This is a genomic window from Prochlorococcus marinus CUG1416 (assembly GCF_017695965.1).
Taxonomy (GTDB): Bacteria; Cyanobacteriota; Cyanobacteriia; order PCC-6307; family Cyanobiaceae; genus Prochlorococcus_A.
The window spans coordinates 516,855-606,023 of the sequence record NZ_JAAORM010000005.1 but is presented as its reverse complement, the minus strand read 5'-3'; the positions used below and the strand labels follow the sequence as shown (position 1 = coordinate 606,023).

The following is an 89,169-nucleotide window of genomic DNA, read 5'->3' as shown; positions in this document are numbered from 1 at the left end:
CTTAGTTTATGAATATTTAAATAAGTGGAAAAAATTTTTTATATGTTGAATAAATTTACATTTTTTTAGTTATTAAAAAACTATTCAACAAATAGACTGAATTTTTACTAGTTTTTCAACAAATTAGTTCTGTTTAAATTTGATTTCCACAGACACTAATTTTTTTGGATTTTAATATCCTAAGATTTTGGTTATATTTTTTAACGAAGGTTCAATATTTTTCCTGAAAACAGCATCATTGTTCTTAATAGCACAATCAGGGTCTTTCAAGCCATTTCCAGTAAGAACACAAACAATAGTTGATTCTTTCTGAATTCTATTTTTATTTTTTATGAGCCCAGCAACCGATGCTGCACTGGCAGGTTCACAAAAAACACCTTCTTTGGCCAGGATTTTATAAGCATTTATTATTTCTTCATCAGTAACTGATTGAAAGTCTCCTTTACTTTCTTTTTTTACTTTTTTTGCTTTTTCTCTATTTACAGGATTTCCAATTCTTATTGCTGTTGCTATTGTCTCTGGATCTTTAACTATTATATTTTGTACTAATGGAGCAGAACCTTCAGATTGAAAACCCATCATAATAGGTAATTTTAAATTTCTTTTTATTTTTGAATATTCTTTAAAACCCATCCAATAAGCAGTTATATTTCCTGCATTTCCCATTGGAATACAAAGCCAATCAGGCGCAATACCTAAGTCATCAACAATTTCAAAAGCTGCTGTCTTCTGGCCTTGTATTCGATATGGATTCACAGAATTAACAAGCTCTATAGGATGTTCTGATGATAAATCTCTAACAATTTCGAGAGCCTTATCAAAGTTTCCATTAATGGATATTATCTCAGCTCCATACATTAAAGCTTGTGCAAGTTTTCCTTGTGCAACAAATCCTTCTGGGATTAAGACATAAGGTTTTAATCCTCCTCTAGATGCATATGCAGCAGCAGCGGCAGAAGTATTTCCAGTACTAGCACAAATTACTGCTTCACGCCCTTCTTCTTTTGCTTTGCTAATCGCCATAGTCATACCGCGATCTTTAAAAGATCCTGTGGGATTTAGCCCATCATATTTTAAAAAAACCTTTGTTCCATTTCCAATTAAATTGCTAATTGAGTCACTATGAATTAGTGGTGTATTTCCTTCTTTTAAGGAAATAATAGGAGTTTTCTTTGTAATTGGAAGATATTGTTTGTAAGCTTCGATTAGACCTGGCCATCTTTTTTTTCTGTAATTAATACCAAGCTTATTTTTGATTTTATTTAATAACACCATGACTTTTTAATTTGTTTTAATTTTTTCTAGAGGAGAATTTGTAAAAAATTCTAATAATTCTGAAATTGATTCTACTTTATTCATAACTTTGCTTAAAGCGTTGACATCTAAAATAACAGTTTTAGTTGGATATCCTTCAAAAAAATTTATCAGATTTATTTTTCCATTTCCTATGTTAATCCCTTGAACTACACTTGCTCTAAGGGCTAACATACCAGTTCTTTCATCATCTGCTTTGGGTGGGTGGATAATAGATGAAAGTCTTGTTAAAAAAATTTTTCCTATTTCAGAATATACTAATTTGCTTGCAATCGTAATAGGGATATCAAAATCTTTATTTAACACTGATCTGATTTCTTTGTTGGAGGACCCACTTGCTTTTAAAATTTTTTTTAATTGTTTTGTTGAATATCCTTCTTCGGCAAAAGTTTTTAACGAATTTACTTTAATTGTTCTAGAAAATATGTTGTATATAATTTTAATTTCTTCAGCAGCATTAGCTTTGGAAACATTAAAAAGTAATTGAGAACTTATTAAAATAAAAAATATTTTAATTATTAAAAATTTACTAAATTTCATTTTAGATATTTGCGCCAGCGGCAATCTTTACAAGTCTAACGACTCCTTTTTCGGTTACTTTTTTTGCAATTTTTATACCCATTTTTTTTGTATAAGGTTCATTTATAAGTCTAGGAACCCGTTTTAGAAAAATATCAATAGAGTAGCCTGGCACTTTTCGTAAAATTTCTAAAAAGTTGCTTAGTGGCTCTATGTACATTATAAGGTCACTTAAGTTGTTATTTTCATTAGTCGTATTTAATTTAATTGATTTTGGAAGGTATTTATTTAAATTTTTCAATATTTTTAGACTCAGTAAATCTATTTGGTTGGTTAAGCTTTCAATTATTTCATTTCTAAGGAAACCTCCTTTTGGAGAAAAGAGAAGATTTATTACTTCATCTAAAAGTTTTTCTAAATCAAGATTTGTTTGCTTTGCTGCGTTTGAAAGTAGATTCTCTAAACGGTCCCATTTAAATTTTTTATTATCGAAAAGCATTTCTTTCAAACTTTCTCTTAATTGTGGATCAGGATCTTCCATTAATCTTCTCGCAAAATATGGATAAGCTGCACCCAATATTTTAAAGTTTGGGTCTACGCTTAAAGCAATTCCTTCTAATGTTAGTAATGATCTAATTATCAGTGCATAATATGGAGGTAATCTAAAAGGGAATTTATACATAACGCCAGACATATCGTCTGTGACGCTCTTGAAATCCATTTTTGAAACTCCTTGTTCAACGGCATTAATGAAAACATCTTGAAATGCAGGAACTATGGGTTCTAGATTAACTTCTTCTGATAAGAATCCTAATTTTACAAAATCTTGAGATAATTTATCGAAGTTTTTATTTACTAAATGTACAACTGCTTGTATTAAACCAGATCTAGATTCTCTGGAAACTTCGCTCATCATTCCAAAATCTAAGTAACATAATCTGCCATCTTTCAAGGCTAATAAATTACCTGGATGTGGGTCAGCGTGAAAAAAACCATGTTCTAAAAGTTGTTCTAAACTGCACTGGACTCCTATATCTATCATCTTATCAGGGTCGATTCCTAATTTTTTTACATCTTCTAAATTGGTTAATTTTGTACCCTCTATCCATTCCATTGTTAAAACTCTTCTGGATGTTATTTCTTTATAAATTTTAGGTACAGCAATCATTTGGTTATGTTTATGCATATTTCTAAATTTATTTGCATTTTCAGCTTCGTTTAAATAATCCATCTCTTCAAAAACTCTTTTGCCTAATTCATCAATTAATGCCACGAGATCACTTCTTATCAATCCAATATTGTTTTTTAGCCAATAAGCAATATTTCTAACGATGTAAAGATCTAAAGTGATTTGTTCTCTTAAACCTGGTCGTTGGACTTTAACTGCTACAACTTCATCATTCTTCAGTTTGGCTTTATGAACTTGTCCAAGAGAAGCAGCAGAAATTGGTTCCTTATCAATTTCTAAAAACAACTCATCTATTTTCGATCCTAAATCTTCTTCTATCAATTCCATAGCCTTACCCCCATCAAATCCTGGCAGTTGATCTTGTAAGTCAGATAATTCCTCAAGAAGAATAGCTGGAATAATATCTGGTCTTGTTGATAAAGCCTGACCTGCCTTAACAAAAGCAGGCCCAAGTTCTACTAATAAATTTGTTAATTCTCTTGCTCTAGATCTTGCTTGCAGTTCATTTTTTAATCTACCAGTTAATTTATCCCATCCAACTGAAAAGATATAAGCAAGAATAGGTATTAGCGTTTGCCAAAGCCTTTTTAAAAGTCTTTTTGGATTTTTTTTGTAAATTTTAGAAATTGTAACTGGATCATAATCTAATAGTCCAGAAATCTCTATAAAATCAGTAAAATCTTCTTTCATAACTTTATATATTTAAAACCTTTATTTTTTTTAAAAAGAAGTTAATTTTTTTATATGGAAGATTTATCATGTTAATACACCTAAAAATAGAGAATATTGCCTTAATAGAAATTATAGAAATTAATTTCGAAAAAGGTTTGAATATCATTACTGGAGATTCAGGTTCTGGAAAATCACTAATTTTAGATTCCTTAAATGTTTTATTTGGTGGAACTAATATACCTATAAAACATTTAATACGTCCAGAAAAAGATTATTGTTTTATTCAGGCAAAATTCTCTTCCACTCCCCAAATTAACGATTGGTTAGTTAGTAATGGTTTTGAAAGAAGTGCCTTAGAACTAATAATCAAAAGAGAATCTTATAAAAAAAATAAAAAAATCTTATCCAAATTTAGTCTTAATAATTCATCCATTAATAAACAATTATTAGAGGAACTTGGAAGATTGTTAATAGATTTTGCAGGTCAATCAGATACTTTTATTTTTGATTCTCAAGACAAGAGAAGATTAATTATTGATGATTTATGTTCGCAAGATTTGAGAGATACCAATGCAAAGATTAAAAATATATGGCAGCAAAGTGAGGTTTTAAAAGGATTAATGAATAAAAAACTAGAATCCTCTAAGAAACAAGAAGAAAACAACTTATTAATTAAACAAATGTTTAAGACTTTAGACGAAGCTAACTTAAATTCCAGTGAGGAAATCTTAGAATTAGAGTCAATAGAAAATAAACTTGTAAATAATCTCGAAATAAATAATTCAATTCAATCATCTTTAGAGAACTTAAATAATTTCAGTCATGATGAGCCATCAGTCTCTTTTTTGATAAATCAATCAATAAAAGTTTTAAACAGAACAGCAGATTTTGATTGTAAGATTCAAAAATTTAGAGAGAAGTTATTACATATTCAAGCTGATGTTGAAGATTTAATTTTCGACCTCAACTCATATATAGAAGATGTAGAAAATCACGAATCTAATCTTCCAGAAATACAAAAAAGATTATTTTTTTTAAAAAATTTGGAGAAAACTTTTTCATTGGAGCTACCTCAATTAATTGAAAAGCGGGATCAATTAAAGACATATTTTCTACAAAACAATCAAGATAATGAGATTTGTAAGATAAAGAGTCAAATCAAAAATTTACAAAGTAATTTAAATTCTTTATTTGTTATTCAATCTACTGAAAGAAAAAAAATTGCAAAACTGTTACAGAATTCAGTAATCTCAATTTTAAAAAATTTAGGCTTAGAAAATGCAAATTTTTCAATTCAATTTTCTGAATGTAATCCTTCTGGCGATGGGATTAATAATATAAATTTTTTGTTCTCTGCTAATCCTGATCAGAAGCTTGCTCCTCTATCGAGTGTTATTTCTGGTGGCGAAATGTCAAGATTTTTACTAGCGATTAAATCTAGTATTTCTAAAAAACCAAATACTTTCTTTTTAGATGAAATTGATAATGGTCTAAGTGGTAAATCCTTGTTTTCGTTGGTTGAGCTAATAAAAGAAATATCTAAAGATCAACAGGTTTTATGTATTACACATCAGCCTTTTTTAGCTGCTGGAGGTTTAGCTCATTTTAAAGTGCATAAAAATGTAATTGATGGAATAACTTATACTTCAATATCAAAATTAGCTACAAAAAAACAAAGAAAAAATGAATTAATAGAACTTATTGGTGGAGGGTTTGGCGAAGCAAATGATTACGCTTCTAGTCTTCTTGACAGGGCAGCTGCATAAAATAGGAAAAATTCCACTATAATAACCTTTTTAAATCATAAATAGATTTAAACATGGTTACAAAAATCCATAATAGTTTTGAAGAAGATAATTCAATCAATATTAGGGGAGCTCGTCAGCATAATTTAAAAAATATTGACCTTTCTCTCCCAAGGAATAAATTTATAGTTTTTACTGGTGTGAGTGGAAGTGGTAAAAGTTCTTTAGCTTTTGATACCATTTTTGCTGAAGGTCAAAGAAGATATGTTGAAAGTCTTTCAGCATATGCAAGGCAATTTTTAGGTCAAGTAGATAAACCAGATGTCGACAATATTGAGGGCTTATCCCCTGCTATTTCAATTGATCAAAAATCTACAAGTCATAACCCTCGGTCAACAGTTGGAACAGTAACTGAGATACAAGATTATCTAAGATTGTTGTTTGGACGTGCTGGCGAGCCTCATTGTCATCACTGTGGGATTCCAATTGCGCCTCAAACCATTGATGAAATGGTTGATCAAATTCTTCTATTGCCAGAAGGTACAAGGTACCAATTGTTAGCTCCTGTTGTACGGGGGAAGAAAGGAACACACACAAAATTAATAAGTGGACTAGCTGCTGAGGGCTTTGCTAGGGTAAGAATTAACGGGGAGGTAAGAGAACTTGCAGATAGTATTGAATTAGATAAGAATCAAATTCATAGTATTGAGGTAGTAGTTGATAGATTAATAGCAAGAGATGGAATACAAGAAAGATTGAATGATTCTCTACAAACTTGTCTCAAAAGAGGCGACGGTTTAGCCATAGTAGAAGTTGTTCCGAAAAAAGGAGAAAACTTACCTCCTAATTTAGATAGAGAAAAATTATACTCAGAAAATTATGCTTGTCCTGTACATGGTTCTATTGTAGAGGAACTTTCTCCTAGATTATTTTCCTTTAACAGCCCATATGGTGCCTGTCCAGATTGTCATGGGATTGGTTATTTAAAAAAATTTACTGCTGATAGAGTAATACCAGACAAAACATTACCTGTTTATGCTGCAATAGCTCCTTGGAGTGAAAAAGATAATACTTATTATTTTTCATTACTATTTTCAGTTGGACAAGCGTATGGTTTTGAATTAAAAACTCCTTGGAAAGATTTAAGTGATTTGCAAAAAAAAGTTTTACTTTTAGGATCAGATAAACCAATATTAATTCAAGCTGATAGTCGTTTTAAAACTTCTAGTGGTTTTGAAAGGCCTTTTGAAGGGATTCTACCAATATTAGAAAGGCAATTGAATGAAGCTAATGGAGAATCAGTTAAGCAAAAGTTAGAAAAGTATTTAGAATTAGTACCTTGTAATACATGTTCTGGAAAAAGATTAAGACCTGAGGCGTTGGCCGTTAAACTTGGTCCATATAATATAACTGATTTAACTTCTATAAGCGTTTCTGAAACTTTAACTCATATTGAGCGAATCATGGGTTTAGGAAAGACTAATAAGGAAAATATATCTTTATCAGAAAAACAAAAGCAGATAGGTGAATTGGTTTTAAAAGAAATTCGTTTACGTTTGAAGTTTTTAATTAATGTCGGTTTAGATTATTTAACTTTAGATAGACCTGCCATGACTTTGTCTGGTGGAGAAGCTCAACGTATTAGATTAGCAACGCAAATAGGAGCAGGGCTTACTGGTGTTTTATATGTATTAGATGAACCAAGTATTGGTTTACACCAGAGAGACAATGACAGATTATTAGAAACATTAAAAAGCTTAAGAGATTTAGGAAATACTTTAGTTGTTGTTGAACATGACGAAGATACTATGAAATCCGCAGATTATATAGTAGATATTGGCCCAGGGGCAGGTATTTATGGTGGGGAAATTATTGCTAAAGGATCATATGAAGATGTCTTAAAATCAGATAGGTCATTAACGGGGGCTTATCTCAGTGGTAGGAAGTCGATTCCTACTCCAAAAGAACGTAGATCATCTGTTAAAAAAAGTTTAATTTTAAACAATTGCTCTAAAAATAATTTAAAGAATATATCTGTAGAATTTCCCTTAGGAAGGTTAGTTTCTGTAACGGGTGTAAGTGGGAGTGGGAAAAGTACTTTGATAAATGAATTACTTCACCCTGCCTTGTGTCATTCTCTAGGATTAAAAGTCCCTTTTCCTCAAGGGGTAAAAGAGTTAAAGGGTATAAAGGCAATTGACAAAGTTATTGTTATTGATCAATCGCCCATAGGGAGAACACCAAGATCAAACCCTGCCACTTATACAGGTGCTTTTGATCCTATAAGGCAGTTATTTACTGCCACAGTAGAAGCAAAAGCAAGGGGCTATCAGGCTGGCCAATTTAGTTTTAATGTAAAAGGAGGAAGATGCGAAGCTTGTAAAGGCCAGGGAGTTAATGTTATTGAAATGAATTTTTTACCTGATGTTTATGTTCAATGTGAAGTATGCAAAGGAGCTCGTTTTAATAGGGAAACTCTTCAAGTTAAATATAAAGGTTTTAATATATCTGATGTTTTAGAGATGACTGTTGAAAAAGCTGCAGAAACTTTTTCAGCGATACCTCAAGCTGCTGATAGATTATCTACATTGGTAGATGTCGGATTAGGATATGTCAAATTAGGCCAACCAGCTCCTACATTATCTGGCGGGGAGGCTCAAAGAGTTAAGTTAGCTACAGAATTATCTAAAAGAGCTACTGGAAAAACTCTATATTTGATTGATGAACCAACTACAGGTTTAAGTTTTTATGATGTTCACAAATTAATGGATGTCATACAACGTTTGGTAGATAAAGGTAATTCTGTAATTGTTATCGAACATAATTTAGATGTAATTAGATGTTCTGATTGGATTATTGATTTAGGACCTGATGGAGGTAATAAAGGCGGCGAAGTTATTACAGAAGGTATTCCTGAGGATGTAGCTAAACATCCCACTAGCCATACAGCAAAATATCTTAAAAAGGTTCTTAAATAAAAAATCTTTGTTGTATTTCTTTTTATTTTTAAGTATCTGATTAAAACGAAAGTCTTCTGTAAAGTTGTATAAACTTAGTAGATATCTGTCTTTTTGAAAACTTTTGAATTAAAAAATTTTTAAATCATAATGCTTTCTTAAGATTTCCTTTGGGAATCCATCTTATTTGTATTACAGGCTATTGATCTGAGGATTTGCTGAATGAGGTTGAAATTTTTACATTTACATTTACATGGTCTCATACGGTCTAAAAATCTTGAATTAGGTAGAGATGCAGATACTGGAGGGCAAACACAATACGTTTTAGAGTTAGTAAAAAGTTTGGCTAATACTTCTGATGTTGATCAAGTAGATTTAGTGACTCGTTTAATAAATGACTCTAAAGTAGATAATGACTATTCACAAGCAGAAGAATTTGTAGAACCAGGAGTTAGAATTTTAAGATTTAAATTTGGACCTAATAAATATCTAAGAAAGGAATTGCTTTGGCCTTATTTAGATGAATTAACTGAATCCCTTATTTCTTACTACAAAAAAAATAATAAGCCTAATTTTATTCATGCCCATTATGCAGATGCTGGATATGTAGGCGTTAAACTTAGTAAATCCTTAAATATTCCACTTATTTTTACTGGTCATTCCTTAGGAAGAGAAAAACAAAGGAAATTGCTTGATACTGGTTTAAAAACTAAGCAAATAGAAAAGCTTTATTCCATAAGTAAAAGAATTCAGGCAGAAGAAAAAGTTTTAGAATCAGCAGATATTGTTGTAACAAGTACTAAACAAGAGTCCGTTTATCAATATTCCCAATATTCTTCTTTTTCACCTCATAAAGCTCGAGTGATTCCTCCGGGCGTTGATCATAATAAATTTCACCATATTCACTCGACTACAGAGACAGCTGAAATTGACAACATGATGAAACCTTTTTTAAAGGATCTAACAAAACCTCCATTACTGACTATTTCTAGAGCTGTACGAAGAAAAAATATTCCTTCTTTGATTGAGGCATACGGAAGATCTGAAAAATTAAAGAGAAAAACTAATTTAATTTTGATTTTGGGTTGTCGAGATAGTACTTCAAAACTTGACTCTCAACAACAAGATGTTTTCTATAATATTTTTGAAACGATTGATAAATATAATTTGTATGGAAAGGTAGCTTATCCAAAAAAGCATCTTCCAATTCAGATACCTGCTTTATATAGATGGGCTGCTAGTAGGGGTGGGTTATTTGTTAATCCAGCCTTGACAGAGCCTTTTGGCTTAACCCTGCTTGAAGCCTCTTCATGTGGATTGCCAATCATATCAACAGACGATGGAGGACCTAAAGAAATTCGCTCAAAATGTGAAAATGGACTTTTAGTAGATGTTACTGATATTAATAAGTTGAAAGTTATTCTTGAAAAAGGAATTGCTAATAGTGATCAGTGGAAATTATGGAGCAGAAATGGAATTGAAGGTGTTAATAGACACTTTAGTTGGAACACTCATGTCCGTAATTATTTATCAATACTCACAGAAGAGTTTTTGAGGTCTAATAGTGATTCTTCATCTGTAATTAAACAGAGTTGTTTAAAAGGAAGCTCTTCAGTTATAAAGCCCCATTGATCAAATACTTTAGGATCAGTATGAATAATTAGTTGATTGTTATTTGTTTTCTTTAGTTTGAAGCCTTTCTTAGATAGTTTTTTCATTAAGTTAGCAGTTTCTTCAAATCTTGATGCCATAGCATCAAGACTCGAGCAGTCGCTTGTTAAGCCATTATCTTTCCATGTAAAAAAACTCATAACAAATTCTCTATAGATTGATTTTTAAAACTATACCTAAAACCACAAGTAATATGTTGATTTTCCAAAAATTTTCAACTATTTTGTGCTCTTTTACTCCTTTAAGTTCAAAATGGTGATGCAGTGGTGCCATCAAAAATATGCGTTTCCCATTATGAAATAATTTTTTTGTAATTTTAAAAAACCCTACTTGAATAATTACTGATAAAGATTCAATAATGAAGATTCCTGAGAAAATAGATAAGGTAAAAACGCTATTCGTTAATAACGCAATAGAACCAAGAATTGCTCCAATACTTAAAGATCCTGTGTCCCCCATAAATATTTTTGCAGGATAAATATTATATTTGAGAAACCCTAAACATATGCCAGACATTGAATAACATAAGATACTAAAAATAATAAGATCCTGCTGTTCTTTCATTAATATTTCTGTGCCCAATCCAGAAAAAACAATTGCACTACATCCAGCTGCTAGTCCATCTAGTCCATCAGACAAATTTACTGAATTACTTATGCCAACTAATACTAAAAAAGAAATGGGAAATATGAAAATATTCATATTTATTCCCCAGGAGTCAGACACTGTTATTAATGGATTTATTAAATCTTTTTCATAGGCTAATAATATAAAAATTAGTGAGATGATACTTTGTAAGATGAATTTTTCTTTTGATTTTAATCCTGTATTTTTTTTATTTTTAATGCTTAAATAATCATCTAAGAAACCTATAATGAAGAAACCAACAATAGTTAGCAATAAAAGGAATATTTTTGGAGAACCTAGGTTTATATTGATTATTAAAATAAAAATTAAAAAAGGTATTATTATAAAAATCCCACCCATTGTTGGAGTATCACTTTTTTTGTAGTGATTAGCAGGGCCCTCAGTTCTAATATTTTGAAGAAAGTTTAATTCTTTGATTATTTTTAGACCATTCTTTGTTGTGAATAAAGAAATAAAAAAAAATAAAGTGTATACACCTATAAAAATAAAATTTTTGAAAATATAGGAGGTAACTATTAAAGCAAAAGTATTTAATATTAATAATGATTTAAAGTTAAACTTTTTAATCCTCCCAATCATCTTCTGAAGAATCTTCTTCAGTTTTATAATCTTCTTTTTCTCCCATAAGTGCTGAGAGTTCTTCTTCTTCTATCGTACTAATCTCTTGTGAATCTGCGTCTTTTTCAGTGACAAGTCTTCCTGTACTTTCGAGCCAAGATAGTAGATCTGGTTCATCTCTTAATGGTAAAACGGGAGCTGGATCATCTCTATGGTAGCAAGTTAAAGCTGGGTTAACTTCAGAAATATCATTCAATCTAATTTTTAGTTTATTTGAGTCCATTAAAATTGTTGTTCTACATATAAGATAATACATAATGATCCACTATAAAAATTTTGTTTGATAAAGGAAATTTAAAATACTTTTTTATTTGGATAATTTCATTGTTATTGTCTGGATTATTTAAACTTATTGGATACTTGAATCCCAATGTTTTATTAATTAATAACTTTCTTGTCTTATTACTAGTTTTTGGTCCAGCTCTTTTAGTTACAATAATATTAGTTTTTAATAAGTTTTCAAATTCTTAATTACGTCAAAAATTTAAATTTATGGAGCAAATTTAAATGCAGCAGGTAAAAAAAGTTGTACTAGCGTATTCCGGTGGCGTTGATACTAGCGTTTGTATTCCATATTTAAAGAATGAATATGGAATTTCAGAAGTGGTTACTTTTGTAGCAGATCTAGGACAAGGCGAAGATTTGGAATTTATCAAGCAAAAAGCTTTAAATTCTGGTGCATCTAAATCAATTATTGGTAATTTAGTAAATAGTTTTGTGGAAAAATATGCTTTCCCAGCTATTAGAGCCAATGCATTATATTTAGATAAATATCCTTTATCTACAGCTCTTGCTAGACCTTTAATTGCTGAAAACCTCGTTAATATTGCTAGAGAGATTAATGCTGATGCAGTAGCTCATGGATGTACTGGTAAAGGAAATGATCAAGTTAGATTTGATTTAGCAATTAATGCATTAGGCCCTGATTTAAAAATAATTACACCTGCAAGGGAGTGGAATATGAGTAGGGAAGAGGCAATATTATATGGAGAAAAATTTGGTATTCCTGCACCAGTATCAAAAAAATCTCCTTATTCAATAGATGTTAACCTTCTTGGTAGGAGTGTTGAGGCAGGAATATTAGAAGACCCAATGCAAGAAGCACCTGAAGATATTTTTGCAATGACATCATCAATTAATAATTCACCAGATTCCCCTCAAGATATAGAAATTGTTTTTAAAAATGGGCTTCCAGTTGGAATTAATAATGAATTTTTATCTCCAGTAGAGCTTATTAAAAAAGCTAATGATCTTGCAGGTGAACATGGTTTTGGAAGAATAGATATGATTGAAGATCGAGTAGTAGGAATCAAAAGTAGAGAGATTTATGAAACGCCTGGTCTTTTACTTTTAATCAAAGCTCACAAGGAATTAGAGAGCATAACATTAAACCCAGATGTTATTGATTTTAAAGGAATAGTGGAAAAAAAATGGGGTCAATTAGTTTATCAAGGTTTTTGGTTTGGTCCGCTTAAGCACAGTTTAGATGCTTTTATTTCATCTACTCAAAAGTCAGTTAATGGAAGAGTAAAGATTAGACTTCATAAGGGTAATGCAACAGTAATTGGAAGAATCTCTGAAAATAATTCACTTTATAGGGAAGATTTGGCAACTTATAGTAAAGATGATGTCTTTAATCATTCCTTAGCAGAGGGTTTTATTTATATGTGGGGTATGTCTAATAAAATATGGGCAGAGTTAAATTCAAAAATAATTGATTAACAATTAAGATTCTTTATTTTTTTTATTTTCGGACTCGTCTTTTTTATTGGCTGAATCTTCAGGAGTTTTTAAAAGTTCTTTTTCTTTAGATTCTGGATTATCTTGATTCTCTGATGGAGGTGTACTCTTATTAGAGGGTCTTGGAGTTGGCAAAGGACCTTCTTGTTTAACGGTCATATATCTAATAACATCTTCACTTAGTCTCATGGCTTTTTCAATTTTAAAAATATGTTGCCCATCACCTTGATGACTCAATTGGACGTAAATACCTTCTCTATATTTAGATATTTGATAAGCTAATCTTCTTTTTCCTCTCATTTGACTATCCAGGATGGTACCGTCAAATTCTTCTAAAAGTTTATTGTATTTATCAATGTGATTAGTTACTTCATCTTCCGCTATATCGGGGCGGAGGATGTACATGGTTTCGTAATAAGATTGTTGATCATTCATAGTTTCAGACAAGGTCTTTGGCTCATAAATTATGCGATGAGCGTCTGTTCATTATTCACGATACATTACAATGGGCAGTTTATTAAAAATTTGCATCATTTTTTTTAAAGATATTTTTTTAGTGCGTCATTCATAATATGAAAAGGTACTTCTAAACCATTTGTCCAAAATGATAATGATTTCATTCCTTGAGCAACAAGCATTTGCAAACCATCGATAGTCATGCATCCTTTTTTAGCGCTAAATTTTAACAATGGAGTTGGAGCAGGATTGTAAATCAAATCGTAAACAATTGTTTTCGATTTAAGAGATCTCCAAAAAGTTTCCCCATAAGGCAATATATTTTCTTCATGAGTACCTGTTTGCATTCCTACTGGTGTAGTATTTACAATTAATCCTGCTTCTTCAATTAAATTTTGAGCCCGATTATCATTATGTAACAAACCCTGAATTTCAATTTGATTCCCAAAATTTTTAATTAACTCATCTAGTGATGATTTGTTACGTGATACTACTGAAATTATTGAAGAATTTAAATTTATTAATCCCTGTATAACGGATCTTGCTGCCCCACCTGAGCCAAGTACTATTGCTTGTTTATTTGTTAAATTTAAGGTTTTTAATGGATAAACAAATCCCTCTACATCTGTATTAGTTGCGCTCCATTCTCTCTCAGAATTTAACTTAAGGGTATTAATTGCTTTCAGTCTCTTTGCAATAGGTGAGATTTCACTGCAAAGGTCAAATACTTTTTCTTTATAAGGTATTGTAATGTTTAACCCTTTACAATTGATTTTTTTCAAAGAATTCAGAACTAATTCTAGATCTTCATCTCTACAAGGTATTGCAATATAAATTAAATCTAAGCCTAAATATTGAAGGGCAGCATTTTGCATGATTGGTGACAAAGAATGGCTTACTGGATTGCCGATTAATGCAATAAAAGATGTCTTACTTGTAATCATGTTTAGAAATTTTCTTAAAAAAATTACGATCTGTTCGGGAACCACACCCCGTCTTTGAGTAACAATAATGACGCCGATGACCGATTATGGAGAATATAAAATATGAGAATTTACCCATGGGTAAGGTAGTTGGAATCGATTTAGGAACAACTAATAGTTGTGTTGCTGTAATGGAAGGTGGTAAACCCACTGTAATAGCAAATGCGGAGGGTTTCAGAACTACTCCATCAGTTGTTGCATATACAAAAAATCAAGATCAGCTTGTTGGACAAATTGCAAAAAGACAAGCTGTTATGAATCCTGAAAATACTTTTTATTCTGCAAAACGTTTTGTCGGTAGAAGAGTTGACGAGGTTAATGAAGAATCTAAAGATGTCAGTTATTCTGTTGAAAAATCTGGTTCTAGTGTCAAATTAAAGTGCCCTATTTTGGATAAGCAGTTTTCTCCTGAAGAGGTGAGTTCTCAAGTTTTAAGAAAGTTAGCGGATGATGCGGGAAAATATCTTGGTGATAAAGTTACTCAGGCTGTAATCACAGTTCCAGCTTATTTTAATGATTCTCAAAGACAAGCCACTAAAGATGCAGGAAAAATTGCAGGTTTAGAAGTCCTAAGAATTGTTAATGAGCCAACTGCTGCAGCTTTAGCATATGGTTTGGATAAAGAAAATGAAAAAATACTTGTTTTTGATTTAGGAGGAGGAACATTTGATGTCTCAGTTATTGAAGCTGGTGATGGAGTAACTGAAGTTCTATCTACATCTGGAGACACCCATCTTGGTGGTGACGATTTTGATAGGTGTATCGTAGATCATTTAGCTAGTACTTTTAAATCAAATGAGGGAATTGACCTTAGACAAGACAAGCAAGCTTTACAAAGGCTGACAGAGGCAGCAGAAAAAGCAAAAATTGAGCTTTCAAATGCTACGCAAAGTGAAATAAATTTACCTTTTATCACAGCGACTCCTGAAGGGCCAAAACATTTGGATTTGAACCTTACTCGAGCAAAGTTTGAGGAATTAGCAGCTTCTTTAATCGATAGGTGCAAAACTCCAGTAGAGAGGGCTATTAGTGATGCAAAAATCTCTACTAGTGAAATAGACGAGGTTGTAATGGTGGGTGGCTCATCAAGAATTCCTGCTGTTTTAGATTTAGTCAAAAAAATAATAGGTAAAGAACCTAATCAAACTGTAAATCCTGATGAGGTAGTTGCTGTTGGTGCAGCTATTCAGGGAGGTGTTTTAGCAGGCGAGGTTAAAGATATATTGTTGCTTGATGTTACTCCACTTTCTCTTGGTGTAGAGACTTTAGGGGGAGTTATGACAAAAATGATAAATCGAAATACTACAGTTCCCACTAAGAAATCTGAGACATATTCAACTGCTGTAGATGGTCAAACAAATGTAGAAATTCACGTACTACAGGGTGAGAGAGAAATGGCTTCTGATAACAAAAGCTTAGGCACCTTTAGATTGGATGGTATACCTTCAGCACCAAGGGGTGTCCCTCAAATTGAAGTTACATTTGATATTGATGCAAATGGAATTCTCAGCGTTACCGCTAAAGACAAGGGAAGTGGTAAAGAGCAAAGTATCTCTATCACAGGTGCTTCTACCTTATCTGATAATGAGGTAGAAAAAATGGTTAAAGATGCAGAATCAAATGCATCTTCAGATAAAGAAAAAAGAGAAAAAATTGATTTAAAAAATCAGGCTGAAACACTTGTTTATCAGACAGAAAAGCAACTTAGTGAGCTGGGAGACAAAATTGATGCAGCAGCAAAGTCTAAAGTTGAAGAAAAAAGTAATGCTTTAAAAGAGGCAACTTCAAAAGAAGATTATGAATCAATGAAAAAACTTCTTGAAGAACTTCAGCAAGAACTTTATGCAGTTGGTTCATCTGTTTATCAGCAACCTGGCAATCAGCCACCATCACCTGATTCAGCGGAAGGTCCTGATCAGAGTGATTCAAACGATAAAGGTGGAGATGATGTGATTGATGCAGACTTTACTGAAACAAAAGATTAGGAAAGGTAATTTTTAATTTCATTAGCAACCCATTTAGAACAAGCTGGAGCAAGTAAAATCCCATTTTTATAAAAACCTGTACATATAATTAGGCCATCTTCTATTTGCTTCATTATTGGTGAAGGTTCGCCATCAGGTTTTGACCTTATTCCGTACCATTTTTTAGAAATTTTCCCTTTCACAAGCCAATTTGGTTTTTTATCGAGAAAATTTGTGAGTTTTTCGAATGTATTTTCTTCTGGCTTGGTATTATATTCGTCAGTTGAACCAATAATTAGCCTATTTTTTGATTTTGTAATTATATTTTTACCATCTATATTGAATTGTTTTGGGAGCGACAATAAATCAACTTCTGCATCATTTATATCAACTTCTATAGCTTGACCTAAAACAGGTTTTAATTTGATGTTGTGAGATAGGTTATCTATTAAATTAACCGCTTTTAGAGAATTACACAAAATAACTATGTCAGATTTAATGTCTTCATTTTTTCTTGTTGTAGAGATCCAATGATTATTTGATTTTCTGATTTTAATTATTTCTTCTTCTAAAGAATTTATTTTTTTATGTTTTAGATATTTATCTAATGTTTTAAGTAACGAAATAGCATTTATTCTTCCATCTTTGAAGGAAATCATTCCTTTTATATTTTTTGTTTGGAAGGCCTTATTTATATTCTTGATAAATATTGAGTCTCTTTCTAAAATTCTTAAGTTTATATCATTATTTTCATAAATAAATTTCTTTAATTTTCTAAACTTTTCTTCATTCGTAGTTAGTTGTATTAATGGTTTTTCGATATTTAATTCATTATTAAATTTTTGTAGGAATGCAATCCATTGTGGCCATAATTTAATGCTTTGTTTCCTGAGATCCCAACTTCTACCTCTCCTTTTTTGATACATATTACCCATTAGTAAGCCTAAAGCGGCATTGCTACTATTTTGGAGTTGGGCTGGATCTATTATTGTTATTTGAAAACCTAATTCTGATAATTCTAAAGCGTTAAATTTCCCAATAATTCCCGATCCAATAATAACTATGTGTGCTTTCTGAAAATTTTCTTTTAAGCTTTTCATTGATATATTAGATATACTTGCTTATTTGACTTAATAGTTAAAGATTTTTTGGAACATCCTTCAATTATATTCAAAATTGTTTGTCCCGATCGTCCTGGCCTTGTAAGTTTACTTACTAGTTGGATTTCAAATTACGGTGGCAACATAAAACACTCTGATCATCATACAGATCAAGATGCGGGTTTGTTTCTTAGTCGAATTGAATGGAATTATAAAAATGCATTTTTTAATAGAGATGAAATTTATAAAGAATTTGAAAATATTGCAGATGAAGTAAATGGAAAATTTAACGTAAATTATTCTGATGAAATTCCAAACGTTGCTATTTTCGTGAGTAAACAAAATCATTGTTTGATTGATTTACTTTGGCGAGTAAGAAATGGTGAACTTAATATGAAAGTTCCTTTAATAATTTCAAATCATTCTGATCTTAAAAATATTGCAAATGACTTTAATGCAAAATTTGTCCATATTGATACCTTTAATATTGATAAATCTGTTGTTGAAGATCAATTTTTAAATTTATTAAAAGAATATGAAATTGATTTTGTTGTATTAGCCAAATATATGCAAATTTTGAGTGACTCTTTTTTAAAAAAGTTTTCTTCAATAATAAATATTCATCATTCTTTCTTGCCTGCATTTAAGGGCGCGCAACCATATCATCGAGCATGGAAGAGAGGTGTTAAATTAATCGGTGCTACGGCTCACTATGTTACTGAAGATCTTGATGAAGGCCCGATAATAGAGCAATGCACGGTTAATGTAAGTCATAGGGATGAAGTTGATGATTTGATTAGAAAAGGAAGAGATATTGAAAGAATAGCTCTAGCAAGAGCGGTTAGATTACATCTAAATCATCAAGTATTTGTTTATAACAGCAAAACTGCTGTTTTTGATTGACGTTAATTTCTTAGTCTTCTAATTCTATATGTATTTGTCTTTCATAAATTGATTCTTCATTAAAAGCTCTTGCTATTAAGAAACTGGCAATGCAGCTGATTAAGACAGGTTTCATTATTAATAAATTTTTTGTTAAGGCAAAAGCTAAAAACATAGCTGTTATTGGTGTTCGCGAACATCCTGCTACGAAAGCCCCCATTCCCGCAAAAATGTATGTACTAGGTGCATGTCCTGTTGCAATTTCTACCCAGCTCCCCATTATTAGTCCGATTGATCCTCCTAAAGTCAGCATTGGATAGAACAATCCCCCAGGAGCTCCAGATGCTGCGGCTAAACCTGTAGTGATAAATAATACTAAAACTGCTAACAAAGCAATTCCAATACTTGTATTTTGCTCAGCTATTATTTTCTGTAATTCATCTAAATTATGAAATGTGCTGGGTAAAAAAGAATAGATGCTTCCTAAAATCAGTCCACAGATACTCATTTTTAAAACAAATTTATTTTTATACCACTTTTTCCCAAGCTTTTGCATTAACAAAACATATCTGCTGTACAATTCTGCAAAGATCCCAATAATTATTCCCAGTAAAACTAGGTAAATAAAATCTATAGGTAAGAAAAAAACTGATGGGTCATATTCTTTTTGAATCAGAAATCCGAGGTTAAAATCAAAGCCTCCTGCTTTAGGATCTAAACCCAAGGCTTGAATAATATCAGCAGATGAATCTGCAATGAAAGTTGTAATTACTACTAATAGCAAAACTACTGGTCTAGCAGAGTTTAATAGCTCTTCTATGGCATAAACAAACCCTCCTAATGGAGCGCTAAATACCGCAGCTATTCCTGCACCACCACCTGCTGCTACTATTACTCTTCTGAAAGCTGTGGGAGCTTTGAGCCATTTGGCCATTTGCCAAGCAACTGATCCTCCCATTTGAACTGACGGACCCTCTGGACCCAAAGGGAATCCACTACCAATAGCGATAATTCCTGATATGAGCTTTACTAATCCAACTTTTATATTCATTGGCACTTGTTTATGCCTTAAGAAACCCATAATTTGACTCACACCTGAACCTTTTGCTGCAGGTGCAATATTTTTGATTAAATATCCCGCAATTGCTCCTCCTAAAGCTCCAAAAATTGGCAATACTGCAATAGATGGGAATTGGTCTAAAAGTGCTAATCTCCAATTGTTAAAAAAATAGATTCCAGTTTTAAAAAATATGCTTGTAATTGAAGCTCCTAAACCTGTTAATAAGAGAGACAATACAACGACTAGAGATCTTTGTCTTAATAATTTTTTGATGCTGCGAGAAGATTTATGACTGGTATTTTGAAGATTTTCTCTTATAAGATTTGGCATAATCTATGATCATTTTGACAAACTGAAATCCTGTATTTCATCAAATTGAAGATAACGATAAAGTTCATCTGAATATGGATTAATTTTATTTTTAGTAATATCCTGATATTCTTCTACTTCAGGGATTTTTCCAAGGAGTGCGCAAACTGCTGCTAATTCAGCACTCCCTAAAAATACTTGCGCATTTTTCCCAAGCCTATTGTCAAAATTTCTTGTACTAGTAGAAAATACTACAGATCCTTCATCAACTCTCGCTTGATTTCCCATACATAAAGAACAACCTGGTAACTCTAATCTTGCACCACAATTTTCAAATATTTTATAATAACCTTCAGCTTTTAGAGTCTCTTCATCCATTTTTGTAGGGGGACAAATCCATAATTTAGCTTTTAAATTTTGTACACCTTCAAGAACTTTCGCAGCTGCTCTGTAATGACCAATATTTGTCATGCAAGAACCTATAAAAACTTCGTCAATATTTGTATTGGCAACATCTGTCATTTCCTTTACGTTATCTGGATCGTTAGGGCAAGCAACTATAGGTTGTGTTACTTTTGCTAAATCAATTTCAATGATTTCTTCATACTGAGCGTTTTTATCTGGTTGAATTAATGATGGTTTTTTTAACCAATTTTTCATATCATTTATTCTTCTTGAAATCGATTTTGAGTCTTCATAATTGCTCTCAATCATTTTTTCTAGCAGGCAAATATTGCTTCTTAAGTATTCTTGAACAGTTTCTTGGGATAAAAGTATTGTGCTCCCAGCGCAAGAGCGTTCTGCAGTAGCATCCGTGAGTTCAAAAGCTTGTTCAAGTTTTAGTTTAGGTAATCCCTCAATTTCCATAATTTTCCCGTTAAATATATTTTTCTTATTTGCTTTCTCAACAGTTAAGAGTCCTTTTTTAATTGCGAAGAGAGGGATTGCATTTACTAAATCTCTAAGAGTAATGCCTGGTAATAATTCTCCTTTAAATTTAACCAGCACAGATTCCGGCATATTTAATGGCATTGATCCTATTGCAGCGGCAAAGGCAACAATGCCCGAGCCTCCAGGAAATGAAATCCCAAGAGGGAATCGTGTATGACTATCTCCACCTGTACCAACAGTATCAGGGAGAAGCATTCTGTTAAGCCAGCTATGAATTATGCCATCTCCAGGTTTAAGAGCTACTCCACCTCTTTGAGAGATAAAATCAGGTAATTCTTGATGGGTAACTAGATCTACTGGTTTAGGATATGCAGCGGTGTGACAAAAACTTTGCATCACTAAATCTGCAGTGAATCCTAAACAAGCTAGTTCTTTTAGTTCATCTCTAGTCATTGGCCCAGTAGTATCTTGACTGCCAACAGTGGTCATAATTGGCTCACAGCTCATTCCTGGCCTAACCCCATCTAAACCGCATGCTTTTCCTACTATTTTTTGGGCTTGAGTAAAGCCAGAATTACTTTCTGCTGCATTTTGTGGTCGGATAAATATTTCACTTGGTTGATAATTTAATTTGTTTCTAATTTTGTCCGTAAGAGATCTTCCAATCATAAGATTAATTCTGCCGCCAGATTGAATTTCATCAGTAAGAGTTGATGGGCACAAGTCGAATTTGCTTATTAATTCTTCAGTATTTGAATCTTTTTTGATTTTGTTAATAATGCCTTCATAAGGATATATTTTAATAACATCTCCTGTTTTCATATGAGATACGTCAGCTTCTATAGGTAAAGCTCCTGAATCTTGTGCAGTATTAAAGAAAATAGGGGCTATTTTGCTACCAATTATTATTCCACCTGTTTTTTTGTTGGGAACAAAAGCGATATCTTGGCCTATGTGCCAAATGAGTGAATTAATAGCAGATTTTCTAGAACTCCCTGTTCCAACAACATCTCCAACATAAGCTACGGGTAAATTGTGTTTTTTTAAATCATCAAGAATCTTTAGTCCATCTGGTTTTTTAAATTCCAACATAGCCAATGCGTGCATCGGAATATCCGGGCGTGTTGTAGCATGTACTGCCGGAGATAAGTCGTCTGTGTTTGTCTCCCCGTCAACCTTAAATACTAAACAAGTAATTTCTTTCTCTAGAACTTTTTTATTTTTGAACCATTCTGCATTCGCCCAACTATTTACAACCTCTTTTGCATAAATATTATTTTGAGATAATTCATAAATTTCATTAGCCGAGTCGTAAACTAGAATAATATTCTTTAAAACTTCTGCTGATTTTTTAGCAAGTAAACTATTTTCTCCTTTAAGTATTTCAACCAAAGAATTTACATTATATCCGCCTATCATTGTTCCTAATATTTCAATTGCTTTTTCAGGATTAATTAATTTGCAATATTTTTCGGAATTAACAATAGCTGTAAGCCAGCTTGCTTTTACATAAGCAGCCTCATCAACTCCTGGAGGGACTCTATTTATTAGTAAATCAAGTAAATAAGATGAATCGTAATTACTATCTTTTTCCAATAATTTTGTGACACAATTTGTTTGCTCAGCATTTAAAGGTAAAGGAGGTATACCTTTGCTAGCTCTTTCAGCTACATGAGCTGCATAATCTTTTAGCAATGTTTCCAAATTCTTCATTAGTAAGGTTTAATGCCTAATCTATTGTTATTTTTAATATTGAAAAGGAGAGTATTCATAAATGCTTTTTTAAATATTCAAATTTCTTAATTAATCAATGACGACATCATCAAATAATTCATCTTTAGAAAAGACATCAGATTTACATGTTGTTGAAACACGTCCATTAATACCTCCAAGAAGATTACATAATGATATACCTTTAGATTACGCCTCTGCTAATACAGTATCTAAAACAAGAAGATCGATACAAAATATTTTGCATCATAATGATCAGAAGCTTTTAGTAATTGTTGGCCCATGTTCAATTCATGATCTAAAGGCGGCAAAGGAATATTCAAAATATATTCAAAACTTTCGAGAAATTTATAAAGATAAATTAGAAATAATTATGCGAGTATATTTTGAGAAGCCAAGAACAACTATTGGTTGGAAGGGGCTTATAAATGATCCTCATCTAGATGATTCTTATGATATTAATACTGGTTTAAGAAGGGCAAGAAGTTTGCTTTCATATCTAGCAACTCGTGGAATACCTTCTGCTACAGAATTACTAGATCCAATTGTTCCTCAATATATTGCCGATTTAATAAGTTGGACAGCGATAGGTGCTAGGACGACTGAAAGTCAAACTCATAGGGAAATGGCATCAGGATTATCAATGCCTATAGGGTTTAAAAATGGAACAGATGGTTCTTTTACGACTGCAATAAATGCAATGCAGGCAGCTTCCAAATCCCATCATTTCTTAGGTGTAAATGAAAATGGAATGGCTTCTATTGTTAATACTACAGGTAATCCAGATGGACATATAGTTTTAAGAGGCGGTTCAAAAGGCCCAAATTTTGAAAGTGATCATGTTAAAAGGATTTCAGCTGAATTGAAGCTATGTAACCTTCCCCACAAAGTGATGATTGATTGTAGTCATGGAAATTCTAATAAAGACTTCAGAAAACAGTCGGAAGTGCTAAAAAACATAGCTTCTCAAATTAGTAATGGTGAAAAAAATATTTTAGGAGTTATGCTTGAAAGTCATTTACAGGAAGGTAATCAAAAACTTTCAAAAAAAGAGGATCTTGAGTTTGGCAGAAGCATCACAGATGCATGTATAGATATAGAAACAACAAAAGAATTACTCGCTATTTTATACAATTCACTTAGTGAGTTATAAAAAAATTAAAATATAATGCTGATGAGATTGGAACAATAAAGTTATCTACCCCTAAAACACTAAATTGTTCAAGAACAGTGGCCAAAGAAGCTATTACAAAATAATTTAAATAAAAACTATTTTGCTGGGAGTATCCTATTGAGCAAACAACTATTAAGCTTGTCAAAAACATTGTGAAAGTACCAAGTAAAGATTTTTTTTGTTTAAAAAAAATCCAACTTTTTGAGTTAAAGCTTTTGCCTATTAAACCAGCTAATCCATCCCCAAAAGTCATTATAAAAAATCCAGTAATTAATGCATATGGATCTTTATCCCAGAAAAGACAAATTAAAATAAATAAACTTAGACAATAAAATAATGTTCCATAACTTTTTCTCTCAACATCTTCAATTGTTGGAAATAATTTATACGTGTAATTGATTAGTACCATTAATGAAACAAGGCCCGTAAAAATAAGAGCTGAATTTTGATCAATTTTTAAAAATTGTGCAATTGGTATTAATGGTCCTATTCCGATATGTATTATTTTTCTTACGATTTCTCTGCTATCTTTATTATATTTTTTAAAAATTATTGATATTAAAAAAATTGACAATAAATATAATAAAATTACAAAAAATTTTATCAATTTTTTTAAGCCGCTTTTTGATGAGTTGTCATTACTCTAAGTTTTAATATTGCTTTAGCTTCTAGTTGCCTTACTCTTTCACGTGAAACATTGATTTGTCTCCCTATTTCTGCGAGTGTTAATGGTTCTTCACCATCTAGGCCAAATCTGAGTTTCATGATTTTTTGTTCTCTTTCATTTAATTGAGAAAGCCAAGTTCCTAAATGTTCTTTTTGAATAGTTCTATCCATACCCTCCATAGGCTCTTCGCAGTTTGGATCAGGTATTAGTTCACCTAGAGTGCTTCTATCTTCTTCGCCTCTTGCATGAGCATCTAGGGAGGCACAAGGAGCACTTTGCGAAATTAAGTCTTCTAAGTCTTTTTGATCAATTCCCATCTCAGTCGCCATTTCTAATCTGGTAGGTTGCCTACCAAATTTATGTGACAATTCTCTAGAGACTCTTCTCATTTTGGATAGCTTTTCACTTATGTGAATAGGCAAACGGATTGTTCTTGCACTGTTATCAATAGCCCTTGTCATTCCTTGCCTAATCCACCAGTAAGCATAAGTTGAGAATTTATATCCCATAGCAGGATCAAATTTATCTACAGCTCTTTCAAGGCCAATAGCGCCTTCCTGGACAAGGTCCAATAATTCAAGCCCTTGGTTTTGGTATTTTTTTGCAACGGAGACAACTAGTCTTAGATTAGCCGCCATCATTCTATCTCTGGCTCTTTTGCCAATCTTAATTTGATAAAGATTTCTTTGCGTTCGATCAGTTTCAGGAATTTGTAACAACTTTTTCATGTTCTGAACATGATGCGCTAACTCTATTTCCTCTGCTGGAGTCAAAAGAGGTACTTTACCAATGCTACTTAAGTAAAATCCAATAGAATCTGAAGCGAGTCTTCCAGATTTCTTTTGGCTTTGTTTTGCAGCTAGACTTGATTTTGATTTGCGAGACTTGCCCGCAGTGTTTGGTAATCTTGGCTCATCAAAATTTTTCTTTGAAGAGCTCTTTGTAGATTCCAGAGGGATCCCCATCACCCTGGCCTCCTAAATAATGGATTTTTTAAAAAGCTAGCACTGAAATTGAAATAAAAACTACTTTTACGTTGAAACTTTAAAGACAAAAAAATCTTTTTTTGTCCTGATTTCTTCAAATCTTTTGATATGAAAGGCTTTTATAAAAATAAAAAAAAATTTAAAATATTAAGTATTTTTTTAAATGTTATAAAAATAAATATTGTTTTTATTTTTCTATGAGATCAATTTGTGAACGATTATCCGCTGAATCTAATGTATATTTTGCATAACAACCATCCTCTTTCATGACCCAAGAAAAGTAATCATCTTGAATATATGTTTGCAAAAGAGTTTTTAGTTGAGATTTTAATTCAGAATCTTCTATTGGAGTAACAGCCTCTATCCTTCTATCAAGGTTTCTTCTCATCCAATCTGCACTTCCAATAAAAACTTCATTATCATCGTTATTACAAAACCAAAAAATTCTTGAGTGTTCAAGAAAATGCCCAATAATGCTTATGACTTTAATATTTTCACTTAAATTTTTTCTTTGTGGATATAAGCAACAAATACCTCTTATGATAAGGCTAATTTTTACACCTGAGTCAGAAGCTAAATAAAGAAGTTTAATTATTTCTGGGTCTACTAAAGAATTCATTTTTGCAATTATTTCAGCTTTTTTACCTTCCTTTGCATTGTTAATTTCTCTCTTTATGAGAAATATAAACTTCTCTCTCATCGATGATGGAGAAACTAATAATTTTTGATAACTTTTTTGTTTAGAAAAACCTGATAAGTAATTAAATAACTCAAGTAAATCTGATGCAATATCAGGATCTGTTGAAAGTAATCCTAAATCTGTATAAAATCTTGAAGTATTGGAGTTATAATTTCCCGTTCCAATATGAAAATAATTTCTTAATCGTCCTTTTTCTTTTCTAACTATTAAAGCTATTTTTGTATGTGTTTTAAATCCTATGATTCCATATACAACATGAATTCCAGCTTGTTCAAGTTGTTTTGCCCATTGAATATTATTGTCTTCATCAAATCTGGCTTTTAGTTCAACAAGAGTCATTACTTCTTTTCCATTCTCTGCAGCTCTCATTAAAGCTGCAATAATAGGTGAATCCTTTGAAACTCGATATAAGGTAATTTTAATAGCCATTACAAGTGGATCATCAGCTGCTTTATTTATAAATTCTTCAACTGAAGTTTTAAATAAGTCGTATGGATGATGAAGTAGAATATTTTTTTTTCTGAGTATCTTGAAAATAGAATTTGGGTTTTTGTTTGAAGGCAAATCTAAATTTTTTAATTGAGGGTGAGTTTTCCCAATTAGCAAATTTTCTTTTAAATCATCTCTATCAATTTTTGTCAGCTGATTTAAATCGTCAAGGCCTAATAAACTTTTGCAAAAGTATATATATTCTTCTTGTATGGAGATACTTTCAATTAGTAATTTTAGAATATTTTCTGGCATATCTGATTCAACTTCTAATCTAACTACGTCTCCACCTAATCTTCTCTTTTGCAAACTTTGCTCAACTGCTAAAAGAAGATCATCAGCTTCAAGCTCTTTTAATTCTAAATCTGCATCTCTTGTCACTCTAAAAAAAGAGTAATTTATACATTCCATTCCGTTAAATAAAGTATTTATATTATTCCCAATTAAATCTTCAACACTTATGAAAAAGTGGGAACTTTCATAATTACTTTCAATTAATTCATTAGGAATTTGTATAAATCGATTTATATTTTTTGTTGGTATTTTTATTCTTACAAACTGATTTTTAGAAGCTTCTCTATCCTTTATTAAAGCTGCTAAGTTTAGACTTAAATTACTTATAAAAGGAAATGGATGTGCTGGATCAACAACTAATGGAGTTAATAAAGGAAATATAGATGAAGTAAAGAAGTTATCACACCAATTTCTTTGATTTTCATTTAGTTCCTTATAGTTTTTTAAAATTACGCCTTGCTTTCTTAGTTCATTATTTAATTCATTATTTACATAGTTTTCTTGCAGTTTAGTTAATTTTTTTACTTCCTTGTTTATTTTTGTTAATTGCTCTTTAGGGGTGAGTCCGTCAATACTTTTTTTAGTAATACCTGCTTCAACTTGGGCCTTTAATGAAGCTACCCTTACCATAAAAAATTCATCAAGATTATTGCTAAAAATTGAACAAAATTTTACTTTATCTAGGATTTTGTACTTTTTTTCCATACCAGTTAGGAGAACTCTTTTATTGAATTCAATCCAACTTAATTCTCTATTAATAAAAACATCAGCCTGGCTTTTCATTAAAATACTTTTGATTGTCGATCGTTAAGAGAATTATTTTTTTTACCTTCTGCAATTAGGTATATCATGAAAATTAAAATAATGGAACCAGCTATAAATGGCGATTTAGGGCCAAAACTATCATAAACTCTCCCAGCCATTGCAATCCCTAAAACCCCTCCAAGACTCTGTAGACCCTGGAGGTTACTTAGAATTGACCCTTGTTTATCATCGTCTAATTTTTTTGATATTAGTGCTCTTAAGGTAGGCGTAATTAACCCTGCTCCAATGGCTAAAAATGAGACAGCTGAATAAATATTAATTGTCGCATTTTCTTTTGGAGCAGTTATTAACAGGGAACATGCTACAAGAATGAAGCCTGATCCTATAAGTGTTAATCTCATTTCGCCAAATTGCTTTACGAGAGGTCCAATAAGTCCTCCCTGAACAATAATTGCAATAATTCCTACTACCACAAGAGTTCCACTTGATGCTTTGGTTGTCCAGTTTAAAGATTCTTGAAGGAAAAATATTAGGATATTGGTCAATCCAGTAAAAGCAATAAAGTAAATAAAAAAAGCTAATGATAATTTTTTAATTTTTTCTTCTTTGAAAACTGTAAATAGCGCTTTTAAAGGATTTTTTAAAATAGTCTTTGATTTATTTGAGGCTTTATTAGGTTTCGTTTCTGGTAAGTAAAAAAATACAAGGAGAAAATTTATTATTGGAATTATTGAGGCTATCAAAACTGGGATAATAAAGTTATTATTTGTACTTTTTGCAAAAATTACAACGAAAATATTTCCCAAGAAAAAACTTAAACCAAAAGCCACACCAATAAGTCCAAATGTTTTTGCTCTTTTTTCAGGGCTTGAAATATCTGCAAGAATAGTTGTTGCTGTGGCTGCTGTGCCACCACTTAAACCGTCAATTAGTCTTGCTAAAAATAATAAAAATAAAGGGATAGCAGCTATAGAATTTGACCAATTAAAAAGAACAGTAAAGGATAATATTGAAATTCCTATTATTGAGCCAGTAATACAAAAAAGAGTGACAGGTCTTCTGCCGTATCTATCACTCATAACTCCTATAAAAGGAGAAGCTGTAAATTGGGCTAATTGGTAAGTACATGATAATAATCCATATGTACTGGCTTTAGAGTCAAAAAGTAAAACAAAAGAGGGTAAAATAGGTAGAAGAATACTTTCACTTAATCGATCATTTAAAAGAGTTATAAAAGCACTAAGGAGAGTAAATTTTTTATTTGGTTTCAATAAATTGTCTTTCACAATATTTACCTTCATTCCAATTAACTTCTATTACCATACTTGTTAATGGAGATTAATGTGCCCGGTATTGTTTATTTAGTTGGAGCAGGTCCTGGTGATCCTGAACTTTTAACTTTAAAAGCTTTGCGTTTAATAAAAAATTGTGATGCATTGGTTCATGATGCATTAATTCCAGATGAAATAACAAAAGAAACAAGAAAAAATACAGAAATTTATCATGTCGGTAAAAGAGCGGGGAAGTGTTCTGTGCCTCAGGTTGAAACGAATGATCTTATTTTGAAATTGGCAAAAGAAGGTAAAAATGTTGTTAGGCTTAAAGGGGGCGATCCGTTTGTTTTTTCAAGGGGTGGTGAAGAAGTATCTTTTTTAGAAAAAAATGGAGTATCAGTTGAAATAGTTCCTGGTATAACTTCTGGTATAGCAGCACCTACATATTTTGGCATTCCACTTACTCATAGAGATGCTGCGAGTTCTGTAACTTTTGTGACTGGGCATGAAAATGTAGCTAAAGAAAAAAAGAGCGTTAATTGGAGAGATTTAGCTAAATCTTCAGATAGCTTAGTAATTTTTATGGGTATAAAAAATATTGAATTTATTGTTGAAGAATTAATTTTAGGTGGTTTAAGTAAGAATACTAAATGCGCCGTAATTCAAGAAGCTACTTTGAAAAATCAAAAATGTTTTATAGATAAATTAGATAATCTTCCAGATAAAATCAAAGATAAAGAATTTTTAGCTCCATCAATTATCATTATTGGAAACATTGTTGAATTTAAGGTTAATAACAATATAACTAAAGTATCTGATGTCTATTTACCAGATATTAATAAAGTTCAACTATATAATAAATCCCAAAAGTAAATTGGATCGAATTTTGGTTTAAGCTTTAAATCATTAACTTGATTAATTTGTCTGCAAGATAAGCTATTAATTGCAACTATTATGTCATCATTTTGAAATTCTGGAGAAATTAATTCTTCTTTTACAATTTTCAATTTTAAAGCTTTAGAAACCATAATCCCCTCTAAACAGCCGCTATCTTTTCTAGGAGTTATCCATTGATTATTTCTTTTAATTAGAAGATTAAATGTACTTCCACAACAAAGTTCACCTGACGTATTCAACAGGATAGAATCATCAAATGATTTTTCATTAGCTTCTGTCAAAACTTGTATTGCCTGATTATATGAAAATGTTTTGCATTTACCTATAAGACTGAATTCATTTATTTTTTCCGTTTGACTAATAAAAACGCTTATCGGATTAAAATTTGGTTTGATTCTATAGAACTCAAGCCATAAATTGTCTAAGTTTTTTGTCTCTGAAGTGCTATCAATTGTTAGCGTGCGACCTTCATTAGTTCCTCGACTATAGTTTATTCTTACTGAAGCAAATTGATCATTCTTAAGCGATAACTTTCTAATTCCATCATGAATAAGTTGTCTCAAAGTTAATTTATTTATTTTGAGATTAATATTTAAAATTTTGCTACTTTTTTCTAACCTTTTCAGATGTTCCTCAAAAAGAATAGGTTTGTTTTGCTTTATTAATATGGTTTCAAATATACCATCAGCAAATTTTAATCCTCTATTATTAGCAGCAATAAATATTCTATCAATATCTAACCATTGATCCTTGTGCCAGCCTAATGTTTCAATCATTTTAGTGAATCAATTAATGGTAAAAGTTTCCACTTTAGTTCATTAGTTTCCTCTTCAGGATTAGAGTCAATAACTATTCCGCAACCAGCATATATATTGATTTTTTTGTCTTTAATTAAAAATGATCTTATTAGTATATTGCTGTCAAACTCTCCATTCCAGTCAAGCTTCAAAAATGAGCCACAGTATGGTCCCCGTTCACATTCTTCTAATTCAAAAAGTCTCTGGCATGATCTTAATTTAGGTGCTCCAGTTATAGAGCCCCCAGGCCAACAAGCTTTTAGTAAATCAATCCAGTTCTTGTTTTTTTTTAATTTGCCTCTGATTACTGAAGTTAAATGATGAACTTTTAAGAAACTTTCAAGTTTTAAGATTTCTGGCACGATAATACTTCCTGTTTCGCAAACTTTACTTAAATCATTTCTTATTAGGTCAACAATCATAATATTTTCGGCTCTATCTTTTTCGTTCGTTATTAAATCGATAGCATTCAGTGCGTCTTGATTTAAATCCTTATCTCTGGATCTAGTTCCTTTGATAGGTCTTGATTCTACAAAATTTTTATTATCTATTTTTATAAATCTTTCTGGCGAGGTAGATAATACCGCCTCTTTATAATTATCATTATTATTTATTATTATTCCTCCAAAGGGAGCTCTTAATTTCCTTCTTATTTTTAAATAAATATCTAGAGGATTATAGTCTTTGGATGATTCAATTTCGCATTTAGTTGTTAGGTTTGCTTGAAATATATCCCCTAGGGAAATTAATTTTTTCAATTTTAAAATATTTTTCTGAAATTTTTCAGCCATTTCGTCCAAATTGATTTTTGAGAAATCAAAATTCAAATTTGTTTTTAAAATATTTTCTTCTTCAATAGTTTTTATATTATTGATTATATTTTTATAATTTATCAGTTCAGATGAGTTTGTACCTTCGATAATTATTTCTTTTTTTATTAGATTACATTTAATGATTGGATCATATGATGCAATCCATAAAGTTGCCATATCAGATTGTCGCCATGGGTTTTTTGGTTCTATGTAAACTCCAGCTTCATAACTTAACCATCCGATCCAAAATCCTTTTTCAATATTTTTTAAATTGTTAAAGGGATTATTAGTTTTGTCTAAGTTATAGATATCTCTTGATTGAATTGTTTTTTTAGGTTTAATTCCTATTATTGACCATTCCCCATTTTCTTTACCATCACTGTCTAGCCAAGCTAATCCTTTATCTCCGAATTTTTTTGTAAGATGATGCGTAATCAGTGCTGGATCTATCCATTTTTCTAGAATTATTTTTTTTATTTTCATTTTTTATTATTGTTATTGAGCCATTTTTCATAAGCGGCATTTCTAATTCTGCAGCTATCACACTTTCCGCATGGTTTTGAATTTCCTGAATAACAACTCCATGTTTTATCTAAAGGGACATGATTATCAAAAGCTAATTTAAAAATTTCCTCTTTATTTAGATCTAATAGTGGTGTCCAAAGTTTTATTGGGTTATTTTCTCTCCCTCTTTTATTGGCTAAATCTGCTAATTCTTGAAATTTTTTAATGTAGTCAGGTCTGCAATCTGGATAACCAGAATAATCCAGTGCATTAACTCCTAATCCTATAAAATCAGCATCTATTGCTTCGGCGTAACTTAGTGCAACGGAAATAAATATAGTATTTCTCCCAGGAACATAAGTATTAGGAATTTTATTAGTTTGTACTCCTTCTATCGGAATATTTTTTTGAGTATCAGTTAATGAAGAGCCTCCCCATAAAGATAAGTCAAGCTTAATGATTTTAAATTCTTCGATATCAAAGTGTTTTGCAATTATTGATGCAGAATTTAATTCTTTTTTATGACGTTGACCGTAGTCAAATGAAAGGCCAAAAATTTTAGCTTCGGATTTTTTTGCGATACCAGTTACTGTAGAGGAATCTAACCCTCCAGATAATAAAACTACTATTGATTTGTTTTTAAGAATCATATAATTTCATTTAATTTTTAAGTATTTGTGAGTTTGAAGGCTTAGTTTCCAATCTGGATTATTTTTTACGAAATCAATAGCTAAAGAAAAACCATTCGCATTGTTCCATGCTGGCTGTAAATAAAAAATTTTATCTTCTTTTTCTAAGCCATCGTCACTTTTTGAGAGTTGATATTGTTTTAAAGTTTCTTTTTTTATTTGAATAGCAAATTCAATATCTTTTATTTCATGTATGATTATTTTGATTTCATTACAGATTTTTAAAAAATAATTTTTTGGAGGCGAGTGTCTTTTAGGAGATAAAGTAATCCAGTCATAACTTCCTGATATCGAATTAACTCCACTTGTCTCAATATGAATCTTCATTGAGTTTTGTTCTGCTCCCAACGTCATTTTTTTTATGGCTTTGCAAAAATCATCCAAGTTATGTTGTAAAGGTTCTCCACCTGTAATAACGCAAAAAGATGCTCCTTTCTCTCTAGCAATTTTCATGCGATCTATTATTTTTTCAATTGAGATAGAGGGGTATTTCTTCTCATCCCATGAATTCTTGGTATCGCACCACGAACATCCAACTTTACAACCAGCCAATCTCACAAAAAAAGCACTTTTTCCAGCGTGATAACCTTCACCTTGTAATGAATGAAATTGTTCGACTAAGGGTAAAAATTTTGTCATTTTTTCATTCAAAAAAATAAAGAATATTAATTTGATTGAGTTAACTTTTCTTGAGAGGCTTTTATTAAACCTTGAAATAAAGGATGAGGTTTGCCAGGCCTTGATAAAAACTCAGGATGATATTGACATGCTAGGAAGTAAGGATGATTTTCTAACTCAATTAACTCAACTAATCTGCCATCTGGTGATGTACCACTAATTTTGTATCCGGAATTTAAAAAACTTTGTTTGTAGTAATTATTAAATTCATATCTATGGCGATGTCTCTCATAAATAACATCTTCATCATATAAGTTTTTTCCAGTTGTATTGTTTGTCAATCTACATGGATAAACTCCAAGTCTCATTGTTCCACCTAAATCAACTACATCTTCCTGTTCTGGTAATAAATGTATCACTGGATTGGGAGTATCTGGGTCTAGTTCTGAACTGGATGCATCTGGAAGATTAGCTACATTCCTAGCCCATTCTATAACTGCACATTGCATACCAAGGCACAGGCCTAAAAATGGAATTTTCTTTTCCCTTGCGAATTTTATAGCTGAAATTTTGCCATTAACTCCTCTATTTCCAAATCCTCCAGGTACGACAATTGCATCAACTTCATTTAAGTAAGTTTCTGCTGAATCTTTTTCTATCATTTCAGCGCTTACCCAATGTAAATCTAATAAAGCCTTGCTTTCAATGCATGCATGTCGTAAAGCTTCAACTACAGATAAATATGCATCTCCAAGTTCAATATATTTGCCTACAAGAGCAACTTTTATTGGATCTCCAGGATTTCTTAGATTGTGAATTAGTGCTTCCCAATTTTTTAAATCACATTCTTTGTCTTCTAGTTCAAGATACTTCAGAGTTTCTTTGCACAAACCCTCTTTTTTTAAAGCAAGAGGCACAGAATAGATACTATCTGCGTCTAATGCTTCTATTACTGAATTAATATTGACTCCACAAAATCCACTAAGTTTCTTTTTAAGACCTTCATTGATTGATTTATCACTTCGGCATACAAGTAAATCTGGCTGAATTCCAATTGATCTTAATTCTTTTACTGAATGTTGTGTTGGCTTAGTTTTTATTTCGCCAGAGGTTTTGATGTAGGGAAGTAATGTTACGTGTATGTATGCAACATCATTCCTTTTTACATCATTTCTGAATTCTCTTATTGCCTCTAAAAAAGGTAAAGATTCAATATCACCAACTGTTCCACCAATTTCAGTAATAATAATATCTGCATTGCTGTTAGCGGCTACTCTATGAATCCTTTCTCTAATTTCTCCCGTTATGTGAGGTATTACTTGAACAGTTCCACCGTTATAACTACCTCTTCTTTCTTTGTTAATAACTGCTTGATAAATAGATCCAGTAGTGACACTATTTAATCTATTCATTGCAGTATCAGTGAATCTCTCATAGTGTCCCAAATCTAGATCGGTTTCGGCTCCGTCTTCCGTTACAAAAACTTCTCCATGCTGGAAAGGACTCATTGTGCCTGGATCAACATTTAGATATGGATCTAGTTTTAATATTGAAACGCTATATCCTCTAGACTTTAATAATCTCCCTAAGCTTGCAGCGACAATTCCTTTGCCAATGCTAGAAACCACACCTCCGGTTACAAAAACAAATTTTGACATTAAATATTTTTAATTAAGCACATCCTCCTTATATTTTATTTAAACAAAAAACTTTTAGAACATCCATATATATTCTTATTCATCAATTGTTATTTCAATATTTAATTCTTTTAATTGTGATTCGGAGACATTTGAAGGTGCATTTGTGAGAAGACATTTTGCTTGTTGGTTTTTTGGAAAAGCAATAGTTTCTCTTATTGAATCTGCACCTATGATCAGCATAGTAATACGATCTAATCCAAATGCTATTCCACCATGAGGAGGAGCACCCATTTCTAAGGCTTCTATTAAAAATCCAAATTTTTCATCAATCTCTTGCTCAGTAAGTCCTACTGTTTTCAGAACCTCTCGTTGCAATTTAGCTTCATGAATGCGTAAAGAGCCCCCTCCTAATTCCAAGCCATTAAGAACCAAGTCATAAGCATTGGCTATAGAATTTTCGATTTCTTTTTGCAAGTTTTTAGAATCTTTAGATTTTATGTTTTTAGGAGAACAAAAAGGATGATGTAAGGCTTCATATCTATTGTCTTCTTCATTTCTCTCAAACATTGGAAAATCAGTTACCCATAAGAAATTCCATTTATTTGTATCTATGAGATTTAAGTCTTTTGCTATATATTGTCTCACTCTATCTAATGACTGATTGACAATTTGTTTGTCTCCAGCCCCCAAGAGGATTAAGTCTCCATCCTGTGCTTCGGTGATTCTTAAAATATCAGCTATATGCTCTTCACTTAAATTATTTTTAATTGCCCCAATAGTTTCAAGCTCATCTCCTTTAACCCTTATAAAGGCCAAGCCACCAGCTCCTGCATCTTGAGCTACTTGGAAGATATCACCTCCTGGTTTAATTCTTACGTTGCTAATACTTGAATTACCTCCCTTGACTGTTATGGATTTTATATAACCTCCAGACTGAATTGCCTTGGTGAAAATATTAAAACCAATATCACCTAATACTTCTCCTAAATCTTTTAATAACATTTGATATCTAGTATCTGGTCTATCAGTGCCGTAATTATCCATTGCTGCTTGCCATGACATTCTTGGAAAAGCATTATCAAAATTAATATTTAACACTTCTTTCCATATTTTTTTTATGAGATTTTCATTAAAAGAAATTATTTCTTCTTCACTAATAAAGCTCATCTCAATATCTAATTGAGTAAACTCAGGCTGTCTATCTGCCCTTAAGTCTTCATCGCGGAAACATTTTGCGATTTGATAATACTTGTTCAAGCCTCCAACCATTAAAAGTTGTTTGAATAGTTGTGGGGATTGAGGTAGAGCAAAAAATTCTCCATCCGAAAGACGTGCAGGAACAAGAAAATCGCGAGCGCCTTCTGGAGTTGATTTTGTAAGTAATGGAGTCTCTACTTCTGTAAATCCAAAATTATCAAGAAATTTTCTAGCAACTTTAATAATCTTATGTCTTGTTTTTAAATTTTCTAGTAATTTCCCCCTTCTTAAATCTAGATATCTATACCTTAATCTGAGTTCCTCTTTTGTATTTTCATAATCATGTATAGACACTGGAAAAGGTAAGTTTCTTTTAATTTGGTTGAGAATTTGCAAATCTTTAACCTTAAGCTCTAATTCTCCAGTACTTAAATTTTTATTTATTGAATCTTTGGGCCTTTCATTAATAATTCCGCTAACCATTATTACCGTCTCATTTCTTAGAGTTTCTGCCTGTTTAAATAGACTTGCTCCATCATCGGGGTTAATTGTTATTTGTAAGAATCCACTATGGTCTCTTAAATCAATAAAAATTACACCACCATGATCTCTTCTTCTATCTACCCATCCGCATAGATTAACTAATTTACCAATATCTGTTTTATTGAGTTCTTCGCAAATTTTGTTTCTCATCTAAGTATGGTTTATTTATCAATAACTTATAATAATTCTTTAAGGGTAAATTTAGTTAATAATTCTTTTTATAAAACGCTCTTTTTGTTATAACTCCTTTGAATTTTTTGCCTCTTATTAATATTTGAACTTCATTATTTATTAAGGCATGCGAAGTATTGATGTATGCAAAAGCTATAGCTTGTTGTTTTGTTGGAGACCAACTGCCGCTAGTGATAGTTCCAATATTTTCTTCACCTTTAAGTACTATGCAACCTTTTCTTCCTATTGCTTTACCTTCTATAGAGAGACCAACTAACTTTTTTTGAATACCTAATCTTGACTGCTCTTCAAGAAATCTTCTTCCAAAGAATTCGTGATTATTTTCTAAATGTACTAGCCAGCCTAACCCTGCTTCATATGGAGAAGTTTCTTCATTGATGTCTTGACCATAAAGATGCATGCCTGCTTCAAGTCTCAGAGTATCTCTAGCTCCTAAACCACAAGGCGAAACATCTTTGTAAATTAAGAAATCCCATAAATTAATTGCTGCTTTTTTAGATAAAAGTATTTCTAAGCCATTTTCCCCTGTATATCCTGTTTTCGAAACGAAGATTTTTTCTGTAGGTGAAATATGTTCATAAATTTTATATTCGCATCCAAAGTTAGGGATATGTGAGATCGAAGATTCAATCCATTCTTCAAATAAATCGAATGAGTTTTTCCCCTGTAGTGCTAAAAGTACTTTGTCTTTTTTAAAGTTTCTTATCGAAATTTCATGTTTATTTAGATTATTTTGTATCCACTGAAAATCTTCTTCATATCTACTTGCATTAACTATTAACAATAATTCTGATATGTCATTTTCTTGTATACCAAGGTCATAAATTATTAAGTCATCTATTATCCCCCCTTTATCATTGAGCATAACTGTATAAAGCCCCTGACCTTCAGAAAAGGAGTATAAATTAGTAGGAAAAAATTTCTGAATATAATCCTTTGGATTGATTCCCTTAATAGAGATTACACCCATGTGAGAAATATCAAACAATCCTGCTGAAGACCTAACTGATTCATGCTCTTTGATTAATCCTGAAAATGATATGGGCATTTCCCAACCTGCAAAATCTACTAATTTTGCATTGGATTGAACATATTTTGAATACAGAGGACTTTTAAGCAAATCCATGAAACATTTAGTTTGTATTTAGTATTTTTACACTTTAGTTTAGAAATTTTTTATTGCATATTTTCTAATGACAAAATTAAGCTTCTAAGTACTTTGGCTGCAACTATGCTACTAACTCCGCTTTTATCAATTTCTGGAGATAATTCCACAATATCTGAAGCCACAATTCTAAAGTCTTGTAAAGTTTTCAGGATTTCTTCAAAATCATTCCAAAAAAATCCTCCCGGTTCTGGAGTCCCCGTCCCTGCTAATAAACTGGGATCAAACCAATCTAAATCTATAGTTAAATAAATTGGAGAATTAGAATATGGTAGTAGAGCTTGCTTTAACTCTTGTGCATTTCCGCCTGGAAAAAAGTTAACTAATTGATTGTTATTATCCATTATTTGAAATTCTTCTTTCGTTCCACTTCTTATTCCTACTTGCAAAATTTTCTTTTCAGGTAGCACATCTAAGCATCTTTGCATGGCACAAGCATGACTATGTTTATTTCCTATATATGATTCTCTTAAATCTGCATGAGCATCAAGTTGAACTAATATCAAATCTGGATATTTTTTTACTAATGCTTCAATAGCACCTCTGGTAATAGAGTGTTCGCCTCCAAGCATAATAGGACTAAGTTGTTTATTAATTAAAAAATTTGTTGCTGATTTGACCGATTCAATAACGGATAGTGAGTCATTTTTATCAATTATTATTGACCCAAAATCAACATACATAATATCCTCTAAGTCTTTATCTAGTTTTGGACAATATGTTTCTAAACAAGAACTGACTTGTCTTATCGCCTCTGGACCAAATCTAGCTCCTGGTTTAAACGAACATGTTCCATCATAATTGACTCCAAATATACCAATTGAGCAATTATCAGGCCTTCTTTTTGCTCCCATAAAAATCGCATTTTCGTTATCAAATAAATTGTTTATCATTCTATGAATTGAGTTCTTTTACAATTTTATTTGGCATCATTTTGAATGCTGCATTTTGAAAATTTAAATTCCAAATTTCACAACCTTTCTCTATTCTCAGTGCTTCATTACAATTTTGCTTTGATAAATTTATAACGTCTTCGGAAGCGAATGTCCAACTCCAAATACCGCTTGGATATATAGGTACAAAAGAATACATAGTTTCAGAGACTCTAAATATTTTTTTCAGGCTTTTCAAAATACTTATGTGAATATTTTTGAAGGATTCAGGGGATTCACTTTGCGTTGCTAAGATACCTTTTTTTGTAAGAAGTCTTTTGCAATCACTATAAAACGAATCTGAAAATAATAAATTTGAAAATTCTGAGGGATCTGAACAATCTATAAATATAACGTCGTAAAATTTATCTCTTGTATTTTTTACCCATTTAACACCATCATCAATATGTATCTTTAATCTCTTGTCATTCCATGCTTCGCCTCCAATTTCTTTTAAAAATTGTTTAGATATTTTGATTACCTCCTCATCAATCTCTACCAGATCAATATTTGATATTTGAGAGTATTTTAGGCATTCTCTTGCTGTACCACCGTCGCCTCCACCAATAATTAGTACATTAGATTTTTCGTCCATGCTACTTAATGCTGGATGCACAAGACATTCATGATAATATTTCTCGTCTTTTAATGATGTCATCCAACAACCGTCTAGCATTAAAGCTTTACCATAATATTCATTTTCAACAACAATAATTTCTTGATACTTTGAGGTTTTTTTAATTAAAATTTCTCCATTTAGGCCGAATCTTGAGCCTTTATGATATTCATCAATCCATTGATTTATAGAGGACATTTTTCTTGTTAAGAATTTTTTCTCATAAGTTGCTGCTTGGCTATTTGCCAAAGTCGTTGAAAATCTTTAGGAGTTTGTTTTTTAATATTATCTCCTGCATGATGTTCAATGATTGAAAATCTGTCTAAAAATTTTTTATTAGTTTTTTGAAGAGCTGATTCAGGATTTATTTCTAAAAAGTTTGAGAGATTCAGAAGAGTAAAATAAATATCCCCAAATTCATTATTTATGTCTGAATCATTATTACTTTTAATTGCTTCCTTTAATTCATTAATCTCTTCTTCTAACTTTTCAAAAATCTGATCGGTACTCTCCCATTTAAAACCATATTCTTTGACAACTTTAGTGATTTTATTTGTTCCAACCGTTGGCGGTAAATTTTTGATTTTCAAATTTAAATTTTTACTAATTGAAGATTCCATATGAGGTGCTTCTTTTTCTGAATTTTTAATATTTTCCCAAATCTGTTGCGATTTTTCTATGGATACTTTTTCTTTTTTTTTGAAAATATATGGATGTCTATTAATAATTTTCTTGTTTAGATTTTTTATAACATCATTTAGTTCAAATTCTTTCTTTTCGTAACCGATTTCAGCATGAAGCATTATTTGTAATAAAAGATCTCCTAACTCTTCACATATGTTATCAGCCGTTTTTTCATATATCGCGTCTATAAATTCACTACTTTCTTCATGTAAAAATGGGATCAACGATTTATGAGACTGTACTTTCTGCCAAGGGCATCCCCAATTTTTATCTTTTAATGATTTGACATTCGATATTAAAATTTTAAAATTCTCTATAGTCTCTAAATAGGAATTTTTTTGCAAGTTATATCTATCGTTTGATGACATAGGATATATTTTATTAATTTAATTTTGCCTCAATCATGAAATATTTAAATACTTAGTATAAATATTTCAACTTCATCTATTAGAATAGATTATTATAAGGGCGATTAGCTCAGCGGTAGAGCGCCTGCCTTACAAGCAGGATGTCCCTGGTTCGAACCCTGGATCGCCCATTTATTATTTTTCTAATGACTGAGGTCGTCAATCTTTCAATCAGTCAAAGCGCTGCTTCAGAACTAACTAGGCAAGCTTCTTTTGGAGGTTCTCCTGGCGAAATGTCAATTGATTTGGTTGAGGATAAAAATTGTTCCGAAGGGTGGATGCATATTAAATTAAGGCCAGGCACATGTAATGGAACCCCTATCTCAAGAACAGAAGGAGTCACTTTATATGCGGATGTAAAAAAGTTTAATTTACTTAAAGATTTAAAATTAGATTATTACGGTGATTTAGGCGGTGGTGGATTTCTTATTTCAACACCAAAAAATGCCAAACGTTGCTCCTGCGGTTCTGGCTTCAAACTTTTGTAGAATTAATATGCCTTTTTTTGCAAACTAAGATTATTTTCATTAATTGGCTGCTATCAAGATAAAATAAAAAAAAAGTTTCTTGAAATAAAATTTGCATATGACAGAGATGAATGATCAATTATCTTTAGAGAATTATTCACCTTTTGAAGTAGAAAAAAAGTGGCAAGAAAAATGGGAAAGTTTAAAGGCCTTTAGTCCTAACCCTGAGGATGATGGCGAGCCTTTTTGTATTGTTATTCCGCCACCAAATGTAACTGGATATTTGCATATGGGACATGCATTTAATACAGCTTTGATAGATGTTGTAGTTCGTTTTCAAAGGCTTTTAGGGAAGAATGTTTTGTGTTTACCAGGAACTGATCATGCTTCAATAGCTGTTCAAACTATTCTCGAAAAACAATTAAAAAGTGAAGGCAAAACAAGTGAGGATATTGGAAGAGATGAATTTCTTAAAAGAGCATGGAACTGGAAAGAACAAAGTGGTGGCAGAATAGTTTCTCAATTAAAGAGGATAGGGTATTCAGTTGACTGGACTAGAGAAAGATTTACTCTCGATCAAAAATTAAATGAGGCAGTTATTGAGGCTTTTAATATTCTTTATAAAAAGAATTTAATTTATAGAGGTGAATATTTAGTTAATTGGTGTCCTGAGTCTCAATCTGCCGTCAGTGATCTTGAAGTTGAAATGCAAGAAGTAAATGGTCATTTATGGCATTTTAAATACCCTTTACTTTCTAAAAATGGTGAACAGTTAGATAAATATTTAGAGGTTGCAACCACAAGACCAGAAACTCTTTTGGGTGATACTGCTGTTGCAGTTAATCCTGATGATGATAGATATAAAGAATTTATTGGTGGCAAAGTAACAGTCCCTTTAGTTAATAGAGAAATACCTATTATCGCTGATTCACATGTTGATAAAGATTTTGGTACTGGATGTGTCAAAGTTACTCCAGCTCACGACCCAAATGATTTTGCAATAGGAAAAAGGCATAATTTAAAACAGATCAATGTAATGAATAAAGATGGAACTTTAAATATTAATGCAGGTGAATTTCAAAATTTAGATAGATATCAGGCTAGAAAGAAAATTATAAAAGAATTGGATAACTTAGGCCTTTTGACAAAGATCGAGGATTATAAACATACCGTTCCTTTTTCTGATAGAGGTAAGGTGCCAATTGAACCTTTATTGTCAACACAATGGTTTTTGAAAATGGATGATATATCTCAAGGATGTCTCAATGAAATTGATTCTAAAAAACCATCCTTTATTCCCTCACGCTGGGAGAAAGTTTATAAGGATTGGTTAGAGAATATTAATGATTGGTGTATCAGTAGGCAATTATGGTGGGGGCACCAAATACCAGCATGGTATGTTTTAGATGGCTCTCAAGACTCAATAGAACAAAATACCCCATATGTAGTTGCAAGAAATGAAGAGGATGCCTTAATCAAAGCTAAAAAACAATTTGGATTAAATATTAAATTGGTTCGTGATAAAGATGTTTTGGATACTTGGTTCTCAAGTGGTTTATGGCCTTTCTCAACCCTTGGCTGGCCAAATACAAGTGATCCGGATTTTAAAAAATGGTATCCAAATAGTGTTCTTGTTACTGGTTTCGATATTATTTTCTTCTGGGTGGCGAGAATGACAATGATGGGAAATACTTTCACGAATAATATTCCTTTTAAGGATGTTTATATTCATGGTTTAGTTCGAGATGAAAATAATAAAAAAATGAGTAAAAGTTCAGGTAATGGTATTGATCCAATACTATTAATTGATAAATACGGTTCTGATGCTTTGCGATTTGCTTTAATTCGAGAAGTTGCAGGCGCCGGACAAGATATCCGGCTTGATTTTGATCGAAAAAAAGATACATCTTCAACTGTTGAAGCTTCAAGAAATTTTGCGAATAAATTATGGAATGCAACTAAATTTGTATTACTTAATAAAACTTCTAAAAATAATTATTCGCTTAATGAAAGTGATGAAACTTCTTTAGAGTTATGTGATAAGTGGATTTTATCTAAATTGAATCAGGTTAATACAAAGGTCGCTGGTTTATTGAAAGAATATAAATTAGGGGAATCTGCGAAACTACTATATGAATTTACATGGAATGATTTTTGTGACTGGTATGTAGAATTTGCTAAACAAAGGTTTAATAATAAACAGAATAAAAATAGACAAATATCTGAAAAGGTTTTAATAAAAGTGCTTAATGATATTTTGGTGATGATTCATCCTTTTATGCCGCACATTACTGAAGAACTTTGGCATGTACTGCAACTCAAACCAGATAAAGAATTATTATCTCTCCAAAAATGGCCAACCCAAGAAAATAAATTTGTTGATAATAAGCTTGATAATTCCTTTCAGCAACTCTTTGAAATTATTAGATTGATTAGAAATTTAAGAGCTGAATTAGGCCTCAAGCCATCAGAAAAAGTTCCTGTTTACTTAATTTCAGATAATGATGAATTGATTGATTTTTTAAAAATTTTGGTTGATGATATTCAAACCCTAACTAAATCTTCTGAAGTATTTATTTTTAAAACTAATGCTGTTGATAAAAAAGAGTTTGCTAAATCTTTTTCTGGGATAATTAGTGATTTAGAGGTTTACTTACCTTTTCATGATTTTGTAAATATAGATGCATTAAAGGAAAGGTTAACCAAGGATTTTAAAAAGGTGACTATTGAAGTAGATAATTTAAATAAGAGATTATCTAATAAAAATTTCGTTGATAAGGCTCCAAAAGATATTGTTGATGAATGTAGATTTAAATTAAACGAGGGTTCTGTACAAATGGCGAGCATTACAAAAAAACTCGAACTTTTGAATTGAGAATGCATATATTCCTAGAAAATATTTATAATTTGTCTTTTTTTTTTAATACTGGAATTGGCGTTTTTTCTTTTGTTTGCATTTATATTTTAATTGTTTTATTTATACTTCCAGCTTCTTGGTTATCTCTATTATCAGGTTTTTTATATGGCTCATTTTTAGGTTCAATTATCGTTTTCATTTCGGCTTCCATAGGTGCATCAGTTGCATTTTTCGTATCAAAAAGTTTTTTTGCAAAAAAGCTAAAAAACCTTTTGAGCCGTTATCCAAAATTAAGTGTTATGGAGAAAGTAGTAGAAAAAGGTGGACTTAAATTAATTGTTTTAGCGAGATTATCGCCGATATTTCCTTTCAGTATTCTTAATTATTTTTATGGTTTGAATAATGTTAAATTTAGAGATTTTGCTATTGGCCTTCTTGGAATAATTCCAGGAACTTTTCTTTATTGCTCAATAGGTAGTTTGGCAAAAAGTCTCCAGGAGTTAAAAAATGTGCAATCACCAAATAATTTATATATTACTACCATTGGATTTGTTTCAACGTTTTTAGTGGTATATTTCTTAGCTAAATATTCTAGAGAATATTTTGAAAACTCCTAAGAATTTAATTTTTAATATTCAAATCTCTAATAGATGCAATCAAGACAAACCACAAAAGCCTAAATTTACCTAGCCAACTTTTGTTGGCTTCTAATTCGATATATTTTGCTTGTCCACAGGGTGTTTTTATGTAGTTGAAAACTATTTTCTTTGTCATAAGTCTCACAAAATTCCTAATAATTATTCTTATATTTTATAGGTAAGATTTTAAGTTTTTTTAATTAAAAACCACATTTTGCATTGACTACTTTCTTGAATATTTTTTTAAAATTTAAACTTTTTCTCCAGCCTTAAATCCTCTAAAGCATTTGAATCTAGGAAACCTAAGACTAAAAGCCACCGCATCCTTGGATTTGGTTTTAGCATCAGCTCTGATTTCTACAAGTTGCCCAATGAGATGATTACGTTTTGACCAATATTCTTCACGTTGGATATCACTAAAACCACTACCGCAACTGAGACTGTATTCATACCCATCATCTTCCCCCTCAACCAGTATTGCTCCCAGTCTACCTTTATTACGACCTGTGCCTTCCTCAACCGATACAACTTTTAAAGTGACTTCAATGAAAGGTTTTGCTTTTAACCAACTGTGTGTTCTTTTACATTCATACATAGCATCAGGATCTTTAATCATTACTCCTTCATATCCACCCTCCACAGCAGATTTATTCAGCTCTATAAATCTTTTCTGCCCCTGAATGGTGTCAAGATCTACATTTTCCCATTCAAGTGTTTGTATATGTTTTAGAAGCGCAGAATGTTTTGCTACCCATTCTTTTACTAATAAACTTCTGGTTGTTTGACTAGTATTCCATCTCCCTTTTTGGAAGTTTTCAAGGGGACATAAGTCAAATAGGTGGAGAACTGCATCTTTGGTTTGTTTGCCATCTTTTCTATGTACCTGTTTCATTAAATCCTGAAAGTTAGCGCTCATTACTTCACCATCTAGGACTAAGTCATAAGGTGCAGGATCTTCTTTTAATACGTTTTCTATTTCTGAGATAATATGACCAAAATTATGGAATTGTTTCCCATTACGAGAAAACATTTCTACTTTATTTTGTCTAATAATAGTTAAGACGCGAACACCATCTAATTTGATTTCAATTTGCTTTTTTCCTATCATTTTTTTTTCATGATTTGCACTGTCATGAGCTAATGGACAAGAAAAAATAGGAATCGCATATTTAGGAAATTTCTTTGCTATCTTGTTGATTGTTTTTTCAGACACACCACATCTAAGATCTTTAATTAAAACTCGTCTATAAAATCCATTCCACTCTTCTTTTGTTGAAGATTTCATAGCAGTAAGAATTGCATCACGAGCAGCGTTACCAGTAAGTTTTCTTTGAATAAGCTTATTGGCTAATTCTTTAAAATCTGTCCATAAAAAATTTTGACTTTTTTCATTCTCTTTCTCAGGAATAATTTTTACACCAAAAGTTACCAATGGATCAAGTGCCATACGGATGCCTTCAAAAAAATCATCGAGGCCTTTATCCATTGATTCGCAGATGATTTTTTCTTTATCTAATCTGCTTGGGTGTAATTCTAATTGACGTATTATCTCTTCTTTTAACAATTCTTTTTGCCTCACAAGAAATTATTAATTAACTTTAGCTATTCTGTCTATTTTCCAATCATTGTCAGTTTTTGCGAAAGTAAAATCTAATGGGAGCTCATCTTTTTTATCTTCTGATTTTAAGTTTAACGTTATTATGATTTGGTCTTCTTGAACTCTAGGTCTTCCTGATTTTAAATTTCTGTATTTATTGAGGTTTAAACTAGCTAAGAATTTTAGAAAGTCTTGGCGCTTAACATGAGTTTTATAAGTTTTTGTAGTCAAACCATAAGCTGCATCAATTCTGCCAGCAGCTATTTGATCAAAAAACTTTCTTACTAATGGATTAATTCCTCTTGCGCTTATAACTAATTTGATTGCATTAAAAGTCCAAAAAGAAACTAGTACTGCTCCGCCAACTAATAATGCTTTAATTCCGATATCTTTAACTAGTGTTGCATCCATGTTGATTGTGGTTTTTTATTACTTTAAGAAAATAAATCGTTTTTGATGACTTTTTTTGTCAAAATAATACTAATTTTAATCCATAATGCCTGTAATTCCTCTTTTACCTTTATTTCATAGATTTAATAGCCAATATTTTGAAAATTCTTTAGCGGTTAATAATCAGCCTTTAGTAAAAGTTAGATGGAGTGACAATAGATTAAAAACTACTGCTGGTTTTTATAAAAGAAAACGAATAAATGGTCTTGTAGATTCTGAAATTATCTTATCGAAACCTATTTTAAGTAAATTATCTATTAGTGAAATAAACAGTACTTTATGTCATGAAATGATTCATGCATGGGTAGATAGGATATTACAAAAAAATGAGATCCATGGTCCTAATTTCTTAGAAAAGATGAATGAAATAAATGCGAAAGAGATGAATTTTCAAATTTCTGTAAGGCACTCATTTCCTATTGAAAGGAGAGAATTAAAATATATAGGAAAATGTCAAAATTGTGGCGAGAAATTCTTTTATAGGAAAAGAATCAAGAATATTGCCTGTAAAAAATGTTGTGTAAATTTCTTTAATGGATCATGGAATAAAAACTGTTTAATTTTGTTTGATTAACAATATTTAGATGTGTTTTTGTTTCTATATTGGGAATTATTTATTTTTTTAATGTAATTTATATTTGAAAAAGCATAATAATTTATGGATTCAAGGAGAATTAGAAATCTTAGAAATAGTTTTGATAGAAATATTGTTGATAAACAAGTTGATAAAATTTTTGAAACTGGAAGACAATTCGTTGATGGAGTATCTGGGGCTAGGCCAGGTAAAAGAAGGAACTCAGATTTTCAAGGAATAACAAGTAAAAGTGTGAAAAAAGTAGGAAGATGGGTATCTGAAAAAGTGGATTTATTTTTTGATGAAGATAATGACGATTGGTATGATGATGACAATTTATACGATGATAAAAGCGATATTAAGACATTTGCTAGAGAATTAAATTCTTATGAATCTGCTAAACCATATTCAAAAAGACCTTTAGAAGCAATATCTTTAAGGCAACCAAAGAATTTACAGACAACTGAGCAAAAAAAATTACCTTATAGGAAAGAAAGTAAAGACGAAGATTGGCCAGATGAAATGGATTTCAAAGTTGAAAGATGGCAAAGAGCTTCAGAAAAAGAGAATAATGTATCAAGAGACCAATTAAACCAACAAGGTCAATCAAAATTAAGAAATCTTCCTAGATCAAGAAGAAGAAGAGTATAGATTTGTAAATTCTTTGATTCCAGAGGAACCTAGTAAACTTTCTAAATGTGGATTAAAAACTTCCCTAATAATTGTTAAGGGCTTTTTGTCACGAAAAAACCTATAATTTCTTGACCAGAATGGACCTTTAAAACAAAATTGATCTTCTAACCATTTTGAATTCACAAGTGAAATTCGATCAACTTCTCTAAACAATTCTGATCTGTCTTGCGTCAAATTTTTCCAAATTGGTTCTTCTTTGGCTTTTAAATTTTCACTCACTTGTTCTGCATTCCACCAACTTTCAGCCCATGCTAAGTTTTTATTATTGTTTTTAATCCATACTTGTCTTCTAATTAAAGGGCCATTTAGTTGATTCAATTCTTTAGGACCCTCTTGACTGCAGAGAGGATCTAATTGCATTGAAATTAATTTAATTTTTGTTTCTTGATTAGTTAAAAGTTGTAGGTGTCTAGTTGGACTTCCATCCCCAAGCAGCATTAATTTCCATGGACCAGATATCTTTGGAAGTGAATTTTTCACTAAAAAAGTAGATGCTTTTTCTTCCCATAATATTTTTGGGGATTTAAAAAGTTTATTATTCAGTGCGATGAAAGATTGCTTTTACGATGATAACTTTTTTTCAGCAAAAATATTTGCCTTTTCTTTTTTTATCTCTTTTATCTTTAGCCAAACAAGTAATGCAGTTAAATCAGCTTTGCTAACTCCAGGAATTTTTGAAGCATCACCAAAATTTCTTGGCTTTATCTTATTCAAATTTTCTCTAGCTTCTAAAGATAATGTATCTATCTTTTCATAATTTATTTCTTGAGGCAGAGATTTAGAGCTTTGACGATTTATTTGTTCAATGTTGTTTTTTTGTCTTTTAAGATAACCCTCGTATTTAATATCTATTTCAACACCTTCCTTTATTGAAGAAGCCAGATCTTGTTCAGTTAAATCATATTTAATTAGATCTGAATAATGAAAGTTTGGTCTTTTTAAGAGTTCTTTCAAAGTTGCTGAGCCTTTGATTTTTGATCCTGTATCTAATTCTATTTTTTTCGCTATTTCATCGGTATTTTTTAAACGGGTGTTTGTTAATCTTAATTTCTCTTCTTCAAGGGACTTCATTTTTTCTTGATAAGCCGACCATCTTTTCTCATCAATTAGCCCTATTTGATAACCTAATGGGGTTAATCTTCTATCTGCATTATCTCCTCTTAGAGTTAACCTATATTCGCTCCTACTAGTAAGAACTCTGTATGGTTCTTTGAGATCTTTAGTAATTAAATCATTAATCATTGTTCCTATATAGCTGCTTTCCCTAGTAAAGATTATTGGATCTCTTTTGTTTAGTTTTCTTGTCGCATTGATTCCTGCAACTAATCCTTGTGCAGCGGCTTCTTCATAACCAGTGGTTCCATTAATTTGCCCAGCGCTAAATAAATATTCAATTTCTTTTGTTTCTAGTGAAGTTTGGAGCTGTGTTGCAGGTATATATTCATACTCGACAGCATAAGCTGGTCGCAACATTTTACATTTACTTAATCCAGGTAAGGTTCTTAAAAGTTCTAATTGAATATTTTCGGGTAATCCTGTAGAAAAGCCTTGAACATATATTTCAGGAGTATTAATTCCTTCTGGTTCTAGGAAAATTTGATGTGATTCTTTATCCGCAAATTTAACGATTTTATCTTCAATAGATGGACAATATCTTGGCCCCTTACTATCAATAAAACCACCGTAAATGGGAGTTAAATGTAAATTATCACGAATTAGTTGATGTGTTTTAGAAGTTGTTCTTGTTATGTGACAACTAACCTGGGGCATACTATTTTTGATATCTGGGTCAAACGAAAAATATTTATCACCTGCTGTACTTGGTTGAATATCTAATTCATCAAAAAAGATACTTTTTTTATCAACTCTGGCTGGGGTGCCTGTTTTTAACCGTTCTGTTTTTATTCCAATTTCGTGCAAGTTTTGAGTAAGGCCTTGTGCAGCTTGTTCACCAGATCTACCAGCCGACATTGATTTATTTCCTATCCATATTCTTCCTTCTAAAAAAGTACCAGCTGTAATGATAATTGATCTCGCTGAATAGTAACTACCAAAGAAAGTTTTTACACCCTTTATTCGTTTTTGTATGATTTTTTTTGAGTTCAATCCAATTGCCTCAGTTTTTGCAATATCAAGTTCAGTAATCATTGCTTCTTTCAAAGATAAATTATCTGTATTTTGTAGTATGTCGATCATTTTTTTTGAATATTCTCTTTTATCCGTTTGAGCTCTTAATGCCCATACCGCTGGGCCTCTACTTGCATTTAATATCCTCTTTTGGATTGCTGTTTCATCAGCTAATTTTCCAATAATTCCTCCTAATGCATCAACTTCATGCACTAATTGACTTTTCGCTGGCCCGCCAACTGCAGGGTTGCAAGGTTGCCAAGCAATCCTATCTAGATTGATTGTAAATAAGGCTGTTGAAAATCCTAATTTTGCTGTTGTTATAGCTGCTTCGCATCCTGCATGTCCTCCTCCAATAACGATTATGTCAAAAGATTCATTTAGTGATTGATGATCTTGCATTTTAGGCTTGATTTAATTAGCTAAATTCCTAAATCTCGTAAATTGAGGTTCAAATAATAATTTAACAGTTCCTACGGGTCCATTTCTATGTTTAGTGACAATGATCTCTGTTATACCTCTATCTTCAGTCTCTGGATTATAGTATTCATCTCTATAAATCATTAATACTAAATCTGCGTCTTGTTCAATAGAACCTGATTCTCTTAGATCGCTTAACATTGGTCTTTTGTTTGTTCTAGACTCTACTCCTCTACTAAGTTGAGACAAGGCAACAACTGGAACTTTTAATTCTCTAGCCATACTTTTAAGGCCTCTTGTTATCCGTGACAATTCTTGCACTCTATTGTCAGGAGTTGTTCCTTCCATTAATTGGAGGTAATCAATTACAATTAATCCAAGTTCTTTTTTTTGTTCAGCTATTAATCTTCTACATAGAGATCTCATCTCTAAAACACTTAGGTTAGGTTTGTCATCTATAAATATTGGTAGTTGACCTAATGAATTTATACCTTCTCCAAGTAGCGGCCATTCATCTTGTTGCAATCTACCTGTTCTTAGCCTGCCACTTTCGATTCCTACTTCCATAGAAAGTAATCTATATGTCAATTGTTCTTTACTCATTTCAAGGCTAAATACACACACAGGTAAATCTTGAGATTGAGCAACATTCTTCGCAAGGTTAAGCACCATTGAGGTTTTCCCCATTGAAGGTCTTCCCGCCACGATTATTAAATCACTTCTTTGAAAGCCTTGAGTCATAGCATCAAGGTCGTAAAAATTTACTGGAATTCCAGCTACTGAAGTTCCTAACGATCTCGACTCTATTTCATTGAAAGTACTTGTAAGGATTTCAGCCGCTTGAGTCAGGCCTTTTGAAGGTTTTTCTTGACTGATTTCAAATATTTTTTGCTCGGCTTTATCTAAAATTTCATTAGTATCTTGAGTCTGATCATAACCTAGTTGAACCACCTCATTTCCAGATCTGATAAGTTGCCTTCTCATGAATTTATCGTTAATTAAATTAGCAACTTGTTCTATTGACGCTGTAGAGGATACATTTTCCACGAGTTCCACTAATTTGTTGTTACCTCCAATTTTGTCTAGTGATCCATTATCTGCTAACCATGCACTCATTGAAGTTAAATCAGTTGGTTTTCCCTGGGTATGCAACATTAATGATGTTTTATAAATCTCTCGATGAGCATTTATATAAAAAGCTTCCGGTTTTATTAAATCTGCAATTCTGCTGATGGCATCTGGGTCAAGAAGTATGCCACCTAGTACCGCTTCTTCCGCTTGAATATTTTGAGGAGGTACTAACCCAGCATTTTCACTATTAAAATCTTTTTTAAAGTTTTTATTTTGGTTATTATTTGGAAAAGGTACTGAAACCATATCTTTAATTACTTAGATATATACTCTGGCTACTTTTCAAAATAATGCAACCAATTGATTAACTTGTTACTTCAATATTTATTTCTGCATTAACTTCTTGATGTAATTTTAGTTTTGCTGTAAATGAACCCAAATTATGAATATCAGGAACTGTGATGTTTCTTCTGTCAATTTCTTTTTTGGTTGCTTCTTGTATTGCTTCAGCAACATCCCCATTGGTTACAGTTCCAAATAGTACACCATCTTCACCAACCTGTTTTTTAATAGTGAATCTTCCTATTGTTTTTAATGCAGTTTGGAAATCAAGAGCTTCTTGCTTTAATTTGTCAGCAGCAATTTTTTCTTTTTCTTTTTTCCTTTCAATTTGTTTAAGAACAGCTGGTGTTACATTCATCGCCTTGCCATAAGGTAATAGAAAATTTCTTGCATATCCAGGTGCTACTTCAACTAAGTCACCTTCTTTACCGAGCGAGACGATTGATTCAGTTAATGCGACTTGTACTCTTTTAGCCATGAAAATATTTAACAATATTATTTAATAATAAGACCTAGAGGGTAACTTTACTTTTTTTGCAAGACCTAATTTTGCAAGAATCTTAATATGTTCCCAAGTTAGATCAATTTGACCTCTAAATAATCCTTGTTTTGCCGAGTTAGGAAATGCATGATGATTATTGTGCCAGCCCTCTCCAAATGTTAATGCAGCAACCCAGGCATTGTTTTTGGATGAATCACCGCTTTCAAAAGGCGCTTTCCCCCAACAATGTGTTGCAGAGTTAACAAGCCAAGTTATGTGATAAACCACCACAAGTCTTAATGGAATTCCCCAAAGAACCAAAGCCCATCCCCCGACTCCTAATTTTTGACCTATTGCGTACAAAGAGAGTCCGATAGGAATTTGTAAAATTAAAAAATATTTATTGAGAAATCTATAGTATGGATCTTTAATTAAATCTGCACTTAGTTTTGGAACAGCTTTGAGTGCTTCAACGTCTTTGAACATCCAACCCATATGACTCCACCAAAAACCTTTTTTACTATTGTGATGATCTACTTCTGTATCTGAAAAAGAGTGGTGATGTCTATGTAAACCTACCCAATCTATAGGCCCATGCTGGCAACTTATTGCTCCGCAGGTAGCAAAAAATCTTTCAAGCCATCTTGGAACTATGAAGGATCTGTGGGATAACAATCTGTGATATCCAAGAGTGACTCCTAAACAAGCAGTCACCCAGTAAAAAAATAATAATGATATTACTGCAGGGAGACTCCAAAATTTTGGTTGTATCGCTATAAGAGAAAGAATATGAATTGCCACCATGAAGACGATTGTTCCCCAAGTTTTATGCAGTCTGGGAGGATATTTTTTTGAATGTCTTGAAGGTTCCAGCAGCTTTTCTGATAGTTCTATGACTTTTTCAGCTGGAACAGGTTTTTTTAATTTTGCTGTTTCTTGGAAAATTACTGAGTTCATGATATTGAAATACTATTTTCAAAATTACCGATATGTAATATTATCATACTATACTATTGATAAGTTTAATTATCTGTGAGTCTCGGATATCGCGATAAATTATCTAGAGGTCGAAGGGCTATGGCTCATTTGATACATCTCTGGCATGAGAGAAATGGTTGGTCACATAGGGTTTTACCGTTACTTTCTGAAATTCTTGATTTAGGTAAAGTTCATAATTCACAAATTTCTAATCTTAGGAATGGAAAGTTATCTTCGCCTGGGCCTGAAGTTTTTCTTGCTTTAGCTCAAGTCAATACGATTCTTGATCAAGGTATAGAAAAAATCAGGGATCGTTTAGAAAGTGATTACCCAGAGCTATGGAAATCTTTGCAAGAGTCTGCATTACCCTTGAAAAATGATTCTGGTAATCCATTGTCTGCTGGGGAGTTATTTGAGATATTTTCAGGATTACAATCTCTCCCTTCATCTTTTGACTGGTATATAGAAGATGAAGAGGCTTCTGCTTTAAGTGATGCCCTTTCAGTGCATTTTTGCCAGAATAAGGCTTGGAGATCATGTAAAATTCAGGTTATGAGTTCCTATGCTGTAAATAAATCTACCCGTAGAGAACGTTTTGCTGAGGTAATAGCAGGAATTAGAGACTATACGGCAGAAGAATTAGATGGAGAACTAATTGATTTATATGAGGCTTCAAAAAAACTCTCTTATTTTCAGGGGAGAGGACCTAATGCTTTCCTCGCAGAATTAAGAAATTTAGCTTCTGAAAAATAACATGAGTCTTCATAATTAATGACACGAAACAATAACTTAAAACTGGCTGAAAAAGCTGTTCTTTCTGTAGAAGAGAGTTTAAGTCAAGTTTTTCAAGAAAGATCCAATCAGGTTTTCCAGAAATTAGAAAATATTTTGACAATTTTTAAGGAAGAAAAAGTTTCTACTAGTCATTTCAATCAATCTTCTGGTAGTGGTCATGGTGATATATCTAGAGAAAAAATTGATGCGGTTTTTGCAAGATTGTTTCTTGCTGAAAAGGCAGCTGTGAGGATGCAATTTGTAAGTGGAACGCATGCAATAAGTTCTGTCTTGTTTGGAATTCTTAGGCCTGGAGATGTGATGTTATCTCTTACAGGACAACCATATGACACGTTAGAAGAAGTGATAGGAATAAGGGGAGGAGGTATAGGCTCACTTAAAGATTTTGAGATTGACTATAAGCAAATAAATATCTGTGAGAATTTTGATTCTTTTGAAGAAAAAATTGTTCATTCTTTTCAAGAAAATCCATGCAAATTAGTATTTATACAAAAAAGTTGTGGATATAGTTGGAGAAAATCTCTTACGAATCATGAGATAGAGAAAATTTGTAGTCTGATTCACTCTCTTGATCCTAACTGCATATGTTTTGTTGATAACTGTTATGGGGAGCTTGTTGAAGATAGTGAACCAATTTCTAAAGGGGCAAATATAATTGCTGGATCATTGATTAAAAATTTGGGAGGGACAATCGTTCCTACTGGTGGGTATGTTGCAGGAGATGCAGAGTTGGTTGAGATGGCGTGTTCTAGATTAACCTCACCAGGTATTGGTTCATCTGCAGGAATAAATTTTGGACTAGGAAGATTAATTTTGCAGGGTTTGTTTTTAGCACCACAAATTGTTCACGAATCACTAAAAGGTGCTGATATGGTTGCAGCAGTTTTTAAAAATTTGGGATTTAAGGTTTTGCCAGAGCCAGCAACTTATAGATCTGATCTCATTCAGTCAGTAAGATTGAATAATCCTGATTTGTTACAAAAAGTTTGTCAATCTTTTCAAAATTCTTCACCAGTAGATTCTTTTCTTAATGTTGTTCCATCATCAATGGATGGTTATGATTCACAATTATTAATGGCAGGAGGTACATTTATTGAAGGTAGTACAAGTGAATTTTCCGCCGATGCTCCTCTAAGAGATCCTTACAATATTTTTGTTCAAGGTGGTTCTCACATAGCTCACATCAAAATTGCACTAATTCAATTATTATCTGAGCTATTAGAGGAAAATTTAATTTCAAAGGATTCTCTAGTCTCTTTATCAACTTAATCATGTCTTACCAGTTTCCAGACAACCTTCACTATGCTGATACCCATGAATATGTGTTAGAAGAAAACGGATTGTTAAAAATTGGAGTTAGTGATTTTGCTATAGATCAATTAGGAGATATTGTTTTTGTTGAGTTAGCTGATCAAGGGAAGACTTTAGAGAAAGGTGAGACTTTTGGAACAATAGAATCTGTTAAGGCCGTTGAGGAAGTCTACCTGCCTTTTTCAGGGGAAATAGTATCTGTAAATGAAAGTGTAATTGATAACCCTGAGCTTTTGCAGAATGATCCCATTGGAGAAGGTTGGTTAGTCATTTTGAAACCAGAATCAGAAGTATCAATTGCTGATTTGATGACTTCTGAGGAATATCAATCAAAGGTTGTACCAAAATAAGGCAAACTTTTTAAAAAGAGCTATTTTAAAGAAAAATATTTTAATATGACATCCAAATTTGGGTCCGATTTGTTTATAGATAGGCATCTGGGGTTAGGAGATAATGATGAGAGAAGCATGCTAAATAAGCTTGGTTTTAATAATATTGATCAATTTATAAACCAAGTTATTCCTGAAGATATTCAGCTTAAAGATAAATCTTCAGAAATATTGCCCCAAGGTTGTTCAGAAATTGAGGCTTTAAATGAATTAGAAGAGATTGCCAAGCAAAATACCAAAATGAGATCACTAATAGGCCTTGGTTATTATGACAATCACATGCCTAAAGTAATCCAAAGACATGTTCTTGAAAATCCTAGGTGGTACACGTCTTATACCCCATATCAAGCAGAAATTGCACAAGGAAGATTAGAAGCTCTATTTAATTTTCAGACTATTGTTTGTGAACTAACAGGATTCCCTGTCGCAAATGCATCTTTATTAGATGAGGGCACTGCTGCTGCGGAGGCTATGGCCATGAGTTTTGCGGCAAGAAAAAATAAATCTTCAAAAGTGTACTTAGTTGAATCAAATGTTTTTGATCATACTTTTAATGTTCTACAAACCAGAGCAAAACCTTTGGGAATATTCTTAAAACGCTTTACTCAAAGCAACTTTCCTAATGATGATGATGTTTTTGGAATTTTGTTGCAATTACCAGGTAAAAATGGTCAATTATTTGATCCCACATTCTTAATATCCAAAGCACATAGATCAGAAATTATTGTAACTGCATCTATTGATCCACTGGCACAAGTTTTAATTAAACCAATTTCTGAATTTGGTGTTGATGTAGCAGTGGGTAGTATGCAAAGATTTGGAGTTCCAATGGGTTTTGGTGGCCCCCATGCAGCATATTTTGCTTGTAGCGAAAAATATAAAAGGCTGATACCTGGAAGAATTGTTGGACAAACTCTCTCTAAAAATGGAGAAAAGTCACTAAGACTAGCATTGCAAACAAGAGAGCAACATATTAGAAGGGAAAAGGCCACGAGTAATATTTGTACTGCTCAATCTTTGTTAGCCATAATTTCTTCTTTTTATGCTATTTATCATGGATCCTCTGGATTAATGCAAATTGCTAAGAGATTAGTGGAGTTGAGACTAAATTTAGAATCATGTTTAGCTGATCTAGGTTTTCATATTCCTGATGGGATTAGATTTGATAGTGTTGATGTTTATTCTGAGCACTCCCAGAGGATCCATAATGAAGCTTTAAAAAATGGTTATAACTTAAGAATTTTGCCGTTGGGATCAACTATTGAAAATTCAACTGGCTTTGGGATCTCTTTAGATGAGCTCAGTAATGAAAAAGAAATCAAAGATATTTTGACTTTCATAGCAAACCTTATAGAAAAAAAAGAAGATTTAGAGTATATAAAATTTGATAAAAGATTTCATCTTGAAGGTTTAGCTTTGAGATCCAGTAAATGGATGCAGCAAGATATATTCACAAAAAATCAAAGTGAAACTGAATTAATGAGATATATATTCCGACTTGCTGAAAAAGATTTTTCTCTGGTAGATGGAATGATGCCATTAGGAAGCTGTACCATGAAGTTAAATTCTGCAGCAGAGTTAAATCCAGTCTCTTGGGCTAATTTATCTTCTATTCATCCTTTTTCTCCACCAGATCAAACGAAGGGCTATACAAAAATAATATCTGATCTAGAAAACTGGATAAGTGATATTGTTGGTCTAAAATCAGTTTCTTTTCAACCAAATGCAGGCTCTCAGGGAGAGTTTGCAGGATTATTGGCAATAAATTCTTATTTTGAATCAAAAGGTGAACTTTCAAGAAAAAAATGTTTAATTCCTAAAAGTGCTCATGGCACAAATCCTGCTAGTGCAGTTATGGCAGGATTTGATGTTTTAACGGTTGAATGTGATGACGAAGGAAATATTGATTTTCAAGATTTGTCGATCAAGGTCAAGAAATTTGATAACCAAATAGGAGCCCTTATGTTGACCTACCCCTCTACTCATGGAGTTTTTGAATTGCAAATCAGAAAGATATGTGACTTAATTCACTCTGTTGGTGGATTTGTCTATTTAGATGGAGCAAATTTGAACGCTCAGGTTGGATTATGCAAACCAGGTAACTATGGTGTTGATGTTTGTCATTTGAATTTACATAAAACATTCTGCATTCCACATGGAGGTGGGGGTCCAGGAGTAGGACCAGTTGCTGCATCAGAAACTTTAAGCCCATTTCTTCCTACTCATTCTTTAATGGATAATAATTTATCTAATAGTTCCAATTATGTATCTTCTGCCAAGCATGGGAGTGCCAGTATTCTCCCAATAAGTTGGATGTACATAAAAATGGCTGGTCTTAGTGGTTTAAGGAAAGCAACTGCGCATGCAATTCTATCTGCAAATTATATTGCACATTCTTTAAAGCATAAATTCAAGATTCTTTATAAAGGAAAAAATAATTTTGTCGCACATGAATGTATTTTAGATTTTAGAGATTTAAAATCTAAAACTGGTTTGAGTGTAAATGATTTAGCTAAACGATTAATAGATTATAGTTTTCATGCCCCAACTATAAGTTGGCCTGTTCCAGAGACTATTATGATAGAGCCTACTGAAAGTGAAAGTTTGGCTGAATTGGATAGATTTTGTGAGGCTATGCTTTTGATTGGAGAAGAAATCAGCGAAATAGAAAATAATATTGAATTAAATAATAATAATGTAATAAGCAATGCTCCCCATACGCTGAAAGAGTTAATTGGGGATAATTGGAATTATCCTTATTCAAAAGAAAAAGCTTCTTTCCCTTATAAAACTCCAACAACTATTAAGTTTTGGTCTTCAGTTTCTAGAATTAATAATGCATATGGTGATCGCAATTTAATTTGTTCTTGCACTGTAAATCAAGGAGAGACTTTAGAAGAAAAAAAATGTGCTTAAAGGACTAGCATCCTTGTAATTACTTAGTTATTATCAGTGTGGAAAAAAATTTAATATTTTCTTATAGAAATTTTTTAAATTTTTTTATTAATATATACAAGCATCAAATTTTTTTGGGGTATTTGAAGCTATGACCAAAGATTTTAAATCTGGTAATGTTAAACACTTGCCACTTGAAAACGTCAACTTACCAAATTTTGTCAATAATTTTTCAGGGGATAACTCAAATATATGTTCCATTGAAGGAACTAATGTTATAAGAGTACCTTTTGGTAAAAAATTCTCAAAGAAAAAAAGGCCTGAAAAGAATCAAAATATAGCTACTCTAATACTTCCTTTAAGTTCGTATAGTAATCCTACGCCTCCACACGTAGCATAATTTAGATAAAGTTTAATCTATTTCTTTGAGAGTATCTGAATAATAATTTTGTAGTTGTAACGTTGCTTGATTCCAATCCCATTTTTCTGCTTCGTTTCGTGCCTCTTTCCTCATAACTTCTCTTTTATCTTCATTCTCTAGAATTTTTTTTGTCGCTTCAATTAAACTTTGTTCCCCATTGTCTTTTTCATCAGGATCATATAAACAACCGTTAATGCCATCGCTAATTATGTCTGGAATTCCTCCTTTATTTGCTCCGATAACTGGACATCCTGCCGCCATTGCTTCTAGTAATACTAATCCAAGTGTTTCTGTACTAGAGGGAAATAAAAATATATCGCCAGAGGCATAGGCGCTAGCAAGTTCATCTCCAGATAAATATCCTATGAAATTAGTCTTAGTATTCTCGAATATTTTTTCAAGCTGGTTTCTATATGGACCGTCACCTACAAGTGCTAGGCATGCATTAGGAATACTTGCTAAGACTGGTTTGATTCTCTCAATTTGTTTTTCTGCGGATAATCTTCCTACATAAATCAATAGGAAATTAGCATCTTGATATTTCCCAAATAATTTTTCTCTCATTTCCTCACTTCTCAAATCTGGTCGGAAACTGTAAGTATCTACTCCTCTTTGCCATAGAGCAGTCCTTTGAATACCTTTATCTTTTAACTCATTGACCATAGCGGTGGAAGTACATAAATTTAATAAGGCTTGATTATGAGCTGCTTTAAGTAATTCCCACAAAAGTGGCTCTAACATACCCATACCGTAATATTCCAGATATTTTGGAAGATGAGTATGGTAGCTAGCAATTAAAGGAATATTATTAGTTTTCGCCAACCATATGCCACCTAAGCCAAGTACAGCTGGATTAACAACATGTATCAAATCTGGATTGAATTTTTCTAACTTATCTGAAACTGCAGGACCTGGTAAACCAAGCTTCAACTCTGGGTATAGTGGTAAGGGCATTGCAGCAACTCCAACTACTGTTGCTCCCATATATGATTCTGGACACCCCTCTGGACAAAAAATTATAACTTCATCACCATTTTTTATTAAAAATTCAATCGTTTTAGTTAGTCTTGTGACTATGCCATCAACTTTAGGTAAAAAGGTTTCAGTAAACAATGCAATTTTCACTTTCTTCAGGTAATTATTTCAGAAATTTTAATTAGTCTTTATAGCCTCAGCTTGTTTTTTAGTCCAGGATGAAACACAAGGTATGCGTTTCAAATCACATCTCTTGGAGTATTTTTTAGCAACTTCAACAACTTCTTCTAATAAGCCATTATCAAGAGTGGTTGGGTTTAAACCTAATTCTATAAAGCATTTATTATCAACAATTAAATCATTTTCAACTGCTTCATTCCTTGGATTTGGTAAATAATTGATATCAGCCCCTGTGAGAGATGCAATTTTTTTAGCTAGCTCCCCAACTTGATGACTTTCAGTCATTTGATTAAAGATTTTGACTCTCTCTCCCGATTTTGGAGGATTCTCAAGTGCAAGTTGCACACATTTTACCGAATCTTTTATATGTATAAATGCTCTCGTTTGCCCTCCTGTTCCATGAACACTTAAAGGATATCCAATAGCAGCTTGCATGAGAAATCTGTTTAGAACAGTTCCATAATCTCCGTCATAGTCAAATCTGTTTGTCAATCTAGGATCTTTCAAAGTTGATTCTGTATTTGTTCCCCAAACAATACCTTGATGCAGATCAGTTATTCTTACAAGATCATTTTTGTTGTAGTAAAGAAATAATAATTGATCTAAAGTTTTAGTCATATGGTAAACACTTCCTGGACTCGCAGGGTGTAATATTTCTTCTTCAAAGCGGCTTCCATCTGGTTGTGGAACTTCAACCTTTAAATAACCTTCTGGAATTGTTGCACCTCTATGGGATCCATATCCGTAGACCCCCATTGTTCCTAAATGAACAACATGAATATCTAAATTAGATTCTACGATTGCAGCTAGAAGGTTGTGCGTGCCATTAACATTATTATCTACTGTATATCTTTTCGTAAAACTCGATTTCATCGAGTAAGGCGCTGCTCTTTGTTCTGCGAAATGGATAACTGAATCTGGTTTTTCTTCAATAAGCAAATTCAGTAATTTTTGATATTGTTTAGAGATATCCATGTTAAGAAATCTCATAGGTTTACCTCCAATCTCTTTCCATGCAGAAAGTCTTTCTGTTATGGAAGAGATTGGAGTTAAAGATTCTACTTCTAGATCAATATCTATTTTTCTACGACTTAAATTGTCGACAATAATTACATCATGATTTTGCTCTGCTAAATTCACCGCACAAGGCCAACCGCAAAAACCATCTCCACCAAGAACAATAACTTTCACTCAGAACTCCAGAATTAATAGTTTCATAATATATTTATTAAATTACTACAGTGTGCTTCCAATTTGCGAAAAAATATCGTAAATAGTTTCAAATCTTTTTTCTTAATAGAAGAAATCAAACAAATAATAAATTTTTACTCTCCTTTTAAATTGATTTAACTTTAGAGAATTAGATCGATATGTTGTTGTCTGGTGAACTTGCTATTGCAAAGTCTTGTTTTTTAATTCTTCCTGCAAGAAAAGCGTGCCTGCCTGCTTTTACGCCATAATTTATTGCTTGAGCCATTAGAGGTGGGTTTTCAGCTTGTGCGATTGCACTATTAATTAAAACACCATCGGCTCCAAGTTCCATAGCTTGAGATGCTTCACTCGGCACTCCAATCCCTGCGTCAATTATCACAGGTACTTTGGCATTCTCAATAATTATCGCTATGTTTGATAAATTTAATAAACCTTGTCCTGAGCCAATAGGCGAGCCTAATGGCATTACAGTTGAACAACCTAATTCTTCTAGTCTTTTTGCAAGAATAGGATCTGCATTTATATAGGGAAGTACAGCAAAACCCTTTTTTATTAAAACTTCAGCGGCCTTTACCGTTTCTATTGGGTCTGGCAACAAATATTTTTTGTCAGGAATCACTTCCAACTTGACAAAATTATTTTCTTCTTGACCAGATAATTTTGCAAGCTCTCTTCCCAACATTGCTATTCTGACGGCTTCATCGGCATTCACACAACCAGCTGTATTAGGAAGCATCCAGTATTTTTTCCAGTTAATCTTTTCGAGTAAATTTTCTCCACTCTGATCATTTTTAATTCTTCTAACAGCGACGGTTATAATTTCTGTGTCTGAATTTGACAAACTTTCTACCATATCTTGTGTAGATTTGTATTTGCCAGTACCTACCATTAATCTACTGGAAAATTGTTTTCCTCCAATTCGTAAAGATGAATAATTTTCCATATTTAAAATCCTTTATCTTTTATACCTTCATAAGGTTTGTAGTTATTTCTTTTTTCTAATTCCTTACTTTTTTTAATTGCGGTTTTGTTTTTTGGATCTATAACTAAAACCTTCTGATAAGTCGCATATGCCATGTCATATTCCAATAAACGCTGTTGTGCTGATGCAAGATTATTTAAGGCTATCGGATATTCTGGGAGTGATTTTATTGCAGAGTTATAGTGTTTAATTGCTTTTTTAAATTCATTTTGAGCAGCATAAGAAAACCCTAAAGCATTATTTATAATGGCTTTGGCCTCATCAGGTTCATTTTCATAATTATCAATAGCTTTTAAAAAAGTCTTAGTTGCTTCAGAATATAATCTTTTTTTTATCTGAACAGAACCAAATTCATATAATTCTGTGGCTTCATTTAGGGCATCTAAACCTTTTTGTTCAAATTTTACTAAATTCAATTCTTCACTTCTTGTTCTTAAAAATTGTCTTAAAACAAAAATAGAAATTATTATTAGTACTACAAAAAGAATTATTAAATAGGATTGAAAGGAAGATATTTCCATTATTTAGAATTATTTTTTAAGATTATATTCTTTTTTTTAATTGCTAACGGAAGAAACTATTTTTTCAAAACATTTTGGGTCATTTAAGGCTAATTGAGCAAGCATTTTTCTATTAATGATAATTTCAGAAGTTTTCATGCCATTTATTAACTTGCTATAGTTCGTTCCATTTATTCTTGCTGAAGCATTAATTCTAGCAATCCAAAGTCTTCTAAAATCTCTTTTTCTTCTTCTTCTATCTCTGTAAGCATTACAGAGAGCTTTCATTACTCTTTGATTTGCTGTTCTGAAAAGATTTTTGTTTCCGCCTCTAAAACCTTTTGCAAGATTTAAGATTTTGTTTCTTCTTTTTCTGGCTATATTGCCTCTTTTTACACGTGCCATGAATTACTAAGGGGAATGGGTTAACGATTTATGCGTATGGAATCATCAATTTTACATTATCGGCATCTCTTTCATCAACTACTGCTTTTGTTGAAAGATGTCTTTTTAATTTTGAGCTTTTATGATCAAGTAAATGATTATGGAAAGCTCTTCTTCTCATGAATTTACCCGTAGCAGTAGCTTTAAATCTTTTGGCAGCTGATTTACGAGTTTTTAGTTTAGACATTTAAGTCAAATGTGTTTAATTAGGATAATCTAAACCTTTATACGCATTGGCGCAAATTAAAGTTTTTATATTGATAAGGAAAGTTTCTACTTATGAAAAGTAAATTTACCTTTTTAAAGTTATGTTTAGGCTTTATTTCTCTTTTAATAATTAACACTAAATTTACTTCTAGTGTAGTTTCAGAAGAATTGCTAGAGGTTGAACTTAATACAGAAATTAAAAAAGGAAAATTTTTAATAGGTTTAAAGCAATATCTTGGCGGGGAAAATGATAGTTTTTCTAAGGTAAAGAATATTAATTTTACAACTGATAAAGGCTTTTTAAACTTGCATTCATCCAACGGTATCAAATATAAATCAAAACACATTAATATTACCTGGAGGGATATACCCATCAAAAATCCAGAAACTATTGAAAGAATTGTTTTTGGTCCTTTTGCTAGTTATGAATCAGCAAAAAAACAAGCAGAGAAAATAAAAGATAAAGGCTTTGAGACTACTGTTGCTTTTCCTGAAAATTGGGAGGTATGGATTCCATTTGAAGATGATTTACCCGATTTTGAATTAAAAAATAAAATTTTCAGAAAAATAAAAAATATTCAAATTACTCCTTTTCTTAAAAGTGATTATAGTGTTATGCAACTCGAAGGACCTATACATATTTATGCTGAGGAGGAAATAAAAATAAATGATGTTAATTTTGGTAATAATTTTTATTTAATACAAGATTTATATGGAACTTGGACGTTAATTCAAAAAATTAAGTTTGATGATTATTTAGAAGGTGTTTTGCCACACGAAATTGGACCGAGTTCCCCTTTAGAAGCCCTCAAAGCACAGGCAGTTATTGCCCGAACTTGGGGAATTTATAATTCTGATAGATTTAATATGGATAAATATCATTTATGTATAAGCACTCAATGTCAAGTTTATCAGCCTCCTAAAATTAAAAATAAAAAAGTACAACAAGCTATAGAAGCAACTTCAAACTTGATTCTCACATATGAAAATCAACCAATAAATGCTTTTTATCATGGTTCTAACGGTGGTGTATCTGCTTTAGCTGCCGAGTCTTGGCAAATGCAAGATTATTTTTACTTTAATTCAATCATTGATGGTTCTAAATCATTAAATAAAATTTTTAAACTTCCAATTTCAAGTGAATCTGAATTAAATAATTTTTTAGATTTTGATAAAGACCATTTTTATGGGAGCGATCACTCTCTTTTTCGCTGGAATAAGAAAATTTCTCGTCTTAAAATTAAAGAAACGTTAATTAAAAACAAACTTATCAATATTAATGAAAATGTTTTGGATTTCAATGTCATTGAACGAGGTTCAAGTGGCAGAGTGACAAAATTAGAAATACAGACTAACAAAGTTAATAAATCTATTGCGCTAGTTAAAGATGATATTCGACGAGTATTCAGTTTTATACCTAGTAATTTATTTACTATTAATAAATTAAGTGATGATTTATGGCTTTTGAGAGGAGGAGGCTTCGGTCATGGTGTAGGTTTATCACAGTCAGGAGCAATTGAAATGGCTGAATTAGGATTCTCTTATGAACAAATATTGAATCATTATTATCGAGATGCAAAACTTGAAAATATTGAGTTATTGTCTCAATGAGAATTCAATAATTAGAAATGTACTTGTATGAGTAAGGGTTTTTATAAAAATCGAAGGTTGAAGTCGTTTCTATTTCTTAGTGCTTGTTTTTTAGTAACTATCATTCCTCATGTTTACAATATCAGAGGTTTTTTTTACTTTATATTGACTCTTTCTTTGGTGATTGCTTTTTACGGTTTCATAGTTATTTCTAGAAATTTCAAAAGGAACAATATTGCAAATACTATTAGCAGAGGAGTGATTAATAAAGAGTTACCTTTACTCGATATTTTGGTTGCAGCTAGAGATGAAGAGAATGTCATAGAAAGATTAGTTGAAAGGTTATTTAATTTGGATTATCCAAAAAATAAATTAAATATTTACATAATCGATGATGGTAGTTCTGATAAGACCCCTTTAATTTTAGATCGATTATCCAGACAATTTGAAAAGCTAAAAGTAGTAAGTCGTTCTCCAAGCGCAGGAGGCGGAAAGTCAGGAGCTTTAAATTATGCCTTGAAGTTTACTCATGGTGAATGGTTATTAGTGTTGGATGCTGATGCTCAATTAAAACAAGATTCTTTGATACGGTTATTTAGTTTTGTAGAAGAGGGTGATTGGTCTGCAGTTCAATTAAGAAAATCAGTAACAAATGTAAGTAAGAATTTTTTAACTTCATGTCAGTCCATGGAGATGGCTATGGACGCAATCTTTCAATATGGAAGGTTATCAGTTGCCAGAGTTGCTGAATTAAGAGGAAATGGTGAATTAATTAAAAAAGATACGTTATTGGCATGTGGTTCTTTTAATGAAGACACAGTTACGGATGATCTCGATTTAAGTTTAAGATTATTATTATCAAAATCTAGAATTGGAATCTTATGGGATCCTCCAGTCATGGAAGAAGCAGTTGAGAATTTAAATGCTTTATTAGCACAAAGGCAAAGATGGGCAGAGGGCGGCTTGCAAAGATTCTTTGATTATGGGGATCAATTATTTACTAATAAAATTGATTATTTGCAGAAATTTGATTTAACATACTTCTTCATCTTGCAATATGCACTTCCAATAATATCTATTGTTGATTTAGTTCTCAGTATCGCTTTATTAGATTCACCAATTTACTGGCCTATTTCATTAACAGCTTTTATGTTATCAGGAATTGCTTTTTGGTACGGTGCTTCTTGCAAAAGCGAAGTGCCTGTATTGCAAAAAGGAAATCTTTTGATGACATTTGTATCGATTTTTTATTTATCACATTGGTTTTTAGTAATACCTTGGGTAACAATAAAAATGTCTATTTTCCCCAAAAAGATTCTTTGGCGAAAAACTCTGCATACTGGAGTGTAATTTATTCATCAAGGTCTATAATCTCTCCATTAAAAAAATTTGCTAAGTTTTTTGGACTATCATCATAATTTTCCTCTTTAGATATTTTTTTTGACAAATTAGTTGTTGGTTCTATTTTTTTTATTGGTTTCAGATTCTTTTCTTGATTGTTGGTTGTTTTTGGAGAGTTTGTTGGGTTAATTTTAGATAATTGTTTGGTAGAAAAATTAAGTATTATTTGATCTCCAAATATCTTTTTTACTGTATTTTCAATTATAACTTTTCTGCTTTTTATCATATTTTCCCAGTTTGGAGATAATGCAATTGTGATTTTCTCAGAATCAAAACTTTCTAGCTCGGCTTGTTGTGAAAGTAACATTCTTGTTGATGGTAACTCTAATTTAGAAAGAATTAATTCCCATTGATCTTTTAAATTATTTGGCTCAGGATTTTTTTGGCTAGTATCAGCAATATTTCTAATACTTTTTTTCCCAAGACTATTAAAATCTTCTAATTCTTCGTCTTTTTTTATAATCAATTCCGTGCCTCTTATTTGCTCTTTTATGCTTGGTTTTTGAATTTCATGAGATATATTTTCTTTATTTATTGTTTCATTGTTTTTTATGTTTTCATGCTGGTCTTTAGTCGCATTTTTGTTATTTTCTTGCTTATTTTCAAAACTATTTATCTCTTGATTATCTAGAAGGCCTGTTAAATGTATTTCCAACCACAGCCTTGGATTATCACTTGTTTTGATTTGATATTCAATATTTCTAAGCTTATTATGCCAATTAATTATTGTTGATTTATTGATTGTTTTTGAGATTTTATCTAATTCTTCTTGAAATTCATCAGGCGTATAATAAAGATCTGAATATTTATTATTTGTAGTATGTAGTAGTAAATCTCTTGTTATATTTAATAATCCAATAATGATTTGATTGGGTTCGTTTCCATCATCATATAATTTGTTGCAGCTGATAATTAATGACTCTGGATTATTCTCAATTAATGATTTAATCAGATTTGTTAATTCAATCTCTGATACTTCTCCTAGCAGGCTTTGAATATTTTTAATTGTTATACCCTCTGGTAGAAGATGAATTTGTTCAAGAAGGCTTTGTGCATCTCTCATTCCTCCATTAGATCTTTTTGCAATCATTTTTAATGCTTGCACCTCATACTTAATGGATTCTTTTTCTGCTATTTCTGATAAATTTTGAAAAATGTCACTAGGGCTTATTCTTCTAAAATCAAATTTTTGACATCTACTTTGTATTGTATTTAATACTCTCTCAGGATTTGTCGTCGCAAGGATAAATACAACTCTTGAGGGCGGTTCTTCAATAGTTTTTAGTAAAGCATTTGAAGCTGCTGAGGAAAGCATATGACATTCATCAATAACGTATACTTTCCATCTCGCTAGAGTAGGAGCAAACCTCGCTCTTTCTATAATTTCTCTTATATTTTCAACTCCTGTATTTGATGCTGCATCAATCTCGATAATATCTAGAGCGTTACCATCTGTAATTTGTCTACATAAGTCACATTTACCACAAGGACTTATTGTTGGTTGTTCAAATGCCTGACAGTTTAAAGATTTCGCAAAGATTCTGGCACTTGATGTTTTGCCAGTGCCTCTTGGACCATTAAAAAGATATGCAGGAGCAATCTTTTTTGTTAACATTGCTTGTTTTAGAGTAATAGATATAAAATTTTGCCCAACCAGTTCGTCTAGTTTGTTTGGTCTATATTTTTGATGAAAAGGCTTATGAATATTAGGCATTTAATCTTCATTAATTAGAACAATTAGGGTTTCAATTACTACAGTTCAACTCTAATTTTTAAGCAGACTCTTTAATGATTCTTTTTGATCCTGAAGGTAGTTTAACAATTTTGGATGAGAATAAATTATCAACCATTTGTTTTGTAATTGTGAAGTCTTTTACATTTTTTTCAGAAGGCAAAGTGTACATTATGTCTAGCATTAGTTCCTCAATTATTGATCTTAATGCTCTTGCACCTGTTTTTCTTTTATATGCTTCATTTGCTATTGCTTCAACAGAATCAGGCTCAAATGATAATTCCACATTATCCATACTTAGTAAAGTTTTGAATTGCTTTACTAGTGCATCTCTTGGTTGAGTTAGAATAGATTCTAAGGTTTCTTTAGTCAGACGATCTAATACAGCACAAACGGGAATTCTTCCAATAAATTCTGGAATTAGTCCATATTTTACTAAATCATCTAACTCTAAATTTTTCAGAGAATCTCTTGGGTCTAATATTTTTTTTGTATCAACTTTCTTTTGATCTGAATTGGTGGTAAATCCTATGGAGTGTTTACCCATACGCTTTTGAACTATATCCTCTAAACCTATAAAAGCCCCCCCGCAAATAAATAAAATTTGACTCGTATCAATTTGGATGCAGTCATGATAAGGATGTTTTCTTCCTCCTTGCGGTGGAACATTAGCAACTGTTCCTTCAAGCATTTTTAATAATGCTTGCTGCACTCCTTCACCAGAGACATCTCTAGTAATTGAAGGATTCTCACTTTTTCTAGCAATTTTATCTATTTCATCTATGTAAATTATCCCTTTTTGAGCTAGCTCTACATTCATTTCTGATTTTTGTAGAAGTCTTAAAAGGATATTTTCAACATCTTCTCCAACATATCCTGCTTCTGTTAAAGATGTTGCATCAGCCACTGCAAAAGGAACATCTAGAAACTCAGCTAAAGTTTGTGCCAATAATGTTTTACCGCTTCCAGTTGGGCCGATGAGTAAAATATTTGATTTTTGTAATTTTGTCGATTGTGCATCCTTTGAATTGCTATCTTTATTTTCTTCTTTAACTTTCCAAGCTAATCTTTTGTAGTGGTTGTATACGGCTACTGATAATATTTTCTTTGCAGATTCTTGTCCTACTACCTGATTATCAAGAAAACTTTTAATTTCTAATGGTTTAGGAATTGCAGTTAATTCTAAAGGAATAGATTTTTTGGAATTATCAGTTTGTAACTTCTTTTTTACTGGCGGGGAATTGTTTGTTTTTGCTTGATTATCAAGTAGTTCTTCATCAAGAATTTCATTACAAAGATCTATGCATTCATCACAGATATAAACACCAGGACCAGCTATGAGCTTTCTAACTTGGTCTTGTGATTTTCCGCAAAATGAACATTTAAGATGGGCGTCGAATTTAGCCATCGATTATAAAGTATAAAATTTTAAGGTGTTCAATATTCCCTATTTACTAGGATTGCTTATAAATATCGATTCGTCATCATTTTCGTAAAAAATAACCCCCCCTTGTCATTTTTTGATAACTTTATCAATTAATCCATATTCGACTGCTTCTGAGGGAGATAAAAAGTAGTCTCTTTCTGTATCTTCATTAATCTTTTCTAAAGGTTGACCAGTATGTTCTGCTAAAAGCGAATTTAATGTCTTCTTGAGAAAAAGTATTTCTTTAGCTTGTATTTCTATTTCTACTGCTTGACCTTGTGCACCTCCCAGGGGTTGATGAATCATTATCCTAGAATTAGGTAAAGCTAATCTTTTCCCCTTTGCTCCCCCAGAAAGTAGAAATGCACCCATACTTGCAGCTACTCCAAAGCATATTGTCACTACATCAGGGGATATTTGTTGCATAGTATCGTATATGGCCATTCCTGCAGTTACTGAGCCTCCAGGAGAGTTGATATATATTTGTATGTCTTTTTCAGGATCTTCAGCTTCAAGAAATAATAATTGTGCGACAAGAGAGTCAGATACTTGATCATTAATGCCAGTACCTAAAAAAATTATTCTTTCCCTCAATAGTCTTGAATAAATATCAAAAGCTCTTTCACCTCTACCAGATTGTTCTATAACCGTAGGAACAGCGGCACTAGTTTTATTAATGCTTTCAAAAGAACTTATTGAGCTTTGGATTAAATGTTTTTTTTCTGAATTCACAAAATAGTTTTCGTCTTATTGTTAATTTAAGAGGTTTTTGATTAATTAGTAAGAAATTTTATAAATTATTTTTTTTCTTTTTTATTTTGAGTTTTTGTTGTTTTTGTTGTTTTTGTTGTTTTTGTTGTTTTTGTCGTAGTTTTTGTCGCTTTTGTAGTTTTGGAGGTTTTGGTAGATTTTGTAGTTTTTTCTTTAACTTCGGAATTTTCTTCAAGCCATATTATTAATTTTTCTTTGAGCAAATCGTTACTAATTACTTCTGTTAATTTTTTAATATCTATTTGTTTTGAAGATTTAGAGATTGCATCTTCATAATCTTTCATTTTTAAATCAATTTCTTCTTTTTCAACTGTTATGTTTTCTGTTTCTGCTAATGCCTTTAGAGCTAAATTTCTTTGAACATTTTTTTCAGCCTGAGGCCTTGTGGACTCTGCCAATGACTTAACTAATTCCGGAGTGAAAGTAGATTTAACATCAAGACCTTGTTGAGCAAATTTTTGCGCGGTTTGTTCAATATTATTCCTAACTTCTATATCAATCATAGTTTTTGGAATTTCAGCAACTAATTCGTTTGTTAATGCATCTAATAAAGCTTCAATTTTTATATCTTTTTGAGTTTTTTCAAAATTGTCTTTTAGTTGCTTTTCAATATCTTTCTTTAACTCTTTTAATGATTCTTTATTGCCAGACTGTTTTGCAAAATCGTCATTAAGTGCGGGTAATTCTTTTTCTTTAAGATCCTTAAGATTTACTTCAAAGAGTGCCTCTTTGCCCCTTGAATCTTCATGAGAATAATCTTCAGGAAATTTAAGGTTAAGTGTTTTAGAATCTCCAATTTTCATCTTTACTATTCCTTCAACGAAACCCGGAATCATTTTGTTCTTTTCTAACTCAAGATCCATTGATTCACTTGTTCCACCATCAATCTCTTTACCAGAGTCTTTATATGTCCCTTTGAAACTAACTACAGCAATATCTCCTAATTTCGCTGATCTATTAGTAACTGGAACAATATTTGCAAATTGACTTCTAGATTTTTCTAGCGCTTCATCTACTGACTGAGAATCAAATTTATTTTTTGAAATTTCAACACTAAGTCCTTTGGATTTTTTTAGTTTTAATTCTGGTGCAACATCAGTCTGAAGGGTAACCTTTAGTGATTTTTCAGGACTAAACTTTTCAAGTAAAGATTCAAATCCATCTACCAATTCTGGCTCACTTAGAGGCTCTATAGATTTTATTTTTAATGCTTCTTGCCATGATTTATCAATTATTTTTTCTAGAGCAGAAGCATGTAATTGTGTGATGCCAATTCTTTGAATTAAGACTTGTTTAGGAATTTTACCTAGTCTAAATCCAGGAATTTTAGCCGAACGACTAATAGCATTGATTGTCTCATTTACACACGTTTTGCATGTCTCAGATGGTATTTCTAATTCAAATGAAATTCTACTTTGAGGCAGAGGAGTTGTTTTGACTATTAATTCTTCTTTAGCCATGTTTTTGTAATTATTACTATAAGTCGGAACTTAATTATTTCACATTATGTGATTTACTTGAAAGTTAATTTTTTGATAAAGTAAAAAAAATAGTCAATCTATTAATAAAAATCTTTTTTAAGTGTGAGAAAATCTCCGTTTTTGCCTAATAGGCCATTAAAAGTTGCTGTTTTAGGATCCTCAGGTGCTGTAGGGTCTGAATTACTCAAAATTCTTGAACAACGCGATTTCCCAATATCAGAATTGGTCTTACTTTCATCAGAGCGGTCAGAAGGGAAAAAAATTATTTGGAAAGGTGAAGAATTAGTTACAAAAAAAACAACTAAGGAAGGATTTCTAAATCTTGATTTAGTTTTAGCTTCAGCTGGTGGAAGTATTTCAAAAAAATGGTTGCCTACTATTATCGATCAAAATGCTTTAATTATAGATAATTCCAGTGCTTTCAGATTAGATAAGAACGTACCTCTTATAGTTCCTGAAGTTAATGCTAGTGATGCATTCAATCATGATGGGGTCATAGCGAATCCAAACTGCACTACCATTTTGTTGACATTAGTTTTAGCCCCTTTAAATAAACTTTCAACTATTCAAAGAGTTATTGTCTCAACATATCAATCTGTCAGTGGTGCAGGCCAAATGGCGATGGAGGAATTAAAACTTTTAACTGAACAATATCTTCAGGGTAATCTGCAAAAAAGTGAAGTTTTGCCATACTCCCTAGCTTTTAATTTGTTTTTACATAATTCACCCATGCTTGCAAATAATTACTGCGAAGAAGAGATGAAAATGGTTAATGAGACCAGGAAAATATTAAATATTGCTGATTTAAAGCTCTCTGCTACGTGCGTTCGAGTTCCAGTACTGAGAGCTCACTCTGAATCTATCAATATTGAATTTGCTGATGTAGTTGAACCTAAAGATGCTCTTGAAGAATTAAGAAAATCTCCTGGAATTGAAATTATCGAGGATTACAAAAATAATAGATTTCCTATGCCAAATGACGTTATGGGAAAGGATAATGTTGCTGTTGGCAGGTTAAGAAGTGATATAAGTCAGACAAATGGATTAGAATTATGGTTATGTGGAGATCAAATAAGAAAAGGAGCAGCTCTTAATGCTGTTCAAATAGCTGAGTTATTAATTCCAAAAAAATGATTCCAGACAACACTAGGTTTACTAATCCATTTTTTGGAAGAATATTGACTGCAATGGTTACTCCATTTACTGAAAATGGAAATGTAGATTATGAACTAGCTATAAAACTTTCAAATTATCTTTTTGAGAACGGTTCTGATGGCATTGTGCTATGTGGTACTACTGGAGAATCTCCGACTCTTTCATGGGCGGAACAGCATGATTTATTTATTGCAGTAAAAGGATCTTTGCATTCAAGCTGTAAAGTTATAGTTGGTACTGGGAGTAATTGCACAAGTGAGGCTGTAGAAGCTACAAAAAAAGCCTACGACTCTGGGGCGGATGGTGCTTTGGTTGTTGTTCCTTATTACAATAAACCACCTCAAGAAGGTCTTTATAAACATTTCAGTTCCATTGCTAATTCTGCAAAGGATTTGCCTTTAATGCTTTACAACATACCTGGAAGGACAGGGTGCAATTTATTACCTGATACTGTGAAGAAACTTATGGATTTCTCAAATATTCTCAGTATTAAAGCGGCAAGCGGTAGAATAGAAGAAGTAACAGAATTAAGAGCTATTTGTGGCTCCCAACTCTCTGTATATAGTGGCGACGATTCATTGTTGCTTCCAATGTTATCTGTGGGTGCTGTAGGAGTAGTAAGTGTTGCAAGTCATTTGGTTGGCTTGCAATTGAAAGAGATGATTCAATCCTTTCAAAGTGGAAAAGTTTCTAATGCGCTTGCAATTCATGAAAAACTTCAGCCTCTTTTCAAAGCACTTTTTATGACCACCAATCCAATTCCAATTAAGGCTGCTTTGGAGCTGTCGGGATGGAATGTAGGTAATCCTAGAAGTCCTTTGTCACCATTAAGCAATGACATGAAAAAGCAACTATCTTTTATCCTGAAATCCCTATAATAGGGATTATATATAACTTGATAATTAAATTTAAATAAACCTTATTTGATTACAAGCCGGCCTTCATAAATTTCAAAATTATGCAATCAAGTACAAATTCAACTGTAAATAGATCTACTAATGATTCATCTAGATCTAAAAGTAATACGCCAGCTCTGCGCGTAATACCTCTTGGAGGATTACATGAAATAGGAAAAAACACTTGTGTTTTTGAATATGGTGATGAATTGATGCTTGTTGATGCAGGCCTAGCTTTCCCATCTGATGGAATGCATGGCGTAAATATTGTAATGCCAGATACAACTTTCCTAAGAGAAAATCAAAGAAGAATTAAAGGAATGATCGTTACTCACGGTCATGAAGATCATATTGGAGGTATTTCTCATCATCTAAAGCATTTTAATATTCCGATTATTTATGGCCCAAGACTGGCAATGTCAATGCTTAGAGGAAAAATGGAGGAAGCAGGAGTATCTGACAGAACAACTATACAGACAGTAAATCCAAGAGATGTTGTAAAAGTTGGACAACATTTTTCTGTTGAATTTATTCGAAATACCCATTCTATTTGCGATAGTTTTTCTTTAGCAGTTACAACACCTGTTGGCACAATTATTTTCACAGGAGATTTTAAGTTTGATCATATGCCAGTAGATGGAGAGCAATTTGATATTGAAAGAATGGTGCATTATGGAGAGAAGGGCGTTTTATGCATGTTCAGTGATTCGACTAATGCTGAAGTTCCAGGTTTTTGTCCTTCTGAGAAGACTATCTATTCCTCTTTAGAAAAACATATTGCTGAGGCAAAAGAACGAGTTATCCTTACCACTTTTGCTAGTTCTGTTCATAGAGTGACAATGATCTTAGAGTTAGCCATGAAACATGGCAGAAAGGTCGGTTTGTTAGGTAGATCTATGATAAATGTTATTGCTAAGGCGAGAGATATTGGTTATATGAAATGTCCAGATGATTTGTTTGTTCCTATCAAGCAAATTAGAGATTTACCAGACAGAGAGACCTTATTATTAATGACTGGAAGTCAAGGAGAACCCCTAGCAGCTTTAAGCAGAATATCTCGTGGTGAACATCAGCATGTTCGTCTTAAGACTACTGATACTGTAATATTTTCAGCCAGCCCAATTCCTGGTAATACTATTTCTGTTGTTAATACAATAGATAGATTAATGAAACTCGGAGCAAAGGTTATTTATGGAAAGGGTGAGAATATTCATGTTTCTGGTCATGGTTTTCAAGAAGATCAAAAGTTAATGTTAGCACTTGCAAAACCTAAGTTTTTTGTCCCTGTTCATGGAGAACATAGAATGCTTGTTTGTCATGGTAAGAGTGCACAAACTATGGGGGTTCCAAAGGACAATATTTTAATTATTGAAAATGGAGATGTAGTTGAGTTAACACCCAATTCTATTCAAAAGGGTGATCCTGTAAAAGCTGGAGTTGAACTGCTTGATAACTCACGAAATGGGATAGTAGATGCTCGAGTTTTAAAGGAAAGGCAGCAATTAGCTGGGGATGGTGTAGTAACTGTTTTAGCTCCTATTAGTACAGATGGGAAGATGGTTGCACCTCCTAGAGTGAATTTAAGAGGAGTTGTTACTACTGCAGAGCAAAGAAAAATGTCTATGTGGACAGAACGAGAAATAAGCTGGGTCTTAGAAAATAGATGGAAACAATTATCCAGACAAACTGGGCCGAATAATTTTGAAGTAGATTGGATTGGTGTACAAAGAGAAATTGAAAATGGTTTATCGAGAAGAATGAGAAGAGAATTACAAGTTGAACCACTTATTTTGTGTTTAGTTCAACCTGCTCCAAGTGGAACTCGAGCTTATATTCCAAAGATTACTGAAGAGCAAAATTCTTCCAATAGAAATAGAAATAGAAATAATAATTTCCATAAGAAAACAAACAATAATCATCCGCATAGTTCAAATAATCCACAAAATATCCAAAAAAGTTCAAAAGTTTCACAGAATCCATCAGCTGAGACTGCTACAGAAGATTCATTTGAAGGTAGAACAAGAAGAAGAAGATCTGCTGTCACATCCTAACTTTTTTCAAAATTTATATAGTTTTTATTCCAAACAATTTTTAAAAACTCTTGCAAGTTAATTTGACCTTTATTTTTTTCATAAATTGAAGTTGCCATTTTTGTCAGATTTTTAGAACTACACTGCTTTTCAGATATTTCTTTTAAAAATCTATTTAAGATTGTGCACCTCGCTTCAATACACATACTATTTAAGAGATTCCTATTGATACCTCTTAAATCTTTACAATATAGATATGCTAGTTCACTAAGATCATTACGTTCATTATTGTAGTTGCTCATTTTTTGGGAAAAATTATTTATCCTTTCAGAACAACCAGGATAGATAACTTCTAAGGTAGGAATAATTTTTTTTCTTACTAAATTTCTTTTTAATTTAAGATCCGAATTTGTAGGATCTTCCCAGACTGGGATCTTCATATCATTACAAAATTGTTTTGTATCTTCCCTACTGAAAATTAATATTGGTCTTATTAAAAAAATTCGATTTTCTATTAATCTTTTGCTCTCAATATTACTCAGACCGGTAAAATTGCTCCCTCTAGATAAATTGAGGATAAATGTTTCTGCATTATCACTACTCGTGTGACCAGTTAACAAATAAATATCCTCTCCCCCCTGGTCCTTTTTAAATAAGGTTTTAGCTCTTTCACATAATTTTTTATATCTCCATTCTCGTGCTTTTTCTTCTGAAAAAACATTTTCTTTTTTTGCTTGGTCAAAATAGAATGAAATATTTTTACCTTCGCAAAAACTTTTTAATTCAAGAGCATATATTGAGGATTTTTCGTGCCACTGATGATCACCATGCCAAACACTAATAGACCAATTATGCAGTTTTTTTAGGTCATTAATTAGTGTTAATAAAGCCATTGAGTCTTGTCCTCCGGAAACACTTATTAAAATATTTGATCCTTTGGGAATTAATTTGTTTTTGCTAAGAAGCTCTTTATGAAATAGATGATGCAATGCTGACCAATTTTTATGAGTAAAATTTTTATCAGACATTTTGTGTTGCTCAGATAATATTTTTTAAAAAATGCACTGTTTTACTAAAACAATGTCACAATCAGGTAATAAATTCATTAATTAAATGAGTCTGATTAATCTTTTGCCACAAAAAATTCAAGAAGAGTTGAGAAGTAAATCTTTACTTAAAGTTATTTCAGGATTGAATAATTTTGATTTTAAATCTGTGAAAACAATTGTTGAGGCTGCTTCATTAGGAGGTGCAGACTTTGTAGATATTGCTTGTAAACCTGAACTTGTTGATTTAGCACTTGCGAATTCTGCATTACCTGTTTGCGTTAGTTCAGTAGTGCCAAGATTTTTCCTAGAGTCTGTAGAAGCAGGCGCTTCATTAATTGAGATAGGGAATTACGATACTTTTTATGAAAAAGGCATTAATTTTTCAGCAGAAAAAGTCTTAAACATTACAAAAGAGACGAGAGATTTATTGCCTAATGTCCCTTTATCAGTAACGGTTCCTCATACTATGCCTATTGATAAACAAGTCGATCTTGCTATTAAGCTAGTGGAAGAAAGTGTTGATATTATTCAAACAGAAGGTGGCACGAGTTCTAGTCCTTATTCTTCTGGAATTCAGGGCTTTTTCGAAAAGTCAGTACCAACTCTTGCTGCTACCTATGCTATTTATCAAGAATTTAAGAAACAAGGTTTGGAGATACCAATAATGAGTGCCTCTGGATTAAGCCAAGTCACTTGCCCACTAGCAATATCTTGCGGAGCCTCAGCAGTTGGTGTTGGATCTGCAGTTAACAAATTAGATGATTTAATCTCAATGATCGCGGTTGTTAGGGGCCTAAAAGAATCTTTGAAAAATTCAATAATTGGAGAAAAAATTTCTTAGTATATTAATACCCTTCAGCTATTAGCTTGATGAACAACTATAAGCTTCAAGCTCCTTACGAACCAAATGGAGATCAACCTGAAGCTATAAAAAAATTAGTTAGAGGCGTTAATAGTGGGAAAGAGTTTCAGACCCTTTTAGGAGCTACTGGAACTGGTAAAACATTTACTATTGCGAATGTAATTCAACAAACAGGAAGACCAGCTCTTGTATTAGCTCATAACAAAACGTTAGCTGCACAACTATGTAATGAATTAAGGGAGTTCTTTCCGAAAAATGCTGTTGAGTACTTTATTTCTTACTACGATTATTATCAACCTGAAGCTTACGTCCCTGTAAGTGATACATACATAGCGAAAACCGCTTCAATTAATGAAGAAATAGATATGCTTAGGCATTCTGCAACACGCTCATTATTCGAGAGAAAAGATGTAATTGTTGTAGCCTCTATAAGTTGTATTTATGGTCTTGGTATACCAAGTGAATATTTAAAAGCTGCAGTTAAATTTGAAGTTGGAAAATCTATAAATCTACGTTCTTCTTTGAGGTCGCTCGTTGAAAATCAATACACTAGAAATGATATTGAAATTACTAGAGGTAGATTCAGAATTAAAGGTGATGTTTTAGAAATTGGTCCAGCTTATGAAGACAGATTAATAAGAATTGAATTATTTGGTGATGAAGTCGAGGCTATTAGATATGTTGACCCTACTACAGGAGAAATACTTGAAAGTCTAGAACAAGTTAGCGTTTACCCAGCGAAGCATTTTGTTACTCCAAAAGAAAGACTTGAGAGTGCAATAAGTGCAATTAGAAGTGAATTAAAAACTCAACTAGATAAATTTACATACGAAGGAAAATTATTAGAGGCTCAACGTCTCGAACAACGCACAAAATATGATTTAGAAATGCTAAAAGAGGTTGGTTATTGTAATGGAGTTGAGAATTATGCTCGTCATTTATCAGGTAGGGAGGAAGGTTCACCACCAGAATGCTTAATAGATTACTTTCCTAAAGATTGGTTGTTGGTAGTCGATGAGAGTCATGTAACATGTCCTCAACTTCATGCAATGTATAACGGTGATCAATCTAGAAAAAAAGTTTTAATAGATCATGGTTTTAGATTGCCAAGTGCTGCAGATAATAGACCTTTAAAATGCGAAGAGTTTTGGGAAAAATCAAAGCAGACATTATTTATAAGTGCAACTCCTGGTCAATGGGAATTAGATCAATGTAATGGTGAATTTATTGAGCAAGTTATTAGACCAACTGGGGTATTAGACCCTGTAATTGATGTAAGACCTAGTGAGGGCCAAATCGAAGATCTGTTATCTGAGATAAGAATTAGATCTGAAAAGAGTCAAAGAGTGCTTGTGACTACACTTACAAAGAGAATGGCTGAAGATCTAACTGATTTTTTATCTGAGAATAAAGTAAGAGTTAGATATTTGCATTCCGAAATCCATTCAATTGAAAGAATTGAAATTATTCAAGACCTCAGAATGGGTGAATATGATGTTTTGGTAGGAGTTAACTTATTAAGAGAGGGATTAGATCTTCCTGAGGTATCGTTAGTCGCCATTTTAGATGCTGATAAAGAAGGTTTTCTGAGAGCAGAACGATCTTTAATTCAAACAATTGGAAGAGCTGCAAGACATGTTGAAGGTCTTGCCTTGCTTTATGCAGATAATTTCACAGATTCAATGAAAAGAGCAATATCTGAAACTGAAAGAAGAAGAACTATTCAAAAAAAACATAACCAGGACAATGGCATAACTCCAAAACCTGCAGGCAAAAAAATAGAAAATTCAATCTTATCTTTTCTAGAACTTTCCAGGAAATTAGATGCTGGTGGTTTATCTAAAGATTTAATAAATATAGTTAATAACAAAACGGATGCAATTCTCAATGCCAGCGATAATCAATGCTTGCTTGAAGAATTACCTGACTTAATAGATAAGTTAGAAATTAAAATGAAAGATGCTGCAAAAGAGTTGAATTTTGAAGAAGCAGCAAATTTGAGGGATAGAATCAAAAAATTAAGACAAAAATTGGCAAGAAATAACTAAGAAGAACTTATTTCTCTAATTCGAAATGATTATGAATTGCATTAACTGCTTTGTCACAATCTTTTTCTAAGACAATACATGAAGTTCTAATTTCACTAGTCGCAATCATTTCAATATTGATATTTTGGTCAGCCAGGGCTCTAAATATTTTTCCAGCCGTTCCAACCTTAAATGCCATTCCTGCTCCCACAGTGCTTACTTTGCCTATCGCAGGGCCATCTTCAATGTATGAACCAGGTAACTTCTTTGTTAAGGCCTCAAAAACTAAGTTAGCTTTTTTTCTATCTTGCTTATTCATGGTAAGACTAATATCCTTAGTTCTGGAAGAGGAAATTCTTTCAGATTGCACGATAGTATCGAAAAGCAAATTATTTTCAGCTAATGCTAAGCATATCGATGCTGCCACACCTGGGCGATCAGGCAGTTTTCGAAAACTTACTTGAACTTGGTTTTTATCTAATGCAATTCCTCTTACTTCAGGTTGATCTTGTTTTTCATTGATTGGATTAATAAATATTTGTGTATCGGACAACTTAAATTTCTCAGCAACAAATCTAATAGCTTTTGTAATATTATTAATTTCAATTACGCAGCTAACTTTAATTTCACTAGTAGCTATTAACCTTACATTTATGTTCGCTTGAGATAAAGTATCAAATAAATCAGCTGAAACACTTGGTCTACCCATAATGCCTGCTCCCTGAATACTTAATTTAGTCATGTTTGTTTTTAGATTGTATTCGCCTCCTAATTGACTAGTTATAAGTTCACATTGTTCTGCAGTTTTTTTAACTTCTAATTCACTTACAGTAAATGTAATATCGTTATTATTCCCATCATTTGTCGCTTGTATTATTAAATCTACATTAATACTTGCTTCTGATAGTTTTTCAAATATTTGTGCTGCAATCCCAGGTCTATCAGGAATATTTGAGAGACTGAATACTGCTTGATTTTCTAATACTTCAAGACTATTGACTGTTTTTGTTAATTCTAAGCTTCCTCGTATTAAGGGGAGAGGTTGGATTTTGCTTTCTAGGAGAGTCCCACTTGAGTCGCTTTGGCTTGATTTGACGCACAATTTAATTCCATAATTGCGGGCAATTTCTACAGCTCTTGGATGCAGAACTGAAGCACCGACGCTTGCAAGTTCAAGCATTTCCTCACAACTAATTTCATCTAAGAGTTTTGCATTAGGAACAATTCTTGGATCAGTAGTAAGAACCCCTGGTACGTCTGTGTAAATTTCGCAAGTCTCAGCTCCTAAAGCTGTTGATAAAGCTACTGCGGAGGTGTCTGAACCACCTCTACCCAAAGTCGTAATTTCCATTGATCCAGTATGGCTTAATGTTGTTCCTTGAAATCCAGCCACTACAACTACAAAACCCTGATTTATGTAATTTTGGATTCGTTCTGTTTTAATATCCAGAATTCTTGCTTTCCCATGTATTGATTCAGTAATAATTCCTACTTGGCTTCCGGTCATTGAAATTGCAGGTATTCCATATTCGTTTAATGCCATTGAGAGAAGAGCTATGGTTACTTGCTCTCCAGTTGAGAGAAGCATATCTAATTCTCTTCGATTAGGATTTTTACTTATTGCTTCAGCTAAACAATTTAAATCATCTGTAGTTTGACCCATTGCAGAGACAACTATGATAATTTCATTTCCTGCCTCTTTACTTTTACAAATGCTACTTGCAATATTTTGAATTTTTCTAATATCACCGACAGAAGTACCGCCAAATTTTTTTACTAGTAAAGCCATATTTAAATCATAATGTAAATTCTTAAACTTATAATTTGGTTAACTTAAATTAATTAAATTCTCGGTAAAAACATTTATAGGATGATTACCTTGTTTTAGTAATGATTCAATATCTAATAAGTTACTCATTAAATTAATTAAATATTCTTGCGATATATTTTTTACTTTGTTTCGAATAAAAAAAATTCTTTTTGGATTAGAAATGCCTGCAAGATTACAAATCTTTTCTGTATTATCGTTTCCTGAATTAACTGCTAATTTTATAATGGTATGAATTCTTATTTGACTAATTAAACCTGCATTTAGTCTTAAAGGAGGTTCTCCTTTTTGTAAGGAATAATTTATTTCAATGAGGCTTTCATTAATATTTTTTTGTAAGAGAAGATCAATGATTTTGAATATGTTGGATTGATGATCGCTAAATATTTTTTTTACATCAATACTTTTTAGAAAAAGTTGTGAATTCGAATCACTTGCTATCGCGGAAAGGTATGTTTTGGCTTTAGCTAATTCATTTATTAATTTAAAGCTATCATTTCCAACTGAATCAATAATTAATTCAGCTGCATTTTTATCAATTTTAATATTCATGGCATTTGCTGAATCTTCTAAATATCTTTTTTGTCCTTCATAGTCCCAAATCTCTGGCAAACAAAATGATTTTTCTTTGGCTAAATTATTTTTGATAAGTTTTTGTAAAAATTTAGTACTCTTTAGTCTTGAGTCTGGTTTTTTAGTATTTTGTAAAATGAAATAAGTATTTGTCGGAATATTGTCATGAATTTTTTCAAATTTAGTTCTTAGATCCTCATTTTTTATAGTAAAAATTGGATTATTTTTTAATGTAACTATTCTGTATCCATCTCCAAAAGGAGGTGTAAGAATTTCGTCAAAAGCTTTATTTACTTGCTCATCATCATCACCATTTAAATTAGTTACGTTTATTTCTTTCCATTCTTTGGATACTTCTTTATCAATTAATTTCTGGATAAATGTATTTTGAGCATTTAGATCATTACCCCATAATATTTGTATTGGCATAATCGCTCAATAAAAATCATATATTTACTATGATTACTTCTAACATAAATTCAATTCAATGGTAATAGATCATCCAATTTTTTTGGAAAGTATTAGATTCATAAGATCTCATTTAGTAGCCAATGATCTAAATTATTTGGAAAAAAAAGTTTTAGAAAGATTAGTACATACTTCAGGTGATTTTTCTGTTCAAAATCTTATAGAGTTTAGTGAAGGTGCATGCGAAAAGGGTCTTCAAGCACTTAAAAATGGTGCTCCGATTTTAACTGATACTGATATGGCTGCAGCAGCTATAAAATCCATGGCAGAAAATACCACTAGGAATAAAGTGTTAACGGCTAGAATGTGGTTTGGACAAAATAATCACACAAAATTAACTAAAACCGCATATGGCTTAAGTGAAGGTTGGAAGGAGTTATCTGTTAAAAATTCTGGCATTAAATCACCTGTTGTAGTAATTGGTAGTTCGCCAACAGCTTTAACGTATTTAATTGATATTTTAGAGAATGCAAAAGATTTACCTAGTTTAATTATTGGAATGCCAGTTGGATTTATTGGAGTAGAAAAAAGCAAAAACAAATTGCTTGCAACAGATCTTCCCAGAATTGTTGTGAATTCAACTAGAGGAGGTGCTGCTATGGCAGCAGCAGCGGTTAACGCCTTGTTGAGGGAATCTATTTAAAAAGTATTTATCTTGAAAAATGTAAAAAATTTAATCAATATTATTATTTAATTTATTATTTTCTTCTAAAGAATTTAGAACCGATTTTGCTTTTTCTATAACTTCTTTTGGAACCCCTGCTAATTTAGCTGCTTCTATTCCGTAGCTTTTGTGTGAGCCTCCTTTTACAATCTTGTGACTAAAAATTAGCTTATCTTTATTTTGCTCTACTAAAACTTGAAAATTTTCAATATTCTGATTTGAATTTTTTAAATAATTAAGTTCATGATAGTGAGTAGCAAAAATTGTATTACATTTAATTTTTTTTGCAAGATATTCACTTACCGACCAAGCTATTGAAAGGCCATCAAAAGTAGATGTCCCTCTACCTATCTCATCAAGTAAAACTAGTGAGCTAGAAGTTGCCTGATTTAGAATTGATGCAGTTTCAGACATCTCTACCATAAATGTTGATTGTCCAGATGATTGATCATCAACCGCCCCAATTCTTGTAAAAATCCTATCTGAAATCTTGATTTCAGCATTATTAGCAGGAACAAAGCTACCAATTTGTGCAAGGATTTGTATTAAACCAATTTGTCTTATAAAGCAACTTTTCCCACTTGCATTGGGACCGGTTAATATAATTAGTTTCTGATTATCATCAAAATAAATATCATTCGCTATAAACTTTTTATCATTTAATAATTGCTCAACTATTGGGTTTCTTCCCGCAATAATTTTTGTACTATTTTTTGTCAGTGATTCATTTATGGGTGTTAACGAAGGTTTTGTAAAGTTGTTTTCTAATGAAGTAATTGATAATCCAAGCAATGCATCAAGCGATGCTATTGACTTTGCAATTGATCTTATTTGTTTTGTTTGTGCAGCAACAATATTTCTTAATTCGCAAAAAATTTCATATTCCCTTGATGAAGCTCGACTTTTTATTTGGAAAATCTTATTTTCTTTATTTTTAATTTCTGAAGTGACATACCTTTCTTCATTTGTAAGTGTTTGCCTTTTGATCCAATGATGTGGAGCTAAATTAACTTTTGACTTATTTATAGATATGTAGTAACCAAAATTTTTATGAAATTGAATTTTTAGGTTTGAAATTTTGCTAATTTTCCTCTCTTTTAATTCCTCTTTATTTAGCCACTCAGAGTAATCATCCATTAAATTGCGTAAACCGTCTAATATATTGTCAACTCCATCGTGGATCATACCTCCTTCACTTATATTAAGAGGAGGATTTTCTATTAGTTGAAAACTTATAGTATCAGCTAATTCTAAGAGTTTTTCATCAATATTTTTTAATTCATCAGTCCAATCTGGTAGATCATATTTAAATAATTCAATGATAGATTTGAGTCTGGGCAATTTTTTTAAACCTTCCGCGATTGCAATTAAGTCTCTAGGACTTGCATGACCTGCGCAAGCTCTTCCTGCAAGTCTTTCTAAATCCCCCATTGCTCTAAGTAAATTTTGGGTATCTATACGTACTTGTTTCGATTCAATAAAGTTTGAAATTATATTTTGTCTTTTATAAATTTCATTAACGTTTAATAGTGGTGCATCTATCCATCTTCTTAAACATCTGGCACCCATGCAGGTATACGTTCTATCAATACTCCATAGTAGTGAACCTATATAATTGTTCTCTCGCTGTGTATTTTTTATTTCTAAATTTTTTTGTGTTTGATAATCAATAATTAGTTTGTTGTGAAGAAATTGAATTTGAGGAAAGTCTAATGAGATTTTTACAGAAGAATCCTTATCTAAATTTGAAGGATTAATTTTTTCTAAATAATTTAATAAACCTCCAAGTGATCTAGTCGCATTGTTTAAATTTTTCAGTCCTATCCCTTCTAGGCTTAGAATTTGGAAATATTCTTTTATTTGATAATTTGCTTCATTAATGCCAAAAGTAGTCTCTTGTGAAACAGTATATGTAATGTGACTATTTCCTTTAATTAATAAATTTCTTACTTCATTGCTTCCTACAATGATTTCTGAAGAATCTAATTTAATAATTTCATCAAATAGTTTTGACAGAGATTGACCTTCCATAGTTATTAATTCTCCTGTGCTTACATCAGCTTTTGATATACCCCATTCATAAGATTCATTTGAATTTTCTTCTGATAAGTAAATAGCAGTAATCCAATTATTTTTCTTTGCTATCAACATGCCTTCTTCAATTACAGTTCCAGGAGTAATGATTCGTGTTATTCCTCTTTTAATTGGAGTCCCATAATTTCCAGAACTTTTTTCTAATTGGTCGCAAATAACCACAGAATAATTTTTTTTAATTAAATCAGCACAGTATCTCTCCATTGCATGGTAGGGAACCCCTGCCATAGGGATCTTACCAATTTCTTTGCCAGCATCTTTACTGGTTAGTGTTATTTCTAAAAGGTTAGATATTAATACAGCATCCTCAAAAAAACATTCAAAAAAATCTCCCAATCTATACAGCAATAACCTATCTTTATTTTCCTCTTTTAGAGTTACATAATGCTTCATTACAGGAGTTAATTTCAGTTTTGAAACTGTTTTGTAACTATAAGATTCTTCATTGATGCAAACATTTTTGTTACTTGAAATTAAATCGGTCTTGAATTTATTTATTAAATTAGTTGTATTTTTTCTTTGTCTAGGTCTTTTTTGCGATTCTTTTTTTAAATCTTCCCAAGATAAATCGTCTGGAATTTTTGTTATTTCTTTTTGCTCATTATTTTCATTATCAATCGCGAATAAATTCTTTTGAATTATCGTATCTTCTTGCATACTTTTTTAATTCCTAAATTGATATTAGGTAAAAAATTTTTTTTTGCATTTTAAAGTAGCTAAAAGTATGTAAATTTTCTCCAAAAAAAATCACTTTCGTGAGATTATAGTATTTATAATCAATAAAAACTCAAGACTGAATCATGCAGGCAGTAAACTTTTTCTTCATAAATGCTCTTTTATTTGCATCTTTAATAGCAGTAGTTGGAGTACCATATTTCTATATGACACAGTCTGATCCATCTGATAGACGTAATCCAGAGATCAAGAAAGTTGAAATAATTGGAGGAGTTTGGTTCCATTTAGTATTGATTGAGGGAGTTATTGCCAACTTAATTTGAACTGAATACCTTTTCGTGAGAGTCTATTAATATATCTAAGTAAAATTTAATGGCTATTTTTGAGGGGTCTTTTACTAATGCATCTACTTTAAAAGTAGGTATTGTAATAGCAAGATTTAATGATTTAATTACAAATAAAATTTTATCTGGTTGCCTTGATTGTCTAAAAAGACATGGTTTAGATACTTCTGAATTAAGTAATCAAATAGACATAGTTTGGGTGCCAGGTTCATTTGAATTACCAATCGCAGCTAAAACTCTTATGAAAAAAAAGAGTTATGACGTTGTAATTGCTCTTGGGGCTGTTATTCGTGGTGAAACTTCTCACTATGATGTAGTTATATCAGAGGCTAGCAAAGGTATTGCACAAGTTTCAAATGAGAATAATGTTCCAATTATCTTTGGAGTTTTAACTACTGATACTATGCAGCAGGCTTTAGAAAGAGCAGGGATTAAGAATAATCTTGGTTGGAATTATGCTTTACAAGCAATTGAGATGGGATCTTTAATTAAAAATTTAAATTAGTTGAAAAAATTAATTATTTCTATCATTGATCCCTTCTTTGAGATAAAGTAATAATGTTATGCGGATGTAGCTCAGTGGTAGAGCATCTCCTTGCCAAGGAGAATGTCGAGAGTTCGAATCTCTTCATCCGCTTTTAATGTTTATATCTTTTAAAGTATCAAAAAGAATAGTTTTGTAATGGCCAGAGTGATTTCTATAGATGATTTAAGGGGATTATTTACTAAACCTTATGGTTCAGATGCACCAACAAAACAAAAATGGGCAGAATTTTATAATGAGAATGTTATTTTTGTAGATCCAACGCAGGAAACAGAGGGATTAGATTCTTATATCAAAGCTCAAGAAAAGCTTGTTAAAAGATGTGATGATGTTTTTTTAGAAACTCATGCAATCTCGATAAGTGGAAATTGTGGATTTGTTGAATGGACAATGGGTTTAAAAATTATGGGTAAAGAATTTATTTATCCAGGAACTACCCGTTTATTATTTGGCGAAAATGGATTAATAAAAGAGCATAGAGATTATTTTGATTTTTGTGGACCAACTTTTGGACCAGTTCCTATTTTAGGCCCTTTTATAAGATGGCTTTATAGTAAATTTGTATCTTGATTTTTGAATAGAAGAAGTGGTTTATATTTCACGAATTAATAATTTTTGAGAAGTAACTTCTTTAAAATCAAATTGAGAATAGAATAATTTTTTATTCGTTGTCATTAAATATAATTTTTTTGTATTTTTAATTTTTTTTGAAGATAAAAGATTGTTTACAATTAATGTGCCAAAACCTTTGCCCTGGTGATTTTGATCAATAACAATATCCCACAGTACTCCGCGGTAAACTCCATCGGTCAAAGCTCTACCAAAACCAACTATTTCGTTGCCAACCCAGAGACTTATTACGACGTCACTATTTGCAAGACATTTTTTTAGATCATTAATTGTTCTACTTTTTGCCCAGAAAGCATTAGTTTCTAGTAACTTTTGTAGCTTTCTTAATCCATTAGTTGGGTTGAGATTAGGACCTAATCCAAAAAACCGTAACCCTAAAGCTCCTTTGGAATGGATGATTAGAGATATTTCTTTCATTTTTAAAAGATTCTAGAAAAGTGAAGATAATTAGGTTATATTTGTGATTTCAATCTAAACACCTTAGTCGATCATTTCTAAAAAATAAAGAGATAAGAGGTTTCTTCATTCTGTTGTAACGCACTAATTTATAATGTTTGTAATAAGATGAATTTTTTAAGGACTTTTACTTATGCTAAAACTTTTGTTGGGAGACCCGAATACACGAAAGTTAAAGCGCTATCAACCAATAGTGGAAGAGATAAATTTTTTAGAAGAAGAAATTTCTCAATTGACTGATGATGAGCTCAGAAGAGAAACTCATGATCTGAAATCAAAGATCTCATCAGAACTAGATCTTAAAAAACAAAAGGAAATCTTAGAAGAATTTCTTCCTAAAGCCTTTGCAATTGTTAGAGAAGCCAGTCAACGTGTTCTTGATATGAGACATTTTGATGTTCAGTTAATAGGTGGGATGGTTTTACATGAGTGTCAAATTGCTGAGATGAAGACTGGTGAAGGAAAAACTCTTGTTGCAACATTACCTTGTTATTTAAATGCTTTAACTGGGAAAGGGGTTCATGTTGTTACCGTAAATGATTATTTAGCTAGGAGGGATGCTGAGTGGATGGGACAAGTTCATCGTTTTTTAGGTTTATCCGTTGGTTTGATTCAACAAGATATGAGCCCAGTTGAGAGGAAAAAAAATTACGATTGTGATATAACTTATGCCACGAATTCCGAATTAGGATTTGATTATTTAAGAGATAATATGTCCACCGATATTAATGAGGTAGTGCAAAGAAAATTCAATTACTGTGTGATTGACGAAGTTGATTCAATATTAATTGATGAAGCAAGAACACCTTTAATCATTTCTGGTCAAGTTGAAAGACCCCAAGAAAAATATCAAAAAGCTTCAGAACTATCTCTTGCACTTATTAAAGCAAAAGCATTAAGTAAAGATGGCATTGATCCAGAAGGGGATTATGAAGTTGATGAAAAGCAAAGAAGTTGTATATTAACCGATCAGGGT

General features: G+C 31.9%; 78 protein-coding genes and 2 tRNA genes (1 of these 80 cut by a window edge). 33 read left to right on the top strand and 47 right to left on the bottom strand.

The window, feature by feature from the left end; genetic code table 11:
• Positions 1 to 171: 171 nt before the first annotated feature.
• From thrC to HA146_RS09500, 3 genes are read right to left on the bottom strand one after another with little or no spacing between them, the layout of a single operon-like run.
• Positions 172 to 1,275: a threonine synthase gene (gene thrC / locus HA146_RS09510; protein ID WP_209109283.1), complete on the bottom strand. Its 1,104-nt coding sequence runs from the start codon at positions 1,273 to 1,275 to the stop codon at positions 172 to 174.
• A 6-nt stretch (positions 1,276 to 1,281) separates the two neighbouring features.
• Entirely contained in the window at positions 1,282 to 1,854 is a 573-nt protein-coding gene (locus HA146_RS09505) for an alpha/beta hydrolase (protein WP_209109282.1), read from the bottom strand.
• A gap of 1 nt (position 1,855) precedes the next feature.
• Positions 1,856 to 3,712, bottom strand: coding sequence for an ABC1 kinase family protein (locus tag HA146_RS09500; RefSeq protein ID WP_209109281.1), 1,857 nt, complete (start codon positions 3,710 to 3,712; stop codon positions 1,856 to 1,858).
• A gap of 68 nt (positions 3,713 to 3,780) precedes the next feature.
• Here HA146_RS09500 and HA146_RS09495 point away from each other — a divergent pair, with 68 nt between their 5' ends.
• The 4 genes from HA146_RS09495 to HA146_RS09480 all read left to right on the top strand — a co-directional run bounded on the left by HA146_RS09495 (position 3,781) and on the right by HA146_RS09480 (position 10,223).
• The gene (locus HA146_RS09495; RefSeq protein WP_209109280.1) at positions 3,781 to 5,460 is read left to right on the top strand and encodes an AAA family ATPase; all 1,680 of its coding nucleotides are present in this window, start codon (positions 3,781 to 3,783) and stop codon (positions 5,458 to 5,460) included.
• A 53-nt stretch (positions 5,461 to 5,513) separates the two neighbouring features.
• Positions 5,514 to 8,417 carry an excinuclease ABC subunit UvrA gene (gene uvrA, locus HA146_RS09490; protein ID WP_209109279.1) on the top strand — a complete coding sequence of 968 codons (2,904 nt, stop codon included), beginning with the start codon at positions 5,514 to 5,516 and terminating at the stop codon, positions 8,415 to 8,417.
• 201 nt (positions 8,418 to 8,618) lie between these two features.
• On the top strand, positions 8,619 to 10,028 hold the full coding sequence (locus tag HA146_RS09485; RefSeq protein WP_209109278.1) for a glycosyltransferase: 1,410 nt from the start codon (positions 8,619 to 8,621) through the stop codon (positions 10,026 to 10,028).
• A gap of 57 nt (positions 10,029 to 10,085) precedes the next feature.
• On the top strand, positions 10,086 to 10,223 hold the full coding sequence (locus HA146_RS09480; RefSeq protein WP_209109277.1) for a hypothetical protein: 138 nt from the start codon (positions 10,086 to 10,088) through the stop codon (positions 10,221 to 10,223).
• On the opposite strand, the gene mraY is transcribed toward HA146_RS09480, so the two are convergent.
• Both mraY and HA146_RS09470 read right to left on the bottom strand, forming a co-directional pair.
• Positions 10,218 to 11,294 carry a phospho-N-acetylmuramoyl-pentapeptide-transferase gene (gene mraY, locus HA146_RS09475; RefSeq protein ID WP_209109276.1) on the bottom strand — a complete coding sequence of 359 codons (1,077 nt, stop codon included), beginning with the start codon at positions 11,292 to 11,294 and terminating at the stop codon, positions 10,218 to 10,220. The two genes, HA146_RS09480 and mraY, sit on opposite strands and share 6 nt — an antisense overlap.
• Positions 11,278 to 11,556, bottom strand: a complete 279-nt coding sequence (locus HA146_RS09470) for a DUF3134 family protein (RefSeq protein ID WP_209109275.1) — start codon at positions 11,554 to 11,556, stop codon at positions 11,278 to 11,280. The genes mraY and HA146_RS09470 overlap by 17 nt, the downstream gene beginning before the upstream one ends.
• Before the next feature lie 284 nt (positions 11,557 to 11,840).
• Here HA146_RS09470 and HA146_RS09465 point away from each other — a divergent pair, with 284 nt between their 5' ends.
• Positions 11,841 to 13,055 carry an argininosuccinate synthase gene (locus HA146_RS09465; protein ID WP_209109274.1) on the top strand — a complete coding sequence of 405 codons (1,215 nt, stop codon included), beginning with the start codon at positions 11,841 to 11,843 and terminating at the stop codon, positions 13,053 to 13,055.
• A gap of 3 nt (positions 13,056 to 13,058) precedes the next feature.
• On the opposite strand, the gene rpsF is transcribed toward HA146_RS09465, so the two are convergent.
• Positions 13,059 to 13,508 (bottom strand): 30S ribosomal protein S6, encoded by a 450-nt coding sequence (gene rpsF / locus HA146_RS09460; protein WP_209109312.1) that lies wholly within the window; start codon positions 13,506 to 13,508, stop codon positions 13,059 to 13,061.
• 104 nt (positions 13,509 to 13,612) lie between these two features.
• Complete coding sequence (locus HA146_RS09455; RefSeq protein WP_209109273.1) at positions 13,613 to 14,473, bottom strand: shikimate dehydrogenase; 861 nt, start codon at positions 14,471 to 14,473, stop codon at positions 13,613 to 13,615.
• Positions 14,474 to 14,589: 116 nt separating this feature from the next.
• Between HA146_RS09455 and dnaK the strand changes: the two genes are divergently transcribed.
• A complete protein-coding gene (gene dnaK, locus HA146_RS09450; RefSeq protein ID WP_209109311.1) occupies positions 14,590 to 16,497 on the top strand; it encodes a molecular chaperone DnaK in 1,908 nt (635 codons plus the stop codon).
• Here the strand turns inward: dnaK and HA146_RS09445 are convergent.
• Positions 16,494 to 17,576, bottom strand: coding sequence for an NAD(P)/FAD-dependent oxidoreductase (locus HA146_RS09445; protein WP_209109272.1), 1,083 nt, complete (start codon positions 17,574 to 17,576; stop codon positions 16,494 to 16,496). The genes dnaK and HA146_RS09445 overlap by 4 nt on opposite strands.
• Before the next feature lie 48 nt (positions 17,577 to 17,624).
• On the opposite strand from HA146_RS09445, the gene purU reads away from it, so the two are divergent.
• On the top strand, positions 17,625 to 18,479 hold the full coding sequence (gene purU, locus HA146_RS09440) for a formyltetrahydrofolate deformylase (protein WP_209109271.1): 855 nt from the start codon (positions 17,625 to 17,627) through the stop codon (positions 18,477 to 18,479).
• Between the two features lie 10 nt (positions 18,480 to 18,489).
• Here purU and HA146_RS09435 read toward each other — a convergent pair whose 3' ends face one another.
• Positions 18,490 to 19,848 (bottom strand): ClC family H(+)/Cl(-) exchange transporter, encoded by a 1,359-nt coding sequence (locus HA146_RS09435; RefSeq protein WP_209109270.1) that lies wholly within the window; start codon positions 19,846 to 19,848, stop codon positions 18,490 to 18,492.
• Positions 19,849 to 19,857: 9 nt separating this feature from the next.
• Positions 19,858 to 22,431, bottom strand: a complete 2,574-nt coding sequence (acnB, locus tag HA146_RS09430; RefSeq protein ID WP_209109269.1) for a bifunctional aconitate hydratase 2/2-methylisocitrate dehydratase — start codon at positions 22,429 to 22,431, stop codon at positions 19,858 to 19,860.
• Positions 22,432 to 22,528: 97 nt separating this feature from the next.
• Here acnB and HA146_RS09425 point away from each other — a divergent pair, with 97 nt between their 5' ends.
• Entirely contained in the window at positions 22,529 to 23,602 is a 1,074-nt protein-coding gene (locus HA146_RS09425; protein ID WP_209109268.1) for a 3-deoxy-7-phosphoheptulonate synthase, read from the top strand.
• Here HA146_RS09425 and HA146_RS09420 read toward each other — a convergent pair.
• The 4 genes from HA146_RS09420 to HA146_RS09405 form a co-directional block, all read right to left on the bottom strand.
• Positions 23,589 to 24,230 carry a diacylglycerol/polyprenol kinase family protein gene (locus HA146_RS09420; protein WP_209109267.1) on the bottom strand — a complete coding sequence of 214 codons (642 nt, stop codon included), beginning with the start codon at positions 24,228 to 24,230 and terminating at the stop codon, positions 23,589 to 23,591. The two genes, HA146_RS09425 and HA146_RS09420, sit on opposite strands and share 14 nt — an antisense overlap.
• 5 nt (positions 24,231 to 24,235) lie before the next feature.
• Positions 24,236 to 25,255 (bottom strand): RpoD/SigA family RNA polymerase sigma factor, encoded by a 1,020-nt coding sequence (locus HA146_RS09415; RefSeq protein ID WP_209109266.1) that lies wholly within the window; start codon positions 25,253 to 25,255, stop codon positions 24,236 to 24,238.
• A 208-nt stretch (positions 25,256 to 25,463) separates the two neighbouring features.
• Positions 25,464 to 27,542, bottom strand: coding sequence for a polyphosphate kinase 1 (ppk1, locus tag HA146_RS09410; RefSeq protein WP_209109265.1), 2,079 nt, complete (start codon positions 27,540 to 27,542; stop codon positions 25,464 to 25,466).
• A complete protein-coding gene (locus HA146_RS09405; protein ID WP_374027171.1) occupies positions 27,542 to 28,810 on the bottom strand; it encodes an MFS transporter in 1,269 nt (422 codons plus the stop codon). The genes ppk1 and HA146_RS09405 overlap by 1 nt, the downstream gene beginning before the upstream one ends.
• Before the next feature lie 57 nt (positions 28,811 to 28,867).
• Between HA146_RS09405 and cobA the strand changes: the two genes are divergently transcribed.
• Complete coding sequence (cobA, locus tag HA146_RS09400; protein WP_209109263.1) at positions 28,868 to 29,671, top strand: uroporphyrinogen-III C-methyltransferase; 804 nt, start codon at positions 28,868 to 28,870, stop codon at positions 29,669 to 29,671.
• On the opposite strand, the gene HA146_RS09395 is transcribed toward cobA, so the two are convergent.
• The 10 genes from HA146_RS09395 to mazG all read right to left on the bottom strand — a co-directional run bounded on the left by HA146_RS09395 (position 29,644) and on the right by mazG (position 40,452).
• The gene (locus HA146_RS09395) at positions 29,644 to 30,471 is read right to left on the bottom strand and encodes an aminotransferase class IV (protein WP_209109262.1); all 828 of its coding nucleotides are present in this window, start codon (positions 30,469 to 30,471) and stop codon (positions 29,644 to 29,646) included. The two genes, cobA and HA146_RS09395, sit on opposite strands and share 28 nt — an antisense overlap.
• Positions 30,468 to 31,787: an anthranilate synthase component I family protein gene (locus tag HA146_RS09390; protein ID WP_209109261.1), complete on the bottom strand. Its 1,320-nt coding sequence runs from the start codon at positions 31,785 to 31,787 to the stop codon at positions 30,468 to 30,470. The genes HA146_RS09395 and HA146_RS09390 overlap by 4 nt, the downstream gene beginning before the upstream one ends.
• Positions 31,784 to 32,458, bottom strand: coding sequence for a 7-cyano-7-deazaguanine synthase QueC (queC, locus tag HA146_RS09385; protein WP_209109260.1), 675 nt, complete (start codon positions 32,456 to 32,458; stop codon positions 31,784 to 31,786). The genes HA146_RS09390 and queC overlap by 4 nt, the downstream gene beginning before the upstream one ends.
• A gap of 6 nt (positions 32,459 to 32,464) precedes the next feature.
• Positions 32,465 to 33,136 (bottom strand): 7-carboxy-7-deazaguanine synthase QueE, encoded by a 672-nt coding sequence (locus HA146_RS09380; protein WP_209109259.1) that lies wholly within the window; start codon positions 33,134 to 33,136, stop codon positions 32,465 to 32,467.
• A 26-nt stretch (positions 33,137 to 33,162) separates the two neighbouring features.
• Positions 33,163 to 34,773, bottom strand: coding sequence for a CTP synthase (locus tag HA146_RS09375; protein ID WP_209109258.1), 1,611 nt, complete (start codon positions 34,771 to 34,773; stop codon positions 33,163 to 33,165).
• A 75-nt stretch (positions 34,774 to 34,848) separates the two neighbouring features.
• Positions 34,849 to 36,645 (bottom strand): aspartate--tRNA ligase, encoded by a 1,797-nt coding sequence (aspS, locus tag HA146_RS09370; protein WP_209109257.1) that lies wholly within the window; start codon positions 36,643 to 36,645, stop codon positions 34,849 to 34,851.
• A 55-nt stretch (positions 36,646 to 36,700) separates the two neighbouring features.
• Complete coding sequence (gcvT, locus tag HA146_RS09365; RefSeq protein WP_209109256.1) at positions 36,701 to 37,813, bottom strand: glycine cleavage system aminomethyltransferase GcvT; 1,113 nt, start codon at positions 37,811 to 37,813, stop codon at positions 36,701 to 36,703.
• Positions 37,814 to 37,863: 50 nt separating this feature from the next.
• Complete coding sequence (speB, locus tag HA146_RS09360; RefSeq protein WP_209109255.1) at positions 37,864 to 38,745, bottom strand: agmatinase; 882 nt, start codon at positions 38,743 to 38,745, stop codon at positions 37,864 to 37,866.
• A gap of 1 nt (position 38,746) precedes the next feature.
• Positions 38,747 to 39,598 (bottom strand): polyamine aminopropyltransferase, encoded by an 852-nt coding sequence (gene speE / locus HA146_RS09355; RefSeq protein WP_209109310.1) that lies wholly within the window; start codon positions 39,596 to 39,598, stop codon positions 38,747 to 38,749.
• 8 nt (positions 39,599 to 39,606) lie between these two features.
• Complete coding sequence (gene mazG / locus HA146_RS09350; RefSeq protein ID WP_209109254.1) at positions 39,607 to 40,452, bottom strand: nucleoside triphosphate pyrophosphohydrolase; 846 nt, start codon at positions 40,450 to 40,452, stop codon at positions 39,607 to 39,609.
• A gap of 98 nt (positions 40,453 to 40,550) precedes the next feature.
• Between mazG and HA146_RS09345 the strand changes: the two genes are divergently transcribed.
• The 4 genes from HA146_RS09345 to HA146_RS09330 all read left to right on the top strand — a co-directional run bounded on the left by HA146_RS09345 (position 40,551) and on the right by HA146_RS09330 (position 44,432).
• Positions 40,551 to 40,622 (top strand) — tRNA-Val (locus HA146_RS09345).
• A complete protein-coding gene (locus tag HA146_RS09340) occupies positions 40,593 to 40,979 on the top strand; it encodes an AIR synthase (protein WP_209109253.1) in 387 nt (128 codons plus the stop codon). The genes HA146_RS09345 and HA146_RS09340 overlap by 30 nt, the downstream gene beginning before the upstream one ends.
• A gap of 97 nt (positions 40,980 to 41,076) precedes the next feature.
• On the top strand, positions 41,077 to 43,833 hold the full coding sequence (locus tag HA146_RS09335) for a valine--tRNA ligase (protein WP_209109252.1): 2,757 nt from the start codon (positions 41,077 to 41,079) through the stop codon (positions 43,831 to 43,833).
• Between the two features lie 2 nt (positions 43,834 to 43,835).
• On the top strand, positions 43,836 to 44,432 hold the full coding sequence (locus HA146_RS09330; RefSeq protein WP_209109251.1) for a TVP38/TMEM64 family protein: 597 nt from the start codon (positions 43,836 to 43,838) through the stop codon (positions 44,430 to 44,432).
• A 4-nt stretch (positions 44,433 to 44,436) separates the two neighbouring features.
• Here the strand turns inward: HA146_RS09330 and HA146_RS09325 are convergent, their stop codons facing one another.
• The 3 genes from HA146_RS09325 to HA146_RS09315 form a co-directional block, all read right to left on the bottom strand.
• Complete coding sequence (locus HA146_RS09325) at positions 44,437 to 44,589, bottom strand: hypothetical protein (protein WP_209109250.1); 153 nt, start codon at positions 44,587 to 44,589, stop codon at positions 44,437 to 44,439.
• A 114-nt stretch (positions 44,590 to 44,703) separates the two neighbouring features.
• Positions 44,704 to 46,017 carry an RNA ligase family protein gene (locus tag HA146_RS09320; RefSeq protein WP_209109309.1) on the bottom strand — a complete coding sequence of 438 codons (1,314 nt, stop codon included), beginning with the start codon at positions 46,015 to 46,017 and terminating at the stop codon, positions 44,704 to 44,706.
• 24 nt (positions 46,018 to 46,041) lie between these two features.
• On the bottom strand, positions 46,042 to 46,461 hold the full coding sequence (locus HA146_RS09315) for a hypothetical protein (RefSeq protein WP_209109249.1): 420 nt from the start codon (positions 46,459 to 46,461) through the stop codon (positions 46,042 to 46,044).
• Positions 46,462 to 46,546: 85 nt separating this feature from the next.
• Here HA146_RS09315 and HA146_RS09310 point away from each other — a divergent pair, with 85 nt between their 5' ends.
• The gene (locus HA146_RS09310; RefSeq protein ID WP_209109248.1) at positions 46,547 to 47,074 is read left to right on the top strand and encodes a SprT family zinc-dependent metalloprotease; all 528 of its coding nucleotides are present in this window, start codon (positions 46,547 to 46,549) and stop codon (positions 47,072 to 47,074) included.
• An 84-nt stretch (positions 47,075 to 47,158) separates the two neighbouring features.
• Entirely contained in the window at positions 47,159 to 47,725 is a 567-nt protein-coding gene (locus HA146_RS09305; protein WP_209109247.1) for an RNA helicase, read from the top strand.
• On the opposite strand, the gene HA146_RS09300 is transcribed toward HA146_RS09305, so the two are convergent.
• Genes HA146_RS09300 through HA146_RS09280 form a run of 5 tightly spaced genes read right to left on the bottom strand, consistent with a single transcriptional unit; the run spans position 47,705 to position 53,165 of the window.
• Complete coding sequence (locus HA146_RS09300) at positions 47,705 to 48,280, bottom strand: chorismate lyase (protein WP_209109308.1); 576 nt, start codon at positions 48,278 to 48,280, stop codon at positions 47,705 to 47,707. The genes HA146_RS09305 and HA146_RS09300 overlap by 21 nt on opposite strands.
• Before the next feature lie 48 nt (positions 48,281 to 48,328).
• Positions 48,329 to 50,296 carry a tRNA uridine-5-carboxymethylaminomethyl(34) synthesis enzyme MnmG gene (gene mnmG / locus HA146_RS09295; RefSeq protein ID WP_209109246.1) on the bottom strand — a complete coding sequence of 656 codons (1,968 nt, stop codon included), beginning with the start codon at positions 50,294 to 50,296 and terminating at the stop codon, positions 48,329 to 48,331.
• Between the two features lie 12 nt (positions 50,297 to 50,308).
• On the bottom strand, positions 50,309 to 51,691 hold the full coding sequence (dnaB, locus tag HA146_RS09290) for a replicative DNA helicase (protein WP_209109245.1): 1,383 nt from the start codon (positions 51,689 to 51,691) through the stop codon (positions 50,309 to 50,311).
• Between the two features lie 58 nt (positions 51,692 to 51,749).
• Positions 51,750 to 52,205, bottom strand: a complete 456-nt coding sequence (gene rplI, locus HA146_RS09285) for a 50S ribosomal protein L9 (protein WP_209109244.1) — start codon at positions 52,203 to 52,205, stop codon at positions 51,750 to 51,752.
• Between the two features lie 21 nt (positions 52,206 to 52,226).
• Positions 52,227 to 53,165 carry an acyl-CoA desaturase gene (locus HA146_RS09280; protein WP_209109243.1) on the bottom strand — a complete coding sequence of 313 codons (939 nt, stop codon included), beginning with the start codon at positions 53,163 to 53,165 and terminating at the stop codon, positions 52,227 to 52,229.
• 75 nt (positions 53,166 to 53,240) lie between these two features.
• On the opposite strand from HA146_RS09280, the gene HA146_RS09275 reads away from it, so the two are divergent.
• From HA146_RS09275 to HA146_RS09255, 5 genes are all read left to right on the top strand, one after another.
• Positions 53,241 to 53,939 (top strand): hypothetical protein, encoded by a 699-nt coding sequence (locus HA146_RS09275; RefSeq protein ID WP_209109242.1) that lies wholly within the window; start codon positions 53,241 to 53,243, stop codon positions 53,937 to 53,939.
• Between the two features lie 18 nt (positions 53,940 to 53,957).
• Positions 53,958 to 55,250, top strand: a complete 1,293-nt coding sequence (locus tag HA146_RS09270) for an aminotransferase class I/II-fold pyridoxal phosphate-dependent enzyme (RefSeq protein ID WP_209109241.1) — start codon at positions 53,958 to 53,960, stop codon at positions 55,248 to 55,250.
• Positions 55,251 to 55,252: 2 nt separating this feature from the next.
• Positions 55,253 to 55,642, top strand: a complete 390-nt coding sequence (gene gcvH, locus HA146_RS09265) for a glycine cleavage system protein GcvH (RefSeq protein WP_209109240.1) — start codon at positions 55,253 to 55,255, stop codon at positions 55,640 to 55,642.
• A 45-nt stretch (positions 55,643 to 55,687) separates the two neighbouring features.
• Positions 55,688 to 58,597: an aminomethyl-transferring glycine dehydrogenase gene (gene gcvP, locus HA146_RS09260; protein WP_209109239.1), complete on the top strand. Its 2,910-nt coding sequence runs from the start codon at positions 55,688 to 55,690 to the stop codon at positions 58,595 to 58,597.
• Positions 58,598 to 58,727: 130 nt separating this feature from the next.
• Complete coding sequence (locus HA146_RS09255; RefSeq protein WP_209109238.1) at positions 58,728 to 58,976, top strand: hypothetical protein; 249 nt, start codon at positions 58,728 to 58,730, stop codon at positions 58,974 to 58,976.
• A 12-nt stretch (positions 58,977 to 58,988) separates the two neighbouring features.
• On the opposite strand, the gene HA146_RS09250 is transcribed toward HA146_RS09255, so the two are convergent.
• The 6 genes from HA146_RS09250 to rpmI form a co-directional block, all read right to left on the bottom strand.
• Complete coding sequence (locus HA146_RS09250) at positions 58,989 to 60,122, bottom strand: glycosyltransferase family 4 protein (RefSeq protein WP_209109237.1); 1,134 nt, start codon at positions 60,120 to 60,122, stop codon at positions 58,989 to 58,991.
• A gap of 27 nt (positions 60,123 to 60,149) precedes the next feature.
• Entirely contained in the window at positions 60,150 to 61,343 is a 1,194-nt protein-coding gene (locus HA146_RS09245; protein WP_209109236.1) for an NAD-dependent epimerase/dehydratase family protein, read from the bottom strand.
• Positions 61,344 to 61,512: 169 nt separating this feature from the next.
• Positions 61,513 to 62,307 carry a thiazole synthase gene (locus tag HA146_RS09240; RefSeq protein ID WP_209109235.1) on the bottom strand — a complete coding sequence of 265 codons (795 nt, stop codon included), beginning with the start codon at positions 62,305 to 62,307 and terminating at the stop codon, positions 61,513 to 61,515.
• Between the two features lie 2 nt (positions 62,308 to 62,309).
• Positions 62,310 to 62,867 (bottom strand): tetratricopeptide repeat protein, encoded by a 558-nt coding sequence (locus HA146_RS09235; protein ID WP_209109234.1) that lies wholly within the window; start codon positions 62,865 to 62,867, stop codon positions 62,310 to 62,312.
• Between the two features lie 36 nt (positions 62,868 to 62,903).
• Positions 62,904 to 63,251, bottom strand: coding sequence for a 50S ribosomal protein L20 (gene rplT, locus HA146_RS09230; protein ID WP_209109233.1), 348 nt, complete (start codon positions 63,249 to 63,251; stop codon positions 62,904 to 62,906).
• Between the two features lie 28 nt (positions 63,252 to 63,279).
• Complete coding sequence (rpmI, locus tag HA146_RS09225; RefSeq protein ID WP_002806185.1) at positions 63,280 to 63,477, bottom strand: 50S ribosomal protein L35; 198 nt, start codon at positions 63,475 to 63,477, stop codon at positions 63,280 to 63,282.
• A 92-nt stretch (positions 63,478 to 63,569) separates the two neighbouring features.
• Here rpmI and HA146_RS09220 point away from each other — a divergent pair, with 92 nt between their 5' ends.
• Both HA146_RS09220 and HA146_RS09215 read left to right on the top strand, forming a co-directional pair.
• Positions 63,570 to 65,108 (top strand): SpoIID/LytB domain-containing protein, encoded by a 1,539-nt coding sequence (locus tag HA146_RS09220; RefSeq protein ID WP_209109232.1) that lies wholly within the window; start codon positions 63,570 to 63,572, stop codon positions 65,106 to 65,108.
• A 27-nt stretch (positions 65,109 to 65,135) separates the two neighbouring features.
• Positions 65,136 to 66,437 carry a glycosyltransferase family 2 protein gene (locus tag HA146_RS09215; protein WP_209109231.1) on the top strand — a complete coding sequence of 434 codons (1,302 nt, stop codon included), beginning with the start codon at positions 65,136 to 65,138 and terminating at the stop codon, positions 66,435 to 66,437.
• 1 nt (position 66,438) lies between these two features.
• On the opposite strand, the gene HA146_RS09210 is transcribed toward HA146_RS09215, so the two are convergent.
• The 4 genes from HA146_RS09210 to tig form a co-directional block, all read right to left on the bottom strand.
• Positions 66,439 to 68,202 carry a DNA polymerase III subunit gamma/tau gene (locus HA146_RS09210; protein ID WP_209109230.1) on the bottom strand — a complete coding sequence of 588 codons (1,764 nt, stop codon included), beginning with the start codon at positions 68,200 to 68,202 and terminating at the stop codon, positions 66,439 to 66,441.
• Positions 68,203 to 68,260: 58 nt separating this feature from the next.
• Positions 68,261 to 69,628 (bottom strand): ATP-dependent protease ATP-binding subunit ClpX, encoded by a 1,368-nt coding sequence (gene clpX / locus HA146_RS09205; protein ID WP_209109229.1) that lies wholly within the window; start codon positions 69,626 to 69,628, stop codon positions 68,261 to 68,263.
• 105 nt (positions 69,629 to 69,733) lie between these two features.
• Positions 69,734 to 70,378: an ATP-dependent Clp endopeptidase proteolytic subunit ClpP gene (gene clpP / locus HA146_RS09200; RefSeq protein WP_348535294.1), complete on the bottom strand. Its 645-nt coding sequence runs from the start codon at positions 70,376 to 70,378 to the stop codon at positions 69,734 to 69,736.
• A 65-nt stretch (positions 70,379 to 70,443) separates the two neighbouring features.
• Complete coding sequence (tig, locus tag HA146_RS09195) at positions 70,444 to 71,877, bottom strand: trigger factor (RefSeq protein WP_209109228.1); 1,434 nt, start codon at positions 71,875 to 71,877, stop codon at positions 70,444 to 70,446.
• A gap of 123 nt (positions 71,878 to 72,000) precedes the next feature.
• On the opposite strand from tig, the gene HA146_RS09190 reads away from it, so the two are divergent.
• The 3 genes from HA146_RS09190 to HA146_RS09180 all read left to right on the top strand — a co-directional run bounded on the left by HA146_RS09190 (position 72,001) and on the right by HA146_RS09180 (position 76,000).
• The gene (locus tag HA146_RS09190) at positions 72,001 to 73,032 is read left to right on the top strand and encodes an aspartate-semialdehyde dehydrogenase (protein ID WP_209109227.1); all 1,032 of its coding nucleotides are present in this window, start codon (positions 72,001 to 72,003) and stop codon (positions 73,030 to 73,032) included.
• Positions 73,029 to 73,931 (top strand): 4-hydroxy-tetrahydrodipicolinate synthase, encoded by a 903-nt coding sequence (gene dapA / locus HA146_RS09185; protein WP_209109226.1) that lies wholly within the window; start codon positions 73,029 to 73,031, stop codon positions 73,929 to 73,931. The genes HA146_RS09190 and dapA overlap by 4 nt, the downstream gene beginning before the upstream one ends.
• Before the next feature lie 80 nt (positions 73,932 to 74,011).
• The gene (locus HA146_RS09180; protein WP_209109225.1) at positions 74,012 to 76,000 is read left to right on the top strand and encodes a ribonuclease J; all 1,989 of its coding nucleotides are present in this window, start codon (positions 74,012 to 74,014) and stop codon (positions 75,998 to 76,000) included.
• Here HA146_RS09180 and tilS read toward each other — a convergent pair.
• Positions 75,997 to 77,007, bottom strand: a complete 1,011-nt coding sequence (gene tilS / locus HA146_RS09175) for a tRNA lysidine(34) synthetase TilS (protein ID WP_209109224.1) — start codon at positions 77,005 to 77,007, stop codon at positions 75,997 to 75,999. The two genes, HA146_RS09180 and tilS, sit on opposite strands and share 4 nt — an antisense overlap.
• A gap of 85 nt (positions 77,008 to 77,092) precedes the next feature.
• On the opposite strand from tilS, the gene HA146_RS09170 reads away from it, so the two are divergent.
• Both HA146_RS09170 and uvrB read left to right on the top strand, forming a co-directional pair.
• Entirely contained in the window at positions 77,093 to 77,869 is a 777-nt protein-coding gene (locus HA146_RS09170) for a DUF561 domain-containing protein (RefSeq protein WP_209109223.1), read from the top strand.
• Positions 77,870 to 77,898: 29 nt separating this feature from the next.
• Entirely contained in the window at positions 77,899 to 79,938 is a 2,040-nt protein-coding gene (gene uvrB / locus HA146_RS09165) for an excinuclease ABC subunit UvrB (protein ID WP_209109222.1), read from the top strand.
• A gap of 7 nt (positions 79,939 to 79,945) precedes the next feature.
• Here uvrB and HA146_RS09160 read toward each other — a convergent pair whose 3' ends face one another.
• Together HA146_RS09160 and holA are read right to left on the bottom strand one after the other, a co-directional pair.
• A complete protein-coding gene (locus HA146_RS09160; RefSeq protein WP_209109221.1) occupies positions 79,946 to 81,706 on the bottom strand; it encodes an aspartate kinase in 1,761 nt (586 codons plus the stop codon).
• 39 nt (positions 81,707 to 81,745) lie between these two features.
• The gene (gene holA, locus HA146_RS09155; RefSeq protein WP_209109220.1) at positions 81,746 to 82,747 is read right to left on the bottom strand and encodes a DNA polymerase III subunit delta; all 1,002 of its coding nucleotides are present in this window, start codon (positions 82,745 to 82,747) and stop codon (positions 81,746 to 81,748) included.
• Between the two features lie 58 nt (positions 82,748 to 82,805).
• On the opposite strand from holA, the gene HA146_RS09150 reads away from it, so the two are divergent.
• The gene (locus HA146_RS09150; protein ID WP_209109219.1) at positions 82,806 to 83,429 is read left to right on the top strand and encodes a precorrin-8X methylmutase; all 624 of its coding nucleotides are present in this window, start codon (positions 82,806 to 82,808) and stop codon (positions 83,427 to 83,429) included.
• Between the two features lie 30 nt (positions 83,430 to 83,459).
• Here the strand turns inward: HA146_RS09150 and mutS are convergent, their stop codons facing one another.
• A complete protein-coding gene (mutS, locus tag HA146_RS09145) occupies positions 83,460 to 86,201 on the bottom strand; it encodes a DNA mismatch repair protein MutS (RefSeq protein ID WP_209109218.1) in 2,742 nt (913 codons plus the stop codon).
• Between the two features lie 143 nt (positions 86,202 to 86,344).
• Here mutS and psbZ point away from each other — a divergent pair, with 143 nt between their 5' ends.
• The 4 genes from psbZ to HA146_RS09125 all read left to right on the top strand — a co-directional run bounded on the left by psbZ (position 86,345) and on the right by HA146_RS09125 (position 87,677).
• Positions 86,345 to 86,542, top strand: coding sequence for a photosystem II reaction center protein PsbZ (gene psbZ / locus HA146_RS09140; protein WP_025931033.1), 198 nt, complete (start codon positions 86,345 to 86,347; stop codon positions 86,540 to 86,542).
• A gap of 49 nt (positions 86,543 to 86,591) precedes the next feature.
• Positions 86,592 to 87,068: a 6,7-dimethyl-8-ribityllumazine synthase gene (gene ribH, locus HA146_RS09135; protein WP_209109217.1), complete on the top strand. Its 477-nt coding sequence runs from the start codon at positions 86,592 to 86,594 to the stop codon at positions 87,066 to 87,068.
• A 60-nt stretch (positions 87,069 to 87,128) separates the two neighbouring features.
• A tRNA-Gly gene (locus HA146_RS09130) sits at positions 87,129 to 87,200 on the top strand.
• A 45-nt stretch (positions 87,201 to 87,245) separates the two neighbouring features.
• Entirely contained in the window at positions 87,246 to 87,677 is a 432-nt protein-coding gene (locus tag HA146_RS09125; RefSeq protein ID WP_209109216.1) for a nuclear transport factor 2 family protein, read from the top strand.
• Positions 87,678 to 87,698: 21 nt separating this feature from the next.
• Here HA146_RS09125 and HA146_RS09120 read toward each other — a convergent pair whose 3' ends face one another.
• Positions 87,699 to 88,154 (bottom strand): GNAT family N-acetyltransferase, encoded by a 456-nt coding sequence (locus tag HA146_RS09120; RefSeq protein ID WP_209109215.1) that lies wholly within the window; start codon positions 88,152 to 88,154, stop codon positions 87,699 to 87,701.
• Positions 88,155 to 88,326: 172 nt separating this feature from the next.
• Here HA146_RS09120 and secA point away from each other — a divergent pair, with 172 nt between their 5' ends.
• On the top strand, positions 88,327 to 89,169 hold the 5' end (the start) of the coding sequence (gene secA / locus HA146_RS09115; RefSeq protein WP_209109214.1) for a preprotein translocase subunit SecA. The gene runs 1,989 nt beyond the window's last position; only the first 843 of its 2,832 coding nucleotides appear in the window; it begins with the start codon at positions 88,327 to 88,329; the stop codon falls past the right edge of the window.

Excerpts from the sequence above, each read along its gene's own strand:
- HA146_RS09255 (WP_209109238.1), top strand. The coding sequence starts at position 58,728 with ATGACCAAAGATTTTAAATCTGGTAATGTTAAACACTTGCCACTTGAA.
- HA146_RS09235 (WP_209109234.1), bottom strand. The coding sequence starts at position 62,867 with ATGGAAATATCTTCCTTTCAATCCTATTTAATAATTCTTTTTGTAGTA.
- HA146_RS09335 (WP_209109252.1), top strand. The coding sequence starts at position 41,077 with ATGACAGAGATGAATGATCAATTATCTTTAGAGAATTATTCACCTTTT.
- rplT (WP_209109233.1), bottom strand. The coding sequence starts at position 63,251 with ATGGCACGTGTAAAAAGAGGCAATATAGCCAGAAAAAGAAGAAACAAA.
- holA (WP_209109220.1), bottom strand. The coding sequence starts at position 82,747 with ATGCCAATACAAATATTATGGGGTAATGATCTAAATGCTCAAAATACA.
- HA146_RS09305 (WP_209109247.1), top strand. The coding sequence starts at position 47,159 with ATGGATTCAAGGAGAATTAGAAATCTTAGAAATAGTTTTGATAGAAAT.
- mnmG (WP_209109246.1), bottom strand. The coding sequence starts at position 50,296 with ATGCAAGATCATCAATCACTAAATGAATCTTTTGACATAATCGTTATT.
- HA146_RS09425 (WP_209109268.1), top strand. The coding sequence starts at position 22,529 with ATGACGACATCATCAAATAATTCATCTTTAGAAAAGACATCAGATTTA.
- uvrA (WP_209109279.1), top strand. The coding sequence starts at position 5,514 with ATGGTTACAAAAATCCATAATAGTTTTGAAGAAGATAATTCAATCAAT.
- tilS (WP_209109224.1), bottom strand. The coding sequence starts at position 77,007 with ATGTCTGATAAAAATTTTACTCATAAAAATTGGTCAGCATTGCATCAT.
- HA146_RS09310 (WP_209109248.1), top strand. The coding sequence starts at position 46,547 with ATGCCTGTAATTCCTCTTTTACCTTTATTTCATAGATTTAATAGCCAA.
- HA146_RS09390 (WP_209109261.1), bottom strand. The coding sequence starts at position 31,787 with ATGAAAATAAAAAAAATAATTCTAGAAAAATGGATAGATCCAGCACTG.
- psbZ (WP_025931033.1), top strand. The coding sequence starts at position 86,345 with ATGCAGGCAGTAAACTTTTTCTTCATAAATGCTCTTTTATTTGCATCT.
- queC (WP_209109260.1), bottom strand. The coding sequence starts at position 32,458 with ATGATTCTTAAAAACAAATCAATAGTAGTTTTATTATCTGGAGGGTTA.
- HA146_RS09435 (WP_209109270.1), bottom strand. The coding sequence starts at position 19,848 with ATGCCAAATCTTATAAGAGAAAATCTTCAAAATACCAGTCATAAATCT.
- HA146_RS09125 (WP_209109216.1), top strand. The coding sequence starts at position 87,246 with ATGGCCAGAGTGATTTCTATAGATGATTTAAGGGGATTATTTACTAAA.
- HA146_RS09485 (WP_209109278.1), top strand. The coding sequence starts at position 8,619 with ATGAGGTTGAAATTTTTACATTTACATTTACATGGTCTCATACGGTCT.
- HA146_RS09465 (WP_209109274.1), top strand. The coding sequence starts at position 11,841 with ATGCAGCAGGTAAAAAAAGTTGTACTAGCGTATTCCGGTGGCGTTGAT.
- ppk1 (WP_209109265.1), bottom strand. The coding sequence starts at position 27,542 with ATGAAAAGCCAGGCTGATGTTTTTATTAATAGAGAATTAAGTTGGATT.
- rpmI (WP_002806185.1), bottom strand. The coding sequence starts at position 63,477 with ATGTCTAAACTAAAAACTCGTAAATCAGCTGCCAAAAGATTTAAAGCT.
- HA146_RS09315 (WP_209109249.1), bottom strand. The coding sequence starts at position 46,461 with ATGGATGCAACACTAGTTAAAGATATCGGAATTAAAGCATTATTAGTT.
- HA146_RS09120 (WP_209109215.1), bottom strand. The coding sequence starts at position 88,154 with ATGAAAGAAATATCTCTAATCATCCATTCCAAAGGAGCTTTAGGGTTA.
- acnB (WP_209109269.1), bottom strand. The coding sequence starts at position 22,431 with ATGAAGAATTTGGAAACATTGCTAAAAGATTATGCAGCTCATGTAGCT.
- HA146_RS09380 (WP_209109259.1), bottom strand. The coding sequence starts at position 33,136 with ATGACAAAATTTTTACCCTTAGTCGAACAATTTCATTCATTACAAGGT.
- rplI (WP_209109244.1), bottom strand. The coding sequence starts at position 52,205 with ATGGCTAAAAGAGTACAAGTCGCATTAACTGAATCAATCGTCTCGCTC.
- speE (WP_209109310.1), bottom strand. The coding sequence starts at position 39,598 with ATGTCCTCTATAAATCAATGGATTGATGAATATCATAAAGGCTCAAGA.
- HA146_RS09395 (WP_209109262.1), bottom strand. The coding sequence starts at position 30,471 with ATGATTGAAACATTAGGCTGGCACAAGGATCAATGGTTAGATATTGAT.
- thrC (WP_209109283.1), bottom strand. The coding sequence starts at position 1,275 with ATGGTGTTATTAAATAAAATCAAAAATAAGCTTGGTATTAATTACAGA.
- mutS (WP_209109218.1), bottom strand. The coding sequence starts at position 86,201 with ATGCAAGAAGATACGATAATTCAAAAGAATTTATTCGCGATTGATAAT.
- mazG (WP_209109254.1), bottom strand. The coding sequence starts at position 40,452 with ATGTCATCAAACGATAGATATAACTTGCAAAAAAATTCCTATTTAGAG.
- HA146_RS09240 (WP_209109235.1), bottom strand. The coding sequence starts at position 62,307 with ATGGAAAATTATTCATCTTTACGAATTGGAGGAAAACAATTTTCCAGT.
- HA146_RS09415 (WP_209109266.1), bottom strand. The coding sequence starts at position 25,255 with ATGGGGATCCCTCTGGAATCTACAAAGAGCTCTTCAAAGAAAAATTTT.
- HA146_RS09170 (WP_209109223.1), top strand. The coding sequence starts at position 77,093 with ATGAGTCTGATTAATCTTTTGCCACAAAAAATTCAAGAAGAGTTGAGA.
- dapA (WP_209109226.1), top strand. The coding sequence starts at position 73,029 with ATGATTCCAGACAACACTAGGTTTACTAATCCATTTTTTGGAAGAATA.
- HA146_RS09500 (WP_209109281.1), bottom strand. The coding sequence starts at position 3,712 with ATGAAAGAAGATTTTACTGATTTTATAGAGATTTCTGGACTATTAGAT.
- HA146_RS09215 (WP_209109231.1), top strand. The coding sequence starts at position 65,136 with ATGAGTAAGGGTTTTTATAAAAATCGAAGGTTGAAGTCGTTTCTATTT.
- HA146_RS09330 (WP_209109251.1), top strand. The coding sequence starts at position 43,836 with ATGCATATATTCCTAGAAAATATTTATAATTTGTCTTTTTTTTTTAAT.
- gcvT (WP_209109256.1), bottom strand. The coding sequence starts at position 37,813 with ATGGATTTGCTTAAAAGTCCTCTGTATTCAAAATATGTTCAATCCAAT.
- dnaK (WP_209109311.1), top strand. The coding sequence starts at position 14,590 with ATGGGTAAGGTAGTTGGAATCGATTTAGGAACAACTAATAGTTGTGTT.
- mraY (WP_209109276.1), bottom strand. The coding sequence starts at position 11,294 with ATGATTGGGAGGATTAAAAAGTTTAACTTTAAATCATTATTAATATTA.
- HA146_RS09220 (WP_209109232.1), top strand. The coding sequence starts at position 63,570 with ATGAAAAGTAAATTTACCTTTTTAAAGTTATGTTTAGGCTTTATTTCT.
- HA146_RS09210 (WP_209109230.1), bottom strand. The coding sequence starts at position 68,202 with ATGCCTAATATTCATAAGCCTTTTCATCAAAAATATAGACCAAACAAA.
- uvrB (WP_209109222.1), top strand. The coding sequence starts at position 77,899 with ATGAACAACTATAAGCTTCAAGCTCCTTACGAACCAAATGGAGATCAA.
- HA146_RS09280 (WP_209109243.1), bottom strand. The coding sequence starts at position 53,165 with ATGAACTCAGTAATTTTCCAAGAAACAGCAAAATTAAAAAAACCTGTT.
- HA146_RS09150 (WP_209109219.1), top strand. The coding sequence starts at position 82,806 with ATGGTAATAGATCATCCAATTTTTTTGGAAAGTATTAGATTCATAAGA.
- HA146_RS09445 (WP_209109272.1), bottom strand. The coding sequence starts at position 17,576 with ATGAAAAGCTTAAAAGAAAATTTTCAGAAAGCACACATAGTTATTATT.
- HA146_RS09505 (WP_209109282.1), bottom strand. The coding sequence starts at position 1,854 with ATGAAATTTAGTAAATTTTTAATAATTAAAATATTTTTTATTTTAATA.
- gcvP (WP_209109239.1), top strand. The coding sequence starts at position 55,688 with ATGACATCCAAATTTGGGTCCGATTTGTTTATAGATAGGCATCTGGGG.
- dnaB (WP_209109245.1), bottom strand. The coding sequence starts at position 51,691 with ATGGTTTCAGTACCTTTTCCAAATAATAACCAAAATAAAAACTTTAAA.
- gcvH (WP_209109240.1), top strand. The coding sequence starts at position 55,253 with ATGTCTTACCAGTTTCCAGACAACCTTCACTATGCTGATACCCATGAA.
- HA146_RS09180 (WP_209109225.1), top strand. The coding sequence starts at position 74,012 with ATGCAATCAAGTACAAATTCAACTGTAAATAGATCTACTAATGATTCA.
- HA146_RS09495 (WP_209109280.1), top strand. The coding sequence starts at position 3,781 with ATGTTAATACACCTAAAAATAGAGAATATTGCCTTAATAGAAATTATA.
- HA146_RS09375 (WP_209109258.1), bottom strand. The coding sequence starts at position 34,773 with ATGTCAAAATTTGTTTTTGTAACCGGAGGTGTGGTTTCTAGCATTGGC.
- ribH (WP_209109217.1), top strand. The coding sequence starts at position 86,592 with ATGGCTATTTTTGAGGGGTCTTTTACTAATGCATCTACTTTAAAAGTA.
- HA146_RS09340 (WP_209109253.1), top strand. The coding sequence starts at position 40,593 with ATGTCCCTGGTTCGAACCCTGGATCGCCCATTTATTATTTTTCTAATG.
- HA146_RS09455 (WP_209109273.1), bottom strand. The coding sequence starts at position 14,473 with ATGATTACAAGTAAGACATCTTTTATTGCATTAATCGGCAATCCAGTA.
- aspS (WP_209109257.1), bottom strand. The coding sequence starts at position 36,645 with ATGAGAAACAAAATTTGCGAAGAACTCAATAAAACAGATATTGGTAAA.
- speB (WP_209109255.1), bottom strand. The coding sequence starts at position 38,745 with ATGATAAACAATTTATTTGATAACGAAAATGCGATTTTTATGGGAGCA.
- HA146_RS09270 (WP_209109241.1), top strand. The coding sequence starts at position 53,958 with ATGACACGAAACAATAACTTAAAACTGGCTGAAAAAGCTGTTCTTTCT.
- HA146_RS09470 (WP_209109275.1), bottom strand. The coding sequence starts at position 11,556 with ATGGACTCAAATAAACTAAAAATTAGATTGAATGATATTTCTGAAGTT.
- rpsF (WP_209109312.1), bottom strand. The coding sequence starts at position 13,508 with ATGAATGATCAACAATCTTATTACGAAACCATGTACATCCTCCGCCCC.
- HA146_RS09325 (WP_209109250.1), bottom strand. The coding sequence starts at position 44,589 with ATGACAAAGAAAATAGTTTTCAACTACATAAAAACACCCTGTGGACAA.
- tig (WP_209109228.1), bottom strand. The coding sequence starts at position 71,877 with ATGGCTAAAGAAGAATTAATAGTCAAAACAACTCCTCTGCCTCAAAGT.
- clpX (WP_209109229.1), bottom strand. The coding sequence starts at position 69,628 with ATGGCTAAATTCGACGCCCATCTTAAATGTTCATTTTGCGGAAAATCA.
- HA146_RS09160 (WP_209109221.1), bottom strand. The coding sequence starts at position 81,706 with ATGGCTTTACTAGTAAAAAAATTTGGCGGTACTTCTGTCGGTGATATT.